Here is a 115,343-nt window from a genome sequence, read left to right on the forward strand (position 1 = left end):
GCCATGTTGTTATCCTTTTAAAGGTTAACTAAGCGCATTTACATGCTCTTAGCTTTTTCAACCACTTCGTCGATTCCGCCAACCATGTAGAACGCTTGCTCAGGAAGATCATCATAGTCGCCAGCAAGGATACCCTTGAATGCGCTGATGGTGTCTTTCAGAGATACGTACTTACCTGGAGCTCCGGTGAATACTTCAGCTACGAAGAACGGCTGAGACAAGAAGCGCTGAATCTTACGAGCACGTGTTACCACCTGCTTGTCTTCTTCAGACAGCTCGTCCATACCCAGGATCGCAATGATGTCTTTCAGCTCTTTATAACGCTGTAGAACACCCTGAACCTGACGAGCAATGTCGTAATGCTCCTGGCCGATTACCAATGGATCCAGCTGACGAGAGGTAGAATCCAGAGGATCTACCGCAGGGTAGATACCCAGCTCGGCAATCTGACGTGACAGTACTACTGTCGCATCCAAGTGGGAGAACGTGGTCGCTGGAGATGGATCGGTCAAGTCATCCGCAGGTACGTATACCGCTTGAATAGACGTGATAGAACCAGTCTTAGTCGAGGTGATACGTTCCTGTAGAACGCCCATCTCTTCCGCCAGTGTTGGCTGATAACCTACCGCTGAAGGCATACGACCTAGCAGTGCAGATACTTCTGTTCCTGCCAGTGTGTAACGGTAGATGTTGTCAACAAACAACAGTACGTCACGACCTTCGTCACGGAATTTCTCAGCCATTGTCAGGCCAGTCAGCGCTACACGCAGACGGTTACCTGGAGGCTCATTCATCTGACCATAAACCAGAGATACTTTATCCAATACATTGGATTCTTTCATCTCATAGTAGAAGTCGTTACCTTCACGAGTACGCTCGCCTACACCCGCAAATACGGAGAAGCCAGAGTGCTCGATCGCGATGTTTCGGATCAGTTCCATCATGTTTACGGTTTTGCCTACACCGGCACCACCAAACAGACCAACTTTACCACCCTTCGCGAATGGGCATACCAGATCGATTACCTTGATGCCGGTTTCCAGTAGCTCGTTAGAAGCCGCCTGGTCAGCATAAGAAGGTGCCTTACGGTGAATAGGCATACGCTCTTCTTCACCGATAGGTCCACACTCATCGATTGGGTTACCCAATACATCCATGATACGACCCAGAGTCGCTGTACCTACAGGTACAGAAACTGGCGCACCAGTGTTAACTACGTCCAGACCACGGCTTACGCCTTCCGTCTGACCCATAGCGATTGCACGTACAACACCGTCGCCCAGCTGCTGCTGAACTTCAAGTGTAAGGCCTTTGGCCTCTACAGTCAGTGCATCATAGATCTTCGGTACACTGTCGCGTGGGAATTCCACGTCGACTACTGCGCCGATGATCTGAACAATACGTCCGCTACTCATGTTCGGATCCTCTTAACATTAAACCTGTTAACTGCCTTATACAGCAGCAGCACCACTTACGATTTCAGAAATTTCCTGAGTGATCGCAGTTTGACGAGCCTTGTTGTAAATCATTTGCAGCTCATCGATTAGGTCACCGGCGTTGTCGGTTGCATTCTTCATCGCCAGCATTCGTGCTGCCTGTTCACAGGCATTGTTCTCAACCACGGCCTGATAGACCAGGGACTCAATGTAACGAACCAGTAAGCCGTTCAACAGCTCTTTTGCATCTGGCTCGTAAATATAATCCCAGTGATGGTTAAGACGGTCATCATCGTCTTCTGCTTTCAGCGGAAGAATCTGCTCTACTTGTGGAGTCTGTGTCATGGTATTAACGAATTCGTTAGATACCACAAACACTTGATCCAGCTTGCCTTCATCGTAAGCATCCAGCATCACTTTAACGGTACCAATCAGCTCAGCTGCTTCAGGCTTATCACCCAGACCAGTTTTTGCTGCGGTTACGTTACCGCCAAATGTTTTAAAGAAGCTTACAGACTTAGAACCCAACGCACAGATTTCGATATCGATATTCTGGTTGTTAAATTCGTTCATCTTGGCAATAGCTGCCTTGAACGCATTAATGTTCAAGCCACCGCAGAGACCACGGTCAGTTGCTACAACAATGAAACCGACACGCTTTACTTCGCGCTGTTGCAGATACAGATGCTTATATTCAGGATTGGATTTCGCCAGGTGCTGAATTACGCCACGGATACTCCGGGCATAAGGACGGCTTGCCTGCATACGATCCTGAGCTTTACGCATTTTAGATGCAGCCACCATTTCCATAGCGCTGGTAATCTTACGTGTGCCCTGAATACTGGCTATCTGCGTCTTTATCTCTTTTCCGGCTGCCATAGTTCCACCTATTAAACCTTTACTTAGTTCAGGTCTGCATTACTAGAATGCAGACCCCCACTCTGACGAGTTATTACCAAGTTTGGGTAGATTTGAACTTCTCGATACCAGCCTTAAACTGAGACGAGATCTCATCATTGTAGTCGCCGCCTTCATTGATCTTACCCATTACATCAGCATACTCGCTGTTGAAATAAGAGATCAGGGCCGATTCAAAATCAAGGATCTTGCTCATGTCGATATCGTTCAGGAAGCCTTCGTTCGCAGCGAACAGACTCAAACCCATATCCGCTACGGACATTGGGGAGTACTGCTTCTGCTTCATCAGCTCGGTTACGCGCTGACCATGCTCAAGCTGAGCACGAGTCGCATCGTCCAGATCAGATGCGAACTGAGCGAATGCCGCCAATTCACGATACTGAGCCAGAGCCAGACGTACACCACCACCAAGTTTCTTGATGATCTTAGTCTGAGCTGCACCACCTACACGGGATACAGACAAACCAGCGTTGATCGCCGGACGGATACCTGAGTTAAACAGGTCCGCTTCCAGGAAGATCTGACCATCGGTGATGGAGATAACGTTGGTTGGTACGAATGCAGATACGTCACCACCTTGTGTCTCGATTACTGGCAATGCAGTCAGGGAACCAGTTCGGCCCTTAACTTCACCGTTAGTAAACTTCTCAACATAAGTTGGGTTAACGCGTGCAGCACGTTCCAGCAGACGCGAGTGAAGATAGAATACATCACCTGGATATGCTTCACGGCCCGGTGGGCGGCGTAGCAACAGGGAGATCTGACGGTATGCCCATGCCTGTTTAGTCAGGTCATCGTATACGATCAGAGCATCTTCACCGCGGTCACGGTAATATTCACCCATCGAACAACCAGCATAAGGCGCCAGGAACTGCATCGCTGCAGGATCTGATGCACCGGCTGCTACTACGATGGTATGTTCCATCGCGCCGTGCTCTTCCAGCTTACGTACCACGTTAGCAATAGTGGACTGTTTCTGTCCGATCGCTACGTAGACACATTTAACGCCGGTGCCTTTCTGGTTGATGATAGCGTCAATTGCGATCGCAGATTTACCAATCTGACGGTCACCGATGATCAGCTCACGCTGACCACGGCCAATTGGCACCATGGCATCAATGGATTTCAGACCAGTCTGTACAGGCTGATCTACTGATTGACGCTCGATTACACCAGGTGCAACCTTTTCTACAGGGTCAGTCAGTTTAGTTTCAATTGGGCCTTTACCGTCGATCGGGTTACCCAGGGCGTCTACTACGCGACCCTGTAGTTCCGGACCAACAGGTACTTCCAGGATTCGGCTGGTACAACGCGCGGTCATACCTTCTACCAGACCCTGATAGTCACCCAGGACTACAGCACCTACAGAATCACGCTCAAGGTTGAGCGCCATACCGTAGATACCGCCAGGGAATTCAATCATTTCCCCGTACATTACGTCAGCCAGGCCGTGAATCAGGATGATACCGTCAGAAACGCTGACGATAGTACCTTCATTACGGGCTTCAGAAGAGACATCAAGCTTCTCGATGCGGCTCTTCAGAATCTCGCTGATCTCAGATGGATTCAGTTGCTGCATGTTTAATCCTCACACTCAGGAGTTCATTGCTTCGGCTAGCTTCGCCAGTCGAGCACGAATTGAGCCGTCGATAACCATATCGTCGGTTCGAATGATCACACCACCGATTATGGACTTGTCCACTTCGGCAGTAAGACTCACTTCGCGGCCCAGCTTAGAGCTCAGTGCCTGAGTTAATTTTTGTTGCTGCTGCTCGCCCAGATCAAAGGCAGTTGTCACGCTTACATCAACAGAATGCTGCTGATTAGCTTTCAACTGTTCAAACTGCGCAGAGATCTCTGGTAACAAAGCTAGGCGCTGATTTTCTGCCAATAAAGAAATAAAGTTCTTTGTTGGCTGATCCATCTGCTCTTCGCAGACAGATATCATTGCTTCAGCTTTCTGTTCGCTGGTCAGTCCAGGGTTACCCAAAACCAGTTTCATAGTCTCATGCTGTGCAACTAACGATGTAGTTGTCAGCATTTCAGACCACTGGTCAAAGCTTCCCTTGTCCGCAGCTAGCTCGAAAGCGGCTTTGGTATAAGGCCGAGCGACTGTATTAAGTTCAGCCATCGTAAACCTCGCTTAAAGCTCAGCAGCTAGTTTTTCAACAAGCTGTGCATGTGCGTCGGCGTCAACAGACGCTTCAAGAATTTTCTCTGCACCGGCTACTACAAGAGCAGCAACTTGGGAACGGAGAGCTTCTTTCGCACGGTTAGCTTCCTGATCGATTTCAGCTTGAGCTGCAGTGACAAGGCGTTCTGCCTCTTCACGTGCCTTCTCTTTAGCTTCGTCAACGATCTGATTAGCTCGCTTATTAGCCTGTTCAATGACGGCGGCTGCTTCTTCTTTGCTCTTACGCATATCAGACATGGCTTTTTCTTGAGCCAGTTCTAAGTCACGCTGAGCGCGGTCAGCAGCGTCCAGACCTTCTGCAATCTTCTTCTTACGTTCTGCTAGCGCACCAGTAATTGGTGGCCAAACGTATTTCATACAAAATACAACGAAGAAGGCAAATGCGATGATCTGACCAATGATGGTTAGATTAATATTCACGCCATTACCTCTCGCGGTTGTCTTAAAAAGTAGTTACCCATAAGGGACGTATGTAGCTCTACTTATGCAACAGCGAACAGTACGTACAGACCCAGACCAACACCGATCATAGGTACGGCATCAACCAGACCCATTACGATGAAGAATTGAGTACGAAGCAGAGGGATCAGTTCAGGCTGACGAGCAGCTCCTTCTAGGAATTTACCACCTAGAATACCTATACCTACTGCAGCGCCTACAGCACCCAGTCCCATCATCAGCGCACCAGCGATGTATACAATAGCACTTGCCATTTCCATCAGTTTATCTCCGATTTTTAATTGCTAAAGTTAAAGTTAAATTAAATTTGTTTAATTCATTATTCAGTTATTACAGCTACTTAGTGGTCTTCATGCGCCATGGCCAGGTAGACAATAGTCAGGACCATGAAGATGAACGCCTGTAGCGTAATTACCAGAATGTGGAAGATCGCCCATGGCACAGACAGCAGCCATTGAGCCCAGAAAGGCAGCAAAGCGATCAATATAAAGATCATCTCACCTGCGTACATGTTACCGAACAGTCGCAGTGCCAGTGATACTGGCTTAGCCAGCAGACCCACGATTTCCAGGAACAGGTTGAAAGGTAGTAACCATTTACCCAGTGGCTGAAACGCCAGCTCAGCTAGGAAACCACCAACACCTTTCATTTTAATGCTGTAGTAAATAATTAAAGCAAACACAGCAAATGCCATACCCAGAGTCGCATTGATATCTGTAGTAGGTACGACCTTCATATATACGTGATGTGGATCAGCACCAAAGGCTTCACCAATCTTCTGAGCCAGGAACGGTAACCAGTCAACCGGTACCAAGTCCATGGTATTCATCAGGAATACCCAAACAAAAATGGTTAGTGCCAGCGGGGCAATAAGCGCATTTTTGTAGTGGAAAATACTTGTAACGTTGTCTTCAACGAACTCTATAATTGTTTCTACAAAGTTCTGAGTACTACCAGGAACACCGGAAGTCGCTGTTTTAGCCACTTTGCGGAACATCCAGATAAAAAACATACCCAGACCGACAGACCACAACATTGTGTCTACGTGAATTGCCCAGAATCCCATTTCTGCAGCTTCCTGAGCGGTCTGAGCAAAACTCAGACCATTCTCAGGATGCGCACCAAACGTCAAATTCGTCAGGTGGTGGGATATATAGGCTGAGGAAGTCATTTCGCTAGCCATTACTATCTCTCTCATTCAAAGTTTTAAGAATCTGTTATTCAGCTTCAGCTGGACGAAGAATCCGACCAGTTGTAGCCATATATATGTGCCAAATAAGGAAAATGGATTCAGAGGTTGAATCAGGATAAACACCGCAGAGAAGAGTGCGATGGATAAGCCCATTTTCCATATTTCACTCGTATATAGCTGTGTCACCACAGCGCCAGGAGTATTTTTTGCCTGCCTCGCAACCAGTGCGCGATGGGCAAAGACATAACTTGGTAGCAGAAAAATCACTCCACCGCAGAGCGATGAGTAGGCCGCACTCAAGCTATGCAGAAGTGAAACTCCCGCAATCACTAACAAACTAACTACTTGTATCAGGAAAACTTTCCTATATTGCTGCAAGGCGATACGAGCATGAACGCCAAGTTTCTGGTGCCCGTTTCTCATATAAATACAGCCTCAGTTCCCCTAATCAGTTGCTGAAAAATAATACTTATATTTTCAACAGCCAGCGCATTATAGGGGCTTACGCCCTCATCATCAATATGATTCAGACCGATTTACACTTTTGTATTAGGGCGACTGGGAAACAAGAAGTAGGTAAATACCCTGATATGGGTATATAGCTTGTACTTTAGTCAAATAAAAAGGGCTTATTGTATCGCTTTTAAAATTGCTTCAAATTTCTCACGGTTCTCGTAAGCGATAGTGATTTTCCCTTTACCTGCTGCATTTTCGGTAATGGTTACCCTGCTATTCAGGTAGTTTGTCAGGTTATCTGACAGATCTTTCAACAGTGGATCCGCTTTTTTGGCCTCTTTCTCAGGTTCCGTTTTTTTCTGTTGAAGTTTACGCACCAGATCTTCAGTCTGCCTGACTGAAAGTGTCTTACCGACAACTTCTTTAGCCGCACTGATCTGATCTGGGCCTTCCATTCCCAGCAACGCCCGGGCATGACCCATCTCCAGATCACCATACTCGAGCATCTTTTTCACTTCGTCGGTAAGGTTCATCAGACGTAACAGATTAGTAACTGATGATCGTGATTTACCTACTGCATCAGCGACTTCCTGCTGAGTCAGTTCAAATTCGATCTTCAGACGATCCAGGGCGATCGCCTCTTCCATTGGATTAAGGTTTTCCCGCTGAATATTTTCGATCAGCGCCATCGCAATAGCCGCTTCATCAGGCACATCACGAATAACCGTTGGAATCTCATCAAGGCCAGCCATCTGGGTAGCTCGCCAGCGCCGCTCACCGGCAATAATTTCGTATAGGTTGTCAGACACCGGACGAACCACAATGGGCTGCATTACACCCTGAGCTTTTATCGAATTAGCCAGTTCTTCAAGCGCCTGAGGCTCAAGATCACGACGAGGCTGATATTTACCGCGCTGAATCTGATCAATAGGCATCAACCGGTAGCCGTTGCCACCTTCAGCTCGAGCCTGTACTACAGCTTCATCTGCAAAGTTTGAACTGTTTGACAATAATGCATCCAGTCCCCGTCCCAAACCACGCTTTTTAGCCGCCATCGATCAGCCTTCCTGTTCCTGTTTTTCATTCTGTCCGATCTTTCGGATCAATTCACCGGCTAATGCCAGATAAGCTATCGCACCCCGCGAGTTTTTATCATACATCAGTGCGGGCAGGCCATGACTAGGCGCTTCAGCAAGGCGTACATTACGGGGGATTACCGTGCGATAAACCTGATCACCGAAGTACTCCACCAGGTGTTCAGATACATCTTTGGTCAGGCTCATACGCGGATCAAACATGGTGCGTAAGATTCCCTCGATTTTCAACGAAGGGTTGAGACGCTTGTTTATTTTATTAATCGTACCGATTAACGAACTGATCCCTTCCAAAGCATAGTATTCACATTGCATCGGAATAATCACTCCGCTGGAAGCCGCCAAAGCATTGACCGTTAACAGGTTCAGTGAAGGAGGATTGTCGATCAGAACAAAATCATATTGGTCCTGAACAGCTTCCAGGGCCATTTTCATGCGGAATTCTCGACGCGGTAACTGTAACAATTCAACTTCAGCAGCTGTCAGGTCGCCATTAGAACCGACCAGATCATAGCCCGCTGGAGCTTTTTTAATAATTGACTCTTCCATGGTCGCATCACCGGTCAAAACTTCGTAAACCGAATTTTTCAGGTGATGCTTATCTACTCCACTACCCATGGTAGCGTTACCCTGAGGGTCCATATCAACCATCAGTACCCGCTTCTTCATTACTGCCAGTGAAGCAGCCAGATTTACGCAAGTCGTGGTTTTACCCACGCCGCCTTTCTGGTTGGTGATGGTTAATATTATCGTCACGGTCTCGTTCTCCCTAACTTCAGCAGATGCCGCTCTCCATCCGTACCCGGAACATTTAGCCGGATACTCTGACGCAGATTAATGGATTCAGGCAATAACTCTATCTCTTCAACAGGATACATCCCTTTCATTGCGAGAAAAATACCCTCCTCGGAACAGAGATGCGAAGTCCAGTGAATCATATCCTGTAATGAAGCAAAAGCCCTTGATATAACCCCGTCAAATAGAATATCAGGGGTATATTTCTCTACCCTTTCATGGATCACATTAACATTATCTAAACCCAGCTCTGCTTTAGCCTGAAACTGAAAACGACTTTTTTTGATATTGCTATCAAGCAACGTAATCGGCAGATCCGGGCGGCAAATAGCCAGAGGGATACCCGGTAATCCAGGTCCACTACCCACATCGATCAAGCGTTCAACGTCGATATAGGGCAAGACGCTCAGGCTATCAATCAAATGACGACTGATCATCTCCTCCGGTGAACGAACCGCCGTGAGATTAAATGCCTTATTCCACTTAATCAGCAGCGCGTGGTATTTCAGTAACTGATCGTACTGCGCAGTGGTTAGTTCTAAATCGATCTGATTGCACTGTTGCTCAAGCAAATTATGATACTGCTGATCCATCAACCCTGAGCCTTCTTCTGTGTCATCTGTTTTTTCTTCAAGTGAATCAGTAACAATGAGATTGCAGCAGGTGTCATTCCCTGGATACGGGAAGCTTGTGCGATACTCTCTGGTCTGACATCTTCCAATTTTGCGGTTAACTCATTCGATAAACCACCCACTGAGGAATAATCAAAATCCAGCGGTAGCAAAGTATTTTCCTGACGACGGACCTTTTCAATGTCATCCTTCTGCCGATCAATATAACCCGCATATTTAATCTGAATCTCAACCTGTTCGGCTACCTGTGGATCGCTAACCGGATCGCCTTTTAGACCTGCAACAGCAGCATAATTAAGCTCTGGCCGCTTAACCAGATCTTGCAGATTGTATTCCCGACTTATGGGCTGCTGTAACTGAACATTAAGTTTCTCAGCTTCTGCAGTGCCCGGCTGAATCCAGGTCTCTTTAAGACGTTGACTTTCCAGTGCAACTGCTTCCCGCTTATCACAGAAACGCTGCCAGCGTTGATCATCAACTAACCCTAGTTCGCGGCCTTTCTCCGTTAAACGCAGGTCAGCGTTATCTTCTCGCAGTATTAACCGGTATTCCGCCCTGCTGGTAAACATTCGGTATGGCTCTGAAGTACCTAATGTAATCAGATCATCCACCAGAACCCCCAGGTACGCTTCATCACGATGCGGATACCACTGCTCTTTATCTTGTGCTCGCAGTGCGGCATTCACGCCAGCAAGCAATCCTTGAGCACCCGCCTCTTCATAACCGGTGGTACCGTTGATCTGACCCGCAAAATAGAGGCCATTAATCAATTTGGTTTCCAGGGTATGTTTCAGGTCCTGCGGATTGAAATAATCATATTCAATTGCATAACCTGGACGAGTTATAAAAGCATTTTCAAACCCTTTTATTGAACGTACCGCCGCCAGTTGAATATCGAATGGCAAACTGGTCGATATACCATTTGGATATAGCTCATGGGTGGTTAAGCCCTCAGGCTCAACAAACACCTGATGACTGGTTTTATCCGCAAAACGAACAATCTTATCTTCAACGGAGGGGCAATAACGAGGCCCTACTCCATCAATAATACCGGTATACATCGGTGAACGATCCAAACCAGAGCGCAGAATATCGTGTGTGCGCTCATTGGTATGGGTAATGTAACAACTGATCTGACGAGGATGATCAGCCAGAGAACCCATAAAAGACATAACGGGTGTCGGTGTATCACCGGGCTGTTCTTGCATCAGATTAAAATCAACACTACGTGCATCAATTCTTGGTGGTGTTCCTGTCTTCAAGCGATCGACCCGAAGTGGCAGTTCACGTAACCGGTCTGCTAAAGCGATCGATGGAGGATCACCTGCTCGTCCACCCAAATAATTATCCAGGCCAATATGGATCTTGCCCCCCAGAAAAGTACCTACCGTCAGGACGATGTTGCTAGCAAAGAAACGTAGACCAGATTGGGTTACTACGCCTTTAATCGATTCACCTTCCATAATCAGGTCATCGACTGCCTGCTGAAATAGTTGCAGGTTAGGCTGATTTTCCAGGATCTCACGAATAGCCGCTTTATAAAGAACTCGATCAGCCTGAGCGCGGGTAGCCCGTACAGCAGGTCCTTTACGTGAATTCAGAGTGCGGAACTGGATACCACCTTTATCGGTAGCAATTCCCATAGCTCCACCCAGAGCATCAATTTCTTTGACCAGGTGACTTTTACCGATACCACCGATAGCGGGGTTACAAGACATCTGACCCAGAGTTTCAATGTTATGGGTTAGCAGTAGTGTTTTTACACCGGTACGTGCAGCAGCCAATGCCGCTTCAGTTCCAGCATGGCCACCACCAATTACAATCACATCAAAGTGGTCAGGATAGTCCACTTAGTTAACCTCATCGTTTAACTGTTAAAAATCTGAATTTTATACCTGTTGGTATAGGGCTCAGAAAAAGGGCGCTAAGTATAAACCTAAGGGGGCAATATAGAAATGGTTAAACTTTGTACACTCTAACTAACTTGTTTTTATTTAAAGTCTTTTATATATAAGTAAGTATGTTCTTAAATATGTTCTTTATATTTATGGTTATTATTAAGGGAGCCATTATCAGTGCGTAACCCTCTTTATCTTCTATATATCAGTATGTTACAAGACAAAAAAGGCTGTAGTGAAGCTGCCAGTAACCCTTTAATAGGTTGTATCAGAGCTGTGTGTAACTAGGCACTTTATGCACAGGTGAAGTTGTGCACAGCTTTACTAAGGGGTTGTTCCTATCTAGTTATACAGTTTGTTAACAGGGTTTAGGGGATAAAACATAGGCTGATGCTGAAAATACCTGGATAGATAAGAGTTCAATTGTTTGGCGTATCTGAAATATTTTTCTGTTGATCCTGTTAAAGAGTTCAATCAGCCTAATATCAGAGTCTTTTGCTATATTCCTCTGTATATCAATAGCTTATTCATAACTAATCGGATTTATTGGCTGTCAGGGCCTATTCTGGGGCAAAGCTCTCTATTTTTATATTCAAAAGATAGTCACCGGAACTACACATCTTATTCGCGGGTAATTCACTGCTTATCCACAATTAATTGTGAGTAATTATAATGACTTATATAAATAAAAATCGTAAGTTGCTGAAAAATATATATTTATTGTAGTATTGGGTTTTATGGAATATTGTTTATAACTTTGGAGGAATGAATATATATGCAGTGGGTAACTTTATAGGTTTATAAAGTTTTTGATTGGGAGGTTGTGACAAATTTCTTGGACCTAATAATATCTTCTAGTTATTGGCTTTCAGAGGGGCTGGAGATCAAGGTAAGTATTATAAAGATATTGGTTGTACCTCAAAAATCGTTAAGGTAGCCATCATATTTATCTGACAGCTATGAGGTGCGAGCACTGAAACGACCGTCTGCTTCGCGAGTTAGTTTGAACAGGCCAAGGTATTCACAGCCTGTTCTTCGCACACTAGCATGCCCTTTAGGACTGCAACCTATTGAACATACTCGTACCTTCTTTAGACGCTATTCAAAGACTAACGCCTTGTTGAGTTAGCCATTGCTTTAGTTGTCCAAGAGGAAGAGCACCGCTAATTCTGGCGATCTCTTTACCTTGTTTAAACAGAATTAGTGTGGGGATTGAACGGATCTGTAATTGACCCGCTATCGTCTGTTCGGCTTCAGTATCAAGCTTAGCCAGCCTGAGGTTGGGTTCGAATTGTTCTGCAGCTTGTTCAAAGATAGGAGCGAATTGCTGGCAAGGTCCACACCAGGTAGCCCAGCAATCTATCAAAACAGGGATATCGTTTCGGTTGATCATGCTCTGATAATTTGTGCTGGTCAGTGCTGTGGTGCTTCCCTGAAACAACAGCTGTTTACACTTGCCACATTTAGCCCCATCACCCAGTCGGGCAGTCGGTACTTTATTAGTTGCTGAGCACTTTGGGCAGCATATATTTGAAGTCATAGTTAGTCCTTACTTACCAGTTAGCGCAATTGTTTATTTACCAATACAGAACGAGCTGAAGATACGCCCCAGCAGATCATCAGAACTGAATTCACCGGTAATCTCACTCAGATGTTGTTGTGCCTGACGCAGGTCTTCTGCCAATAGTTCCCCTGCACCGCCATAGATGAGTTGCTCTTGTCCGGTTAACAGCAGACTCTGGGCACGGTTTAGTGCATCAATATGCCGGCGTCTGGCGAGGAAACCACCCTCCGTAGTGCTAGCGAATCCCATACAGTCTTTTAGATGCTGACGCAGGTTGTCTACCCCTATATTAGCTTTGGCAGATAGGGATAACAGGGTGTGTCCATCATGCTCACCGATGATGGGTTGCTCTGATGTCAGGTCACATTTGTTACGGATAACCGTAATCTTGCTTCGGTCTTCAAGCTGACTAACAAATTCAGGCCAGATCTGTTCCGGGTCATCGGTGGCCGTGGTAGTGCCATCCACTATCAACAATACCCGGTCTGCTTTTTGAATTTCATCCCAGGCGCGGCTGATACCTATTCGTTCAACTTCGTCAGGTGAATCTCGCAGACCTGCAGTATCAATGATGTGCAACGGCATACCATCAATATGGATATGTTCTCGTAAAACATCTCGAGTGGTACCGGCGATATCGGTAACGATAGCGGATTCTTTGCCAGCCAGTGCGTTGAGCAGGCTGGATTTACCGGCATTTGGCCGACCGGCAATGACGACATTCATCCCTTCACGGATCAGACTACCCTGTCGTGCTTCCTGTTTAACATCGGAGAGGGTATCGATAACCTGTTGTAGGTCTCTTGCTACTTTGCCATCGGCGAGAAAGTCGATCTCTTCTTCCGGAAAATCGATAGCAGCTTCTACATAGATACGTAGTTGAGTCAGTGATTCTACGAGAGTATGAATTCGGTCAGAGAAAGCACCCTGTAGTGATTTAAGCGCGCAACGGGCTGCCTGCTCTGAGCTGGAGTCGATCAGGTCGGCTATCGCTTCAGCCTGAGTCAGGTCCAGTTTATCGTTGAGAAAGGCTCGTTCTGAGAACTCTCCCGGGTTAGCCAGTCGTGCGCCACAGTTAACGACCCGACGTAGAATAAAGTCCATAATAATAGGACCCCCATGACCCTGAAGCTCTAATACATCTTCACCGGTAAAGGAGTTTGGGCCGGGGAAATAGAGAGCAATACCCTGATCCAACTGATTTTTGTCAGCATCATAGAACGGACCATAATGGGCATAGCGGGGCTTTGGAACAAAACCGATTACCTGTTCAGCAATGGTTGCAGCTAGTTTTCCTGATACGCGAATAATACCAACCCCCCCACGTCCTGGAGGAGTTGCTTGGGCGGCTATTGTGTCCTGGTTAATCAGGGTCATAGGTTCTTTCCGAAATTATTCAGTCTAAATATAGACCGCACTTTAACATTTTCTGGTGGTTTTTCGTTAGATTAAGAGCCGTAGCTCGTTACTCGATAAAAGTCTTCTTTAATTAGGTAGAAGTGGCTTCTGACCGCGAGCAGTTTCATTCGAGTTTTATTCGCGGCTGGAAGCCGCTCCCACCATAAAAATGGTTGTGCAGAGATAGATAATTCTTAACGAGCAATGAGCAACGAGCAAAAAAAAGGCCTCCGAAGAGACCTTTTTATCAAACGGAGAGGCTAGGCTTACTTACCTTCACCTTCAATCTGCTTGTTGATTATGTACTGCTGAGTAATCGACAATACGTTGTTCACCAACCAGTACAGTACCAGACCTGCAGGGAACCACAGGAAGAAGAAGGTGAACATGATTGGTAGCATCTTCATAATCTTCGCTTGCATTGGGTCTGGAGGTGTTGGGTTTAGCAACTGCTGAATGAACATAGTTGCTCCCATCAGAATTGGCAGCAGGAAGTAAGGGTCCATCACCGACAAGTCATGGATCCACAATGCGAACGGCGCGTGACGCAGCTCAACAGACTCCAACAGAACCCAGTACAGCGCAATAAATACAGGCATCTGAGCAACAATAGGAAGACAGCCACCCAGAGGGTTGATCTTCTCTTTCTTGTATAGCTCCATCATCGACTGAGACATCTTCTGACGGTCATCGCCATAGAGCTCTTTCAGACGCTTCATCTCAGGGCCAAACTTACGCATCTTGGCCATCGATTTAAATGCTTTTGCATTTACCTGGAATAGCAGGGCTTTCACAACGATAGTAATACCGATGATAGCAACACCCCAGTTACCAACAATGTTGTGAATTGCTTTTAGCAACCATGCTAATGGAGAGGCGATAAACCAGAGAATGCCATAATCAACTGTCAATTCCAGGTCAGGAGCCGCTTCTTCCAGTAACTCTGATACTTTTGGTCCTGCGTAGAAGTTAGCACTTACTGACTTGGTCTCGCCTGCCGCTACGTCAAAAGAGGGTGAAACAAACCCTGCAATATAGCTACCAGCATTAACACGACTACTGTAAGTGTATTCAGCACCGGGTGCTGGAATCCAGGCACTCAGGAAGTAATGTTGCGACATCGCAACCCAACCATCCGGGCTAACCTTCTTAAAATTAGCTTCCTGCATATCATCGAAAGATAGCTTTTCGTAGGCATCTTCAGTCGTTGAGAAAACGGCGCCAAGGAAAGACTGCATACCCATATCGGTGGTTTGCGATGGGTCATCAGAGCCATCACGTTTTATCTGACCGAACAGTTTGCCCTGCCAGTTTTCAGCGGAACCGTTATTAACCACATATTCCTGGGTAATGATGTAGCTGCCAGGAGTAAAGCGGAAGCGTTTGGTTACTACAACGCCATTGTCAGAATTAAGCGTCAGATCTACAACCAGCTCATCCCCTTCCAGCTGGTAGCTGTTTTGGGTGGTGGTGTAAGCGGGACGACCATCAGGGTTTGCATCCGGACCATCTTTACCAATCAAGCCACTCTGGGAAACGTAAGTACGGCTACCATTTTGTTCTAATAGAATGAATGGTTGGTCATTTTCCAGGGCTGCTTTGTGATCTGTCAGTGCGACTTCGATAATGTCGCCACCTTTAGTATCGATCAGTAATTGCAGAACATCAGTTTTTACTTTAACCAGTTGCTGCTGATTAGTAGCAGTCACTGCTTTGGCTTCAGGCAAGTCTGAGCTTTCAGGAGCATCAGTATTAGTAGTTAAAGGAAGATCACTCTCTTCTTTTACTACAGGCTCTGTCACTGACTGGTAAGCGGAAACAGACTCAGCCTGGGCAACCGGCTCAGTCTTGACCCCGTAGTCCTGGTTCCATTGTAGCACCAGCATATAAGAGATAATTGCCAGTGCTGCGATCAATATTATGCGCTGTACATCCATGGTTTCTGGACCATTCTGTTATTTATGTGATGTGGTTTTAGGTTTCGTCTTAGACCGTTTAATCAGTCGAGTCCAGCTACGTGAAATAAGCGACTGTATTTCCTCATTGTCTAGATCCCCCAACCCTTTTCTAGAAAGGATGACGATATCGACATTTGGAAGTGAATGCTGATTTAAACGATAGGACTCGCGAATGATACGCCGAACGCGGTTACGATGAACAGCGAAACGGATATTTTTTTTGGAGAAGACGAAGCCAATACGGGGATGGTCGAGCTCGTTTGGACAGGCAAGGATCAATAGATGTTTTTCTGACACCTTGATACTAGCTCGGCTGAATACCTGTTTAAAATCCCCGCCTGTTAACAGTCTTAACTGACGGGGATAGCTGAATTCATTCATTCAGTGAGCCTGACGGGCAATTGCTTATGCTGACAGACGCTTACGGCCTTTAGCACGACGACGATTGATGATCGTACGGCCATTTTTAGTTGCCATACGTGCACGAAAACCGTGAGTACGCTTACGCTTCAGGTTGCTTGGTTGAAATGTTCTTTTCATTGGATCAGTCCTACTAACATACGTTGTGGTGGTATCAGTAAGGTTGCTGAATCCCACGGCCAAAAACAGACGCGGAATTCTAGTGAAATATTATGCATATTGCAAACACTTCTGGCGTCCAATTGTGAAAAAAGGCTCAATCTTTTGTTTGTCTTCTATATAGAGTGTTTATATAACCGCTAAAATATGATTTATTCAGATATGCACAAATATTTGGGGTTAAGTAAGTAAACTTCTTTTAAAACATATGGTTGTCCTGTTGTTAAGTCTGAATATTACCTGTTCCTAAATTATGGATAGTTTTTTGCCTATCGATCTGTTTCCCGCGTAACTTCTAGATTTATCGCTAATTGTTTGAAATACATGCATAAATTAATTAGTAACAGATTGCTTCTAACTGTGGATAAGAGGGCTGTTACAAGGTATCATCTGCTGATAATTTTCTAGGATTATCGTCTTGCCTTATCACTTCTTTAGACAACCTCTTTAGACATAGTGGAGACAGCGGGATTATTAAGGATTAGCTATGTCGGCTGAGTTGTGGGAACAGTGTCTTCAGAATCTCCAGGATGAGTTCCCCTCACAACAATACAATACCTGGATCAGACCGCTTAAAGCCTCTGCTGAATCTGACGCTGGTCTGGTGCTGTTGGCGCCGAATCGTTTTGTTAAAGATTGGGTCAGTGATAAGTACCTGAAGCGAATCCGTGAGATCGTCAACGCGGTTACTGGAGATATAGCGGGTCAGGTAAGTATCGATATTGCAGGGCACAGCGGCGGTTTCGCTTCGCGTCCTGTTCGTCCTACTCCCCCGCCCGCTCCGGCCCGACGTTCACCAAGCCGTTTTGCTGAGGCCAAGCCTTTTACCTCGCCTCAGGAATCTCAGTCAGTTGCGCCAGTATCTCAGATGCGGGCGGTTGAAGAAAACCCGCCGATGCAGTTGGCTATCGACGAAAGCAGTTTTCAGACGATCAGCCAAAGCGAAATTATTGTCCCACCTTCGGTTGCTCGTTCGCGTCCCTCTTCACGAAATGTTGATATCGACGGTGGTGTCGGCCATCAGTCAAATCTGAATCAGTCATTTACCTTTAACTCTTTTGTCCAGGGTAAGTCCAATCAGCTAGCGCTGGCCGCGGCTCAACAGGTGGCGGATAACCCGGGCGGCTCATACAACCCTCTATTTATATACGGTGGTGTTGGTCTGGGTAAAACCCACCTGATGCATGCGGTGGGTATGGAGATGATGCAGCGTAATCCCAACGCTAAAATCGTTTATCTGCATTCAGAGCGTTTTGTGGCTGACATGGTAAAAGCGCTGCAGCTGAATGCGATCAATGATTTTAAGCGGTATTACCGCTCTGTAGATGCACTGTTAATAGATGACATTCAGTTCTTTGCTGGTAAAGAGCGTTCACAAGAAGAATTTTTCCACACGTTCAACGCCCTGTTAGAGGGAGGTCAGCAGATGATTCTGACCAGTGATCGTTATCCTAAAGAGATAAACGGTGTGGAAGAGCGGCTGAAGTCTCGCTTCGGTTGGGGTCTGACTGTTGCCATTGAGCCGCCAGAGCTGGAAACCCGGGTTGCCATTCTGATGAAGAAGGCAGAAGAAGCTCAGGTCCGCTTGCCGGATGACTCGGCTTTCTTTTTGGCTCAGAAGATTCGCTCCAACGTACGTGAGCTTGAAGGCGCCTTAAAAAGAGTGATCGCAAATGCCCATTTTACCGGAAATGCGATAACCACACCTTTTATTAAAGAATCACTGAAAGACCTGCTGGCATTGCAGGATAAACAGGTTAGTATTGATAACATTCAGCGAGTTGTAGCCGATTACTATAAGATCAAAGTATCGGACCTACTTTCGAAGCGTCGCAGTCGTTCTGTGGCCCGGCCGAGACAGGTTGCTATGGCCTTGTCTAAAGAGCTGACCAATCACAGTTTACCTGAGATTGGAGATGCTTTTGGTGGACGGGATCATACAACAGTGCTGCACGGTTGTCGGAAGGTCGCATCGCTGCGTGAAACTGATACGGATATAAGAGAGGATTATCAGAACCTGTTACGTCATCTGACTGCGTAACGGACTGATCAATTAAGGGTAGCAAAAGATGAAATTTGTTATTTCGCGAGAAGCGCTAATTAAGCCGCTGCAGTTGGTTGCAGGTGTTGTGGAACGTCGTCAGACTTTGCCTGTGCTTTCCAATATCCTGCTGGTTGCCGAAGGCGACCAGCTATCGATGACCGGCACCGACCTTGAAGTCGAACTGGTGGGTCGAGTACAGCTGGATGAACCTGCTGAGGCGGGTTCAATTACTGTCCCAGCCCGTAAGCTGATGGATATTTGTAAGTCGCTACCAGATACTGCGCAGATCGAGCTGACCCTAACCGGTCAGAAGATGGTGATCAAAGCGGGTCGCAGCCGATTTACGCTATCGACACTGCCGGCGGCTGAGTTCCCTAATGTCGAAGACAGCCCTGAATCTTTTGAGTTGAACGTACTGCAGAGTCAGTTACGTCATCTGATCGATCAGACCGGCTTCTCGATGGCCCAGCAGGATGTGCGCTATTATCTCAACGGCATGTTGTTGGAAATTACAGAAAATAGCCTGCGTGCCGTCTCCACTGATGGGCACCGCCTGGCGACTAGTGTTGCCGAAGTTGATACCAATGGCCCGGCTAACTCTCAGTTTATTGTGCCGCGCAAAGGTATTCTTGAGCTGGCCCGTTTGTTACAAAGCGGTGATGATCAGGTGAAGCTGGTTGTCGGTGCTAATCATATCCGTGCCCATGCCGGTGATTACACCTTCACTTCTAAGCTGGTTGACGGCAAGTTTCCGGATTATCAGCGTGTAATCCCGCAAGGTGGCGACAAGTTTATGCTCGGCACCCGTCAGGAGCTGCGTCAGGTATTTAGCCGTATCGCGATTCTGTCGAATGAAAAATACCGTGGCGTACGCCTCTCCCTGACCAATGGTTATCTACAGGTTATGGCGAATAACCCTGAGCAGGAAGAAGCGGAAGAAACCGTCGCAGTGGATTACGAAGGTGATACGCTGGAGATCGGCTTCAACGTCAACTATCTACTGGATGTGTTGTCGATTGTGAGCTCCGAAGTGGTTCGCTTTACCCTCTCCGATTCCAACAGCAGTGCGCTGATTGAGGGTCTGGATGATGCGAACTCAATCTATGTTGTAATGCCGATGCGGATGTAATTTATCCAGGGGGCCTGTTTGGTCCCCTATACTCCCTCTCTATGCCGATAACCCAACTCAATGTTCAAGCGATTCGCAATCTGAGCGAACTCAGCCTGTCGCCCTCCTCCAGTATCAATATTATTTACGGTGCCAATGGCAGCGGAAAGAGTAGCCTGCTCGAGGCAATTCATCTGCTTGGGCTGTGCCGCTCATTTCGCACCAACAAACTTAATCATCTTATTCAGTCGGGCAGTGAGCGTTGTACAGTCTTTGCTCAACTTGATGCGATGGGTAGTGGTCAGAGTCAGCCACTAGGCGTTGAGCGAAATTTGGAGGGCGATAGTCGGATTAGATACGCCGGACAGAGCATCGACCTGACTACCCTGGCGGAGCTGCTACCGATCCAGGTGATTAACTCAGAAACCTTTATGATTCTTGAAGGAAGTCCAGGTGTCAGACGGCAGTTTTTAGACTGGGGTGCGTTTCATTCAAATCCTGAATTTATAAGGCTTTGGAGAGGTTTTCGTCGGGTATTAAAACAGCGTAATTCTTTGCTTAAATATGGTAAAATCGATCAACGGGTTCGTGCGGTCTGGGACAGCGAATTTATTAAGTATGCTGAGCAGTTGAATACGCTTCGCGAAGTCTATATTGAAGCATTAAAACCCGAATTTGATTTGATCCTGGCTGACCTGCTTGAAGACGTCAGCATAGAGCTGGGTTTTAGTCCCGGATGGGATAAAAAACGCGGACTGGATCAGGTATTGGATGATAACTTTGAGCGCGATCTGCGACAGGGTTATACCAGTGCTGGTCCACAACGCGCTGATCTGCGAGTTAAGGTTGATGGCCACGCTGCCTCGGAACGTCTCTCCAGGGGACAGAAAAAGGTGGTAGTGAGCGCCCTTAAGCTGGCACAAGGTGTTTTGTTTTATAAACTGAATAGTCGCTCGTGTATCTATCTGATCGATGACCTGCCGTCAGAGTTAGATAGACAGCACAGCAGACTGTTTTGTAATTATTTGGAAAAGACAGGAAGTCAGTGCTTTATCACCTGTGTTGATAAAGACGCACTGACAGGCCTCTGGTCGGAATCGACCGAGATCTGTTTTCTCAACATACAAGAGGGTGCTCTGAGCACTCGGTAAGCTAGTCAGGAGAACTGAATGAGCGTCGAAAATCAGGAATATGATTCTTCCAGTATTAAAGTCCTAAAGGGGCTTGATGCGGTTCGTAAGCGCCCGGGAATGTATATAGGCGATACCGACGATGGTACTGGTCTGCATCATATGGTTTTCGAGATCGTGGATAACTCGATCGATGAAGCGTTGGCGGGTCACTGTAGTGAAATTAAAGTGCTTATCCATGGCGATAACAGTGTCACGGTTTCCGATAATGGTCGGGGTATTCCTACCGAGCTTCATGAAGAGGAAGGTGTTTCTGCTGCAGAGGTTATCATGACCGTACTGCATGCCGGCGGTAAGTTCGATGATAACTCCTACAAAGTCTCTGGTGGTTTGCACGGTGTGGGTGTTTCGGTTGTAAACGCCCTATCTGCAGAGCTTAAACTGACTATTCGCCGTAAAGGTGAAGTGTTTGAGCAGATCTACCGTCATGGTGTGCCCGATGAGCCGCTGAAAGTGGTTGGTCAAACGGAGACCTCCGGTACTACGGTGCGCTTCTGGCCATCAGAAGGTACTTTTCATAATCACCTGGAATATAAGTTCGATATTCTGGCTAAGCGTCTGCGGGAGCTTTCCTTCCTTAACTCCGGTGTGGCTATCCGTCTGAAGGATGAGCGTAGCGGTGAAGAGGAGTTGTTTGCCTATGAAGGTGGTCTGAGTTCTTTTGTTGATTACCTCAATACCAATAAGACCCCTGCGAACAAGATGTTTCACGTTAACGTTATGCATGACAATGGCGTCGGTGTAGAAGTGGCGATGCAGTGGAATGACAGTTATCAGGAAAATATTCACGCCTTTACCAACAACATACCTCAGCGTGATGGTGGTACTCACCTTTCAGGTTTTCGTACCGCCCTCACCCGCGCGCTAAATAACTATATTGAAGCAGAAAACCTCAACAAGAATGGCAAGGGATCAACCACCGGTGACGATTGCCGTGAAGGTTTGACCGCCATCGTATCTGTTAAAGTGCCTGACCCTAAGTTCTCCTCCCAGACCAAAGATAAGCTGGTCTCCTCTGAGGTGAAAACAGCGGTTGAGCAAGCGATGTATGAGCAACTCAACGACTACCTGCAGGAAAACCCGCAGGATGCGAAAGCCGTCGTCTCGAAGATGATTGATGCGGCCCGTGCTCGTGAAGCTGCACGTAAAGCCCGAGAGATGACCCGCCGGAAAGGCGCGCTGGATATTGCCGGGCTGCCCGGAAAGCTGGCGGACTGTCAGGAGAAAGATCCGGCCCACTCTGAAATATACCTAGTGGAGGGTGACTCTGCTGGCGGTTCAGCCAAGCAGGGACGTAACCGTAAGTCACAGGCGATTCTGCCGCTTAAGGGTAAGATCCTTAACGTTGAGAAAGCCCGTTTTGACAAAATGCTCTCCTCGGTTGAGGTTGGCACCCTGATCACTGCGCTGGGTACCGGTATCGGCCGTGAAGAGTTTAATGCTGACAAGCTGCGTTACCACTCGGTCATCATCATGACCGATGCCGATGTGGATGGATCGCACATCCGTACTCTGCTACTGACCTTTTTCTTCCGGCAGATGCCAGAGATCATCGAACGTGGTCATATCTTTATTGCCCAGCCACCGCTTTATAAGATCAAGAAAGGCAAGCAGGAGCAGTATCTGAAAGATGATGATGCTCTGGATAACTACCTGCTTCAGGGGGCGCTGGAAGGCGCGTCTCTGCATGTTAATGCAGATGCTCCCGCTATTAGCGGTACCGGCCTTGAAGAGATCGTCAATCGCTACCGTGCGGTTGATCGCATGTTAGCGCGTCTGTCCCGACTCTATCCTGAGCCTATTTTACGTCAGATGATCTACACTGGTGGCTTGTCACTCGAGAATCTGAGGGATGAGCAGGCTGTAGCTGAGTGGGTCGATAAGGTCTGTGATGGTCTGGGTGATACGCTGGATGGCGGTGATGTTTATACTTCCTCTGCCGCAGAAGATATGGAACACCAGGGCGTATTTCTGCCAAGTGTTAAGGTGATGCAGCATGGTGTCAGCCACGAGTACACCTTCGATATGTCGTTCTTTGAATCGAAAGACTATGCAATGCTGATCAGTCTGGGTGAAACTCTGGACGGCCTCCTTGAAGAGACTGCTTACTTCAAGCGTGGTGAGCGAACATTTGCGACCACTGAGTTTTCTCAGGGCTTGAACTGGCTGATGGATCAGTCAAAGCGTGGCCACTATATCCAGCGCTATAAGGGGCTGGGTGAGATGAATCCCGAGCAGCTTTGGGAAACCACTATGGACCCTGAGCAGCGCCGCATGCTGCAGGTGACCATCGACGATGCCATCGCCGCCGATCTGCTCTTCACTACTCTAATGGGTGACGAAGTAGAACCACGCAGAGCATTTATCGAAACCAATGCGCTGAACGTATCTAATCTGGATATTTGATTTCACTGTGTTATTTAGAATGAAGTAAGAAAAAAGCAGCCTATTGGCTGCTTTTTTTATTGGTTCTTATTCAGGTAGTTTCACCACACCGCTTTGCGTGATGGGCTGAATAGGTTGAAAGTTTAGATCCTGAAGTGCCAGGTCGATGTCCCAGTCCTAAATTCAGATAGTTGAGGGCCTAAAAGCTCAGGTCTTGAGTTTCGCATAGGTTTCCAATGCGCTGCTCAAAATTAGCTTATTTTTAAGCGAAAGTTATAATCGTTTATGAGTTTAAGTTACTGACTAGATCTAGTGAATATCTGTCGATCTCAGTTCCAGCTTGTAAAGCAATCCATTCTTGTTTCAAGTGCTTCAGATTATCCGGACACTCAGTCGTGTTATAAAATACCTGCTTCAAAATTGTTCTGGGTTTGGCTCGAACCTGGTCAGTGAAATAGTTGTGGGTGTGTTTGGTTTTATCTATTCGAATTTATACAGTTATCAAAAAAACTGTTAAGTCGAGCTCCCTCAAGTTTTCTTGTCTACTCTAAGGCGTCTCTCGATGCGTTTAATGAACGTTGCAATCCACCTATCTGAACGTATTGAGTGTCTCTTGAAAGTTGCTTAAAGGCGCTCTCAAGAGGTGTTTTTTTTGGGGTGGCTCATGAAAATTATGATTTTTGGTGGGTGAAGCGCGGTGAGAAAACACTTCTCAAATATCTGGCTCAGCATTGTACGTTTCTTCAGAAGTGTATACGGACATCAGGTCGTAGTTTTTGCTAAATATTTTAGTAGGTCTTTTTACGCCAAAGAGGAATGAGATTGATTTGGTGGCGCCGGCTGAACGGATTGCATTAACAAACTGAACTCATTTTGTAAGTCAGGGTAACGGAGCTGTTCTTGAAAAGGTTTAGTGGCTGCTCTTGTTCGCAAGGTCGGTGAGTATAATTGAAAGGGTTTTGGTCGTTTGATATTGCATCGGTGGATTGTCTGCTATTGCAGTAGCGAGTTTTTATTTGAATAAGTAACTCACCCTCCTCTGCTGAATCTTGAAGGTGGTCTATCTGCTGGGTTCCTGTTTCTTGATTTCGAAACGCTAGACGTCTTATCCATGTGTTTACTGAGTAATGTTTCGTCGAGGGTTTGTTGCTAGTGCTGTGTCGCTTTCTATAAAGTTTAGCGCTGGTTATCAGGGCTCTCTATCAGCCCATTCTGTGTCAGTACACTATAGATTTTCAAAGCAGTTTTCTTGAGCCGATTAATTTCTCCCAGGCTTGGGTGATGGCCTGTTGCTAAAAGAGTTTCTTTTTCTTCGAGCTCCATATCTAGATAATCCATCAGTTTTTTTGAGCAACCGGTACAAGGGCCGTTACATAGTTTTTCGATTGGGGTATCGAACGGAATAGCTGTTCGTATCTGTTCTATAAGATTTCCCATGGCTTCTTTTGTGTCGGGTTTACTGGTCATAAGCTAATGTTTCACGTGGAACTATCGGTTAGTCTGAGGTTCGTTGGTGATAAATGATATGGAGCACGGCGGCTTCGAGATCATCAACGACTTGAGTGTTCTTAGGGATGCCTCCTTTTTGCAGGGTACGTTTCCCCTTCCCTGTGCTTACAAGAATGGAGGGACAGCCTACCGTTTCAGCAGCCTCAAGATCACGAAGAGAATCACCTACCACGTATACCTTTTTAGGATCGATATCTGGATAGCAGCTGAGAATGTGCTGATACATACCGGGCAAGGGTTTTCTGCAGTAGCAGTTATCATCCGGTGAATGGGGGCAGTATTCAATCTTATCTATCCGTCCGCCCTGCTCTTCAACTAAGTCTTTCATCTTTCGATGCATAAGATTGAGAGTGCTAAGGTCGAAGTAGCCTCGGGCTAGCCCCGACTGGTTAGTAGCCACGCAAACATCAAAGCCTGCTTTGGAAAGTCGGGCGATGGCTTCAATGCTGCCGGGGAGTGGTCGCCACTCATCGATGGATTTTATGTAATTGTCGGAGTCATGGTTTATTACACCATCCCGATCCAGGATTGCTAATTTCATATGGCTATCTTACATCTAAAAAACCGGAAACAAAAAAGCCGGTTAAATAACCGGCTTTTAATGAACTGCTAGCTCAATGCTGTCTTAGCTAAGCGCAGAGATATCGGCTACACCCAGAAATAGATTCCGCAGCTGGTTGAGTAACGCAAGGCGGTTGTTTCTTACCGCTTCATCATCAGCCATAACCATAACTTCATCGAAGAACTTATCAACGGTAGGTCGTAGTTCAGCAAGTGATTCGAGTACTTCTTTGAAGTCGCCCGCGGCAAATAGAGGTTGTAGTTCTGCAGACTTGGTCGCTACTGCGGCGGCTAAAGCTTTCTCTGCATCCTCTACCAGAAGCTCCTGAGATACGCTGTCAGAGATCTTGGCGTCTTGCTTGCTCAGGATATTTGATACGCGCTTATTGGCGGCAGCAAGGGCGCCTGCTTCTTCCAGTGTGCGGAAATGACTTACCGCTTGTACACGCTGATTAAACTCCAGAGGCCGGGTTGGGCGAAGTGCGTGAACGGCCAGGTAGGCCTCGATTGCGATGCCCTCATCGTCATACCAAGCGCGGAAGCGTTCAAGCATGAAATCAACGATTTTGGTTTCTAGTCCGTCACGTGCAGGCAGGTTTGAGTGGCTGTCCGCGGCGACCTTGATTAGATCTTCAAGATCCAGATCCAGTTGGCGTTCTACGATAATACGCAGTACGCCTAGTGAGGCACGGCGAAGTGCAAAGGGGTCTTTAGAGCCGGTCGGCGGTTGATTAATGCCAAACAACCCAGTCAACGTGTCCAGTCGGTCAGCCAAAGCGACCGCTATACCAGGTTCGCTTGTAGGGAGCTCGTCTCCAGAAAAGCGTGGCATATATTGTTCGTTCTGAGCCAAAGCCACTGCTTCGTCTTCACCGTCGTTGAGGGCGTAATGGTATCCCATCAAACCTTGTAGATCGGTGAATTCGTAAACCATATCCGTCATCAGATCGGTCTTGGCAAGTAGTGCCGCGCGCTCAGCTTTTGCCTGATCCTGACCCAGCTTTTCTGCAATGTGCTTGGCCAAAACAGCAACGCGGCTGGCTTTGTCATGCAGAGTGCCAAGGTCTTTTTGGAAGACGATAGACTTCAGGTCTTCGATACGGGATTCAAGCGTGCGCTTCTTATCGGTCTCAAAGAAGAAAGCCGCATCCGACAAACGAGGACGGATAACTTTTTCGTTGCCTGCGATTACCTGAGCTGGATCGGTCGATTCGATATTCGCAATGGTAATGAAGAATGGCATCAGTTTGCCATCGCTGTCAGTCACGTGGAAATACTTCTGATGCTCTTTCATTGATGTGATCAGGGCTTGAGCGGGTACGTCGAGGAAGCGTTCCTCGAAGCGTCCGGTCAGTGCAACGGGCCATTCGTTAAGACCCGTTACCTCGTCAAGAAGATCTTCATCAATCTGTGCGATGCCATCAATCAGCTGCCCTTCTGCTTCGACTTGCGCACGAATCTTCTCGCGACGCTCCTCAAAATCAGCCATTACATAACCAACGCTTTCGAGGTTTTCTAAGTACTCGTTTGCCTGGCTAAGTACGATTTCGTGGTTGTGGTGGAAGCGATGGCCGCGGGTATTGCGTCCGGCTGTCAGGCCGAGAATTTCGCATTCAATTACCTGGGTACCCATGAGCATAACCAACCACTTTACCGGGCGTACAAATTCAGTGCGTGATGCGCCCCAGCGCATGCGCTTAGGAATCGGTAGCTTGCCAAGTGCGCTTTCAATAATCGCTGGCAGTTCGTCTGCCAGTGCTTTAGCCGGGAGTTCTTTGCTAAAGCTCATCTTACCGTCGATATCGACCAGCTTATCAGTTGTAGTGCCGCACTTTCGGGCGAAGCCTTCAAGCGCTTTACTTGGGTTGCCTTGCTCGTCATAGGCGATACGCGCTGGAGGGCCTTGCATCATGAACGTGCTGCTAGGCACTTCATCTGCGAGGTTGCCCAGGAATAACGCCAGTCGGCGTGGTGCAGCGTATGAATTAATAATGGTGTCTTCAAAAGCATAAGCGGCTTGTTTGCCGAATAGATCTTTGATGCCAGCAAGGACTTCGCTTTCAAGTGCTGCAGACAATGTCTTAAGTGCTTTTGGTGGCAGTTCTTCGGTGCCAAGTTCGAACAGGAAATCCTGGCGGTTGATTGAATCGCTCATCACTTGTTCTCCTCTTCGCAGGCCGCGAGTACTTCGTTACGGATACCCTCTTCTGCCAGAGGGAAGCCTAATGCTTTACGCGTATTGAAATACGCAAGAGCAACTTCGCGAGCCAGGGTTCTTACACGGAGGATGTAACGCTGACGCTCTGTAACTGAAATTGCGTGGCGCGCATCCAGTAGATTGAATGTGTGGGATGCTTTTAGAACCTGCTCATAGGCAGGTAGCGGCAACGGTGTTTCAAGCGCTAGCAGCTTTTCACATTCTGCTTCGTGATGATCAAAGCTTTTGAATAGTTGAGGAACGTCTGCATGTTCAAAATTATAGGTAGATTGCTCTACCTCGTTCTGATGGTAAACGTCACCGTAAGTGATTGCGCTGCCATCGGGGTTATATGTCCAGATCAGGTCGTAGACGCTTTCGACGTCCTGCAGGTACATTGCGATACGCTCCAGGCCATAGGTGATCTCTCCGGTTACTGGGTAGCACTCAATGCCGCCGGCCTGTTGGAAGTAGGTGAACTGGGTAACTTCCATGCCGTTGAGCCATACTTCCCAGCCGAGTCCCCAGGCGCCCAGTGTTGGCGACTCCCAGTTGTCTTCTACGAAGCGAACGTCGTGAACGTTAAGATCTAGACCCATGCGCTCCAGAGAACCAAGATAGAGCTCCTGAATATTGTCTGGCGAAGGCTTCATTACTACCTGAAACTGATAGTAATGTTGCAGTCGGTTTGGGTTGTCACCGTAACGGCCGTCGGTTGGGCGTCGGCTTGGTTGGACGTATGCTGAGTTCCAGGTCTCGGGACCGATGGCGCGCAAAAAAGTTGCTGGATGGAATGTGCCGGCACCGACTTCCATATCCAGCGGTTGCATTAATACGCAGCCCTGCTCTGACCAATACTCTTGCAGCGCCAGGATCAGCCCCTGAAAGGTGCTGGCATCCGGTCTCGCTTTATCTGTCACTGAGTTCACCATTTCAAATCTGTTTGTACAAAAATAGAGCGAAATTATACACGAATAACAGGCTTTGAAAGTGCTTAGGCGCCGGATTGTGGGTGTTTTTCAGCGACTTTTACCTGGTTTTAATAGTCCCTGCTGAGATATTCGAGTATCTCGATAACCTGTTCCGTGTTTTCTGCGACAGCCAATGCTGCTGCGTCGACCTCTTTTAATGGATGGGTAATGTCGGAGGCGTGCTCTACGATTAAAGATTTTCCAAGCGCTGCGGCCATGCCTGCATCAAACGCGGCGTTCCATTGCTTGTACTTATCACCAAAGCGAACGACCACTATGTCGGCGCGTTTTATGGCGGTCATGTGGCGGATGCTGTTAATCTTTGCTGCCTTATTATCTTTCCAGAAGGGGTTCTCTTCTGCGCCAAGTATCTTGGATCCGCAGTCATCACTGCTGCCGTGATCTGTATTTGGCGTTAGTATCTCTATGGGGAGTTTCTTCTCCTGTATTGCTGATTTTATCTTTTCTCTCCAGTCAGAATGGATCTCGCCTGATAGGTATACGGTATATTTCATCTGTTCTTCTCGCTCATTCTATTTCATTGTTGGTCTTTACAAGATTTCCCATTATATAATCTCGGCAGCCGCTTAGTGGTCAATAGGTAGTTATTTTTATTCCATGTTGTGAAAAAGGTTCCACGTGAAACATCTTAAAGGCTGGCTCTCAGTTTCAGTTCTCTACCTACTTGCCCTCTTACCTCTGCGCATGGCTCAGTCGTTAGGTGAATATGTTGGTAAGCGAACCTATAAAAGCAGAAAGAAAGCATACAAAATCACCAAGATGAATATCGAGCTCTGCTTTCCTGAATTGAATGCAGCGCAGCAGGATGCCTTGGTGAAAGAGAGTTTGATTGAGACTGGACGCTTGGCTGGCGAGATGGGCATGTCCTGGATCTGGTCACCGGGAAGAGTCATAAAAAAAATTCGTAAAATTCACAATGAAGAGTATTTGTCTGAAGCGCTGAGTGATGGCAAAGGGGTGATTTTGATTGCGCCCCACCTGGGAAACTGGGAAGTGCTAGGGCTACATCTGAGTACTAAGTACAAACTTACTTCTATGTATCGGCCACCAAAAATTGAGTTGATGGATCGCCTGGTCAGACGTAAGCGAGCAAGGTTAGGTTCGAAGCTTGCCCCTGCAAATGTTAAAGGGGTGCGGATGGCAATGAAGGCTTTAAAGGCAGGCGAAGTGCTGGGCATTCTGCCGGACCAGGAAGCTGATAAAGGGAGTGGCATCTTTGCGCCATTCTTTGGTCAGGAAAGTTACAGTATGAAACTATTGCCGCAACTTGCGGCTCAAACGGGAGCGGCGGTTATATCGGCTTATGCTAAGCGTTTACCCGATGGTCAGGGGTTTGAAATTTTCTTTCACCGGGCTACCGATAAGATCAATGACAAAGACCTGCTGAGTTCTGCTACGGCGATGAATGCAGAAGTTGAACTGTGCGTTCGACAAATTCCAGAGCAGTATCAATGGGAATATAAACGTTTTCAGCACCGCCCCGATGGCACCCGAATGTATTAGCCAGGTGTCACAAAGACAATAAAAAGGGGCTATTTATAGCCCCTTTTTATTGTCTGCTTAGTGGTGTTCTTAGCGCTTCCAGAAAGCGGGAGAGAACAGTACCAGAAGCGTGAATACTTCAAGTCGGCCAAGCAGCATAGCGAAAGCGAGAACCCATTTGGCTGGCTCGTTCAGATCGCCATAATGTGCAGCAACCTGCCCTAAACCTGGTCCCAGGTTGTTGAGGGTTGCACCAACGGCAGACCAGGCCGTCACCTGATCGAGGCCGGTTCCCAGGAGGATAATCAGCATCACCACGAACACGATTAGGTAGACGGAGAAGAACCCCCAGACCGCTTCCAGGACGCGGTCTGGAATTGGCTTGTTACCAAACTTAACCGGAATAACAGCGTTGGGGTGAATCAGTCTTTTAATCTCCCGTTGACCTTGTTTAAGAATCAGCAGGATACGAATCACTTTCATGCCACCGCCAGTCGACCCTGCACAACCGCCAGCGAACGCTGCAACGAACAGAAGAAATGGCAGCATAACAGGCCATTGAGCAAAGTCTGCCGTCGCAAAGCCGGTGGTCGTCGCAATAGAGACGACTTCAAATACCGCTTTACGAATTGATTCTCCAACGGCATAGGTTTCAGTAGTGATCAATACAACCGCCGCAAGAACTGAAATGCCGCCTAGAATTGTCAGGTAGAATTTAAACTCAGGGTCTTGAAAATAGTGGGTGATAGAGCGTTGGCGCCAGGCGAAAAAGTGAAGCCCGAAGTTTACTGCAGAGATAACCATGAAGAAGGTGCAGATAGCTTCAATCATCGGGCTGTCAAAATAACCGATACTAGCGTCGTGAGTAGAAAATCCACCGATAGCAACAGTGGAGAAACTATGGCCTATCGCATCAAACGGCGTCATACCGGCAAGCCAATAACCTAAGCCGCAAGCGATGGTAAGTGAGAGGTAGATATACCAAAGTGCTTTTGCTGTCTCAGTGATTCTTGGTGTTAGTTTGCTGTCCTTAACAGGCCCTGGCGTTTCTGCGCGATACAGCTGCATGCCACCGATGCCAAGCATCGGCAGAATGGCGACGGCCAGTACGATTATTCCCATGCCGCCAAGCCATTGGAGCTGCTGTCGGTAGTAAAGGATCGACTTAGGCAGGGAGTCTATTCCGGTGATGACGGTGGCTCCGGTCGTTGTCAGTCCCGACAAAGACTCAAAAACCGCATCCACAAAGGAGAGGCCGGGGCTATCTGCCAGCATGAATGGGATAGATCCAAAGAGCCCCAGTACTACCCAGAACAGCACGGTAACGAGGAAACCATCACGAGTACGCAGGTCTTGTCGAACCCGATAGACCGGTGCCCAGATAATAAACCCGGTGGCCAGAGTAATAACGAAGGCGGAGATGAACGCCAGTTGAGTGCCGTCATGGTAGTTATACGAGATAGCGATCGGTGGCAGCATGGTGATACTGAATATCATCAGCAGCAGGCCGAGAATCCGGAGGATTACTTTATAGTGCATCGTTCTCTCCGATCAGAAGAAGCCAAGACCAACCTGGAACAGGCGCTCTACTTCACCAATCTTACGTTTGTCGACCAGAAACAGAATTACATGATCATCGTTTTCTACCACAACATCATCGTGGGCTATAAGTACTTCGTCATTGCGGACAATGGCGCCGATGGTGGTGCCTTTTGGAAGGTCGATCTCTTCAATCATTCGGCCAACTACTTTTGAGCTGCGACTGTCGCCGTGAGCGACCGCTTCCAGCGCCTCGGCAGCGCCTCTTCGTAGTGAGTGTACTGCTGCTACATCGCCACGGCGAACGTGGGTTAGTAGGCTGCCTATGGTTGTTTGTTGGGGGGAGATTGCGATATCGATCACCCCGCCCTGCACCAGATCTACATAAGCAGGGTTGTTGATCAGGGTCATTACGGTGCGGGCACCCAGGCGTTTGGCGAGCATAGAAGCCATGATGTTGGCTTCATCGTCGTTTGTTAGAGCGCAGAAAACATCGGTATCCTCGATGTTTTCTTCCAGCAGCAGTTCTTTATCAGATGCGCTGCCCTGCAATACGATGGTGTTATCCAGACGCTTGGCCAGGCTGTTGCAACGATGAATATCCCGCTCGATAATCTTAACCTGATACTTGTCTTCAATGGTATGTGCCAGGCGGGCGCCAATGTTACCGCCGCCCGCTATGATGATCCGCTTATACGGGCGGTCCAGTCTGCGAAGCTCGCTCATAACCGAGCGAATATCCTTCTTTGCCGCGATAAAGAAGACTTCGTCATCGGCTTCGATAACGGTGTCTCCTTTAGGCATGATGGGGCTGCCCTTACGGAAAATTGCGGCAACACGGGTTTCAACAGAGGGCATGTGGGAGCGAAGATAAGATATTTCACGGCCTACCAGTGGGCCACCGTAGTAAGCTTTTACGGCTACCAGCTGAGCGATACCATCGGCAAAGTCCAGTACCTGAAGAGCTCCCGGGTGTTCTATTAGTCGGCGAACATGTTTGGTGACCAGTTCTTCGGGGCTGATTAAAACGTCGATGGGAATCGACTTATCAGTGAAGATAGCTTTGTTCTTGAGAAGATAGTCATGTTCGCGAACCCGCGCGATTTTTGTCGGCGTATGGTATAGGGTCTGGGCGATCTGGCAGGCGATCATATTCACTTCATCGCTGTTGGTTACAGCAATAAGCATGTCTGCGTCACGGGCGCCAGCCTGTTCAAGTATCGAGGGGTGAGAGGCTTTGCCTTCTACTGTGCGGATATCGAGGCGGTCTTGCAGTTCGCGAAGCCTGCTCATATCAGTATCGACTATGGTGATGTCGTTCGCTTCACTGGCGAGGTTTTCAGCCAGTGTTCCACCAACCTGCCCTGCACCGAGAATAATTATCTTCATAGTCTGATGAGTCTCCGATCAGTGGGTGGCTTCGCCATCACTCGTTCTGATCTTTTACCAATACTGCATAATAAAAGCCATCATGTCCCTGTGCTTGAGGGAAAAGCTGGCGGCCGAATGGTCGTTCTATACCCCAGTTCGCTTCAATCGGGAGATGATTGGCATCGGTCTGAGATTTAAGGAAACGCTCAATAACCCGTTCGTTCTCCTGAGGAAACACAGAGCAGGTGGCATACACTAAACGCCCGCCTTGCTTCAGCATTTGCCAGCAGTTTTGAAGAATGGCTAATTGCAGTTCTGCCAGGGCCTTAATGTCTTCACTTTGACGCATGTGCTTGATATCTGGGTTGCGTCGTATCACGCCGGTTGCTGAACAGGGGGCGTCGACCAGAATCCTGTCATAGGTTGTTCCGTCCCACCAGTCTTTAGTAGCGGCATCATCAACGATTACTTCAGCGGATAACTGTAACCTGTTGAGGTTTTCCTGGATTCTCAAGGCTCTATTATCCTCAAGCTCGATCGCTGTTACATGATCGAGGTCAGGCTGGTGCTCAAGAATGTGGCAAAGTTTACCGCCGGGCGCCGCGCAAGCATCGAGAACGCGTTGTCCTGCCTGTAGGTCTAGCAAGTCGCTGCTGAGTTGCGCTGCTTCGTCCTGAACGCTGACGGCGCCGCTATCGAACTCGGGTAGCGAGCTTACATCAACAGGGCTTTCAAGCTGAATACCTACATTGGAATAGGGAGTAGCTGATGCCGAGATGCCGCTGTTAGATAGTTGCTGGAGGTAATCAGCTCGGTCAGTTTGCAGGCGATTTACCCGCAGAGTCATCGGTGGTTGTTGATTGTTTTGCTCAAGGATATCGATCCAGTGGTCTGGCCAGTTATGTTGTAACTTGGCGATTACCCATTGAGGATGGATATAATTAAACTCATCCTGCGTAGACAGAGACTCAAATAATTCATCCTGTTCGCGTTGCAGGCGACGTAATACCGCATTGAGTAGGCCTTTCGCCCAGTCTTTTTTCAGCTGGGTGGTCGCTTCTACTGTTTCGCTGATGGCCGCGTGGGCAGGAATTCGCATCTCTAAGAGTTGATACAGGCCCAGGAGAACCAGTGCGTATAAATCCTGATCCTGCGGTTTAAAGGGCTTTTTCAGCAGTTTTTTGGCAAGTGCTTCAAGTCGGGGAAGGAAGCGCATAGTGCCATAACAAAACTGTTGCAGCAGTGCGCGCTCGTTTTCCTGGCAGAGCTCCAGTGCTCTGGGTAGTGCTGTATTCAGTGACTCTTTGCGGTCTATCACCGGGCCTAAGGCGCGAGCTGCAATGGCGCGGATATCCATCAAGACTGGCCTAGCTCTGTACCGTCGCTAAACAGTTCTTTCTTCGAGTTGAGCACCGCACTGGTCTCCATCGCTTTACTTCCCGGTAGTTGGATTTTAAGAAGTCTGACGATGCCTTCACCGCTGGCAACCATAACCGCTTTTTTGTCAGTGCCGACTATTGTCCCCGGCTTTGCGGTGCTCGGAGTCATTTCTGCTTCGGCATACCAGACTCGCAGTGTTTCACCGTTCAAGGTGGTGAAGGCCACAGGCCAGGGGGCTAGCCCTTTTATCTGTCGGGTGATCTCAGAGGCGGACTGTTGCCAATCGATCTGGCCTTCGGCTTTTTCTAGCTTGTGGGCATAACAGGCCAGGCTGTCGTCCTGCACTTCATGGGTTATGGTTTGATCGGCAATTCCCGGAAGGCTGTCGAGCAGTGCTGCTGAACCAATTTCCGCAAGCCGGTCATGCAGCTCACCACTGGTATCTGATGGGATGATCGGGCAGCTTTTCTTGAGTAGCATGGCGCCGGTATCCAGGCCAACATCCATCTGCATGATGGTGACGCCGGTTTCATCATCACCAGCCAGTAGTGCTCTATGAATGGGAGCCGCGCCCCGCCACCGGGGTAGCAAGGATGCGTGAACGTTGATGCAGCCCAGACGAGGCGCATCAAGAATGGCCTTAGGTAGAAGCAGGCCGTAGGCCACCACGATCATCAGGTCTGCATTAAGATCTGCCAGGGTCTGGCGATCTTCTTCCTGCTTGAAATTAAGCGGCTGAAAAACCGGAAGGTCGTTATCAAGCGCGACTTTTTTAACCGGGCTGGGGGTTAGTTTCCGACCCCGCCCTGCCGGGCGGTCTGGCTGGGTGTAGACGCCGATAACATTATGTCCTGCATCCAGCAGTGCTTTAAGGCTGGATGCGGCAAAGTCCGGCGTGCCGGCAAACAGGATACGCAGTTGTTTAGCGGAGTCTGACATGCTTCAAACCTTCTGACGGTGAAGTTTATCCAGCTTGCTACGGATTCTATTGCGTTTTAAAGGGGACAGGTAGTCGACGAACAGCTTGCCTTCCAGGTGATCAATCTCGTGCTGAACACAGATAGCCAGCAGGTCATCCGCTTCGATACTGTACTCTTTGCCGTGTTCATCCTGTGCTGTTAGCCGGATGTTGGTTGGCCGAACGACATCTTCATAGTAGCCAGGAACGGATAAGCACCCTTCCTGTTGCTTCTCAGTTTCATCAGTAAGTATCTCAACTTGGGGATTAATAACCACTAAAGGGTCATTTTTCTCTTCAGAGGTGTCGATAGTGATGATACGCTGATGTACATTGATCTGTGTTGCCGCCAGGCCGATGCCCGGAGCATCGTACATGGTTTCAAACATATCTTTGATTAGCTGACGTAGTTCGTCGTTAAATACAGTAACCGGTTCAGCAACTGTACGCAGGCGTGGATCTGGAAATTCTAGTATTGGAAGTAATGACATGGTCGCTGCAGAAAAAGAAGGTTGAAGAAAAAGAACACTGAAATCAATAATCTTTCCATTATACTGATATAGATACACAATGTATTGCCGATACTGTTATAGACTTTCAAAAATATGGCGGTCAGAGACAAGGATTTGAAAATGAAACAACTGGTTGCAGGATTTCTGGGCGCTCTAGCGATGTGTGTCGCATTGGTGATGCCTGTTCAGGCTGAGGTTCGCAAAGATACGCTGGCGTTGCAGGATAACCATCCTAAAACCTATGTGGTGGTTAAGGGCGATACCCTGTGGGATATTTCTGGGATGTTTCTTAAAACTCCCTGGAAATGGCCACAGCTATGGGGCTTTAATCAGCAGATAGATAACCCGCACCTGATCTACCCAGGGGATGTTTTAACCCTGAAATGGGTGGATGGTCAGCCTCGACTGGTGCTGAATGATGGCATTATCCGTCTGAGCCCGAAAGCCAAAGTGACACGGCTTAAAGATGCTATTCCTGCGATCCCACTTAAAGATATCATCGGCTTCCTCTCCGATAACATTGTGATGGATAGCGATGAGCTAACCGCCGCGCCTTATATTGTTGGTAGTACTAATAACCGTATTGTCGCTGGTGCCGGAGACCGGGTGTACGCCAGAGGTACATTGGTTGAAGATTACTCCCGTCAGAATATATACCGTCCTGCACGTGAATATATTGATCCGGTTACTCAAGAACATCTGGGTTACGAGCTGTTCAAAATTGGCGAAGCGGCTGTCGGCAGTAAAACAGACGACATTATTACTCTGGATCTGCGTAAAACCCGTGAAGAAGTTTCCGCGCTGGATCGAGTTTACCCAAGCCAGAAAGAGTCTATCCAGTCTATTTTCTACCCAAGCTCTGCTGAAGAAGAGATAAATGGACGCATACTCTCCGTACTGCGTGGTGTGCGTCAGGCGGGTCAGTATGATGTTGTCGCGATCAATCAGGGCGCCCGTGAAGGGCTTGAGCCAGGCGATGTTCTGACTATCTTCAGAGCGGGTGAAAAACTGAAAGATCCAGTGACCCAAGAACTGATTATTCTACCGTCTGAAGAATCAGGCATGATGATGATCTTTAAAGCTTACGAAAAAGTTAGTTACGCACTGATTCTTAATGCCACTAATGTTATTGCCATCGATGATGAGGTTCGCAACCCAAGCTAGCCTCAGCTGATGTAAGTCTATAGGACAGGGAGTGTCCATGCTTCACCACCTCAGGGAATGGATTGCCCTGTCTGAACTGCCCGGGATTGGCCCCGGGCTTCTGTTTAAATTACTGCAGCGTACTCAATGTGTACCGGTTGAGTTGCTTAAGCTGAGCAGTGATTCCCTTAAGGCACTTAAGCTTCGCCCAGAAACTGTTCGACATATTCTTGCTTATCAGCAGGGAGGATGGCCTGACAGTGAATACCTCAAAATGGTTGAGGGCTGGCTGCAACAACCGCAACACTCTTTACTCAGTTACGATTGTCCCGATTACCCTCCCCTGTTAAAAGAGATCCCCGATCCTCCTCTGCTACTCTATGTCAGTGGCGACCCCGGCGTGCTGCATCTGCCGCAATTAGCCGTGGTGGGCAGTCGATCGGCCAGTCGGCACGGCGTTGAGCTGAGTAAGTCCTTCGCCAGTGCGCTTACCGCGGCTGGAATGACCATAACGAGTGGTTTGGCCAGGGGTGTCGATGGTGCAGCTCACGGGGCGGCTGTGGAGCTTTCAAGGCCTACCGTTGCCGTGCTAGGTTCCGGGCTACTCAAAATCTACCCGCGACAGCATAAACGCTTGGCTGAGGCTATTGTCGAGCAAGGTGGAGCGCTGGTTTCTGAATACCCCTTAACAATGTCTCCGCTGCCTTACAACTTCCCCCGGCGTAATCGTATTATCAGTGGATTGAGTGCCGGAGTCCTGGTGATAGAAGCGGCAAGGCGAAGTGGTTCATTAATAACGGCCAGGTTAGCGCTTGAACAAGGACGTGAAGTGTTTGCCCTGCCAGGGGCGCTAAATAATCCCCAGAGCCATGGCTGTCACGACCTGATCAGGGAAGGCGCGATGCTGGTTGAAACCAGCGCTCAGATTATAGAGCCTTTAGCCAGCTTGTTAGGGAGTTACTGTTATGATGAACGCCAGGTTGAGACTGAATCGATAAAGCTATCTGACGATGAGGCTGAATTGCTGGAACAGATAGGTTACCAGCTAATGACACTGGAACAGTTAATCGGAGTGACCGGCCAGGCAGCCTCTGCTTTATTGCCACAGCTGGTGGGAATGGAGTTATCTGGCTATATCGAAAATACACCGGATGGTTATCAGCGGTTGATCTGAATCTGTCGATGAGATGTATAAACCCGCCTTTTTTCGTGGTTGAAAGTTGTACAGTTTTAGAGTAATTTCCACGTTTTCCCGACTAACTTTACAAATTTTGAAGAAAATCATGACTAAACCATTTGTTGCTATTTTGATGGGTTCCGACTCAGACCTACCGATTATGAAAGCTTCTGCTGAAATTCTGCGTGGGCTTAATGTTCCTTTCGAAATGAAAGTTAGCTCTGCTCACCGTACGCCGGTTCAGACGCACGATTATGTAAAAGATGCAGATCAGCGTGGCGCGATTGCTTTTATCTGTGCTGCTGGCATGGCTGCGCACCTAGCGGGTGCGGTTGCTGCAAATACCACTAAACCTGTTATTGGCGTGCCAATCGAATCCTCTCTGGATGGCCTTGATGCACTGCTTTCTACGGTTCAGATGCCGGGTGGAATTCCAGTTGCTACCGTTGCTATTGGTAAAGCAGGCGCGAAAAACGCGGCTTACCTGGCAGCACAGATCGTTGCAGTACAAGATCCAGAACTGGCAGAGCGTATCAAAGTAGAGCGTCAGGCAAACACTGATGCAGTTATCGCAAAAGATAACGCGCTACAGGAAAAGCTGGCAAACGGCGAAATCTGATCGCTATGGGCTGGTGGCATATTCGTCAGGCAGCCAGGGCGATGCACCTTGGAGGTGTTATCGCCTATCCTACTGAAGCGGTTTGGGGTCTTGGTTGCGACCCTTTCAATGAAGCCGCGGTTCACCGGTTGCTTAAAATAAAGCGTCGGCCTCTGCATAAAGGCCTGATTTTGGTGGCGTCCTCGATACAGCAGGTCCAGCCACTACTGGATAATATTGCGCCTGAAGATCAAGTGAGAATCAAGGCGACATGGCCCGGTCCAGTTACCTGGATTCTACCTGATCCGGACAACCTGATTCCCACCTGGGTTAAAGGAAATCATAGCTCTGTTGCTGTGAGAGTGAGTGATCACTATCAGGTAAAAAGTCTCTGTGATGCCTTTGGCTCTATGATTATATCCACATCCGCAAATTTCTCAGACAAGCACCCAGCAAGAGATAAAATGAAAGTAAGTATTCACTTTAAGAATAAAGTGGATGTTATCGTGCCTGGTGAGCTCGGTAAGCTAAGTCGCCCGACCAAAATTTATCGTCTGGATAGTCTTAAACCGGTAAGAAGTTAAAATTAGTACAGTTAGTGATGACTAATCACATCGAGATCTAAAGGTGATAAAAATGACAGCACCGGATATTAATGCGGTAAAAGAGTATCTGCTGAACCTGCAAGACAGCGTTTGTGCACAGCTGGAGGCGGTAGAGGGAGACGCTCGGTTTATCGAAGACAGCTGGCTGCGTGAAGGCGGAGGCGGAGGTCGTACTCGGGTTTTAGCTAACGGTGCTGTGATCGAAAAAGGGGGGGTGAATTTCTCCCATGTTTTTGGTGATAAGCTTCCCGCATCGGCGACAGCTCACCGTCCTGAGTTAGCGGGTCGCACGTTTCAGGCGATGGGCGTGTCACTGGTGATTCATCCGCATAACCCTTATGTGCCTACTTCCCATGCCAATGTTCGCTTCTTTATCGCTGAAAAAGAGGGAGAAGATCCAGTCTGGTGGTTTGGTGGTGGCTTTGACCTGACCCCATACTATGGCAACAAAGATGACTGTCGGGCGTGGCACCAGGCAGCTAAAGATGCCTGTGATCCTTTCGGTGATGATGTTTATAGCCGTTATAAAGCCTGGTGTGATGAATACTTCTACCTTAAGCATCGTGATGAGCCCCGCGGCGTCGGTGGCCTGTTTTTTGATGACCTTAATGAGCCGGACTTTGATCACTGCTTTGCCCTGATGCGATCTATCGGTGATGCTTTTGCCCCGGCGTACTGCCCGATTGTTGAAAAACGTAAAGATATTGAATACGGCGAGGTCGAGCGCGACTTCCAACTGAATCGTCGTGGCCGCTATGTCGAATTTAATCTGGTGTTCGACCGCGGAACATTGTTTGGCCTGCAATCTGGCGGGCGCACAGAGTCTATTCTGATGTCGCTGCCCCCGGAAGTTCGCTGGGGTTATGACTGGAAACCGGAGCCAGGCTCTAAAGAAGCCGAGCTTTATGATTTCTACCTTAAACCACAAAACTGGCTGGAGGTTTGAGGTGAGTGATCGTTACGCCGTCTTTGGTAACCCGATAAAGCATTCTAAGTCGCCGTTGATTCATACGGCGTTTGCTCAACAGACTAATCAGGAGCTGAGCTACAACGCCATCCTGGTACCTGAAGATGGCTTTGTTGAGGCTGTGGATAACTTTCTCTCTGGAGAGGGTAAAGGTCTGAATATCACCGTCCCATTCAAGGAAGAAGCCTGGAAAAAAGCTGAATCACACTCTGACCGGGCAAGATTGGCAGGTGCCGTCAATACGCTCTACAGAAACGATGCAGGCCTGTTATGCGGTGACAATACTGATGGCTTGGGGTTGGTGGCGGATATCACTCTGAATAATGGCGGTGAAATACGCGGCAAAGAGTTGTTGATTCTGGGTGCTGGAGGCGCGGTTCGCGGTGTATTAGAACCTATTCTAGCGCATCAGCCGGCGCGCTTGGTTATCGCTAACCGAACCCTGGCCCGGGCTGAAGCGTTGGTTGAGCTCTTTAGTGATTTCGGTGAGATTGAAGCTTGTAGTTTTGATCAGTTAGCAGGTCAGCAATTTGATCTGGTGATAAACGGAACGGCGGCCAGTTTGCAGGGCGAAGTCCCTCCCCTGCCCGACGATCTGTTGCGTGAAGGCGCCTGGTGTTACGACATGATGTATGGCGCTGAAACCACGGTATTTAACCAGTGGGCTGCAGATCATGGCGCTGAAAGAGCGATGGATGGCCTTGGCATGCTGGTGGAGCAGGCCGCAGAGTCTTTTTCGATATGGCGCGGAATCCGTCCCGATACTTCTGAACTAATTCAAGAGCTTAGGCATCAGCTGTTGACCAAATAGTAACCATTAAAATCCTTCCTTGCGTGGAGTTTCTCATCGGGTTATAAAAGAAGAAGCTGAATAATGTGTTCTGCAGGGTTTTGCCAGAACGCATTCTCAGGTTCCACTCGCCAGCCGCAGGAACGATCCGTCATGGAAAAAGAGACCCGCCTGTCCCCCGATCAGCTGTACCGTCACTGCAACACTGAGTTGCTGCCCTTCAAAACCACTGAAACTCTCGAGCCCTATACCGGTTTCTTCGGCCAGGAGCGCGCGGTAGAGGCGATGGAGTTTGGCATCGGCATGAAAAGGCCCGGTTACAACATGTTTGTTATGGGCAACCCCCATACCGGCCGGTTTTCCTTTGCCATCGACAGTATCCGTAGCATCGCTAAGAAAGAGCTGAAGAAAACCAGCGACTGGTGTTACCTGAATAATCTTGAAGAGAGTCGTAGTCCCCTGGTTATTCAGTTGCCAGCAGGCAAAGGCTGGGCTTTCAGGCGGGATATTAAGCATCTGATAGAAGGCCTCCTCACTGAACTGCCTGCCGCTTTTGAAAGCCCTTCATACCAGCGCAAGAAGAGTAAAGTCGAGCGAGACTTTAATCGTCTCTACGATCAGGCGATAGAGCTGGTAGACGCGTTAGCGAGGGAGCACAGTATTGCGCTGTACCGCGACGCCGGCAGCATCGGCTTTACCCCGGTATCGGATGGCCAGGGAATGGATGAGGCGGCGTTTTCTCAGTTACCAGAAGATGTCCGGGATGAGTTCACCCGTAATATAGCCAAGCTGGAAGAACGCCTGAACGAAGAGCTGGCGAGCATGCCCAAGTGGCGGCGTGAAGCGGGCGATAAAATGAAAGTGCTGGACAGGGAAACGGCGCGCAGTGCGGTAGCCCCACTGATTCAGCCTTTGCGCGAAAAATACCACAACAACAATGGTGTGCCGGATTACCTGACGCAGCTGGAATCCAACCTGGTGAAGAACGCCCTGGATATTATCGAAGATGATAAACCCAATGAGGCGGGGACGGATCTGGCCCGGCGGCAATACATGGAAAACACCTTTGGTGTAAACATGGTGGTGGATAACCAGAAAACCAAAGGCGCCCCGGTCGTCTTTGAGACCCACCCTACCTACGACAATCTGTTTGGCCGGGTTGAATACAATTCCGAAATGGGCGCTCTGAGTACGAACTTTCAGCTGATCCGCTCCGGTGCGCTGCACCGGGCCAATGGCGGCTATCTGGTGCTTGAATCCGAGAAGTTATTGGAACAGCCCTTCGTTTACGGCGCTTTGAAGAGAGCGTTGAAATCCAATGAGATCCGCATAGAGAACCCCATGTCAGAGATGACCGGCATGGGCACTATCACGCTGGCGCCTCAATCCATTCCTTTGGGTGTCAAAGTGGTGCTTATAGGCACCCGGGAAACCTACTACCTGTTGCAAGAACTGGATCACGACTTCGAAAAGATGTTCCGGGTCGTGGTCGACTTCGATGAGGATGTAAAACGGGAACCGGCGACGATTCGCAGCTATGCCCGCTTGATGAAAACCCTGGCCGATGAAGAGAATCTGGCCCCGCTTAACCGACAGGCCGTGGCACGGCTGGTGGAGCATAGCTCTCGTCTGACGGAAGATCAGGAGCTGCTCTCCGCTCATGTAGGTGAGCTGGTGGATCTGCTCTGTGAAGCCGATTACAAACGTATTCGTCAAAAAGACGACATCATTAATGATCAGCATGTAGAGATGGCACTACAGGCGAAAGAGCGCCGCACCAACCGTATCTCCTCCAAAATTCTTGACAGTATTCTCAATGAAACCGTCTTGATCGATACCGATGGCGAGTCTGCGGGCCGCACTAATGGCTTGACCGTGCTGGGTGTGGGCGATGTGTCCTTTGGTTTTCCTGCGCGAATTACAGTAACGGTGCACCCGGGTAATCGCGGCATTGTCGATATCGAACGTGAGGTAACCCTGGGTCAGCCGATCCACTCCAAAGGGGTGCTGATTTTGTCAGGCTACCTGGGTCACAAGTACGCCAAAGACTTCCCGCTGACACTGTCAGCGAGTATTGCGTTGGAGCAATCTTATGGTTATGTCGACGGCGATAGCGCCTCAATGGCAGAAGTTTGTACCCTAATCTCCGCATTAACCGGCATTCCGATAAAACAGCAGTTCGCCATTACCGGCTCTATCAACCAGTACGGTGAAGTACAGGCGATCGGTGGTGTGAATGAGAAAATTGAGGGCTTCTTTAACCTCTGTAAAACCCGCGGTTTAACCGGCTCTCAAGGCGTAGTCATTCCGAAAGCCAATATCCGTAACCTGATGCTCAAGCGCGAAGTGGTTGATGCCGTAGCCGAAGGTCAGTTCTGCATCCACGGCGTTTCAACGGTAGACCAGTGTCTGGAACTGCTGATGGGCCGCAAAGCCGGACAGCTGAAAGAGGACGGCACTTTCACCCAACGGTCGGTGAATGCGGTTGTAGTTAAGCGGTTGCGGGAGATTGCTAAGGCTAAGGCCTAACCGCGGAGCGGTTAGCCTTAGACCGCGGCTTCGCCGCTAGCTCGTGGCTCGAAAAAGCAATATCAGAGTTAGTGGGACATGACTGCTGAATCGTGGGGGCTGAAATCACAGCTAAAAGCGGACATTAGCATGACTATCTATTGGTTTTCTTGAAGATTAGGTTCCGATCCTGTTGGTCGGGGGGACGAATCCCTCCAGGCGCGCTAAATAAACGTTATTTATAACGTTCTGATTCCATACGGAATTTGCTACACCATCCAACTCAGCTACAGGCGCATAACTGGCTTGATGTTCACGAGAAAGTGTAGCTGGTCACAGTGCCGCTATAGCTCAGTTGGTAGAGCAACTGACTTGTAATCAGTAGGTCCCGAGTTCGACTCTTGGTGGCGGCACCATTTCTTCTTAAGCTTCCCCGAATTTTCTTGATTGTCCATCACCGGAGAAACTCTGTTTCAGCTTTATATATACTGAGTTGGCCTGAGTGAATATGCGTGCCTGAATGCGTAAGTCCGATACAGCATCTGGTATTGTAGAGCTATGAACACCGTGTTTAGACATCAGCAGAGTTAGATTGCGCTGTTCATAGTGCCTCATTAATACTCATAAACAGAATTAAGGTAACGAAATGACTGAGGTGATCAACAAACAGGTGTTTAGGCTGTTTGTTACATTGGGAGTATTAATTCATACCCTAACGGGCTGTCAGTCTCTTCAAGATGTTTCAGCTCCTTCTGTTGTGACTACAGTAGTCGAATCCGGTGCGCTACACCTCATTGGCCCTTTTAAAACTGCTAACGATCAAGTCACCATAAGAGCGATCTTTATTGAGAAAGACGACGATGGCCTAATCAAAGCTGGCGAAAGTATTAATCTAGGTAACTTTGCGTTTGTATGGTTGAATGATGAGATAGTCTTCTCGGTTGGTGATGAGGATGAGACTCGGCTTTTGAGTACTGATAAAGTGATTCCGATGTATGACTACTTGGCTTACAGAGGTTACTGTTTAAGAAAATCTAATGGATCCTTCAGTATTATTCTGGGGGGAAATTACTCAGGTACAGTCAATGCTTCACGCCCAGCTGACCTGTACTTCATCTACTTTGATCATGCTACAAACCAAGTTAGCTTCAAGACAGTAACTGAAGACTTTCTTCATACGAAAGGTTGTGTTGATACCATCGATGACTTCATCAGCTTTAGAGAGGAGGCGTTAGAATCTGAAAAACAATTGCTGTTATCCCTACAGCCTCAGTCTCATAGCGAAGATCAGTTGGAAGGCAGGGATTTTGAAGAAAAATCGGTAGCGCTACTACCTCAGGACCCACGACCTGCTATTCAGAAACACTTTCAGATGTACCGTAGATATTATCAGTCTGAGCAATGTCAGGATGAGGAGTATAAAGAGCTTAATTCTAATGCCTGTCTACAGAGTAACAGTCAGTTTTCATTGGTAGCCAAGCATTCAACATATGAGATTCATCGTCTCGAGTTCATCCTTGATTGCTCAAGCAAAGGGTTGGACCTACTGTATTTAACTGAAGAGAATAGCTGGTATAACCTGTACAGTATTCCTACAGGTTGCTCTAAACACTTTCTTTTCTATCCGGTGTATCAGGAGCTGGGATCTGAAGAGGTTTCTATGGAGTTATGCACATACTGCATGCACTGGGGAACATGGGAAGGTTTTGTGCTGGACTTCTCAAAGATGCTCATAAGGAAAGCTGATGAGTAACCTGTCATGTTACTACTGCGTAAAAATAATGGGGTCAGAGTGATTGGTTTGGCTGCTGTAAGCAGCCGTACTCTCTTTGGCGTTAATATCCACTCTGACATGAAAGCAGACGTCCAGCTCTTGCTTTTTCTAGCAAGGAAACGAAGTTTCCGTCTAACCACCAGCTAGCCGTGCAGCGGCGGTCTAGCCACTCCCCTTAGCGAAGCGCGTTCTAACAACTTCACTATTGCCCGGAATCGGATATCCATAATTTAACCTAAGCAAGTACTCATATTGGTACTACACAATCTTCCAGAAAGCTCCGACATGTCGCACTATTGGAATGTAGCTTAGCGAGCTAATCGGAGTTCCCCATGAAGATCCGCAGTAAGGTTTTGATCAGTTTCATCTCCCTGGTTATCTTGATAGCTCTGGCCATCGAGTTGTTAATGCATAGCTTTATTCAGCCACAGTTTGCCGAGCTGGAAAAAACACAGCTACAAAGAGATATACGTTCAGTTGAAAATCTTATTGCGCAGGAAGCTCGCCGTATTGAAACTACGGCCCATGATTGGGGTGTTTGGGACCAGACTTATACCTTTATTGAAGATCAGAATCAGGACTATTTTAATTCCAACCTATATCCTGAACTAAACGATGACCTCGAACTAGATTTTGCTTTCATCCTTAATAGCCAAGGTCAGGTTATATGGAAGCTGGAACGTTTTAGCTTACAGCCTTCTGTATTCCTTCCTGCAAATTTCTGGCCGATCAATCATCCGCTTTTTAATCAACCAGAAGTTACTGCCACTGGGCTAGCCGTGACCTCGAATGGACCGCTGATATTTGCCGTATCAAAAGTTACTCAAGGAAAAGAGAACGATCCCAGCAATGGAATACTGGTATTTGGTCGCTATCTGAATGAAGAGCTTATTCATACATTCCGTGAACATACTCTGCAACCTATTAGTATCAATACTGTTAAATCCTCGGAAGTCGGTCTTAAAGTAAGCTTTCCGAGTAATATGGAAGCGGTCAGTCAGGTGCTTTTACCTCTATTCAATAGTTCGGAGCAGAAGCTGCAAGTCACCCTGAAGATACCTCGAGAGCTGAACCAACAGGCATTGGATACTATACATGCAGTAACCCTACTAACATTTTTCTCGGGCCTAATTCTGACCCTGATGGTTTATCTGTTTCTGAGTCGCCATATCCTTATCCCTATAGGGCGCCTGAATAAGCAGGCTGAAGCTTTTGGACAGGATAGTCAAAGTGTACAGTTTAGCGATAGCAAGCGTACCGATGAGATCGGTGCCCTGTTCAAAACCTTCAGATTAATGGCAAACAAAATTCTTTCATATCAACGTAAACTGGTGCAGGAGAAAGATGTTTTCCAGCAAGCTAGCATGACTGATCAACTTACCGGACTTAATAACCGCCGATATCTGGATACTGTTCTTTATGAGAGCGTGAATAATCAGGAGGGGGTGATCTGGCAGTTGATGATGCTTGATTTGGACCACTTCAAACAAGTGAATGATCACTACGGTCACGATGTTGGCGATAAAGTTTTACAGCAGTTTTCCAAGATTCTTCAAGGTTGCGCTCGCCATGGTGATCATATTATTCGCTACGGTGGTGAAGAATTTCTTATCGCTACAAGAGATCAGGGCTACGATACAGCAGAAATATTAGCAGAAAGGTTACTGCAGGAGATGGCAGAAACCCCTTTAGGGAATAGTGATAACTCTTTCCATAAAACTTGCTCTATAGGCTTTTTCTGCTTCCGTGCTCCTATGCTGATTAGCCTCGATGATCTGGAACGTTATATCAGTTTTGCTGACACTGCACTGTATGCAGCCAAAAATAGTGGCCGTAACCGCTGGATCGGAATTCAGGCAAAAAACGGGAAAATTCCTATTGATCATCGTAGTCTTATCAAGCTGATTAAAGAACAAAACGTAGATATTGTCAGTTCTGAGTCCCTTAGCCAGACCCGTATAGACTGGGCTTAATAATCTGAGTGAAAGTGATGAAAAAGGGACAGATTTATTTTTTATCGCTTTAGTAGCTTAAGAAATAAACCGGTCTCCTCTCTTTCGAGCAAGTAAAACGAAGTTTTACGTCGAGCAACGAACAACGAGCTACTCGCCGTATTCTTCTGCGATATGCTTATCCTTCAATTTCACATAATTCCCCGCGGTATAAGTAAAGAACTCCATCTCTTTCTCGGTCAGTGCCCGCACCTCTTTTACCGGGCGGCCGACGTAGAGGTGGCCGCTTTTCAGGGTTTTGCCCGGCGGTACCAGGCTGCCTGCGCCGATGATGACGTCGTCTTCTACCACCGCGCCGTCCATTACCATTGCGCCCATGCCGACCAGTATTCGATTGCCGATGGTGCAGCCGTGTAGCATCGCCTGGTGGCCGATGGTGACGTCGTCGCCAATAATCAGCGGGTAGCCATCCGGGTTAAAGGGGCCTGCGTGGGTGATATGCAGTACCGAACCATCCTGTACACTGGTGCGGTTACCGATACGGATGCGGTGCATATCACCCCGGATGACGGTGAGTGGCCAGACAGAAACATCATCCCCGAGTTCTACATCACCTATTACCACTGCGCTTGGGTCGACAAAGGCCGCCTTGCCTAGTTTCGGTGTGGTGTTTTGATAGCTGCGGATGGTCATATGTTTACTCTCACTCTGCTGTTCCGGTGGGGTTTCTATAATAAACCCTGCTGTACGATTGAAAACAGTTAATCACTACCCCATTTAGTAGATATTGTTATTTAAATTCTGCCCTGTTCAGGAGAGCCCATGTCCAATCCATTGCTGCAAAGCCATCTGCTGCCCCCGTTTTCTGAGATTAAGCCTGAACATGTCGAGCCCGCTGTTGATCAGCTGCTGGCTGAAAGCCGTGCGGTGGTTGAACAGGTGCTGGATGGCAATGACTCTCCTGACTGGAACAACCTGGTTGTACCTCTGGAACAGAGCCAGGACCGCCTGGCGAAAGCCTGGTCGCCGGTGTCTCACATTAACTCGGTGGTCAACAGCGATGAACTGCGAGATGCGTATAACGCCTGCCTGCCTAAACTATCCCAGTTCTGGACGGAGATGGGGCAAAATCAGGGATTGTTTGAGGCCTATGAAGCGCTGGCAAATGGTGAAGCGTATCAGGGGCTGGATGAGGCGCAGCGTAAGGTTATCGATAATACCCTGCGGGATTTCCGCTTATCTGGTATCGCTTTAGGTGAATCCGATAAGCAGCGTTATGGTGAGCTACAGCAGAAGTTGTCAGAGCTGACGACTAAGTTCTCCGAGAACGTCATGGATGCGACCGATGGCTGGAGCAAACTGATTACCGATGAAGCTGAGCTGGACGGTCTTCCTGCGAGTGCTTTGGCGGGGGCGAAACAGTTAGCAGAAGGTAAGGGTGAAGAAGGTTGGCTGATTACGCTGGATTTCCCCTCCTACTTTGCTGTGATTACCTATGCAGACAATCGAGCGTTGCGCCGTGAGCTGTATGAAGCGTTTGCTACTCGGGCGTCTGATCAGGGGCCGGGGGAAGGCAAGTGGGATAACAGCGCGGTGATGATCGAGATTCTGACCCTGCGGGCTGAGCTGGCTAAACTGCTTGGCTTTGATAACTATGCCGAATACAGCCTGGCGACCAAGATGGCTGAAACTGCCGATCAGGTGGTGAGTTTTCTCTCCGATCTGGGCGAAAAGAGTCGTCCACAGGCGCAAAAAGAGTATCAGGAGTTACAGGCCTTCGCCTTAGAAGAGTTTAGTGAGCCTGAACTGCAATCATGGGATCTCGCTTATTACAGCGAAAAGCTGAAGCAGGTTCGTTATGCAATCTCTCAGGAGGAGCTGCGCCCCTACTTTCCGATGTCGAAAGTGCTGGAGGGTATGTTTAAGGTTACCGGTAAGTTGTTTGGTATCCAGATTGAAGAGGTTACTGAGTTTGACCGCTGGCATGACGATGCCCGCTTATTCAATGTTAGCCGTGAAGGCGAGTTGATCGCCCGTTTCTTCCTCGACCCGTTTGCCCGGGCGAAAAAGCGCGGCGGGGCCTGGATGGATGATTGCCGGGTTCGACGCATGGATAACGGCGTATTGCAGCTGCCAGTGGCCTATCTGGTATGCAACTTTAACCCGCCGGTTGGGGATGACCCTGCCCTGCTTACCCATAATGAAGTGACCACCCTGTTCCACGAATTTGGTCATGGTTTGCACCATATGTTGACCCGCATCGCTTATGCCGATGTGAGCGGAATTAATGGGGTTGCCTGGGATGCGGTAGAACTGCCAAGCCAGTTCCTGGAAAACTGGTGTTATGAGCCCGAAGCCTTGGAGATGATCTCGGGTCATTTCCAGAGCGGTGAGACCCTACCCTTAGAGATGTTAGAAAAGATGCTGGCGGCGAAAAACTTTCAGTCGGGCATGATGATGGTGCGCCAATTAGAACTGTCTCTGTTTGATTTTGAGCTACACCGTGAATATCAGGCCGATGTAACCGATGTACAGCAAGTGCTGGAGCGGATTCGCAGCCAGGTAGCGGTTATTACCCCGCCAGCGTTTAATCGCTTTCAGCACAGCTTTAGTCATATTTTTGCCGGTGGTTATGCGGCCGGTTATTACAGCTATAAGTGGGCAGAAGTATTATCCGCTGATGCTTTCTCTCGGTTTGAAGAGGAAGGCGTGTTCAATATCGCCACGGGTAACTCATTCCGGGAAAATATTCTTGAGATGGGGGGCTCTAAAGAGCCGATGGAATTGTTTGTTGCATTCCGGGGCCGTGAGCCCAGTGTTGAGCCGCTGCTGCGTCACTCAGGCATTACGGGATAAACCGGTAGAGTGGTTTTTCTGAGGTATAATTCAGATACTAAGTCAGGGGAGTCGTCCCCTGCACCCCATTATTTTGATCAGATAGCTGAGAACAGTTGAGAAGCCTATGACGATTGTTAAACGTTTTATTGCCGGTGCTGTCTGCCCTCGTTGTGCACAGATGGATTCCCTGAAAATGTACCGGGACGAGAGCCGTGAGTATAAAGAGTGTGTCCGTTGTGACTATACCGACTCGATGGCGCTGGATGGATCAGACCAACCAAAGGGTGAGTTGGATACCCGCGTAAACCGTGGCGGCAAGGTGGAGCTTGAGCCCGCTCAGCCACTGAATTTTGTGACTAATCCCACGACTAAGCATTAAAGTTTACTATCTGAAAAACGCTTTCTGGAGATTGCTATGTGCCACCGTTGTGCCTGGGCGACCGCGACAGAGCTTGAGCAGCAATACCACGATCAGGTTTGGGGTGTGCCCCAGACAAATGATCAGCAGCTGTTTGAGTACTTGATATTAGAGAGTGCTCAGGCGGGATTGAGCTGGCGTACTATCCTGCAAAAACGTGAGGGTTACACTCGCCAGTATGAAGGTTTTGACCCGGCCAGGGTTGCTGAGTTTTCACAGGATAAAGCGGAACAGATGCTGCTTGATCCCGGCATTGTCCGCAACCGGCTCAAGGTTGAGTCCTCCATCAAGGGCGCGAGTGTGTTTCTCGAGCTGGCAGCCAAACATGGCAGTTTTGCCAACTATATCTGGCAGTTCGTCGAAGGTAAGCCTATTCAGAACAGTTGGAAAAGCCTCAGCGAAGTCCCCGCGGAAACCCCGCAGTCTCAGGCGATGAGCAAAGCGTTGAAGAAAGCGGGCATGAAATTTGTCGGCCCGACGATCTGCTACGCTTACATGCAGGCCACCGGGATGGTGAATGATCACGAAGTGAACTGTATTCGTTATCAGCCCTGTCTTGAGCTGGGAGACGGCTTCAAGCTTTAATGCTTTGACTATTCAGGTTTGCGATAGCCTACCCGGTAGCTGACTCGGTAAATAACCCCTGCTCTATCATCTGATATCAGCAGGCTGCCATCACGATCGGTCACGATATCCACCGGCCTGCCCCAGGCACTTTCCCCCTGTAACCAACCCTCAAGAAAGACTTTATATGTTACCGGCGTGGTGGACGTGTCGACCTGTAGAACCCGATAGCCGACTTTGCTTGAACGGTTCCATGAGCCGTGTTCTGCGATAAACAGGCTGTTCTGGTTAGCGTCTGGAAATTGATCGCCGGTGTAGAAGCTCAACCCTAGTGGGGCGACGTGTGCCCCCAGCTTCAGTACCGGGGGTTGGAACTTTGTAAAAGGCTGGCCCTGATACAGTGTCGGGTCAGGAATGTTGCCCGCATGCACATAGGGGTAGCCAAAGTGCTGGCCCGACTCGCTGAGCCGATTGAGTTCATCATCGGGTTGATCATCTCCCAGATGGTCCCGGCCATTATCGGTAAACCAGAGTTCGTTGCTGCTGGGATGCCAGGCAAAGCCGACCGAGTTACGCACCCCCTGAGCGACGATAGTCTGCTGAGTCGTTTGTAGATTGAGTTTCAGTATTGAGGCAAAGCGATGGTCTTGGCTGAGACAGCTATTACAGGGTGCCCCGAGGTTAAAATAAAGGTCGCCGTCAGGGCCGAATTTTAGATATTTCCAGCCGTGGTGCTTTATATCAGGCAGATTATCTGTGATCAGCTCTGCTGAAACGGGTAACTGGGTAAGGGTGCCGGCATCGGCTACCCGTAAAATCTGATTAACGGCGGCGACGTAGAGATCACCATCACGATAAGCGATGCCGCTGGGCATGTTGAGCCGCTTCAGCAGAATCTCCTGCTGTTCATAGATACCGTCACCGTCCCGATCTCTGAGGCGGTAGACCTTGCCTTCCTTACGGCTACCAACAAAGAGGGTTCCTGGCTCCCCCAGCGCTATCTGGCGAGCGTTCTTTGCCTTAGCGACCACTGAGACCTTATATCCCTCAGCGAGCTTGAGCTGCTCCAGAGGTAGCGCATAGAGGGGGAGCGATAGCAGCAGGCTGAACATTGTAGCGAGCGTTGTACTGATAGTTGTGCTGGGCTGCGAACTAGTGTGACCCATAGCATTACTCCAGTGGTTGTTTAAATTCCTTAAGGAAAACATAGCCGCCCGTTACTCCGCGCGCCACAAACAAGCTCAAGAAGGCCAACCACAGGCCATTATTCCCGAGGGGCAGTGACAGATACCAAACCGGTGCGTAAACCGCGAACACCGATATCAACATCGTATTCTGCATCGCTTTGACCTGTGTCGTGCCGACAAAGATACCATCCGTCAGGAAGCTCCATACCGCAATCAACGGGAGAAATATAATCCAGGGCAGGTACTCAGCGGCGGCCAGTCTGACGGCGGTGATATTGGTCAGCAACGAGATAATAAACTCACCACCGAGCCAGAAAAGCAGGGTAAATAGCAAAGCTGTTATGAGTGACCAGCTTAGTGTGGCGGAGATGATCCGGTGAAAGCCTTTATTGTCTTTGGCACCATAAAATTTGCCACTCAGTGCTTCGGCTGCATGGGCAAAGCCATCCAAGCCGTTGGATATGATCAGAAAGAAATTCAGTAGAACGGCATTGGCCGAGAGAATGGTGGTGCCCTGCTGCGCACCTTGTGAGGTGAAAAATGCCAGGGTCAGTAAAAGCACCAGAGTGCGTACGAAAAGGTAACGGTTAACATTGATCAGGTGATAGTAACCACTCACTGACTTTAGTTGTTCCCAGGGCGTTGTGCCGGCTTGTTTTGCCAGCATGCGGAGCATTAGAACTGTCCCTAGTATCAGGCTGGCATACTCTGAAATTACAGTTGCCAGAGCGACGCCTTCCGCTTGCATCCCCAGACCATAGACTGCGATCAGGTCCAACAGCATGTTCAACAGATTAGTGACGAGTAGCAGCAGTAGTGGAATACGGGTGTTCTGATTGCCGAGAAACCAACCTAATAGCGCATAGTTGGCGAGCACCGCAGGGGCACCAAAGACTCGGATGTTTGAATAGAGGCGGGCTTCGGTGGTTACAGCAGACTCAGCGCCAACAAGCGTCAGTGCCGTTTCGATTAATGGGTACTGGAAGATCACAATAATCAGGCCGATGCCACCTGCCAGAACCAGTGACTGGGCCAGCAGTAATCGGCTCTGATTATAATCGTTGTTACCCAGCGCCTGGGCTGTCAGCCCGGTGGTGCCCATGCGCAGGAAGCCAAATGACCAGTAGAGAATCGAGAATATCATCGCCCCGACGGCAACTGCGCCCAGATACTTAGGGTCCGGTAGGTGGCCGATTACCGCGGTATCTACCAAGCCAAGCAGAGGGACAGTGATATTGGAGAGAATCATCGGCCAGGCGAGTGACCAGACCTGCCGATGATCTTGCTTTCGGGCGAGCTTAAGATACTGGATCATGCGGAGCGACGTATCGGTAGTGAGTAAAGTAGCAGGAATTGCGCCAGCGCTGCGACCACCACTGAAGGCCCGGCAGGCGTATCAAAATTCCAGGAGGCATAGAGCCCCAGTAATACCGCCACTACACCAAGAAGACTGGCAATGACCGCCATCTGTTCAGGGGAATTGGCTAGTCGACGCGCACTGGCGGCGGGAATAATCAGCAGAGAGGTGATCAGCAGTATACCCACCACCTTCATCGCAATCGCAATCACTACACCGATCAACAGCATCAGCGCCAGACGTATGCGGGTGACCGGTACGCCTTCTACCTGCGCCAGCTCCTCGTTAATAGTTACCGCCAGTAGTGGATTCCAGAGTCGCCAGATCAACAGCATGACGATACCACCGCCGCCATAGATCCACAGGAGGTCATCTGGGGTAATGGCCAGCAGATCACCGAACAGGTATTCCATCAGGTCGACCCTGACATCATCTAACAAGGCGACGGCGACCAGGCCCAGCGATAGGCTGCTGTGGGCCATGATGCCTAAGAGCGTGTCAGTGGCGACTATTTTCTGTCGCTGCAGGCTAACCAGAATCAGCGCTAAAATAACACAGCAACTGACAACCGCCAGATTGAAGTTGATATCGAAGAGCACGCCTACCGCGATCCCCAGCAAAGCTGAGTGCGCCAGGGTATCCCCGAAGTACGCCATGCGACGCCATACGACAAACGAGCCCAAAGGCCCGGCCACTAACGCGACACCAACGCCGCCTAGCAGGGCAAACAGGAGGAAATCAGCCATCAGTGGTGGCCTCCGCAGTGGCTATGATCATGTTCCTGTTCGTCATCTAACGGCACTATATCGCCATGCTCGTTATGCTGGTGGTTATGATGGTGACTATAGAGCGCCAGATTTTCAGCGCCAGGCACACCAAAAAGCTCAATGTAGGAAGGGTCGGTACTGACCTGTTCCGGGTGACCTGAGCAACAGATATGGCGGTTCAGACAGATCACCTGATCGGTGGCGGCCATGACCAGATGCAGGTCGTGGGAGATCATCAGTACCGAGCAGTTGTAGCGGTCGCGGATACTGGCGATAAGGTTATACAGCTCGATCTGGCCGTTAATATCAACGCCCTGAGCGGGTTCATCCAGTACCAGCAACTCCGGCTTTCGAAGCAGTGCCCGTGCCAGCAGGACGCGCTGCATCTCTCCCCCGGAGAGGCTGTGAACGGATTGCTTGAGCAAAGCTTCAGCCCGGACCGACTGTAAGGCCTGAAGGCGATCTTCGGCACTGGCAAAGGCGGCGGTTTTAAGAAATCGTTCGACGGTCAGCGGAAAAGTGGCATCGATCTGTAGCTTCTGAGGCATATAACCGATCCGCAACGTTGGTGAGCGCTTAATTACCCCGTTAGTCGGTGATAACAGCCCTAAAACCGCTTTGACCAAGGTGGTTTTTCCCGCGCCATTGGGGCCGATCAGGGTGGTGATTTCTCCCTGTTTCAGCGCCATGGAAACATTGTCGATAACTCTGCTTGCGCCAAAATGGATATTCAAATTGGTGATTTCCACCAGGTTTGCCGGGCTCATACAGCCTCCTGACAATTGGGGCAGCGTCCCAGAATTTCGATGTTTTCCTGCTCAACAGAAAAGCCAGCGTCGGCGGCAACGCTTTGAATACTGGCTTGCAGCTCGGGTGATTCAAGCTCAGCCGTCGTACCGCAGCTCTGACAGATCAGGAAGTAACCGTGGTGGAAATGATCCGGGTGACTGCAGCCGATAAAGGCGTTAAGTGAGGCCAGGCGGTGAACCAGTCCCTGCTCCTGTAGGAAGTCCAGGGCTCGATAGACGGTAGGTGGCGCCGAGTTAAAGCCTGCCTCTGCAATAGCTGGAAGCAGATCGTAGGCCCCCAGCGGTTTATGGCTTTGCCAAATTAGCTTGAGCACTAATTCCCGAATGTTAGTCAGCCGCTGACCGTTAGTTTTGCATAGCTGTTGAGCTTGCTGCAGTGCTGTCTTAATGCAGCGGCTATGGTCGTGGTCTGGCTGGTAAGCGATATTATCGACGATATTGGGGGCCATAATAAAAACCGGTTAATCTAATTAGTTGAACTTTGAATTGTTATATTATAACTTTGCATTTCTTTGAATAACAGTGACTTCTTCCGATGCTATCCAGATTCTTTCAATATTCTGCCATTTTACTGCTGAGTACCTTGGCCAGTGCGGCACAAACCACCCAGGCTGGTCAGGTGAAACTGCTGACCAGCATTAAGCCGATTCAGCTAATCGCTGCCGATATGTTGGGTGAGCTGGCCCGGGTAGAGGTGCTTTTGCCTCCCGGTCGTTCACCGCATCATTACTCATTAAAGCCCTCTTCTATCCGGCGGATACACAATGCCGACCTGTTTATCTGGGGGGGCGAAGACCTTGAGCTGTTTCTAACCAAGACCGTGAGTCAGTTGGAACACCCTGCTCTGGCATTGTTAGAAGACGCCGGTGATCAGGAAGCCGATACTGCTGAACATGGGGATGCACACTCTCATGACGAGAAGCATGATGATGGGAAGCATGAGCATGAGCATGAGCATGAGCATGAGCACGAACATGAAGGTGATCCGCACTTCTGGATGGCGCCTGAGCGGGCGCTGGCAGCGGCTGATAAAATCAAAGATCGGTTGGTCCTGTTATATCCCAGTGATGCGAAGCTTTATGAGCGGGCGTATGTTGATTTTGAACAGCGCTTGGCGCATACCGACCAGCAGCTAAAGCAACAACTACAACCCGTTGCTGACGTAGGCTTTTTTGTTTTTCATGATGCGTTCAGTGGCTTCGTTGAACACTATCAGTTACGCCAGCTGGGTTACTTTACGGTAGATCCGGGTCGCAAGCCGGGTGCGCGACGATTGACCGAGATCCGAGCGGCGCTGGAGAGTGAGCAAGCTCGCTGTATTTTTGTTGAGCCTCAATTCAAAGCACCGGTTGTGGATAGCCTTATTCGTGGTTTGAATATTCGGGTCGGCCGTCTTGATCCCCTGGCTTCGGAAACAAAAGCGGTGAGTGGGGGTTACTCTGATTACTTACAAGCACTGGCTGGTAGCTTAAGTCACTGTCTGTCAGGGGAAATAAAAGAAAAAAAGTAGTTGTTTCGCTTCACAAATGAAAAGGGCGTCTTTATAATGCGCTCCTCTTTCGGAGCAGATGTGGTGGAATTGGTAGACACGCTAGCTTCAGGTGCTAGTGCTCGCAAGGGCGTGGGAGTTCGAGTCTCCCCATCTGCACCAACCGTCAACGGCGGCTGAGCGACGAAAGAGCAGGCTATTTTCATAGCAGGGGGGCGCCCCTAAACGTAACAAGTTGATATGCAGATGTGGTGGAATTGGTAGACACGCTAGCTTCAGGTGCTAGTGCTCGTAAGGGCGTGGGAGTTCGAGTCTCCCCATCTGCACCAACTTTTTTTCTTTAGAAACCTCTCTATTTATAATCTTTTCTTCAGTTCCCTCTTCATCTATATTTCAGTTTTTCCGACTATACTCTCTCATATTGTTTTTCGCTGACGGCGGTAAATAGCCTGCGTTGTTTTTTTACCGTTTGGAGAAAGTTATGGTGGCCACTCTGCGTTCATTTGGCGAACCACTTGTTCTGTTCTGTATCGGCCTGTTTGTCTGCTCATCCGTTGTATCAGCTCGTACTTTAAATGGCTTTGATCTCACCGGCAGTCTGATATACGAAGGTCATATTGTCCCTGGCGGGCCGGGGAAAAATGGGATTCCAGCTATTGATCAGCCGGTGTTTGACCGGGCGGACGATGTTAGCTGGCTTGAGCCTGAGCAGCGGGTTATCGGCGTTAATCATAACGGCATAGCCAAAGCTTACCCGCTGGCGATTCTTAACTGGCATGAGATCGTCAATGATCGTTTTGCTACCGATCCGGTCGTTGTGACCTATTGCCCCTTGTGTGGCAGCGGTGTTGTCTATCAGGCGTTGCAGGATGGGCAGGAGCTAACCTTCGGCGTGTCGGGGTTGCTCTATAACAGCGATGTGCTGCTGTACGATCGTCAGACCGACTCACTCTGGTCGCAGCTTCACCATAGTGCTATTACCGGTCCGATGAAGGGAAAGGTCTTAGCGCAGTTGCCGTCTGTTCATACCCGTTGGGGAGCTTGGTTAAAAGATCACCCTGATACGCTGGTGTTGTCTCGAAATACCGGCGCATCCCGTGATTACACTAGGGATCCTTATAGCGGTTATGAGGATTCTAAGCTTTTGTATTTTTCAGTGGAGTTTATGAGTCAGGCTTTTCACCCTAAAGAGCGGGTTATCGGGGTGGAGCTCAATGGTCGGACTAAGGCATACCCTTTTTCTGAACTGGCTAAAGGGGCGTTGAAAGGGGTGCTGGGTGATCGGTTAGGCGAGGCGGTTCTGCGAATTGAGTATAACGCAGAGCTTCAAACCGCTCGGGTGTTTCGGGGAGAGATGGAAGAGTTACCCGTAGTGAATCTGTTTTGGTTTGCCTGGTATGGGTTTCACCCCAAGACCGAGGTTTATCGGTTAAAAGAATAAAAAAAGGCCACTAAAAAGTGGCCCAAAGGAGTCTCGTTAAGACCTATGCGGTCCCGAATGAACGAGTGCTGTTAAAACTTTTTTGCTGGCGCTTTGACTTCAGCGTTTTCAGCCAGGTTGCCAGAGCGGTTAGTCGCTCAGCAAAATATTCGTTGCGAGCTTCACGACCCTGCTGCACATAGTAGGCAGTGTCAACCAGGCCGTACTCGTCAAGTTTAATGTCAGATTCGTTGTTCATATTACCACCAATATAATTCATTAAATCGCCATCTTAGTGGCTCGATCTGCGTACGCTGAATACTGATAAATATGCTGAAACGTTTAGATGATGTCAGTATATATAGTGCTTTCGGCTAGATCGTTATCAAGTTGAGATTCATAATAAGGGTGTTCTGTTTAAACAACAAACGACAGTTTTTCAGCCTTAATGTGAATTAAATTCACCCTTTTTTGTTGTCTAATGCTGTGGCGCTCTAGTGCTAGTGTCGGTACAGGACTCCTTAGTTTCAGTTCACCGGGTTACTTAACAATAATTATCCTGCTTTATAGGGTAGATAGGCTGATTCGCTTGCCTTCGCAGTGCGCGTATTTAGGGGTGGAAAAATCGGATTAAGCATCAAAATCCGGTTTTGATGCTAGCCTATACCCCCAATGAATCTTTGGATCCAGAGCCGAAGGTGATATATATCAAGCCATGGTTGTGCAGAGTAGGTACTCTGTTACCCAGTGATTAACAGAGGTGAAAGAGATGATTTCGAAGTTTTCCGATCTGCTGGATATGGTAGCTAAAGAGGATGAGCCCCAGCGCTTACTGATGCTTTTTGCAAAGGCTGAAGGTGGTTCATCAAACCCGAAGAAACAACGTAAAAAGCAGCGCGGCACCATTGAGCCTGTTATGTGTGTAGACAAACTGCCTGAAGAGATCGAGTCTTTTACTAAGCTGGTTGCTGAAGCGGATAAGATTTCTAAAGAGTGGAACTTCATTATTGTTGCCGGTCTTGCTGGTGAGAATGGCAAGCCACCAACGACTGAAGATGCAGATCCATACTTGAATAAGATGGCTAACGGTCTGGCTATGGGTGAAGATCTGTCTCGTTATCTGATTTTTGACCGCAATGAAGACCCGATCGTTATGGAAGAGTGATTAACCGAGATATTAAAAAAGCCCCATTGGGGCTTTTTTTGTTTCTGCAGAATAAAAAAGGACCACTTTCGTGGCCCAAAAACGTCTCGTTTTGACCTAAACGGTCCCGAATGTACGAGTGCTTTTAAAACTTTGTTTGGCAAACATCGTTGCTTTCCGGTTCTTAAACCAGGCAGAGATTGATGCGCCAAGTTCAGCCAAGGCTTCTGCACGAAGAGCGTGAGCCTGATCAATGTAGTAGTTGGTATCGATGTTATCGTGCTGATCTAATTTAATCTTCAGGTCGTAATTTTGCATTTTCACACCAAGAAATATTTAACTAATATCGTAATTGCTACGGCGGGTAATCTACGACTCAATCCGTTAACTTAATATTGGATTGTCTCCAATCCCCGTTAAAACGGAGAGTTTAAGCTAGATCGCCTCTGATTTGAGGGCTATACTAAGGTCGCAATATTTATAAAACAAACGACAGTTTTTCAGGCTAACTGTGAGTTATTTTCACTTATGAGGTGCTTATCAGACGCTTGCCCCCTTTAAATGCCCTGCGCAGTTTTGAGTCCGCAGCCCGGCTGGGTAGCTTTAACCAGGCAGCAGAAGAGCTGTTTGTCACCCCTTCGGCTATTAGTCATCAGATTAAGTCTCTTGAGGCGTTTCTGGGATTAAAGTTGTTTCAGCGCGAGAAACGGCAGGTTCAGATCACCGTTGCCGGTGAAAAGTATCTGGTGGCTGTCTCCCACGCACTGGATGAGCTGGATGCGGCGACCCGGCGTTTGATCTCTGCACCGAACACCAGTTCGCTGACCTTTGAAGCACCTCCGGCGTTTCTAAGCCGCTGGCTGATGCCGAAAATCAAAGATTTTCAGGCGCTATACCCGGATATCGAACTACGTCTGAGTACGGGCTCAGTTAATAAGATCGATTTTGATCACAGTGATCTGGATATGGCTGTGTATTTTGGCGATCAGCCGGACGATGATGATGTAGAGGTTCACCTGGTTCATCGATCAGTGGTCGTTCCGGTCTGCAGTCCGCGAAAAATGGAAGAAGATCAAATTGAATCACTCTCTGATCTGCTTAAGCAGCCGTTGATTCATGTGACTAGCCGTCGTAATGAGTGGCAGCGGTTACTGCATAAGTCAGGGGTCAGCATGACCGGAGGAGAGAAAGGCTTATCCTTCTCCAGTACTCAGCTGGCGCTGGGTGCTGCTCTGGAAGGTTTGGGTATCGCGTTATCCGATAAAGCCCTGATTAGTCGTGAATTACAGTATGGTCAGTTGGTCGTCCCAGTGGAGGCTGAGTTACTGACGGGTAAAGCGTTTTACCTGGTTTATCCTAAAAATCGCCAGATTACCTACGGTATGCGGGTGTTCCGTGAGTGGTTGTTGGGGGTTATGGGGCTGACAGAGCAGGAAGACTAGGCTCTACTGCCCGGCCTTTAGCGGCGCGGGCAGTGACCATTCAGTAATAAGCCCCGATAGCACAGGTGCTTATAGGATATACAGGGTAGCGATGGCTTAGAAACGGGTGGATAAAACCAGATTCAGGGTGTCATTGTTATCGCCGGCATAATCTTCTTCTCTAACCAATTCGACAATGAGTTCAGCATTTTCATAAAGCTCTCTAGAGGCGCCTAGCGTTGCTCGGGAGTGGGCAAATAGATTTTCACCGGTATCGGTTAGCCGTTCGCCACCCTCTGTTTTACTGTAGCCCAGGGAGATGTTACCCGGGGCACCCATCAGCTCAGTGGCGTAGTCAGTACTGACGTGCCAGGCAGACAACTCTGGAGAGCCCGCTAACTCATCAAATTTCGCTGTTTTCAGATATTCCGCAGAGAGTGACAGATCGTTTATCACATAGCTTAGATTGATACGTGAGGCACTGACTTTGTCATCACCGGTCAGGCTGTCAGCCTGATACGGATCAGTATTGCGGATATTGTTGAGGTAACCGACGCCAATCGCAAAGCCGTTATCAAAGGTCAACTCAGCATTGAGTCCCAGATTATCTACTTTGCTTTCATCGCTCTGACCTTTAAACAGATAACCTCCGGCACTGAAAAAACCCTGACTAAAGCCTAGAAACAGCAGGTCATCGGTGTTATCAGTGAGATCGTCGGTCAGTGGATCTGACCAGGCGTTGCCGTTGATTACCGCAAAGGGTATCGCTGTGCGACCGGCCACCAGTGCCCATGGGCTCTCTGCCGAGCTGATCGTTACAATAGCTTCATCGACAAACAGATCCTGATCTTCTCCCTCATCTTCATATTTAAGGGTAGTTGATAGCGCCATATACTGATTGACGATAGCGTCGATGGTTAGCTCAACAGAATCAACATCCAGGTCATTTTCGTTATTGCCGTCAGCTTGTTCAGAAGCGGTTGCGAGAAACTCAGCACTGCCACTGATGCTTACCCTGCTGCGGTTGTTTTTGATACTGATCTGTTCTGTCATGGTGTTGCTCAGCTGGGACTCGAGCTGGCTAATGCGTAGTTTCAGCATGCTGAGTTCAGACTGCAGATCACTCGCCTGTACCGTTGGTGTCGCGGCGACCGCTGCAGTGATTAGGGATGCCAGTAGGGTGTTTTTCATTGTGTTTCCTTCGTTATGGGTAGTAAGTGGCGCCCGCGAAAAGGCACAGAAGCGAGCTTCTGGTCTGTTCTTAGGGCTTGTTGTAAGCGTTAAACTGGGTGTCAGAGAGGGAGTGTGGCCAAGTGGTTATCCCAGGCGGTTGCAATAGTCGACGGCAGACGCACTGTTGTCCCGCGTTGAAGGTTATGTCGAAGGCAGCGACCTGTACCTGCACTGATAATAAATTCAGTGCTATTGCCGGTTGCCGCCAAGCCGCAGCCATCCCTGCTCTTGATAGAGGAGATAAATCGATTCTCATGCAGATCCCAGAAAGAGATCAGATCACCCCGAGGCGCTGATACTGCCGCGAAGCGGCCGCTGTGATCAAACCTGGCGCTGCCGCAATAACCTTTCATTGCCAGGTTAACCGCTGGTGGTGCGCGCAGCAGTTCAATCGGCTGCCCCGGGTGGTGCACTGCCACTAGCGGCAGGTTGTGACCCTTATCACCCTGATATTGCAGAGCGATAACCGTTGTGCCCTGCTGATTAGTATCGATGTGGCGGATGCTCAGCTGGTGCAGATGCGCGGGCAGCTGCTGCTGTTCCAGGCGCTTCCCCGTGAGAATATTCAGCCGCAGCAGCGAGGGCTGCATGTGGTCCAGGTTGAGTTTCTCCCGGCCATGATCCGGATGGGTATGAATCCCGCCGTTGGCAACGATCAACACTGGGCTTCCCGGTTGCTGCACCAGCTCATGGGGGCCTATGCCATCACTGGGGTAATCGGCGATAATCGGATAGTTTGCCTCAAGGGCACGGATCACCACTCTACCCTGTCCACTGCTGATCTCATTTTCAGTGGTGATAAGCCAGCGACCATCATCTGAGAAAATACCGTGGCCGAAAAAGTGTCGTCCGCTCCCGGCAATAATCCGTTTAACTAGCCGTTGCTCACGATAATCAACCAGATCGATAAAGCTACCAGGCCGTCGTGCTATACAAGCCAGCAGCGGTAATTGCGGGTGTACCTCGGTATGATGCGCCCGGCCCGGCAGCAGATGATCCAGCATTACTTCCCCCTGTTGCCCGATAAGATAGAGATGAAACTGTCCGGCGCTATCTTTGGCTGCTGAGGCAAACTTCGGTTTTGCTGAACGGCTAGCGTCATCCGCGGCGAGTGTTAGCGAGGGTAGCAGCACGGCGCTCCCCAGTATCTGGCAGAAATGACGGCGATTAATCTCCATCACGGCTGTTGAATCCCAGTTGAATGTTGAGTGTTAGCATTTCAGCTGACAACCCCCGGTCGAGCTGCTGGAGTGCGTCGCTTATCTGTCGTAACTGGTCGACTGTTTCTGGCTGATACAGGCTGGTGACCAGTGGCGTCTGCACTGTTTTGAGTTGCTGTTCGATACGGTTGAACAGGGCGTTGATATTATCCGCCTGAGGCCCTCTTCCCTGCTTTCGCAGCAGGCTGTCGACGCTGTTCGTCGTGCCCGAATAGAGGTGTCGGATACTGGCAATGTTAAGCTGAATATTGCGTAACGAGCGCTGACTACGCCAGGATTCGCTACGCTTTGGCCGTACCTGGCCACCCCCCAGTGGTCGGAGGATTTTCTGATCGCGGATCGCTTCAATCGGTTCGATTAGTGATTTCATCATATCGACAGCCGCTTCCTGATGGCTGTCGTAGTAGCTGTTCTGGCTACCGGCGCTGGACAACGAGTCACTGTAACCATTGTTCCACTCATCCAGTGTTGCCTGGCTGTTTATCGCTATGTACGCGGCGATGGTCTGGCTCAGCTGGCACCGATAGCTATTGTTGGCTAACTGATGCACTGAGCTGGTAAACAACAGGCGCTCCAGGGCTGGTAAGCCTTTGACCCCGATACTGGCCCTGTATAGATACTCTACATTCAGGGTGTCCGGGTTTTGCTGTTGCAGCAGCAGGTTTAGCTGTTTGCCGATCAGATTTTTTTTATCAGGCCAGAACTGCATGCTGAAATTACGCATCAGGGTTTCAATCGGGCCAAACTGGATATGCTGAACTTCTTGCCAGGCGTCCATAGTTTGCTGAAAGTCTTCCTGGGCGTTCTCCAGTTGCACGGATTCCGGCTGGTGGCAGAGGGCAGTAGTACTGGCCGCAAGCTCAGCACTGCTGTGTTGCAGCGCCCGGTAGCGGGGCAGTATGTGCTCTTCTACAAGACTCTGGTTAAGTGATTGCCATTGCTGTTCTGAGGGGGCTGCATGCACAACGCTGACGGCGGTAAGTAGCAGAGAGGCCCCCAGTAGAATCGGCCACAGAGGCTTAGTTGCTGAGTTCATAAGGACTCCAGAAAGGTCATTAAGGCATTTCGCTCTGTGGTTTGCAGGTTGATGACGCGATCACGAGCGGCGGCACCTTCGCCACCGTGCCATAGGACAGCTTCAAGCAAATTTTTGGCTCTGCCATCGTGGAGGAAATAGCTATGACCGCTTACTGTTTTGGTCAGCCCGATTCCCCAGAGAGGTGGGGTTTTCCACTCGCTGCCGCTGGCAAGAAACTCTGGCCGGTGATCTGCCAGCCCCTCACCCATATCGTGAAGTAGCAGATCGGTATAAGGCCAGATCAGCTGATCGGACTGTTCGGGCATATCCTCCCGAGAGGCGGTGGTAAAACTTGGCTGGTGGCATGCGGCACAACCGCTCTGATGGAATACCGCTTTGCCTTGCAATACTGTCGGTTTATCAAAGTCGGGCCGGGCAGGTGGTGCCAGATTACGGCTGTAAAACTCAACCAGCTTAACCATTTCTGCGGATGCCTCGGCATTATCCTGCAGTGGCGTGTTGCCATCCGGTTGTCTCAGGCAGTCTGTTTGATGGTTGGTGCAATCGCCGGCAGCGGTGGGAGCGAAGGGAGTGGAGATCCCCATGTCGCCACTGAAGGCCCCTACGGCTTGCTGAATCAGGGTTGGGTTACCGGCTTTCCAGCCAAATCGACCCAAATCTTGCTGTTGGGTGAAGCTGTTCCATACACGGTTAGGCCGTCCGGAGATTCCATCTTTGTTGGCATCGTCCGGATCAGCCAGCGCTTCAATATCGGCGAGGTCAATCGCTTCCAGCAAGCCCAGCCCAATCATCGGAGGCGCAACTCGTGGGGAGAGCATGGTTTGGGGATGTAACGGGCCATAGCTGAGATTCGATATACTGTATTCGGGATGGCGCAGTCTGACCTGAGCACCATCGGCCAGAGTCACGGTGGTTTCGCTATAGTTGATTACCATCCGCCCCTCCCCGGCTAGCCCGTTGATGGCGAGATCCTGTAGTTGACCACCGTAGGTGGGTTCCGGAATTACGCTGGCTTTGCCACTATCCAGCAATTGGCGCTGAGCATCGTTCTGCGGTGGGATACTCAGACGCAGAAACATCGATACAGCGTTGTCTTCCGGCCAGTTCGCTTCCGGTGGATGCCCCCGGCCATCTTTTAGATGGCAGCGCTGACAGGAGCGGGCGTTATAGAGCGGCCCCAGGCCATCACTGGCGGTGGTCGATGATGGTGCGGGAACCCATATTTTCTTGAAAATGCCGTTACCCAGTTTAAAGTTAAGCTCGTTTTCAAAGCTCATGTTTGCCGAGCTTTGAGAAAATGCGTTGATGTTCAACTGCTTATGATGGGTCGTGCTGCCACCGGGCAGCGCTTCACCGGGTTCTGGTAAATGCTGCTCTATCGCTGCAACCGCTGAAGTGGCCATTGCTATCGTGGTAAGAACGACAGCAATGGGGGTAAACAAGTGTCTGCAAATCATCGTTTACTCCAGAACCTGAGCTGGATTATCCAGGCTGTCGGAACCTTCCAATTGGATCCCGTCCAGTTGCAGCAGGGCGATAATATTCTCAATGGCACGGGTCTCTTCAGTTAGTGCATCGACAAAATCCTGTACCACCTGGTTACCCGATGTATTTCCCTCACCGATCAGAACATCGAAGGTTTTACCCTGCGCTGCATGATCCACCATCACCTGGGCAGCGTTTTCGGTCGCCTGTAACTTATTCAGCATATTTTGATTGGCGACAGCAGCCTGAGCGGCAACATAGGCTGACAGGCTTGGGCCGGAAACCGTTGAACCGTCAATACGGGTATAGCTTCCCTGATACACATTGCTGATCCCTTTGGCGTCATAGTAGTGGGACCAGTGGGTATTATCAGAGAAGCAGTCATGTTCCTCCTCCGGGTCATGCAACATCAGTCCTAGTTTGGTTCTTTCTCCGGCCAGTTCACCATAGGCCAGGCTCCCCATGCCGGTTAGAATTGATGCAATTGCATGACTTTCACTTTTCTCACTGAGTTGTCGGCGTGCTTCTCCCCCCTCTTTCCAGTTATCTACCATCTCCTGAAGGTCGGTTATCAGTAGTTGAGTGGTTGCTTGAAGATAGGCGCGGCGTCGGTCGCAGTGGCCACCGGTGCAATTTTCCAGGTTGTAGTCAGTTGCCGGACGATTGCCAGCTCCAGGGGAAGTGCCATTCAGATCCTGACCCCAAAGAAGGAACTCGATGGCGTGATAACCGGTGGCGACGTTGGCTTCGATTCCATCGATTTCATGCAGGGTGTCTGATAGTAATTCTGGTGTAATGTTGCTCGCATCAACCTGGGCGCCGCCGATTCGCAGGGTGGCGTTGGCAATGACATTGGCGCGGTACTGGGTGTTTTCATCTGACTCTGAGCCGTAGAGGCTACTGTCGACATAATCGATCAGACCTTCATCCAGCGGCCATGAATTTACCCGACCCTCCCAATCATCGACGATGGTGTTACCAAAGCGGTATGCTTCGGATTGTTGATAAGGGACGCGGGCGGCGATCCATGCTGAGCGTGCTTTATCCAGTGAGCTTTGATTTGGGTTGCTTAGCAGGTTGTTCGTGCTTAGCTGCAGCTCCTTTGCGCTCTTGAGCGAGTCTTCATAGGTTGCATGGGCAATATCAGCGTAGGTGCTAATAATTTCAGCAGGTGTCGGTGCAGCAATCAAGGCTACGGGATAGTGGAGTGTTCCGGCGAGGGCGACGGAGGTGAGTAAGGTTTTGAATTGCATTGCTGGTCTCCTGTAAATTCAGGAGTAAATGCTAATGCAAACAAGAATGATTCGCAATAGCGTTAATGGGTTTTCAGTATCAGTAACAAAAACCGAAACCAGCGTGTCAGTCACATAGGTGAAATGTCGCTTTCACAGAGACTCTAGGAAAGTGATCAATGCATTTCGTTCTACTCTTGTTAAGTTGATAACCTGCTGTCGAGCTGTTTCAGCTTCTCCACCATGCCAGAGAATTGCCTCAAGCAGGTTTCGTGCCCGGCCATCATGGAGAAAGTAGGTATGGCCGCTGACTGTTTTAGTCAGGCCAATTCCCCAAAGAGGTGGCGTTTTCCATTCACGGCCACTGGCTAAGAATTCTGGACGATGGTCTGCTAAGCCTTCTCCCATATCGTGGAGTAAAAGGTCGCTATAGGGCCAGATGAGTTGTTTGGATTGCTCTGAAAGATGGATGCTGCGCGCCGTTTTGAAGCTGGGTTGATGGCATTCATGGCAGCCTGCGCGCTGGAAAATTCTCTTCCCCCGGAGTACTTCCGGCTTTTGTGCATCGGGCCGGGCTGGAGGCGCTAGATTACCGGTATAGAGCACCAGTTGCTGGACCGTCACTGAGGACGCTTCAGTGTTTTCTTGCAAAGGTGTATTACCATTTGGCTGGTTTAAACAGGACGCTTGGGTAGAGGTGCAATCCCCCGTTGGTGAAGGCAGGTAAGGCGTAGCAATACCAATATCGCCGCTGAGCGCATTAACGATCTGCTGGATCAGCGTTGGATTACCCGCTTTCCAGCCAAATCGTCCCAACGCTTGCTGTTCGCTAAGCCTGTCCCATACCCAGTTTGGTCGGCCTGAGATGCCATTGCCATCACTATCATCCGGGTCACTCAATCTCAGAATATCGCTTTCCGGAATAGTTTCCAGTAGCAGCAGTCCCAGAACGGCTGGAGCGACTCTGGGTGACAGCATTACATCCGGATGGAGTGGTCCGAAATTTAACTCACTGATCTTGTATTCAGGCTTGCGTAGGCGGACCACAGCACCATCCGCCATTTTAACCGTCGTCTCAGTATAGTTGATATGCATATGACCCTCTTCCGTGAGGCCGTTTATGGCAAAGTTTTGCAGTTGTCCTCCATAGACAGGTTCAGGAATTACGCCAACTTTGCCGCTCTGTAACAGCTGATGCTGTTCAATGGTCTGCGGTGGAATACTCAGGCGGAGAAACATCGATACGGCCTGGTCATTTGGCCAGTTTGCTGCGGGTGGGTGACCCCGGCCATCTCTCAGATGGCACTCCTCGCAGGAATGAGCGTTATATAGCGGTCCGAGTCCGTCACTTGCCGGGGCAGATGAGGGGGATGGCTCCTCCCAAATTTTTGCAAAAATACTGTCACCCAGTTCAAAGCGTAACCGGTCAGGAAAGCTCATGTTAGCTGATGGGTGAGTGAATGCGTTACGGTCTCGGGGATTGTGATGGCTGGTGTCGCCTCCTGGCAACTCTTCACCAGGGTTGTATATTGCCATTCCCTCAGTCACCAAATTTGCTGAATCGGTCACTGGAACGCTCAGGATTACAAGCAAGATAAATAGCTTATAGGGGAGAGTTAGCTGCACTGTGTTATTCCATTAATTTTGCAGGGTCACTATTGAATAGTTACTTTGAGTATACTTCCTCTGCCATACATTACGATCTCCATTGGTATCATATGAAGTTGACTAGGTGGGTAATGCCAGAGAAATAGTTATATCTCTCTTCAGGATAGTACAGCATTAGCGCTATTTACATTTGTTCACCGGCCAGCGCATCGTATCCAGGTGTTTAATACCTATCAGGATGAAACGCCAACCAAAAAAAGAGGCCAGCAATAATTGCTGGCCTCTGGTGGTCTTTATGAGAAGTGCGCCTCCAGTTCGTCTGCTCCACCGATTCGCTGACCATCGATAAAGACCTGCGGGGTGGTGCCCTGGCCACTAATAGCGGCTAATGAGCTGTAACTCAGACCGTGGCTGCCCAACTCTACCTCTTCATAGCTTAAGCCTTTTTCTTGCAACAGCTTCTTGGCGCGTATGCAGTGCGGGCATCCAGGTTTGGTAAGGATGCTTACCCGTTTTGGTTGCTCAGCCGTTGGGTTGATGTAAGCGAGCATAGTATCGGCATCGGATACTTTGAACGGGTCGCCTGGCAGATCGGGTTCGATAAACTGTTTTTCGATGACGCCATCGACGACCAGCATAGAGTAGCGCCAGCTGCGTTTGCCAAAGCCCAGTTCTTCCTTATCCACCAGCATTTCCATTCCGGCAGCAAATTCGCCGTTGCCATCAGGAACAAAAGTGATGTTTTCCGCGCCCTGGTCTCCCTGCCAAGCGTTCATTACAAAGGTATCGTTTACTGATAGGCAGATAATGCTGTCAACACCTTCGCTTGCAAATACCGGCGCTAGTTCGTTATATCGAGGTAAGTGAGTAGTCGAGCAGGTTGGGGTGAACGCGCCAGGTAACGCAAATACAACCACTTTTTTGCCGGCAAACAGATCATCTGTAGTGATATCAACCCATTGATTGTTTTGCTGGGTATGAAAGGTTACTTGTGGAATGGTTTGGCCTTCTCTGTTGGTGGGCATCTTTTCTTTCCTTCAAATGTGATTGGTTTCGATGGATCAATAATGACAAAGACTCTTGGTTTAATGAAATCAATTAAATAAACAGAGTTGATAGCTAAAAACTAACAGTGGTGTTTTTATTGTTCTTATGGATTCTTGTGAGGGGACTCATATTGTTAATCTTTAGCCGACTTATGGGCTCTTCTGCTGGCCTAAGTGGGTTAAATCCCTTAAAGTGAGCGCGCATTTAGAGAAATTGATTTTTATTGTTCTGGTATCCGTTTATGCGTCCCCTCCTCCAAGCTTACTATAGTAATTTTCTGGGTAATTCGCCCAGTTGGTATAAGCAGGCTATTCTCTGCTTTCTACTCGTAAATCCCATTGCCCTCATGATATTTGGACCTGTTACCGCGGGCTGGCTGCTGATTTTTGAGTTTATATTTACTCTGTCTATGGCACTTAAATGCTATCCGCTGTTGCCTGGTGGCTTATTGGCGATCGAATCAGTGCTGATGCACCTGACAGAGCCCTCAAGTCTTTACCATGAAGTGTCGTCTAACCTGCCGGTGATTCTGTTGCTGATGTTTATGGTTGCGGGTATCTACTTTATGAAAGGGATGTTGCTCTACGTCTTTACCAAACTGTTACTAAATGTGCGTAATAAAACGGCGCTTTCGTTGCTGTTTGCCCTGATGGGGGCTGTTCTTTCAGCGTTTCTGGACGCTTTGACGGTGACTGCCGTACTTATCAGTGCTGCTGTTGGTTTTTATTCTATTTATCATCGGGTGGTTTCTGGAAGTCATAAAGATGCGGATCATGATCACTCCGTAGATGATCATCTGCATGAAAATCATCGGATAGAACTGGATAAGTTCCGCGCATTTTTGCGAAATCTACTGATGCATGGTGCAGTAGGAACGGCGTTAGGAGGTGTGTGTACTTTGGTGGGAGAACCACAAAACCTTCTGATTGGTGAAAAAATGGGTTGGCACTTTGTCGAGTTTTTTGTCCATATGGCACCTGTTTCAATGCCGGTGCTGGCTTGTGGTTTGCTCACAACTATCCTGTTGGAGCGAACCGGTTGGTTTGGCTATGGTGCTCATATTCCAGAGCCGGTGTTTAATATTCTCAAAGACTTTGATCGTGAAGCACAATCCCAATGGGGGTCGAAGGAGCGGGCGGAGCTGTATACGCAGTTCGCAGTGGCTATTTTTCTGATTTTGGCGTTAGCATTGCATCTGGCCGAAGTGGGTATTATTGGTCTGACGGTCATCGTTTTACTGACCAGTATGAACGGTATTACTGAAGAGCATCGGATAGGTCGGGCGTTTGAAGAAGCGTTGCCCTTTACCGCTTTGCTGGTGGTATTTTTCACCATTGTCTCAGTGATTCACGATCAGCATCTGTTCACCCCGGTGATTGAATGGGTACTGCATATGGATCTGCGTAATCAGCCAGCGATGTTCTTTGTCGCTAACGGTTTGCTTTCAGCGATCAGTGACAATGTATTTGTTGCTACCGTTTATATTAATGAAGTGACTGATGCGTTCCGCAGCGGCAGAATCAGCCGCGAACACTTTGAGAGCTTAGCGATAGCGATTAATACAGGAACGAACCTGCCCAGTGTTGCTACGCCGAATGGTCAGGCTGCGTTTCTGTTTCTATTGACCTCGGCAGCTGCGCCGCTTGTCAGACTCTCTTATATGCGGATGGTGTATATGGCACTGCCCTACACTATTGTGCTGAGTGTGAGCGGATTGCTGGCTGTTTTGTTCCTAGTCTGACCAGTCGCTGCCAGAATTTCTCTAGTACGCCGGGCTCCTCTGGAGCTGTAATCTTAGTGGCCTGGCGTTGCAGACGTCGAAGCTCTCGTCTCTCCCATGCAGCATTGGCTTTATCAGCGTAGCGGGTTTGTTGAGCTGCGCTCAGTTGTGTTGAACCGGGTGCTATAACTGTTTTACTTCGGCTGGTGACACAGGCTTTGGGTGAGCTGCACATAGGAACTTCTCCATCTTTATCGCCCTATTATGCTGTTGTTGGCTGAAATAAAACTGAAAGCCTTATCGGCTTGAGCTGGGTTTGAATAAGCGTAGGCGATTGGCATTACTGACCACGGTCACGGATGAAAACGCCATTGCAGCCCCCGCAATAACCGGACTCAGCAGCATGCCCGTGAGGGGGAACAGAATCCCTGCTGCCACCGGTATACCCAGAGTGTTGTAGATAAAAGCGCCAAACAAGTTTTGACGGATATTGCCTAGGGTGGCCCGGGATAGCTCAATCGCATCGGCTACTGAGTGTAAGCTATTGCGAATCAGTACCATATCGGCGCTTTCAATCGCCACATCGGTACCGTTGCCGATGGCAAAACCCACATCCGCCCGCGCGAGAGCCGGCGCATCATTGATGCCATCACCGCACATGCCTACTTTGTAACCAGCCAGCTGCAGTTTTTCAATCTCATTGGCTTTCTCTTCAGGTAATACACCCGCAATAAAGTTATCCACACCCACTTGTTTGGCAACCGCCGCAGCGGTCTGTGGATTATCGCCAGTGAGCATAATGACGTTTAGTCCGGCTTTTTTCAGCCGGGCAATCGCGGTGACAGAGTCCTGCCTTATCGGGTCTGCTATGGCTAACAATCCAGCTAATTGCCCATCGAGAGTGATATACACCGGGGTTTTTGCCTGTTCTGCCAGTGTTAGCGCCTGAGCATCAAATTTGGCGCAGTCGATCTTCTGTTCAGTCATCCAGGTTTTGTTGCCCAATGCGACCTCAGTGCCGTCAATATAACCCTTAGCGCCGCGTCCGCTAACCGCCTGAAAGTTTTCCACCGGTAACAGTATCTCTTGCTTTGATTGGGCATAGCGAACAATTGCCTCTGCCAGCGGGTGTTCAGACGCGGCTTCAAGTGAGGCTGCCAGCTGCAGCATATTGGGTTGATCGGCCAGCATGTCAGTTACCTGAGGCGAGCCTTCGGTTATTGTGCCGGTTTTGTCTAATACCAGCGTATTCAGTTGTGATGCGCTTTGTAGCGCCTGACCATTGCGGATAAGAATGCCATACTCTGCGGCTTTGCCTACCCCAACCATCACTGACATCGGTGTTGCCAGCCCCAGAGCACAGGGGCAGGCGATAATAAGCACAGTGGTCGCTGTGATGAGCATATACGCCAGATGAGGCTCAGGGCCAAGCAGATACCAGAGTAGCGCGGTGAGCAGGCTACAAAGTATCACCACCGGGACAAAGATAGCGGCAACGTTGTCTGCCATTCGGGATATCTCAGGCTTGCTGGCCTGCGCCTGCTTAACCATCTCAATGATCCGGCTCAGGGCCGTTTCACGACCAACCTTCTCTGCTTTAACGATCAATGAGCCGGACTTATTCAGCGTGCCAGCGCTGACGTTATCGCCCGTTTTTTTAGTGACGGGCAGAGGTTCTCCGCTCAGCATCGACTCATCGATCAGGCTGCTGCCCTCCTCTACCAAGGCATCTACTGGAATCTGTTCACCGGGACGAATACGCAATTTATCGCCTACTTCAACCAGATCCAGTGGCAGGTCCAGCTCTTTATCATTGCGGATTACCCGTGCTGTTTTGGGCTGCAGGTTGAGCAGTCGTTCGACCGCTTCTGAGGTCTTGCCTCGGGCGCGAATCTCCATCGCCAGGCCAAAGTTAACCAGACCGATGATCATTGCACTGGCTTCGTAGTAAAGGTGGCGAGAACTTTCCGGCAGCATCTCCGGAAACAATACGACTGCAGTGGAATAAAGCCAGGCCGCGCCGGTCCCCAGAGCTATCAGACTGTCCATAGTTGCGGAGCCGTTTTTCAACGAGGACCAGGCGCCGTTAAAAAAGTGGCGCCCTGGAAACAACAAAATACCTAGTGTGAGTAAGCCTACCAGGCCCCATATCATCTGATCCTGAGAGGAGCGAATGCTCATCTCATCCATCACCATTCCTGCAACCATCAGTGGAATACCCACACCGAGGGCTAATAGAGTATTGCGGATGTGGGCCTTGTACTGAGCGGCCTGCTGGGCTTTTTGTCGAGCCCGGTCTTCTGCGTCATTACTGGCAAGCCGGCCACGGTAGCCGATCTCTGTCAGAGCGCTAATCAGAGTGTCTCCGCCGATAGAACCTTCCACATTCAGACGTCTCTGGGGGAAATCGACTAAAGCCTGTTCAACATCAGGCAAGGCGTTAATTTTCTTTTCAATTTTTTTAACGCAGCCAGCGCAACTGACATTTTCAAGCAGCAAGGTAATAGTCATACTGTTTTCTCAGAAACGGTTTTCTCTTAGATAAAGCATAGAGCTTCCAGTGACTGTAAGGTCAATCGACAGTTGCATTTTTTCTGAGAACGGGCGAATCTGTATAGGAATATGAGAAAACCATAAGAGAATCTGACCTGTTTTGATCTGTTATCGTGCCCTTCTAATCCTATTGCTTAGCGTACTGGCTCTTAGCCCTGCGGTTGCATCCATTTCGTCTGATGTGACTTCTATGGCATCTCATCAAACGATGAATTGTGATGGTGATAGTTGCGATATGGTTGATGCGGATTGTTGTGAAACGGAGCTGCCGGGGTGTTGCCTGCAGCTATCAGTGGCACTTTTTCTCTGGCCAGCCGGTTTTCATGGGTTTTCATCAGCTCAGAGTCCCCCAGCCTGGACTCTGTCAGCCTACCATTCGGCAATATCTCCACCGGTATACCACCCTCCTCGCACCGCTATGTTATCTGTTTAACACGCTGATGAATTAATCACTGTCTGAATAAAAATAGACGGAGTTCAGTATGAACATTTCTCAGGCTGCAACGGCAGCTGGACTGACCAGTAAGACCATTCGTTTTTATGAGCAGCAAGGGGTTATCCCTCCCGCTGCCCGGTCGGCTAATGGTTACCGGATTTATACTGAGCAGCAACTGGATAGCTTGCGTTTTATCAAACGGTCCCGGGATATGGGCTTTTCACTGGATGAAAGTCGGGAGCTGTTACAGTTATCCCTCGATCCCTCCCGAACCAGTGCAAGTGTTAAGCAAAAAGCAGAGCAGCAGATAACCAGGATAGACCAGCAGATTGAAGCGCTGCAGCAGATGCGCTCATTGCTGGAAGCCGCCGCAAACCGCTGTCGCGGTGATGAAAGCGCGGAATGTCCAATTTTAGACCAGTTAAATGGCGTGGCTGTCGATAACGATAGCCCGGAGTGAAAAATGAAAAAGATCGTCTTAATCTTAGTTGGCCTGCTGGGCCTGACACTCAATAGTTATGCTGCAGACCCTGTGTGGCTGGAAGGCAAAACAGATAAGCAGTATGAGATTACGGTTTACCGTAGTGCCAGCTGTGGCTGCTGTAAAGGCTGGATTAGCCACCTGAAAGACCACAACTTCAGTGTCAAAGATGTGGTTGTAAATGATGTCAATCCTCATAAACAGCGCCTAGGGGTGCCTTCGAAAGCGGCGTCCTGCCATACCGCAGAAGTGAATGGCAAAGTGATAGAAGGTCACGTTCCTGCGCAGGATATTAAACGCCTTCTTGCCGCTGACAGCGATATTCAGCTACTAGCTGTGCCGGGGATGCCTTCCGGCGGGCCGGGTATGGATACAGCGGGTGCTCGTAAGGATTCTTTTACCGTCTATTCGATGGATAGTGATAATCGGGTGGAAAGTTTCAATCAATATTCGGATTACTAAGATGAAGACTCTAGTGATATTGATAGGGGTTATTTTATTGAGTGGCTGTAGTGACTCAGAACCCAGGGTTGAAGGGCGCTGGTATAGCCAGTCGCAGGTAGATATGGGAAAGCGGTTATTTATTGATAACTGTGCCGAGTGCCATGGTGTCGCAGCGCAGGGAACCAGAGATTGGAATAAGCCCGAAGCGAATGGTAAATACCCGCCGCCACCTTTGAATGGTAAAGCGCATGCCTGGCATCATCCATTAAAAGGTCTGAAGCAATCCATTACTAATGGCGGGATTGCCATTGGTGGCAGTATGCCCGGGTTTGGCGATAAGCTTTCCGACGCTGAGACTGACGCTGTGATCAGTTTCTTTCAAAGTAAGTGGCCGCAACCAACCTATCAGGCATGGATTGATCGAGGTGGATTAAACTAACGCCGTTAAGGATAAAAAAATCCCTCCTAAAGTTGCGTGGGCTGTTCAATATCCGTACAGTAGCGACCTTGCCAGAAATCCGATCTCAGTGAGAGGTCGGGGAGTGGGAAAGAGAGATGGTTGAAAAAGTATATCTGAGCGCACAGGAATTGCTTGAAGATTCCTACCGGTTGGCGCTGGAAGTCTATAATAGTGGCTTCCGTCCTGATTTTATTGTGGGTGTCTGGCGGGGTGGTACTCCGGTTGGCATCGCAGTTCAGGAGCTGTTGGATAACCTGGATGTAAACACCGACCACATTGCGATTCGGACCTCTTCTTATACGGGTATAGGTACTCGTAATAAAGAGGTGCGCGTGCATGGTCTGGATTATCTGGTCCGTAACATCAATCAGTCAGACTCTCTGCTGATTGTCGATGATGTATTTGATACAGGCCTGAGTATAAAGGCGGTGATCGATACATTGAGAGAGAAGGCGCGTCTGAATGCGCCCCATGATATTCGGATCGCAACACCCTGGTTTAAACCGGTCAACAATAAGACCGATCTGGAACCTGACTATTACCTGCATAAATCGGAAGACTGGTTGGTTTTTCCGCACGAACTGCAGGGGTTGAGTCGGGACGAGATGATGGCGAATAAGCCCGGTTTGAAAGCAATTTTTGAGGAATACGGCGTCTGACACACTGATGTGAAATCAGCGTAACCGTAAGTCCAGAAAGTGAACCCTGAGCGTTGATATGAAAGCGAAGATTTTTCTTTGCTTAAAATATCTACAAATGCCAATGAATGCGGTATAATGCCGCGCATTTTACGCCCCTAACATTCGAGTGAAGAAATGGCTGACTTATCACACTACCGTAACATCGGTATTTTCGCCCACGTAGACGCGGGAAAAACGACCACTACCGAACGAATCCTGAAGCTGACAGGTAAAATCCATAAAACGGGTGAGGTTCACGATGGTGAATCTACTACCGATTTCATGGAACAGGAAGCTGAGCGGGGAATTACTATCCAGTCTGCGGCGATCACCACTTTCTGGAAAGATCACCGCATGAACATCATCGATACTCCAGGGCACGTTGACTTCACTGTTGAAGTATATCGTTCTCTGAAAGTTCTGGATGGCGGCATCGGTGTATTTTGTGGTTCTGGTGGTGTTGAGCCTCAGTCAGAAACTAACTGGCGTTATGCAGATGAGTCGGGCGTTTCCCGTATCATCTTCGTAAACAAGCTAGACCGTATGGGCGCTGACTTCCATCGCGTTGTAGAGCAAGTTGAGAACGTGTTGGCTGCTAAGCCACTCATCATGGTTCTTCCTATTGGTCGTGAAGAAGACTTCGTAGGTGTTGTTGACCTGCTAACTCGCCAAGCTTTCGTTTGGGATGACACGGGTCTTCCTGAAAACTTCGAGATCAAAGATATCCCTGCTGACATGGTAGACGATGTTGAAATGTATCGTGAGCAGTTGATCGAAACAGCGGTAGAGTTAGATGACGATCTAATGATGGCTTACATGGACGGTGAAGAGCCTTCTATGGAAGGTATCAAGCGTTGTATCCGTGAGGGTACTCGTGATCTTAAATTCTTCCCAACGTACTGTGGTTCAGCATTCAAAAACAAAGGCATCCAGCTTATTCTTGATGCGGTTGTAGATTACCTGCCAAGCCCAACAGATGTTATCCCACAAGACCTGACAGATGAATTCGGCGAAGCGACTGGCGAAGTGGCGACTGTTTCCACTGATGAGCCTTTCCGCGCACTGGCATTCAAAATCATGGACGACCGTTTCGGCGCTCTGACCTTTGTTCGTGTTTACTCTGGTAAGTTGAAGAAAGGCGATACCATCCTGAACTCGTTCACAGGTAAAACTGAACGTGTTGGCCGTATGTGTGAAATGGAAGCCGATGAGCGTAAAGAACTAGATTCTGCTCAAGCCGGTGACATTCTTGCAATCGTAGGTATGAAAAACGTTCAGACAGGTCACACGCTGTGTGATCCTAAGCACGAATGTACGCTTGAAGCCATGGTATTCCCTGAGCCTGTAATCTCCATTGCAGTTACGCCTAAAGATAAGGGTGGAGCTGAGAAGATGGGTGTTGCTATCGGTAAGATGGTTGCAGAAGATCCTACCTTCATCGTTGAAACTGATGAAGACTCTGGCGAAACTATCCTGAAAGGAATGGGCGAGCTTCACCTGGATATCAAAGTAGATATCCTGAAGCGTACTTACGGTGTTGAACTGATTGTGGGTCAGCCACAGGTTGCTTACCGTGAGACTATCACTACACCTCTGGATGATTCTTACACCCATAAGAAGCAGTCTGGTGGTTCTGGTCAGTTCGGTAAGATCGACTACCGCATCAAGCCGGGCGAGCAGAACACTGGCTTTACGTTCACCTCTACCGTTGTTGGTGGTAACGTACCTAAGGAATTCTTCCCGGCTATCGAGAAGGGCTTCAAGAGCATGATGGATACTGGTCCGCTGGCTGGCTTCCCTGTGCTTGACGTTGAAGTTGAGCTTTACGATGGTGGTTACCACGCGGTTGACTCCTCTGCGGTTGCGTTTGAAATCGCTGCGAAAGGTGCTTTCCGTCAGTCCATGCCTAAAGCGGGTCCACAACTACTAGAGCCGATCATGAAGGTTGACGTGTTTACTCCTGATGATCACGTTGGTGATGTTATCGGTGACCTTAACCGTCGTCGTGGCATGATCTTAGGTCAGGAAGCTGCAGGTTCAGGCGTTCGTATTAAAGCTGACGTTCCTCTGTCTGAGATGTTCGGTTATATCGGATCTCTGCGTACTATGACATCTGGTCGTGGTCAGTTCTCTATGGAATTTGCACATTACTCTGCTTGTCCTAACTCTGTAGCAGAGAAAGTTATTGCTGAAGAGAAAGAGCGTAAAGCTAACAAGTAATTGTTGCTGAAGCTCTGCTAAAAAAGCCCGCTATTAGCGGGCTTTTTTGTGTCTGTGAGGTAAGGTTCTATCGATATAGGCATACTCTGCATGTCGCTTATCTCTATAAGTGCAGTGGCTAGATCGCGGCTTCGCCACTAGTTAGTGGCTCGAACGTCGCTACACGACTCGCTAGAAAAAGCATAAAAAAAGAAGATTTATTTCAAATTAAGTCGTTGGTGTGGTTGCAAAAATCAAGACCTGACTCCGTTAATATGACCCTAAAGTTCTGCTAAAAAGCCTGCCTGGTGCAGGCTTTTTTGTGTCTGCTTTTTACAGTAGGAGAAGGTAGTGGTTTGATCGGGCGCATGAATCACTTTAATAACCATTGGGTTAGCTAGTATTGTTGGTCGCGGCTTGTCATTATTGCCACATTCTTGCCATAACTGACGGAACAGGGCTATGACGACAGCAAGTTGGTTGAAAACGATGCGCAATGTACTGGATAGCTATAGCTATCCAGCGGTTTTGATTGATGTGGATTATAACGTCGTCGCTACCAATAAAAGTTATGACTTTCGCTTCGGTGGACTCAGTGGTCACAGTTCTGCCAAATGCTTCTTTATTTCACACGGCTATCAACGGCCCTGCGATCTAGAAGGCGAGACCTGTCCAATGCAGGAAGCCCGTGACAGTGGTCATCGGGCCAGTGTGCTACATATCCATAATACTCCGCAGGGTAAAGAGCATGTGGGAATCGAAACTATTCCCATCACCGATGATCGAGAGCAGGTCTATTTTATTGAAGTGATGAAGCCGATTCGGGAGGTCAGTGCTGAGCCGATTGCTAATAAGATGATTGGCCGAAGCCGGGCTTTTAATGTGTTGGTGGATCTGATTCAGCGGGTGGGTAAAACGGATACTAATGTATTGCTTATGGGGGCTTCCGGTGCAGGTAAAGAACTGGCTGCTCAGGCGATACACTCTGCCAGCTCCCGAGCTGGTATGCCCTTTGTAACGGTAGAGTGCTCAGGGTTAACGGATAATCTGTTTGAAAGTGAGCTGTTTGGCCATGTAAGAGGTGCCTTTACCGGTGCGACTCACTCCCGAACCGGCCTGGTTCAGTCTGCCCAGGGTGGAACACTATTTCTCGATGAGGTGGGAGATATTCCACTGCATCTCCAGGTAAAACTTCTGCGTCTGATCGAGACTAAAACGTTCCGCTCAGTCGGTGATACTAAGCCCGCGGCGGCCGACTTCAGGCTGATATGCGCAACCCATAAAAATTTATCTGATATGGTAGAGCGAGGCGAGTTTCGGGAAGATCTGTACCACCGAATTAGTACCTTTCCGATTCGTCTGCCATCGCTGTCTGAGCGAATTGAAGACCTGTCTCTGCTGGTAGAGAGTATCTTGCTAAGAGTTAATGATAAGACCCCTTTGAGGCTTTCTGAAGAGGCGCTGAAGCTGCTTGCTCTGCAGCCCTTCAAAGGTAATGTACGGGAGTTGAAAAATATTCTCGAAAGAGCGGTGGTGTTACGAGATAAAGATTTAATCGGACAGGATGTTATCCAGCGCAGTCTTGATCTGCTGCCCGTTTCATTAGCTAAAGAAAGCAATGGTGGCAGTCTGCGTGGATTGGCAGAGCAGGGGATAAGCCTGGAGACACTAGAGCGCCGCTATCTTACAGAGCTCCTGGGAATCTGGTCTGATAAAGCACAAGTGGCGGACATAGCTGGTTGCAGTTTAAGAACCCTCTACAGGAAACTGGAGTCTTAGGTGCTGTTCTTAAGCTATATTATAGTTGTTTGCTCACCAGGTTAGTTAACTCTCCGATAGGCAACGGTGGGCTGAATAAGTATCCCTGGACCTGATCGCAGCCGTATTGTTTGACAAATTCGAGCTGTGCCTCGGTTTCGATACCTTCGGCGACCACTTTCAGATTCAGATTGTGTGCCATATCGATAATAGTTTTTACGATCACTTCATCATCACGGTCTTTGCCAATATCGCTAATAAATGAACGATCGATTTTAAGGGTATTTAGTGGCAGGCGCTTAAGGCGGCTTAGGGAGGAGTAGGCGATGCCGAAGTCATCAATTGAGATCTCGACTCCCAGGCTGCGGATCTGATTCAGCTGTTCGAGTAGCGCTTCATTTTCTGTCGCCATGAAGGTTTCTGTTACTTCCAGTTCAAGGGCTGAGCCAGGGTAGCCTGTGGAGGATAGTGTATCGGCTATACGTTTATAGAGATCCCTACGAATAAAGTGTGCCGGCGAGAAGTTGACAGAAAGATCAAGCTGCTGGCCGAACTGTTGACGTAATCTTAGAATATCCTGGCAGGCAGTCTTCATTACCCATTGATCAACTTCGCCGATCAATCCCTGGTCCTCAGCAAGCGGGATAAACTCTTCCGGAGAGATATCTCCTTCATCTGCATCAAACCAGCGAATAAGTGCTTCGACACCAAGAATCCTCAGCGTTCGAGTACACCATTTTGGCTGATAATAAACTTCGAATAGCTGCATCTTTATTGCTTTACGGAGCTTTTGAGCCAGTTGAATACGCCGCTCTGAGCGAATGTTCATCTGCCGGGCAAAGAAACTGAACTGGTTTCTGCCGGCGGCTTTTGAGCTGTACATAGCGGTATCCGCATGTTTCACAACAGTTGTCGCATCGGCACCATCAGATGGATAGATACTGATACCAATACTGGTGGTGACTTGTAGGTTAAAGCCCTGAATGACAATCGGATCTTTTATGGCATTTATTAGTTTAGTGGCGATATCAGCGGCTCTGTCCTGAGTGGTATTCACCGCCAGAAGAGCAAACTCGTCGCCACCAAGCCGGGCCAGTGTGTCGCTACTTCTCAGGCTGGCTTGCAGGCGGGAGGATAGTTCTATTAGTAGCTGATCGCCCATATCATGGCCGAGGGTATCGTTAACATCTTTAAATCGATCGAGATCGAGAAACATGACTGCTAATTGTTCATTGCGTCGGTCCGCATAGTTGATCGCGGCATTCAGGTTATTGTCGAAAGTGGCTCGGTTAGGTAAGCCTGTCAGAGCATCATGAAATGCCTGATGTTCCAGCTGCTTTGTTAGAAGTAGCAGTTCAGCTGTACGGTCTTTAACTTTCTTTTCAAGCAGCAGCTGGGCATCTTCAAGCTCATTATCCCGCACCTGAATCTGCTCGATCATCTGGTTGAAGTCGGAAGCCAGACTGCCGATCTCATCTTTAGATTGATTGCGTACTCTGAGTTTATAATTTCGGGTGCGGGTGATTTTTCTGGCGGTGCTTGCCAGCTCTGCAATGGGGCGCGTGACGATTCTCTGAGCCACGCTGGAGAGCAGCAGGGCGACGACCAGTGACAGCAGAAATACCACGAAGGCTATGCCCATCTGGTCTGTCTGCCGTTCTTTTAGGCTGGCTAGGTCTGAAAGTAGCAGTGTATGGCCTATAACTTCGTGATCAATGATCACCGGCCGAAGAACAAAGAGTGCGTCACCGAGTTCTCCTTGATCGCTACTCGGTATGGGGGGTATCGAATAGTTATTAGGGGAATATTTGGCGAATACATTGTTTTCAGCGTCGTAAAGTATGGCCAGCACAACATCCTGAACGTTTTCCAGAGATTCCAGGGTTATTCGAGCTGATTCTGCATCGCCAAAGGTGAGGGCCGCAACCGAGTTATTGCTGATTATGTCGGCCTGAGATCTCAGGTTCTTGGCCACTTGTGCTCTGGAGTCATACCAGTCATGAACAGCAAAGCCTGCGGTTGCCAGAGCAAGCACAGCACTACTTATTAAAAGTAGCAGTGACATCAATTTTCGGCGCAGAGGGAGGCGTTTAAAGATTGGCATCTGCTACCTCCTGATCCGGGCTAGTTTGAGTAGTTCGGAGCTTATGGTCAGTCCGTTTCTGGTTACCTCAGGAAGGAATATATCAAGACCAATGCGTTTACCTTTGCGGATAAGATTTACAGCTGCTTTTGAATTTTCTACCTGACTGGGGTTGGTTTCTGTCAGGTCTGCGACCGTTAAAATAGGTAATGGGCCATGGTCTGCCTGATCGTCGGCGAACCACTGGAGCTGATTAAAAGGGATGAGCAGCATCGCGCAGTGTTTCGCATCATCTAAGGTATCAATAAGCTTTTCATTGACGCGCCTGCGTTGCACCTTTTTTCCGGAGATAGTGAGAAATGCCAGATTTAAATTATTTTCACGGTAGTGGCAGATAGTCAGGGTGTCAGGTGTTTCTGCTATGGCGTGTTCAGGCCAGCGGACAAATTTGGCAATGTTATATAAGATGGCCGCTTTTACCTGCTGTAGTTTGTACTCTTGGGTATTTGCCTGAAGGTTGAGTGGGTATATGCAGATAAGTAGTATCAGCAGCGTTAACTTACGCCGGTAGTAAATAGGTAATAAAAAGTTAAGAGCTTTGTTCATAGAAGGTCTTGATTCCATTGCAGCCGGAACCAGATCTCTCTTTCGCTTCGCTCATTGTTGTGTTGAGTCCCGAAGTCCGCCGCAGGGTCCATTACTTTCTTATCGAACAGGTTATCAATTCCAAACGAGTAGTCTAGCTCCCGCGTCAGGCGTCCGGAACCAAACAGGTTCAGGGTCGCAAAGGACGTCGCATTATCATCAAAGCTGTTGCGGTCTTCTCTGTTGCTGTTGTAAATCATGCTAGCACCGAGCATATGGTCTGGTGTTAGCTGGTAATCAGTCTGGAGGCTTCCGGTCCAGGATGCCAGATAAGGCAGAGAGTCATCATCTGTTTGGGTTTCCAGATAGCTGATGCCAATGTGAGTATTTAGCTTGGCAGTTGGGTAGAGGTTTAACAGTAACTCAACGCCCTGCATTCTGTAGACTGAGCTGCTGTTGGTAAAGTACTCATCAGCATCGTCCGGCGTAGGGACCTCCTGAATGAAATCATCAATCCGGCTTTTGAAGAGGTTGATATTCAGGTTGGCTGTATCCCATTGGTAGAGGTAGCCCAGTTCCGTTAGTGTAATCCGCTCAGCATCAACCATTGGTGGCTTGAAAGGGGTGCCCTCAAGGACTTTTAGGTACTCTCTGAAGCCGGGTGTGCGAATGGCGGTGCCATGCTGGGCTTTCCAGGTTTGCTGGCTGTCCGGGGTGTAGACCAGGGCCGTACGATGATTGAAGTAGCCGCCAAACTTTTCAAAGTGGTCATATCGCCCTCCTGCTGTCAGGCTGATCTGCGGATTGATCTCCCATATATCCTGAAGAAAGGCGGCGTAATCATTATTGACTATACCGGGCTCAGAGAGCAGGTTGCCCGTGTCAGGAGTGATCAGGAAACCACTGGCATAGTGATAGTTACGGGTATAAGTAGTTCGCTCTGCTTTTTCATATTGCCAGCTAAGTCCTCCTGCCAGAGTATGCGGACTAAATTGTTTCAGCAGGGTAAGCGATGCGCCAGCCATTGTGCCGTTCTGGAATTCCTCATAGCCCCGGGCCTGAGTGACCTTTTCCAACTCGTATTCACGGGTATTATCCTTCTGATAGTAGAAGGTGGTTTCCAGCTGGCCTTCATCAATTGAACCTGCTTCATAATGTGCAGATAGGCTTAGATTATCACTATCTATATAGGCATCCTGCGTGGAAGGAATGTAAAGGAAGGGCGTTTCGCTACGGTTGTAATCAAGCTGTAATGTTAATCTGGGATAAGGCTGCGCTTTAATATGAATATTACCGAAGCTTTCATCCAGAGGCTGAAGTGAGTCTCCTCCGATAAAGCTCTTACGGTCAGTACTAAAGGGCGCTTCCTGATCAAGATAGCTGGCAAATAGTTGCAGATTGCTGCTGTTATAGAGAGCAGTGGATTTTGCTCGTTGATTATTGCCTGTTTCCAGACTCACTTCCACTTGATCAGTTTCACTGAAGCGGCGGGTTGTAACTGAGATTATGCCGCTAAAAGCATTGGCGCCGTATAAGCTGGATGCCGGGCCAAGAATTACTTCAACAGAATCAATGTACTCCAGGGGCAGGTTATCCCCAAGGCTGAAGTGGTTGTAATAGAGTTGGCGCACCCTGACCCCGTCAACCATCAGTACCATTTTATCGTTATAACGATTCAGCACTCCGCGAGCCCATACTGAGCGGTGTCGTTTTCGATACTGGTTAATCTGTAATCCGGGAACAAACTGTAAAAGATCGTCTAGTCGACGTACGCCAAAGCGTTGGAAATCATCACGCTGAAAAGTATAAACGGTGCCAGGCGCTTTGTTTAGCTGGGTGGGTATTAGCGATGCTGAGGTGAAAACATCGATGGCAACCAGTTCTTCTAGGGCCAGATCACTAATATCTGTTTGTTGCGCATTAGCTAATGCGGGAGCAAAAAGTACAGAACTTATCACCAATGGGATGGCGCTGTTTCTCGACATAAGCTAATCCGAATCGGGCGACCTACAATTTGTAAGCGGCAGCATTATCAAAAGTAGCCGGCTGTCGTGAAAGCTCCCTTCTTTGTATAAACAGCCAAGCCCGGAGAGGTGTGGAATACCGGGATAAGAGAGAGTACCGCTACGAGCCCATACAGTCTTATTTTTTCGTTCAGATTACAACCGCTAATTAGGAGTATCTGAAGATTCTCATATTGACTGGAAATTGGATGCAGGAGAGGTCAAAACATTGATATGAGTCAATAAATGTAATTAATATTTAATATGTGTATCATTTTTTAAGTAAGCAAAATGGAAGTTTTGTTGTGTTTTTTCTGATTTATATCAAATATTTAAGATAATAAGGATGTCTTGAGGTATGGATTAAAGCGATACACAATATTATTTAGTCTATTGATTTATGTGTCATAAATGGTAGATTTGCCCTGTGTTTAAAAACAAAAATAACCAAATCTGAGGTTTTTACTATGCATGACAAACTTGCTAATACAATGGAATTTCCACCAGAAACACCTCAACCAAATATTTACCCTCTGAGCTGGGAAAACAAAACCTCAAAGGCTGAGGAAATCTGGGATGCTTCCCTCCGTGAAGCATGGAATCCAAAGGATCTGCCATGGGATACCTTTGATGTTTCAAGTTATTCATGGGAAGAGCGCGAAGCGATGGCGTATTGGTGGACTCTGCTGTCGGTATTCGATGCGTCAGCGCCTCCAGTCTTTGCTGAAGCTTTCATCAAAACCTATGAAGACCATGAAGAAGATGCGATCCGTCGTTGCTTCTTCTCTGTAACCCGCGATGAGCAAAACCACGAGCAGATGTGTGGTATGGCAATCACTAAACTGTTGGAATGCAGTACTCCACTGGAATATGAGCCTAAAACCGAGCTTGGCAAGCGTCTGAAGCGCAATACCGCTTGGTTGTACTACAACGGTGGTCGTTATTGGGGCGGTTATAAAAAAGCAGTACCAAAATACAGCCTGGCTGTTTTGTTCAGTTCCTTCCTGATGGGTGAGATTGCTGCGGCAACCATCTTTAAGCAGATGTCCATAAGCTGTGAAGAGCTGGTATTCCAGGAAGCGTTCAAAAACATCGGTCGTGATGAAGGTCGTCACATGGCGATCTGTCTGTCTCTGATGGAGCGTGATTATCCGAGCCTGTCTAAGGAAGATAAGAGCGTTATTACCAAGCAGATTCGTGCGGGTTACCTGTTTCTATCAGCGGTTCTGTATGAGCCACCAGCAGAGTTTTGGGATCTTCCAGAAGACTTTATAGCTACACAGCGTGAAGCTGAAGAGATTGCTCGTGGAGCGGGCTTCGGTATCCCTTCACACGAAGCGAAGAAAGAAAACTGGCGCGAAGCGATGCTCAACCTGAAAGCGGTTTTGGATAAGTACGATACTCCATTCCCAGCGATTCCAGAAGTGGGTATCACTGGTGAAGAAGTAACTCAGGCGGATCTGGATTCTGCGGATATCATTCCTATCTTCTGATCACCGTCCGAGAGTTAACAAGCAGCCGTCGGACATAATCCGCTCGGCTGCTTTATTTTATCTAAGAATAAATATGCTGTTACAGGGCTAGCTGATGAAGATCAGAGCCCGGAGGTAAGTATGACTACGATCCGTTTATCCCCGTCAGGTAAAGAAGTTGAAGCTAAATCCGGTGAAACTGTACTGGAAACCCTTGAAAATGCCGGTTATGCCCTGCCGAATAATTGCCGGGCTGGCGCTTGTGGTGAATGTAAAGTAAAGGTCTTGGATGGCGAGTTCGACCAAGGCCTTGTGATGGATATGGCGTTGTCTCAGGAAGAGCGGGCAGAAGGTTTTGGCCTGATGTGTATGTGTAAACCACTCAGCTCGACTCTTGAGATTGACTGGGGCACCGATGACGCGATGCCGAAACTGTTTCCGCCTAAGGAAAATGTCCGCTGCATGATTGTCGATCGGATCGAACGTACCCCTCGTATCGCTGAGATCCGCTTACGCCCAGTTGGCGAAGCTATTCGTTTTTGGCCGGGGCAGTATGTGAGTCTGACGGATACTACCCGCTCTGTAACACCACGATCCTACTCAATTGCCAACGCTCCTCGTCCAGACGGTGAGATTATACTGCAGATCACACGGGTGCCTGAAGGTGAAACCAGTAACTGGGTGCATGATGAAGTACACCCGGGCACGATGATTAATCTGTCGGGCCCATACGGTACGTTTATCGGCGACCCAAGTACCGATGCTCCGGTACTTTGTCTAGCCGCGGGCACTGGTCTGGCACCGATTATGGGCTTGGCGGATGCGGCATTGCGTCGGGGATACAATAAGCCGGTGCACTTGATGTTCTCTGCCCGAAAAGAGGAAGATCTGTACTGCAAGGGGCAGTTAGAATTGTGGAATGTACGCCATCGTCGTTTCAAGTTTATTCCGACTTTAACCCAGGAAGATAAAGACGGTATTCTCCGTGGTCGTATTCCTAATATTCTAAAAGATCACTATCCAGACCTGTCAAAACATGCGATCTATATTGCGGGTAGTCCTGAATTTGTTGATGCCTGTATTGATGCTGCGAAAAAGCTAGGTGCTGAGGATGATATGATCCATACCGAAGGTTTCTTTGATCAGGCTTTGCCGGAAACGCCTGCGACAGACCGATTAGTCTGACTGTCAGATAATGACAAACGCCGGCCCTGATTTAGATCAGGGTCGGCGTTTTTGTATGGGGCACAACTTTATCGGAGAGCATGATTTTTCGTGCGTCGGACCAATTCCCTTTGTATTCTTGTAGTTAATCATTCTTTCTTAGATGTTGAAGAGGGCTGAAAGGTCACTCCATTCCAATCGGGCTGACCGGGTGTTACAGGTATGGAAACAGATAAAACTGAAATTGCATTTACCACCGCAGGTCTGACCAAAGTTTATGGTGAAGGCAGTGCGACGGTGCATGCTCTTCGAGGTGTTGATCTGCAAATTCCTCAGGGAGAGTTGGTGGTTTTACTCGGGGCCTCGGGCAGCGGAAAATCGACCCTGCTGAATATTCTAGGCGGGTTGGATCAGCCATCCTCGGGACAAGTGAGTTTTTTTGAACAGAACCTGAGTCGCATGAATGATGCTGATCTGACCCTCTATCGCCGCGACCATATCGGCTTTGTCTTCCAGTTTTATAATCTGATGCCAAGCCTTACTGCGCGCGAAAATGTCGAGCTGGTGACCGAAATTGCAGAAAATTCACTTAGCCCGGAAGAAGCTCTGGCGCTGGTGGGGTTGAGTGAACGGATGGATCACTTCCCGGCGCAATTGTCAGGAGGTGAGCAGCAACGGGTGGCAATTGCCCGGGCGGTGGCAAAGCAGCCCAGAGTATTGTTCTGTGATGAGCCCACCGGGGCGCTAGACAGTACCAGTGGCCGACAGGTGATGGAGGTACTGCAGCAGGTGAACCGGGAACTGGCGACTACGGTGGTTATTATTACTCATGCCGCAACGATTGCGGGCATGGCCGATCGGGTGATTCATTTTGCTGACGGGCAGATCAGAAAGATTGATCTGAACGATCAAAAAACCTTAGCGCAAAACCTTGTCTGGTGAGCATTTTTTTATGCGCATGCTAACTGGTCTCTCACCTCTTGATCGTAAACTATTGCGGGACTTGTGGCGTATGAAGGGCCAGGCGTTGGCGATTGCGCTGGTGATCGCTCTGGGTGTGCTGATGCTGGTGATGATGAATGGTCTGGTTCGGTCGCTTGAAGATACCCGAACGGCCTATTATGAACGCCATCGACTTGCGCAGGTCTTTGCTCCTTTGCAACGGGCTCCCCAGTCACTCCTGGCACGGGTAGCCGTACTAGAAGGGGTGACGGCAGTTGCAGGTAGGGTGACGGGTAGTGCTTTGATAAATATTCATGGCCAACCACTACCGCTGAGTGCTCAGGCCGTATCGCTGCCTGATCGGGGCGAGGCCAGACTTAATGATATCTACCTTACCTCCGGAAGGCGTCCCGATCCCTCCCATGAGGATGAGATCATTCTGTTGCAGGATTTCGCCAAAGCCCATGGATTGAAGTCCGGTGATCCTCTGTCAGCAACGATGCACGGTGCCCGTAGAACCTTCAGGATTGTCGGTTTGGCCCAGGCCCCTGAATTTCTATATTCAGCGGCTCCTGGGGAGTTTGTTCCCGATGATGCCCGGTTTGCGGTGATCTGGATGAGCCAATCAGCGCTGGCGGCGGTCTACGATATGAACGGTGCTTTCAATCAACTGCTGTTGGGAACCTCTGCGGGCAGTTCCCTGCCAGCGATTCTTGATCGGGTCGATACTCTGCTGGAGCCCTATGGTGGTTTGGGGGCTTATGGGTTGGCGGATCACGTTTCTAATCGTTTTATCGAAGAGGAGATCAGCGGTCTGAGGGTCTCCAGTCGTACGGTGCCGCCGGTGTTTTTGGCGGTGGCGGCCTTTCTCCTCAATATCGTCATTTCCAGAATGATTCAGTCGGAGCGGGAGCAGATTGGTCTGCTGAAAGCTTTTGGTTACAGAGATATTGAAATTACTCTGCATTATTTGAAGTTTATTTTTGTCATCGCTGTTGGCGGGGCGCTGATCGGGTGTTTGCTGGGGGTTATCTCCGGTAGAAGTTTGGCGCAGGTCTATCAAAGTTATTACAAATTCCCTTTTCTGTTGTTCCAGGTCGACCCGATGACCTTTCTGATCGGTGTTCTGGTGAGCATTCTGGCTGCGGCTGCGGGGGGGATGGTGGTGTTGCAGTCCGTTTTCCGTCTCACGCCCGCGGTGGCGATGCAGCCACCGGCGCCCGCAGATTATAGTCGCTCTGCTGCGCTGGCTTCATTTCTGAAACGCTTTCTGGACCAGCCGGGGCGGATGGTTGCCCGTCGACTGCTGCGCCAGCCCGGCAGAGCCGCTGGCGGAGTGATCGGTATCGCGGCAGGGATGTCATTGGCGGTGGCGATGCTCAATGTAATGAGCGCTTTTGATCGGACTCTGGAATTGAGTTTTAGTCTGATCGACCGGAGTGATCTGTCGGTGAGCTTCGTTGAATCGTTATCTGACAAGGTATTGTATGAGTTACAGAGTATTGATGGTGTTATAGAGGTGGAGCCCGTACGCACCGTTGCTGTTCTGTTCAGCAATGGCCAGCACAGTTACCGGGGGGCTATAACCGGGCTGCCTCCGGCTGTCAGACTTAACCGGGCGCTGGATGTTCGACAGCAAACCATTCCGATGCGCTCAGAGGGGGTTGTGTTGGGAACCGCACTGGCCGATATTCTCCAGGTGAAGCCGGGAGATATGCTAAGCCTGGATGTCAGAGAGGGGCGCCAACCGCAGTTACAGGTTCCGGTGACCGGGGTGGCAGACACATTAATCGGTTCCCCCGCTTATATGGCATTGGGTAGCCTGAATCGTGTCCTGCGAGAGCCGAATCGGGTATCAGGGGCTTATCTGCGCATTGATAGTGCAAAGCAAGATACAATTTATAGGCAGATTAAAGCGTTGCCAGCGATTGCCGGGGTGAGTCTTAAACAGGAAGCCCGCGAGGCGTTTCAGACGCTGATTGATACCAGTGCCGGCGCAGTGCGTTATCTGATGGCGGCCATAGCCGGGGTGATTACTTTTGGTATTGTCTATAACAGTGCGCGTATCGCCTTTGCTGAGCGAGCCCGGGATCTTGCCAGCCTCAGAGTCATAGGCTTTACCCGTGGGGAAACTGCGTTTGTGCTGTTGGCTGAGCTGGGTATCATTACATTGCTGGCGTTACCGCTGGGTGGGCTGTTCGGATATTTCCTGGTATTTGCTATATCTGAAGGCTTTAGTACCGATCTTTATAGGGTGTCGGCGGTGTTTGTGCCGCAAAGCTATGGGATAGCGGCGCTAGCCGTCATTATCGCGGCATTATTGTCAGGCTGGTTGGTAAAGCGAGATATCGACCGGATAGATCTGGTTTCAGCTTTGAAAGTAAGGGAGTAGTGAAGTTATGGCATCAAAACGGTCGGGGCACTGGTTATTGCTGGGTTGTGTTGCTGTTGTCGTGTTGCTGTTGGTCTGGGCGTTTATGCCACGGGCACTGCTGGTGGATATTGGTGTTGTCCAGCGGGGCGCTATGCATGAAACCATCGATGATGAGGGTAAAACACAGGTACGGGATGCCTATGTTGTCTCAACGCCGGTCACCGGAAGGCTATTACGCATCGATGTTGAGCCGGGTGACCGGGTAGTTCAAGACAAAACGGTAGTGGCCCGTATGCTGCCATCCAACCCTGTCGCACTGGATAGTCGCAGTCGTGAACAGGCCCGCGCTGCTGTTTCATCAGCGGAGGCGGCCGTGCGGCTGGCCCGGGCAGAGCTCAATAAAGCGATGGCTGATACCGAGTTGAGTAGTGCCGAATTGGGCCGCATCAGTGATTTGCAAAAACGCGGAGCGATCAGTGTATCTGCTTTAGATAAAGCCAAACAGACTTCGCGTGCCTCCAGCGCCCAGCTGGATATGGCGAAAGCCGCTATTTCAATGCGCCAGGCTGATCTGGCAACCGCCCGGTCACAGTTGATTACCTTTGTGCCGGGGCAGGCTGATAACAGTGCTGCAGGCTCCGATGTGATCAATATACTGGCACCGCACTCCGGTAGCATTTTGCGGGTGCTGCAGGAAAGTGAAACGACGCTGCCAGCAGGGCAGGCGATCTTGGAAATCGGCGACATCAACGAAGCGCTGGAGGTGGTTGTTGAACTGCTATCCACCGATGCGGTAAAGGTGACGGCGGGTAATCGGGTGATTATCGAAAACTGGGGTGGAGCGAATGTTCTTGAGGGCGTTGTCGAGAAAGTTGAACCTTGGGGTTTTACCAAGTTCTCAGCCCTGGGTGTAGAGGAGCAACGGGTAAAAACCACCATTCAGTTTGCCAGCGATAACGAGCAGCGTGCCAGCCTTGGGCATGGCTTCAGAGTAGAGGCCCGGATCGTTATCTGGGAGCAATCTGACGCACTCACTGTTCCCTCCAGCGCTTTGTTCCGGGATGGCAGTCGTTGGGCGGTCTATGTGATTGAATCGGGTGTGGCAAGACTGAGGGCCGTTGAGGTGGATCATAACAACGGCATCAGTGCTGAAGTGTTGGGCGGTCTCGAAGAAGGCGAACAGATCGTGCTCTATCCGCCCGCAGAACTGAGTGATGGGAGCAAGGTGAAACCCCGCAGTATCCAAGATTAGTAGGGTTTCGATGTCTCCGCTTTGGTGGAGTGAGTTCTATTTTGAATAATTCTTAGGTTAAGCCGTCGGTCAGTTAGCCTGATGTGGTGTTTGGTATTAGGGGTTGTCGCCAATAATGAAGGTTAGATCTGATTACCTTTGGCTGACTTTTGATCGGTATCCGATCATTCAAAACCAACCGAGCGAGCGATTTCCGCTCCTAATTGGCTGGCTGAGCGCTATTTAGGTTATGCTTTATGGACTGATGTGCATGGTTCTATTCTTGCATATGCTTTATTCACAAAAATAATAGTGTTCAGATCGCAGGCCTCACTTTTGAATGATGAACATTCTGTAATTCGACATATTCGGTCACAAGAAACAGGAATCTCTTCCGATGAAGAGTTGCTGCAAACAAGTACGTCAAAAAATCGATTAGCTACTAAATATTTATGGCTGTCATTATTGGTGGCGCTTGTCCCCTTGGTAGGCTTCGCGAGCTTATACGACACTTATTTTTCTCAACTTGTCTCTCGTTTAACCGAGCAGCAGCTTTCAACGCCTATGGCGGCTAAACAAAATGAATTTCGGGTATTTCTTCGAGAGCGTAAATATGAACTGCAAGCGTTAGCCGATCAGTTTGATAATCCTGATTTCTATACACCTAATGGGCGGTACGCTATCTCCTCTGAATTAGAGGGATTATTGCGCTTACAGGTGGATACGAGAAGTGTGTATGGTGTTGTGTTCTTCGATCAAAAAGGACAAGTCGTCTGGACATTTCCTGAGGAGCAGACGGTTAAGCCCGCTTCGCTAATTCATATGCATGATTTTGAAGACGCAGAATTGATTGGGCCGTCTGCTTATTCAATTGAGAGACCTTCATCCGTTATTCTTCGACAGTCAGGCAGACATGAATCAAGCGAAAATCGAGGGAGTATTGGCCTGATTCTTCGCTTTAACTCGCTAACTGAGGTCTTTCGAGGGCTTGGTCATGGGGGTTCAGTACGGGTTTTGCTGCAGGCGGGGGATGATAATATGTATGACGTTGTCGGTCAGCCTTCTCCGATAATCAGTACTTCAACACAGCAACGCACGCTCCTCCCCGGTTGGATTCTGCATGTGATACAAGACCCTGAACTAGTTATGATGCCGGTTGAAGCAATGCGCTATTGGTTGCTTTTACTGATGGCCTGCACTGTTGCCGGGCTGCTGTGGTTGCATATGAGTATCTCTCGACGATTAAATCGGCAGGTTGAAAGTTTGATTGATAGTGTGGAAAAAGTCGCTCTGGGTAATCTGGAAACTCCCGTGGCTATTGTACAAGGGGTGGAAATGCACCGCCTTACTCAAGCCATAGAGCGTATGAGACTTCAACTGAAGGCGTTTATTCGGTCAACCCTGGCAATAGAACGACAGGCAACCCTAGGACAGTTAGCGGCAGGTCTTGCACATGATATCAGGAACCCCCTGACGACCATTCGTACGACGGTAGCGGCGCTTTCTCGTAGAGAGAGAAACCCCGAAAGCCGAGAGATGATGGCGTTGGTAGAGGAGGAGATTGACAGAGTAAATGATGTATTGGAGAACTTACTAAACTTTGCCCGCCCCCGAGATCCTTATGCCACCCGGCTAGATACCGCTGAATTGCTGAATAGTATTGTGACTCTGGTAGGTGCGTCAGCACGTAATCAGGGAATAAAATTAAGCGTTGATAGTGTGGACTCGTTAGTCATTTGGGCCGATGAAGGTCATATCAGACAGATTTTGATGAATCTTATATTGAATGCGTTGGAAGCGATGTCAGTTAAGGGCAGTACGATATTGCTTCGGGCAGTTAAATCAGCAAATGAGATTAAAGTGTCAGTCAGTGATGATGGTCAGGGCATGCCAGATGATATTCAAGCTCATATTATGGAGCCTTTTTATACAACCAAGCCTGCAGGAACAGGCTTGGGATTGGCAATCTGTGCAACCCTGGCTAAAAGTAATGGTGGGCGGCTGATGATAGAAAGTATTGATAGTAGCGGCACAAAGGTGACGGTGTTTCTTCCTGCCGCCTCTGAGGAGGAGTACGAATGAATAATGCGATTTCGGTTCTGGTAATAGATGATGAGCGAAACCTGGTGCGTAGTATCGGTTTCTCCCTTAAGGATGAAGGGATGCAAGTGACAGGAGCCTATACCGGGAGCGAAGGTATAGAGTCTGCAAAAGTTTTAAGCCCTGATGTCGTGTTACTAGACCTTGGACTGCCAGATATATCCGGGATCAAAGTATTAGTTCAATTGAAAGCACAGTATCCAGACCTACCAGTGATAATGATATCTGCCCATGGAGACACTCGATCAGCAGTTAAAGCCGTTAAAGAAGGAGCTATCGACTACATCACCAAGCCGTTTGATGTTGAGGAGCTGGTGTTGTTGATACGGCGTAGCACTGAACGTATCAGAATGCTTCGTGAAATCCGTTTTCTTCGAGAACGTAATACAGAGACAGGTCCATTAGTTGGCAGTAGTAAAGAGATGTCAATGCTACGCACAGCGATCGAATTAGTTGGGCAGAGCTCGGGTAAAACCGTATTGATTACTGGGCCTTCAGGGACAGGTAAAGCGTTGGTCGCCCGTGCTCTCCATGACTTTCGTTTTACTAATGCACCCTTTATTGAAGTCAATTGTGCGGCCTTGCCAGAACAGTTGATTGAGGCTGAATTGTTTGGCGCGGAGCGGGGGGCTTATACGGGGGCTAATCAGCGTAGAGCAGGTTTGATTGATCTAGCTGATGGAGGGACACTTTTTTTAGATGAGATTGGTGAGATCCCTTTGCATCTTCAAGCTAAGCTACTTAGCTTTCTTGAAAATCGCAACTATCGCCCGGTGGGAGCAGGCAGGGAGCGTCAGGCGAATGTGTTTGTGGTAGCTGCTACAAACCGTAATTTGAAAGAGGATGTCGACTCAGGAGTTTTTAGAGCGGATTTGTTTTATCGGTTGAATGTGCTGCCAGTGGATATTCCCGGACTATCGCAACGAGATAGGGATGTGATCCTTCTGTTAACCCATTTCAGTGAGTTATTTGCCAAACAGGAAGGATGTGAGCCGATACAGCTGGAAGATTCAGTTCTAAGTCTGTTGGAACAATATGATTGGCCAGGAAATATCCGGGAATTGAAAAACTTGATGGAGCGATTGACTATTCTCTATCCGGGTAAACAGATTACGGTTGATATGTTGCCTGTCGAGTTTCATAGCGGTAAGCGTGGGGTTCCAGAAGTTAAAGATGATTATCGTGAAGCGGTTGAAGATCATGAACGTCAGTTGATTTTGGACGCACTTAAAGAGTCCGATTGGCGAAAAGGTTTGGCTGCCGAAAAACTGGGAATATCCCGACATGCCTTAAAGCGCAGGATACAACGGCTTAATTTGGAGAATGAAGGATGATTTCCAGAATGTTCGGGATCATTCTGTTGTTGGCTACTATTACTGTCGAGGGGGCGGAGTTGTCCGTTGGTGCTTCTGAGGCAGAGGCTCAAGAAACAGTTGGTTGCTTATTTCCAATGAGTGGTAGAGGTGGATTATATGGCCGTGACAGTGTTGCTGGTATTCAGTTGGCTTTTGAACATATAAAAGCGCAACCTTATCAAAGTCCTCCTATACGCGTTCTATTTTCGGACACTAGTTCTAAGGCTTCTAAAGCGGCAAGGCAGGTAAGAAACTTTGTCCGTCAGAATAAAGTACGTTTCATCTGTGGAGTGGTCAACTCTTCGATTGCGTTGCAGGTCGCTCAGGTAGCTCAGGAGGAGAAAGTTTTCTTTATTGGTACTGACCATGCTTCATCGCGGCTCACAGGTGGCGAGCCGAACCGGTTTTACTTTCGGGTGAATAATAATTCTGAACAATCGATGCGGGCCGCTGCAAGTTATATTCGTAAAACCTTTATTAAGGGGAGTGCTAAGAATCCTTTACGCTTGGCATATATAGGCCCTGATTATGATTATGGTTATCAGGCATGGAAAGACTTACGGTTATGGTTGAATAAGGAAAAGGTGCATTATCAGGTTGAAACTGTACTCTGGCCGGAGCTTTATGAGTCGGATTACTCTCATTATCTGGAAGCCTTACTCGATAAAGATGTTGATTTAGTTGTAAATTCTCTCTGGGGTGGTGATCTGGTTGCTTTCATTCAACAAGCGAATCAGACCTCTCTGTTTGAGCACGCGCGCTTTGCTAACTTTGATACAGGTGGTAACTACGAAGTGTTATCTGCTCTGGGGGAGAATATGCCAGCGGGGCTTATTTTATCGTCAAGGCACCATAATAATTGGCCTGAGACGGAACATAATCGTTGGTTCGTAGAACGTTTCTATGAATTGACCGGGCGATATCCATCCTATGCTGCTGAGGGCGCTTATTCCGGTATTCTAGCGATATCTGAGGCGCTTCGACTAGCAGGTCCTGATGCCGATAATGATCTAATACGAGAAAAATTAGCTAGTCTTACCCTGACTCTTCCTGAAGACCCTGATCAGTTTAGCTCCTACATGAACCCGCGTAATCATCAGTTACAGCAAGCCATTGCTATCGGTGAAACCGTACCTGATGATCGCTATCCTCCGGCACGTATGATGTTAGGTAATTGGGTAATATATCGGCCGGCTGGCCCCGATTAAAGCTAGTGATCTAGCCAATTTCTTTTATCTATCCTCTTATTTCCCCTTGAATTTTCGTACACCTCCTCTAGAGCATTAGGCTCAGCTCGGCGTATTACTTTACGTTGAGTAATCTTTAATAACAGGCTTACAACGTTGTAATTCTTCGTATCTATTTCTGATCGGAAGCAGCGCATCCGCGGCGCTCACAGTTGATCGGAATTCGATCTTTTTTATATGTTTCTCGACGCCGAAATAATAATAAATTCTTTTTAAACAAATGGTTACGTCTATTCCTCTCTCTTGGTATGTAGGTTGCAATATATGCTTCAGGGCAATGCAAAGAGCGATAGAGAAGTCGTTCCCCATTCTTCATTTGAAGGCCAGTGTATCGCCCCTAACTAACAACGACAAAAAAATGAGAAGGCGAAAATTAATGATCACATCCTTTGTTAAAAAGTCCACTTTAGCTGGGTTGCTTGTCGCTTCGGCGGTTGCTCAACCGGTACTAGCCGCCGATGAGTATAAATTAGGTCTGGTTACTTTTCTTTCAGGTGGTGCGGCAGGTCCTTTTGGCGTTCCTGCTAAGAATGCTGCTGATTTAGTGTTGGAGACCCTGAATGCAGGAGGCCTTCCTGCACCCTATAACATGAAAGGCATAAACGGCCGTACCATTAAACCGGTATATGTAGATGAAGCCGGTGGAGCCACCAAGCAGGCTTCTGAGTTACGTAATCTTGTTGAGCGTCAAGGAGTTGACTCGGTAGTCGGTTATATCTCATCTGGGGATTGTTTAGCGGTGCCAGCCGTAGCTGAAGAGCTAAAGACATTGACTGTGCTATTTGATTGCGGAACACCTCGAGTATTTGAAGATAGTAGTTATCAGTATGTGTTTCGCACCGGTCCTACCGCAACGATGGATAATGTAGCCGCCTCTCACTATATCAAGGAGATGTTTCCAAAGTTGGATTCCGTTTCAGGTATAAACCAGAACTACTCTTTTGGTCATGAATCATGGGCTGACTTCAATGGGTCGCTAAACAAACTGATCCCAAATGTTGAAGTTACCACTAAGCAATTCCCGAAAATTTATGCGGGACAGTATGGGGCTGAGATTTCAGCGCTTATGGTTAATTCGGCTAACGTTATTCACTCCTCGTTCTGGGGTGGCGATATGGAAGCCTTCCTGCTACAGGGCTCTGCACGAGGATTGTTTGAAGATCAGACCGCAGTGCTGACCACCGGTGAAAGTGCTATGTATCGTCTGGAAGGCCAGATTCCTGAAGGAACTATTCTAGGAGGGCGTGGGCCATTCGGTATTTATGCGCCGGATAATGCGCTTAATCGTTGGTTCCGTGAAGCTTATATCGCTCGTTTTGAAACAGCACCAACCTACCCCGCTTATAAAATGGTTCAGGGTATTTTTGGTCTGAAACTGGCAACAGAAAAAGCGGCTGAAAAGGTAAAAGGTCAGCCTACCACCGAGGATGTCGTTTCAGCATTCGAGAACCTTGTGTATGAAGGTCCTGGTGGCACAGTCTCAATGAATATGGGGAATGGTCATCAGGCTTCTATGGAGATGGTATACGGACGTTATTCTCATAAAAGCGGAGAGCCATCAGTGACTGATGTTCGCCGTTATCCGGCTGCATGTGTAAACCCACCTGAAGGTATGTCTTCGATTGAATGGATTGAAAAAGGGATGCCTGGCGCTAAATGTAATTAAGTATCTCATGTTGGCCTGGTAGCTCATTGCTACCGGGCCTCTTCTCTTTCTCTGTCAGTTAAATCAGGAGCTATATCGATGAAACTGGTAATTGCGATGTTGATGGATGGCGTTATATACGCATCCTGGCTGTTTATAATCGCTGCAGGTCTAACGCTCATCTATGGTGTGATGAGAATTCTTAATATGGCTCATGGTAGTTTCTACGCCATAGGCGCTTATTCAGGAGCCTCGTTAGTAGGTTTTTATCTTGCCGGTGGTTATCCACCCTGGGGTGCTTATTTGATGTTGCTGGGTGCCGCAATTGTTAGCGGTGCTCTGGTCGGGATCCTGATCGAACGTGGTTTACTAAGAATCATGTATGGGCGTGATGAAGTGGTCATGATTCTGGTGACCTATGCCATTTTATTAATCCTGGAAGATGTGATTAAGCTGATCTGGGGCGTTGATGCTTATTTTGCGTATCAGCCTTATACACTTCTCGGCCGCACAAAAATGGCGGGCATCTCATTTGCCAATTATGACATTGCGCTGATTTTCGTCGCCGCAAGCATATGCTTCTTGTTGTGGTGGGGACTTAATCGGACGCGTCAAGGCAAGCTTCTACAAGCGGTTATTCATGATCGTGATACCGCTGCTTTTCTGGGAATCAATGTCACAAAAATGTTTTCAATAACCTTTGTTATTGGTGCCGTACTGGGTGCGCTTGCAGGTTCTCTGACAGCCCCCGGTATCTCCGTGATGCCGGGTATTGGTGTTGAAGTCATTATTCTGGCTTTTGCTGTGGTTGTTATTGGCGGTTTAGGCAGTGTTGGTGGTGCGCTTATGGGGGCTCTTATTGTCGGTCTGGCCCGTTCTGCGGCCGTTCATCTTTACCCAGAGGCAGAGCTATTCGTTATTTATGGCGTTATGGGCTTAGTACTTGCCTTTAGACCTCAGGGTTTGTTTGCCATTGCTACTGCAAGGAAAATTTAATATGAGAAATTCAACGCTGCTTGTGCTTGGCGCAGGTGTTGCAGTTATGGCTGCAGGCATGGTGATGCCCGGTTGGTTGACCTTTCTTTTGACGCTGGCACTGGCTAAAGGGCTGGTTGTCATGGGGTTGTTACTGTTGATGAAGGCGGGCCTAGTGTCATTTGGTCAGGGGCTTTATTACTGTCTCGGGGCCTATTGTGTAGGTGTCGCAGGGGACTATCTGGAAACCCAGAATGCGCTGTTTCTGATGCTTATAGCGGTTGTTGTGTGTGTCGCATTAGCCGCGGTTATAGGCCTTCTGTTATGCCGCTATCGGGACATATTTTTTGCTATGTTTTCTATGGCATTTTCAATGATTCTTTACGGCGTTCTGGTTAAGAGTTCAGCGTTCGGTTCCTCTGATGGTTTTAATGTTAAGCCACCATTGCTATTTGGCTGGACTCCGACTGGCGAGCCAGGGCCATTGATGGCATACGGGTTAGCAGTAACGGCGGTGACTGTCGTCGGTATTTTTGTATGGAACTACCTCCGTTCCCCTATGGGCTACGCAGGCGAGGCGGTGCGTGAGAATGAAATAAGAGTTGAATATCTAGGCTCTTCTGTACGCCGAATTATCTACATTAAATATCTTTTAGCAGCGGCGATGGCCGGACTGGGAGGAGGGATAACCGCTCTGGCTGCAGGCCACATTGACCCGGAAATGGCCTATTGGACCACATCCGGAGAGTTTGTATTCATTGCGCTCATGGGGGGAACGGGCCATGTTGCCGGGCCTGTGATTGGGGCCGTTTTGTTCGAATTGATCAGAACCTATGCGTTTCAGATATCGCCTTATACCTGGCAGATGATTTTGGGTATTGCACTGCTGGCTATCATTCTTTACCTGCCAAAAGGTGTTTGGTCTCTGGTCGAGCGTTTCACTAAGGAGAAGACGTCATGAGTGCTTTATTAGAAACACGCTCATTAGCTCGAAACTTCGGAGCAGTGACAGCCGCCGCAGATATTGATGTCAGCATCAATGCGGGAGAGATCGTCGGTGTAATAGGTTCAAACGGTGCGGGTAAAACCACGTTTATCAATATGGTGACTGGATATCTGCAGCCTAGCAGTGGCGACATATTGTTCAAGGGTAAAAGTATTGTAGGGAAGAATCCACGTCAGGTTATGCGGGCAGGGATATGCCGTTCTTTTCAGGTGGCGCAGTTGTTTCCTGAATTGACGGTACTGGATAACGTTTTAATCGCTTACGGGCTAATGCAGCATCGAGTACTGCCAATGTTTCGTCCTTTGGCGACAGGAAACAGTATTAAACAGGCTGAAAACTTGCTTCAAGAGTATGGCATTGAGAGCTACCTGCCCGAAAAGGTGATGACGTTGCCGCAAGGGGTAAGGAAGTTGCTGGATATAGCGCTGGCAATGCTCCGTGAGCCGGAAGTCCTTCTGTTAGATGAGCCCACCTCAGGTGTTGCTATCGACGATAAATTCGACCTGATGGATACCGTTATGCAGGCGGTACGTAAATCGGGAGCAGGGGTGTTGTTTGTTGAACATGATATGGAGGTTATCGCTCGTTATTCAACTCGCTTAATCGCTTTCTATGACGGACGAGTGTTGGCAGATGGTCCGGTTGCAGAGGTTATGGACAATGAAAAAGTGAAAGAGTTGGTTACCGGACATCACCTTGAAATCGATTATAAGCGGGAGGTGGCCCATGCTTAAACTTTCATCTATCAACACCTATATTGCGGGAACACCTATTTTACGCGATGTAAATATGCACATTGAATCTGGTGTGCTGGTGGGTCTTATCGGGCGAAATGGCGCAGGCAAGACCACTCTGATGCGCACAGTGATGGGGCTACTTACTCCATCATCCGGCAGCATCATCATTGAAGGTCAGGATATGACCGCTTTAGCTCCACACTTTCGTTCTCAGTCAAAAGTTGGCTATATGCCAGAAGATCGTCAGTTAGTCCCAACATTGACGGTCGAAGAAAATATTCTAATTCCTGCATGGGCAAACAAACTACCTGAAGCAGAGGCCAGGCTTGCCTGGGTATATGAACTTATGCCTGAAGTTGAGGCGTTCGCCGATCGTAAAGCACTTCAGCTTTCTGGCGGACAGCAGAAGCTGGTTTCTCTGGCCCGGGCGATGATGAGTGGTAGCCATCTGCTGTTACTTGATGAGCCTTTCGAAGGCGTTGCTCCGGCGCTATCGCGCCGCTTAGCCAGTGTATTGCACACCCTGAAAGATGAGGGACTGACAGTGCTGATTTCAGAGTCTGATTATAGTCATTCAGCTGATCTGGTTGACCAGGTTTACACCATCGAACGAGGTGCCGTCTCAGCACCAAAGCAGATTAATGGAGAAGTAGCATGAACAGTTTCGTTTTTAATTTCCCTAAGCAGTTTATTTGTAAGCCCGGTGCGGTCAAAGAGTTAGGTGACATCTGCCTGCGAGTTGTAGGTAAGCGAGTTTTGATTGTGACTGATCAGGGTATTGTTAATGCTGGGTTGCTCCAGCCTGTCATAGATGTGCTTAAAGCTGCCGCTATAGAGCCGATTATTTTCGACAAGGTAGAAGCTGATCCAGCTGAATCTATTGTATTAGCCGCTACCGGACAGGCGATCGCTGAAGGGGTTGACGGTGTAATCGGTTTGGGTGGCGGCTCCTCTATGGACGTGGCTAAACTGGTCGCACTGTTGGCCAAAGGGGAGGAAGTTCTAGAGGATATTTATGGGGTAAACCTTGTTAAGGGGCGTAGATTACCACTGATTCAGATTCCTACGACCGCAGGTACTGGCTCTGAAGTTACCGCTGTGGCTATTATCACCGTCGGTGAGGGAGAGAAGAAGGGAGTTGTTTCGGATCAACTACTACCGGATCTTGCTTTACTAGATGCAGAACTGACCTTAGGGCTGCCGCCCATAGTAACTGCGACAACGGGAGTTGATGCCATGGTACATGCTATTGAGGCATACACTTCGCATAACCCAAACCATAACCTGATTTCCGATGCTGTCGCTAAAGAAGCACTGGTTTTACTAGGAGGAAATATTCAGGCTGCGATCACTGATGGTCGCAACCTTGAGGTCCGCTCTAACATGCTGCTGGGCTCAATGCTGGCAGGCCAGGCGTTTGCAAATTCACCGGTTGCGGCTGTTCATGCGTTGGCTTATCCCCTTGGTGGGATCTATCACTTGTCCCACGGACTGACAAATGCCTTGGTTCTGCCTCATGTGATGCGTTTTAACCAAGTTGTTTGTGCCGATCTTTATGCTGCTTTGGCGCCGCTGGTCTTTCCTGAATTAAGGGCTATAGAAAATAGCGAAGACCGAAGTAATGCATTTATTGATGCCTTGGCTGAGCTTAACGTTTCTCTAGGCATTAAAGACCGGTTACGGGATTACGATATTCCGGAGTCTGCAATACCAAAGTTAGCGGAAGACGCAATGAAGCAGACGCGTTTGTTGGTCAATAATCCACGAGAAGTCAGCATCGATGATGCACTGGCAATCTATCAAGCGGCTTGGTGAGGAATAATATGTCTGATTTAACAAAGTTGGAAACCCGTGCGGACTACCCGTATTTTATTACTATCCCAACCCGGTGGATGGATAACGATGTATACGGGCATGTTAATAACGTGCAGTACTACAGTTATTTTGATACGGCAGTGAACAAGTATCTGATCGATCAGGGTGTGTTGGATATTTATAACAGTGAGGTTATAGGACTGGTTGTCGAGACTCAGTGTAAGTACTACAGCAGCATTGCTTTCCCCGATGACATCATCGCTGGTGTAGCGGTAACCCGCTTGGGCAATAGTTCCGTTCGCTACGAGATTGGCCTGTTTCTCGAGGGGCAGGATAAACCGTCAGCGCAGGGGTATTTTATTCATGTGTATGTTGACCGTGCGACTCAGCGGCCGGTATCTCTACCTGCTGATCTACGTGAAACCTTAGAACAACTCTCAGTCTGAGGAGGCTTTCATGGAACTAAATAATGTTGACTTGCTGCAGTCTCAATCATTCATCAACGGGCAGTGGTGTGGTGCTGAGAATGGCAAACTGTTTCTTGTTAAGAACCCTGCAACCGGGGACACTATCGCGGAAGTAGCCGATCTTGATGCTGAGGATGTGACCAAGGCTATTAGCGCTGCAAACGATGCATGGGCCGGATGGCGAGCCCGAACGGGTAAGGAGCGCAGTGCTGTATTACGTTGCTGGTTTGATCTGATTATTGAAGCGCAGGATGATCTCGCGAAAATTATGACGACGGAACAAGGTAAACCCGTCAATGAGGCACGCGGTGAAGTGCTTTACGGAGCCTCTTTTGTTGAGTGGTTTGCCGAAGAAGCTAAGCGACTTTATGGCGATATTATTCCTGCCCATGGCCGTGATAAGCGTTTGTTGGTGGTAAAACAATCAATTGGCGTTGCGGCAGCGATTACTCCCTGGAACTTCCCTATCGCTATGATTACCCGCAAAGTAGCGCCTGCGCTTGCGGCGGGCTGCCCGGTGGTTATTAAACCTTCTGAGCTTACGCCCTTGTCGGCGCTCGCTTTAGCTAAATTGGCACAAGAGGCTGGCTTTCCTGACGGAGTGTTTAATGTCATAACGTCAACCAATGCGCCAGAAGTGGGCCGTGTGCTCTGTTCAGATTCTCGCGTACGTAAACTTTCGTTTACTGGCTCTACACCTGTTGGCAAGCTATTAGCAGAACAGTGTGCCAGCAATGTTAAAAAGGTTTCCCTTGAGCTGGGAGGCAATGCACCCTTTATCGTGTTTGATGATGCCGATCTCGATGCCGCGGTAGTTGGCGCCATCATTTCAAAGTTTCGCAATGCAGGGCAAACCTGTGTTTGCACTAATAGAATATTTGTACAGTCGGGTGTTTACGATGCCTTTACTGAGAAATTCTCTGTTGCTGTAGAAGCGCTGACGGTCGGTAATGGTTTTGAACAAGATGTCACCATTGGCCCATTAATCGACGAGCGGGCACTTAATAAAGTACAGGCTCTGGTTGCGGATGCGCTAATTAATGGTGCAAAGATACTCACCGGTGGAGAGCAGTTCGAAGGCGTTACTAACGGTTATCGTCCGACCATACTAAGCAATGTTGATAACACTATGCGGATTGCTCAGGAGGAAATTTTTGGTCCGGTTGCTACGTTGATTAGTTTTGAGTCAGAAAATGAAGTTATTGGAATGGCAAATGACACGCCGTTTGGACTGGCTGCATATTTCTATGCCCGGGATATTGGCCGCATATGGCGAGTATCAGAAGCGCTTGAGTACGGTATGGTAGGCATAAATGAAGGCCTTATCTCCACCGAGGTGGCACCTTTCGGAGGTATCAAAGAGTCTGGCCTAGGTCGGGAAGGTTCGAAGTACGGTATCGATGACTATGTAGAGCTTAAATATCTTTGTATGGGTGTGAGTTGATTGGGTTTTGATAAGTACTTGCTAGTTTTTCTTTGTTGAGACTTGCCCCTTTTACAGGGGCCTTTTTTTGCCTATAGACATAGTTACTATACGGCACTACAGCGTTTTTTGAATTACCCCTGCTGCTCATTAATGCTCAGTGCGATCGCTTCGGCTATTTTAATACCGTCGATCGCTGCGGACATAATACCACCGGCGTAACCGGCCCCTTCTCCCGCAGGGTATAAACCACGGGTGTTAATACTTTGCATATCATCGCCGCGCTTGATCGAGACCGGTGAAGATGTACGTGTTTCAACGCCGGTTAGTAGTGCATCACTCTTGGCAAAGCCTTTGATCTTCTTGTTAAATTCAGGGATCGCTTCACGGATCGCCTCAATACAGAAATCGGGTAGCGCCTTGGAGAGATCGGTCAGCTTAATGCCTGGCTTGAATGAAGGTTTAACCGTACCGATCTCTTCAGATGAAGCGCCTTTAAGAAAATCTCCCACTTTCTGGGCTGGAGCATCGTAATTCTCGCCGCCCATGAGGTAAGCGTTACTCTCTAACTGACGCTGAAGGTCTATCCCGGCTAATGGGTTGCCGGGATAATCGGAAGGATCGATCCCCACCACAATTGCGCTGTTGGCATTGCGTTCCTGACGGGAGTACTGGCTCATACCGTTGGTAACCACCCGGCCTTCCTCTGACGTTGCAGCAACGACAGTACCGCCCGGGCACATACAGAAACTGTAAACTGAACGGCCACTTTTACAGTGATGTACCAGCTTATAATCGGCTGCGCCAAGAATAGGGTGGCCAGCATTTTTACCGAAACGGGCCTGATCAATCAGTGATTGCTCGTGCTCGATTCGGAAACCGATAGAGAATGGTTTGGCTTCCATATAAACATTTTTGTCGAACAGCATTTGGAAGGTATCACGTGCGCTATGACCTATGGCCAGGGCGACATGATTAGATTTGATAATTTCGCCATCCGCCAGGGTAATGCCGGTTACCTGGCCCTCTTCGATATGTAGATCATCTACCCGGGCGCTAAAACGGATCTCTCCGCCCATCTCGATAATTTTAGCGCGCATCTTTTCTACCATCGATACCAGTCTGAAAGTACCGATATGGGGCTTGCTAACATACATAATCTCTTCCGGCGCGCCGGCTTCGACAAACTCGGTCAGGACTTTACGGCCGTACTGTTTTGGATCTTTAATCTGTGTCCAGAGTTTACCATCGGAGAAAGTACCTGCGCCGCCCTCACCAAACTGAACGTTGGATTCGGTATTCAGCTTTTTCTGTCGCCAGAAGCCAAAAGTGTCTTTAGTCCGTTCGCGTACCTCTTTACCCCGTTCAATGATCAAGGGTTTATAACCCATCTGTGCCAGTACAAGACCTGTCAGCAGACCGCAGGGACCAAAACCGATCACTAATGGGCGTTCTTGCAGATCGGTCGGTGCCTGAGCAACGAACTTGTACTCCATATCCGGAGTGAGGCGAATCGATTGATTCCCCGCGTGCTTTTCCAGTAACTCATCGTTAATAGTGGTGTCGACATCGAGAGTATAGATCAGGAATATGCTGTTCTTTTTACGGGCATCGTAGCCGCGACGACGAATCTCTACAGTGGTTAACTGCTCTGCTGTTATGTCGAGAGTCGTTAAAATGGTATCAGTAAAAGCCTGCTCATCATGATCCAGCGGCAGTTTAATATTTGAAAGACGTATCATCTGATAAAAGCCCGAAAAAAGAGCGGCGAAAACCGCTCATAAGTTACTTAGCTATAGTAAAGGGGGCATTTTACTGTATTTCTGCGGTGGATGCCGAAGAGTTTGATGAGGCTTTGTACCCTATTTTTTTGTATTGCTTGCTGCTGCAGGCTTGCGCATATATTTCCACTTTAGGCTGGAGTTTATGGCGCTCTCACCATGGGCCCGATGGGGCAATACCTTTAGAAGTTTTAGTTGTACTTCTTTCCGGTCATCGGACACTTCAGCAAACTGCTTTGCCTTTTCATCGAAAAATAGGAGATAGCTGCGCAATTCAACCAGGTCTTGATTTGCCGAGAGCTCTCCATGGCCAGGCACAATTGTTTTAGCGTTCAGCGAGCTTATCAGATCAAGCGTTTTAACCCAGCCGGCCACGTCGGAGGCACCCATATTTGGATGGTAGTCATTGAATAAAACATCACCGGCAAAGACGATTTCCTGTTCCGGCAAATGGACAAATGCACTCCCTTGAGTATGTGAGTGGGTGTGGAAAACAATTTCGGGTTTAATACCGCCTAAATCGATAACCAACTTGTCTTGAAATGTCATATCTGGATAGGTAATACGGGTTCCTTGTGCCTGATCGGCGGTCAGTCCTGACCAGCCATTGTCTAAAATCTTCTGTGACCACTTCTTCATATAAATATCAGCCATCTGATGAGAAATGATGGTTGCGCCTAATGCTGAAAAGTCAGCGTTGCCAAAGGTATGGTCCGAATGAAAATGGGTATTTAAAACATAGTGAATGGGTTTGTCAGTAATTTCACGAATCGCCTGAATAAACTCCTGAGCCCGCAGCGAAGATATCTGTGTATCGATGACCAAAACCGATTTGTCGCCAATAATAACACCTGCATTTGCGCCATAACTGTTATTGGGTGAGTAATCGGCTGTGCCTAAAAAGACATAGGCATTTTCTGATAGTTGGGTGAGTTTATTGACGGCCTGCGCCGTTTGAATCCAGAGCAGTGTTGCTGCTATTACGCATAGTTGTTTTATGAATGTTTTCATTTCAGCACTTCCTCAATAAAGCAAAACGATGACTTTATTTTTCAGCAGTACTTTATTTCAAACAATAAATTTCGCAGGTGTTTTTAGGTGGAACCCATTATTCAGTGTGACCGGCAGCAACAGAATTAGCTGGCAGATGTCATACAGAGAGAAGGCTGTACGTGGATCTGAGGGCTTTTGTTTGTATCCTGAATAAACTGTTCGCCTACCTGAATCAGTTTTTCGCCGAGCTGAATAAAAGCTGGTGTGACTATCCAGACAGCTAATACACAGCACAGAGCTGGCATTAATAATTTGTTTGTACAGCGTGCAGAGGTGATCATGGAATTAAGCTCCTAATCAATCAATTCATCAAAACGGTATATCCGAACAGGGGGGCGACTTTGGAATATTTGTTCACTTATAAACTGGCTTTGTGACACTGTATAGACCGCACCAGAGCTAAAAACCGGAACCACGGACGATTGGCTATAACCGGAAGATCCATCATCGAAGGTTACGGGAGCTACATAATCGACACGGGCAATTTCCCCACTGTAGATCCCTATATCCCCCACTGGCACCATGTACCTTTCGTAAAAATCGTCCCCGACAAAGTGCCGTATAAGGGCACCTTTCATATCGTTACGACTGGCTTGAAAGCGCTCGGCGTAGCTGTCTGAAAGCTCGATTATTTTGGTGCCGGGTATCGTGATGGTTGCTCGACCAAACGCAGATCGAACCATCCGAGTTGCCGCAACCAAGGCGCTGTCCTCTTTGGTCAGAAATAGGTCGCGCAAGCGCTTTTGAATAGCCAGTGATGGAGTATCTTTACCCCGCTCCCAGCGTGAGATGGTTGTTTGGTCGACACTAAGAAGATAGGCCAGAGCATCTTGCTTTAGTCCATTCTCTTTACGGTATGTCTGTATTAAAAAAGGCCAGTCACTCATCAGAAACTTACCCATTGTACTTCTTGTGAACTTTAGACATTACAGGATTCAATCAGGGGATAAAGTATCCTTTAGACGCAGGATTAGTGTGGTTATTTGACTCGCCTGTATGACTATACTGACTTCAATGTTCACTTTTCAGCTAGAAATCAGTCTAGGCTATTATGGTTAAAAGCCTATAAAGGTGAAATATAATGGTTCTTTTCCTTGGCGCGTTGATGTTGGCTGTTCTGCTTGGCTATCTGGCTCAAAGCACTGGTCTGTGCATGGTACGGGGTATAAAAGAGTGGCTAGGGGGCAATCCGATGTTCATGCTGGCGATTCTTTTGTCAGGAGTGTGGGCTTGGGTGGCAGCATCTACTGCTATCTTTATGGGTAACGCACCACCGTTTAAAGTATATGAGGCCAACGTTTGGTTTGCTCTGGGTGGCTTGTTGTTTGGTTTGGGTACCGCCTTTAATCAGGGCTGTGGGGTATCGACGCTGAGCAAACTATCACGTGGCAATTTGCAGATGCTGGCTACTCTGACGGGTTGGATTATTGGTTGGTGTGCGTTGGCGAATTTAGAGATAGATACCGCCGTCACTGAGCTACCTGCGCCATCAATACCGGCCTATGCTGCCCTCTCTATTCTGTCTGTCGCTATCACTGTCTGGGCTCTGCTGGGGGACAAATTACGTAAAAAGCTCTGGCTTGGCATGATGGGAATAGGCCTGCTAGCTAGTTTTCTTTTCTTATATGAGCCCGGCTGGACGCCTAGTGGTCTGCTTCATGATCTGAGCGCTGCGGTTTTACATGGTGAGAGTACACGATGGCCGCTATCGCCAAGATACTATCTGTTACTCGCTTTGCTCGGCGGTATGATTCTCGCGGCATGGCGGATTAAACAGTTTGATCTCCGCTCCCCACGGTGGAACGTCTGGTTGATACATTTGCTGGCGGGCGTTTTGATGGGGCTGGGTGCTGCCCTGGCAATGGGAGGCAATGATTCGCAGCTACTGCTTGCCCTGCCCGCATTCTCTCCGTCTGGTTTTGTGACTGTAGTATCTATGTTGATAGGCATCTTTCTGGGATTGAAGATCGATGCGAAATATATTTCTGTAGAAGATAGAAGCTGCTAACTATCACTATCTTTTTTAAAAGCATAGATAAAGACTGGAAAAGTGAAGGAGATGGGGCCCTATTCCAGCCCCTCAATCACACCGCTTTGCAAAAGCTGGATACTGTTGGCTGCCGGTTCCTTTGGAAGTCCGGGCATACGCATGATCTTGCCGGTCAGAATCACCAGAAAGCCTGCTCCGGCATTAATCTGAATCGCCCGAACGGTCACTTCAAAGTCCCGTGGTCTGCCATGAAGCTCCGGGTCATCTGACAGTGAACTTGGGGCTTTGGCGATACACACAGGCAGATGGGTCAGACCCAGTTGTTGAACTAGCTTGAGATCTTTCTCTGCATCTTTTGTAAAGGCGACATCATCTGCACCATACATCGTTTTACATACAGCTCGTACCTTCTCTAATACGGTTAAATCCAGGCTATATAGAGGTTTAAAGGGTTTGTTCTGTGTTACTGAATTGATAACTGCTTTGGCCAGTTCAATGGCCCCTTTACCGCCATCGGCATGGTGGGTTGTTTCCGCAAAGGCGACGCCATGTTCGAGACAGCGATTACGAATAATCGCTACTTCTGCATCGGTGTCGGTGGCAAATCGGTTAAGCGCCACCACGGGTTGCTTATTGAATATCGCGACACTTTCAATGTGCTTATCCAGATTCCCCAACCCTTGTGTCACCGCTGTAAGATCTTCGGCTTCCAAGGTGTTTTTCAGCTTACCACCGTGCATTTTTAATGCCCGAACGGTGGTTACCAGCACCACTGCATCCGGATCTAAATTCGCTACTCGGCATTTGATATCGAAGAACTTTTCGGCGCCCAGATCGAAGCCGAAACCCGCTTCAGTGATTGCCCAGTCTGCATACTGCATCGCCATCCGGGTAGCGATAACGCTGTTGCACCCGTGAGCGATGTTGGCAAAAGGGCCTCCATGAACAAAGGCTGGAGTGCCCTCAAAGCTTTGTACCAGATTGGGTTGTAGCGCATCCCGTAACAGCGCCATCATCGCCCCGGTAATCTGTAACTGTGCGGCATAAACCGGCTCGCTCGCATAGGTATAGCCGATCAAAGTGCGATCAAGACGCTGTTTCAGATCCTCAGCGTTTTCGGCCAGGCAGAGCATCGCCATCACTTCTGAGGCGGCGGTAATATCGAAGCCGCCTTCCCGCGGAATTCCCTGCATCTTTCCGCCGAGGCCGAGGACGATGTTGCGCAGACTGCGGTCGTTCATATCCATAACCCGGCGCCAGACAATCTGCCGGGGGTCGATGCCTAACAAGTTGCCCTGGTAGATGTGGTTATCGAGGGCTGCCGACACTAGGTTATTAGCGCTGGTGATGGCATGAAAATCACCGGTAAAGTGCAGATTGATGCGGTCGGCAGGCATTATCTGACTATAGCCCCCGCCAGTCGCTCCCCCTTTCATTCCGAGGCAAGGCCCTAGCGAGGGTTCACGTAGCGCCATGCATACCGACTCGTTCAGCTGTGAAAACGCCTGAGCCAGACCAATCGTTGTGGTGGTTTTACCTTCCCCGGAGGGGGTGGGTGTCGTAGCAGAAACAAGAATTAGCTTGCCTGGTTTCCTATTGTTCTGGGTTAGCGCCTTTAGATCTACCTTGGCGATATCCCGACCATAAGGGTGGAGGTAGTCACTATCAATTCCCAGTTTCTCACTGATTTCAGCAATAGGCAGGGGGCTGAACTGTAGAGCGATCTCGACATCTGTGGCCATAACAGGCTCCTTAGTGATCAGTTATTTCGCTACTGTTCATTAAACATGGGAATAAATAGGGGCAGAGTCAATCTATACAGTGATTTTATTTTCTGATGTTGAGTGTTGAAGTCATTAAGCTTGATTGCTTAACGATGCAGTGGGTAGTGCTGCTTGGTGTTCAATTCGTTGGGCGACAATTAAGGCAATGCTGCCGGCCAGCATGATAACCAGCGTCAAAATCAGACCGTTGTTAAAGTTACCGTAATACTCTGCCATATAGCCCACGATAGCGGGAGCGATGACCTGAGCGATACCATAACTGAAGGTTAGTCGACTCATCGGTTTTGATGGGTTGTCAGGGAATAGGCGTCCAACCATCGACAGCATCATGCTGACGATGCCGATAAAACTGGCACCATAGATCAATGCGCTGAGAATGACGGCGGCTAAATCCTGGCTGAGCAGCAGAATCAGTATACTCAGGGCGTTAAGGAAGTAGGCAATAAACAGCGCTTGCCACTGGCCGGTGGTGTTGATGATTTTATCCCATAGGGCGCTCGCTGGAGCACAACTGATTCCGGCAACCAGCCAGATCATCCAGCCTTGTCCTGCTAATGCTTCGATGCTCTCGGCAATCGTAATCAGGAAGGTAGCCGAGATAACATAACCGGCCCCGGCGCAGAAATAGGCCAGCTGTAGCACCGGCATAAAGCTTGAAGGCAGAGAACTGTGTTTTGTGCAGTGTTTAGCCAGAGGCTGTTCAACACTGAAATCGGGTAGCCAGAACCATACAGGTATGATTAATACTAAGGTAACTGCGCTATACACCAGCCACTGTTGGTCCCAGCTGAAGTTATCTTTGATGATAACGGCAAGAATAGCCGTGATAACGATGCCGATGCCTAAGCCTGAAAAAAAGATGCCGAGTTCAGCTTTATGGTTACGTTTCATTAGCCAGTGCATCAGTAAACCACCGCCAAGTAGCATGCCGGCGGCACTGCTCAAGCCCGACAGATAACGCAGCAGATACCAAATTGGCTCTAGCGTGGTCAGTGCCATCGCCATGCTGGTCAATACAGCGGTTAGCAGTCCAACTTTATACAGGCGGGCTTTTAGCGCCAGACTGTGGATAAAAGAGATCAGCAATGCGCCACTGAGATACCCTGCATAGTTAGCGGCAGCCAGATAGCCGGCGACCGATTCACTCATCCCTGTTCCCCGGGCCATTTCAGGAATCATCGGAGTGTAGGCAAAACGGGCGATGCCGATGGTCGCGACTACCCCTAAAACACAGGTCAGTAGCATTCGGAATTTACTGATTTCGGGCATGCTAAATTCTCAAATTTGTAGAGATCTATAGATTAACGGGTGTAGTTTTTGTTGTCTTTCTATAAAATGACAGAATGTATATAAAACCAGACAGTAAGTTATGACATCCGATTCTGCCCACGAACTCAGTCTGTTGACGATGGAGTCCTTGCCTCGAGAACTCTATGTCCGGCAGGAGGTGATGCCCGCGGGTCACCATTTTCCACCTCACCGACATGATTGGCATCAGTTGTTGTATGCCGTTTCCGGTGTGCTGGTGGTGGACCTGATCGGCGAGCGCTACTTTATCCCACCGGAACAGGCGATCTGGTTGCCCAGTGGCTGTCAGCACAGCGTGTACACAGGGTATGGTGCTGATCTGAAAAGTCTTTATATTGAATCGAGCTATCAGGGGCTCGCCTCAGACAGAGCTTCAGTGCTACAGATTACGCCATTAATGCGGGAGCTTATATTGGCGGCTGCCGGTATTGAGGCTGAGTATCCATTCCAAGGCTATGAGAATGATCTGGTGCAGTTGCTGCTCCAATCACTGAGCCGTCTGGAAAGGGATGACCAGCATCTTCCCTGGCCGATAAGTGGCGATCTTATTAACCTTTGTAATCAGCTTTATGAACAATCAGACAGCAGCGAAACGTCAGAACAGTTGGCAGGTTCGCTGGCGGTGTCACTAAGGACACTAGACCGCCGTTTTCGTCGGGAAACCGGCATGTCGCTGAAACAGTGGCGCCAACAGTTACGGCTGATGCAGGCAATCGAACTACTGAATACGGGTCAGAATATTACCGCGATCGCTTTAGAACTTGGCTACAGCTCTGCTTCCCCTTTTATCTATATGTTCAGGGAGAAGTTTGGTCTCAGTCCCGCACAGTATAGAAAGCAAAACAGATAGGGATTGAGTTCATATCTTCAACAATCATGCTTGTGTTACTGTTTTGGCAGAAATTTATAGAGTTAGCTTTTGAGGGATGCTGAGTTGAAAAAGTTTGAGCTGAATTTAGATGCGGTTATTGTTCTCGCACTGCTGTTTGTTTTATCGCTGGGTGTGAATTATGTCCTCTATAGCCTTTATTCAGCAGAGGCAAAAGCAAACGTAAAAATGCAGATACAGAATCAGGTAGACCAGTTAAACCTAGCTTCACAGAAGGCTTATATCAAAAAGCTACAAGCGTTAGAAAAGTGAACGAGACAGAATTTAAAACATGATCTCTTGGTGTTTTTCAAAGGCTCATGAACACGTCCATGTGTTTTGTTAGTACCGCAGATTAAGACCTCGGCTCGCGCGCCATCGTATAGAATTCACTGTTGGCTTGCATGTTAGTAACGATGGCCATTCTATTTGATAACCCGAAGAATGCCGTAACGCCTGCGATGTCTAAAATATCCTCATCGTCAAAGCCATGGGTCTTGAGCTGGTCATAATCTGACTGTGCGACTAATTCCGGAGTCCGTGACAGCTTAAGAGCAAATGCTAGCATCGCTTTTTGCTTCTCGTTTATGGGTGCATGGAGATAGTTTATCGCTATCTGATCTGCTAATTGTGGCGCTTTAGAATAGGCACGCAGCAGAGCTCCATGAGCTACAACGCAGTATTGGCAGCCATTTGCAGCGCTGGTGGCAACGACAATCATCTCTTTTTCAGTCGGGCTAAGGGTGCTTCCTTCGCGATCCATAATGGCATCGTGATAGGCAAAGAACGCTCTAAATTCTTCAGGACGATGTGCGAGTGTCAAAAATACATTGGGGATAAAACGTGCCTTCTCCTGCACCGCTAAGATACGAGAAAGAATATCTTCGGGTAAAGAATCCAGGTCGGGGACAGGATAGCGGCTTATTGGTAATTGGCTCATTTGTGATCACCTTTGGCTTCATTTTTAATAACTCGTGGGTTAGTCTACCTATCACTATCGACAAAAATGAGACATAAAGCTGCCAATTAGCGCGCGAATTAGGACAATATGTACCAAATACTCGGATTAGCATTTGATGGATGCCAAGCCTCTGGCCTGAGCTCACCCTTTGATGTGTTTAATGTTACCAATACGATATGGAAGCAGCAGCGCGGAGAAGACACCGATCTGTACAATTGTCGGTTGGTATCGCTCACAGGAGAGCCTGTAACCTGTTCAAATGGCATGCGCTTAATGGTGGACTCTTCTCTGGAAGATGCTCCTCAGGCGGACCTGATTGTGGTGCCAGGTATTCATCACATGGATGCTAAATCACTCCTTAAAAATCTCAAAAGCCTCGACAATGAGAGACATTGGTTGCAACGCAGGGTGCAGCAAAAAACAGTGATCGCTGCTAATTGTAGCGGGGTGTTTTTATTGGCTGAAACCGGGGGGCTGGAAGGGAAAGATGCAACAACAGCCTGGTGGCTTGGCGGACTCTTTTGTAATCGCTATCCAGGGGTTAAACATCGAGCTGATCAGTTACTGGTTAAAAATGAAGGTACGTACTGTACCGGCTCGATGACCGCAAACCTGAGCGTTATGCTGACGATTGTTGAGCAGCAGGTAGG

General features: G+C 48.7%; 103 protein-coding genes and 3 tRNA genes (2 of these 106 cut by a window edge). 52 read left to right on the top strand and 54 right to left on the bottom strand.

Features of this window, described 5'->3' with window-relative positions; genetic code table 11:
• The 18 genes from QZZ54_RS00275 to rpmH all read right to left on the bottom strand — a co-directional run.
• Positions 1–5: the 5' end (the start) of a F0F1 ATP synthase subunit epsilon gene (locus QZZ54_RS00275; RefSeq protein ID WP_290696962.1), read on the bottom strand. The gene continues 421 nt to the left of window position 1, outside the view; 5 of the gene's 426 nt are visible here — the first part of the coding sequence; it begins with the start codon at positions 3–5; the stop codon falls past the left edge of the window.
• Positions 6–38: 33 nt separating this feature from the next.
• Positions 39–1,415: a F0F1 ATP synthase subunit beta gene (gene atpD / locus QZZ54_RS00280; protein ID WP_290696965.1), complete on the bottom strand. Its 1,377-nt coding sequence runs from the start codon at positions 1,413–1,415 to the stop codon at positions 39–41.
• A gap of 36 nt (positions 1,416–1,451) precedes the next feature.
• Positions 1,452–2,315, bottom strand: coding sequence for a F0F1 ATP synthase subunit gamma (atpG, locus tag QZZ54_RS00285; protein ID WP_290696968.1), 864 nt, complete (start codon positions 2,313–2,315; stop codon positions 1,452–1,454).
• Positions 2,316–2,388: 73 nt separating this feature from the next.
• Entirely contained in the window at positions 2,389–3,933 is a 1,545-nt protein-coding gene (atpA, locus tag QZZ54_RS00290) for a F0F1 ATP synthase subunit alpha (protein WP_290696971.1), read from the bottom strand.
• Positions 3,934–3,948: 15 nt separating this feature from the next.
• Positions 3,949–4,485: a F0F1 ATP synthase subunit delta gene (locus tag QZZ54_RS00295; protein ID WP_290696974.1), complete on the bottom strand. Its 537-nt coding sequence runs from the start codon at positions 4,483–4,485 to the stop codon at positions 3,949–3,951.
• 12 nt (positions 4,486–4,497) lie between these two features.
• On the bottom strand, positions 4,498–4,968 hold the full coding sequence (locus QZZ54_RS00300) for a F0F1 ATP synthase subunit B (protein ID WP_290696977.1): 471 nt from the start codon (positions 4,966–4,968) through the stop codon (positions 4,498–4,500).
• A 62-nt stretch (positions 4,969–5,030) separates the two neighbouring features.
• On the bottom strand, positions 5,031–5,267 hold the full coding sequence (atpE, locus tag QZZ54_RS00305; protein WP_019621250.1) for a F0F1 ATP synthase subunit C: 237 nt from the start codon (positions 5,265–5,267) through the stop codon (positions 5,031–5,033).
• An 80-nt stretch (positions 5,268–5,347) separates the two neighbouring features.
• Positions 5,348–6,190, bottom strand: a complete 843-nt coding sequence (gene atpB / locus QZZ54_RS00310; protein WP_290696983.1) for a F0F1 ATP synthase subunit A — start codon at positions 6,188–6,190, stop codon at positions 5,348–5,350.
• Between the two features lie 15 nt (positions 6,191–6,205).
• The gene (locus QZZ54_RS00315; RefSeq protein WP_290696986.1) at positions 6,206–6,622 is read right to left on the bottom strand and encodes an ATP synthase subunit I; all 417 of its coding nucleotides are present in this window, start codon (positions 6,620–6,622) and stop codon (positions 6,206–6,208) included.
• Positions 6,623–6,828: 206 nt separating this feature from the next.
• Positions 6,829–7,710, bottom strand: a complete 882-nt coding sequence (locus QZZ54_RS00320; RefSeq protein ID WP_290696988.1) for a ParB/RepB/Spo0J family partition protein — start codon at positions 7,708–7,710, stop codon at positions 6,829–6,831.
• 3 nt (positions 7,711–7,713) lie between these two features.
• The gene (locus QZZ54_RS00325) at positions 7,714–8,505 is read right to left on the bottom strand and encodes a ParA family protein (protein WP_290696989.1); all 792 of its coding nucleotides are present in this window, start codon (positions 8,503–8,505) and stop codon (positions 7,714–7,716) included.
• Positions 8,502–9,137, bottom strand: coding sequence for a 16S rRNA (guanine(527)-N(7))-methyltransferase RsmG (rsmG, locus tag QZZ54_RS00330; protein WP_290696990.1), 636 nt, complete (start codon positions 9,135–9,137; stop codon positions 8,502–8,504). Before rsmG ends, QZZ54_RS00325 begins: the two co-directional genes overlap by 4 nt.
• Complete coding sequence (gene mnmG / locus QZZ54_RS00335; RefSeq protein WP_290696992.1) at positions 9,137–11,026, bottom strand: tRNA uridine-5-carboxymethylaminomethyl(34) synthesis enzyme MnmG; 1,890 nt, start codon at positions 11,024–11,026, stop codon at positions 9,137–9,139. The genes rsmG and mnmG overlap by 1 nt, the downstream gene beginning before the upstream one ends.
• A 1,150-nt stretch (positions 11,027–12,176) precedes the next feature.
• A complete protein-coding gene (gene trxC, locus QZZ54_RS00340) occupies positions 12,177–12,614 on the bottom strand; it encodes a thioredoxin TrxC (RefSeq protein WP_290696993.1) in 438 nt (145 codons plus the stop codon).
• A 33-nt stretch (positions 12,615–12,647) separates the two neighbouring features.
• A complete protein-coding gene (mnmE, locus tag QZZ54_RS00345; RefSeq protein WP_290696995.1) occupies positions 12,648–14,015 on the bottom strand; it encodes a tRNA uridine-5-carboxymethylaminomethyl(34) synthesis GTPase MnmE in 1,368 nt (455 codons plus the stop codon).
• A 287-nt stretch (positions 14,016–14,302) separates the two neighbouring features.
• Positions 14,303–15,973: a membrane protein insertase YidC gene (yidC, locus tag QZZ54_RS00350; protein WP_290696998.1), complete on the bottom strand. Its 1,671-nt coding sequence runs from the start codon at positions 15,971–15,973 to the stop codon at positions 14,303–14,305.
• Between the two features lie 18 nt (positions 15,974–15,991).
• Positions 15,992–16,375 carry a ribonuclease P protein component gene (rnpA, locus tag QZZ54_RS00355; protein WP_290697000.1) on the bottom strand — a complete coding sequence of 128 codons (384 nt, stop codon included), beginning with the start codon at positions 16,373–16,375 and terminating at the stop codon, positions 15,992–15,994.
• 24 nt (positions 16,376–16,399) lie between these two features.
• Positions 16,400–16,534, bottom strand: a complete 135-nt coding sequence (gene rpmH / locus QZZ54_RS00360; protein ID WP_290697005.1) for a 50S ribosomal protein L34 — start codon at positions 16,532–16,534, stop codon at positions 16,400–16,402.
• Positions 16,535–17,060: 526 nt separating this feature from the next.
• On the opposite strand from rpmH, the gene dnaA reads away from it, so the two are divergent.
• From dnaA to gyrB, 4 genes are read left to right on the top strand one after another with little or no spacing between them, the layout of a single operon-like run.
• Positions 17,061–18,614 carry a chromosomal replication initiator protein DnaA gene (gene dnaA / locus QZZ54_RS00365; RefSeq protein WP_290697007.1) on the top strand — a complete coding sequence of 518 codons (1,554 nt, stop codon included), beginning with the start codon at positions 17,061–17,063 and terminating at the stop codon, positions 18,612–18,614.
• Between the two features lie 28 nt (positions 18,615–18,642).
• The gene (gene dnaN, locus QZZ54_RS00370; protein WP_290697010.1) at positions 18,643–19,746 is read left to right on the top strand and encodes a DNA polymerase III subunit beta; all 1,104 of its coding nucleotides are present in this window, start codon (positions 18,643–18,645) and stop codon (positions 19,744–19,746) included.
• Positions 19,747–19,787: 41 nt separating this feature from the next.
• Positions 19,788–20,876 carry a DNA replication/repair protein RecF gene (gene recF, locus QZZ54_RS00375; RefSeq protein WP_290697013.1) on the top strand — a complete coding sequence of 363 codons (1,089 nt, stop codon included), beginning with the start codon at positions 19,788–19,790 and terminating at the stop codon, positions 20,874–20,876.
• A gap of 18 nt (positions 20,877–20,894) precedes the next feature.
• Complete coding sequence (gyrB, locus tag QZZ54_RS00380) at positions 20,895–23,321, top strand: DNA topoisomerase (ATP-hydrolyzing) subunit B (RefSeq protein WP_290697016.1); 2,427 nt, start codon at positions 20,895–20,897, stop codon at positions 23,319–23,321.
• 1,155 nt (positions 23,322–24,476) lie between these two features.
• Here the strand turns inward: gyrB and QZZ54_RS00385 are convergent.
• The 5 genes from QZZ54_RS00385 to QZZ54_RS00405 form a co-directional block, all read right to left on the bottom strand.
• Entirely contained in the window at positions 24,477–24,737 is a 261-nt protein-coding gene (locus tag QZZ54_RS00385; RefSeq protein WP_290697019.1) for a hypothetical protein, read from the bottom strand.
• A 58-nt stretch (positions 24,738–24,795) separates the two neighbouring features.
• A complete protein-coding gene (gene gmhB, locus QZZ54_RS00390) occupies positions 24,796–25,350 on the bottom strand; it encodes a D-glycero-beta-D-manno-heptose 1,7-bisphosphate 7-phosphatase (protein WP_290697022.1) in 555 nt (184 codons plus the stop codon).
• An 84-nt stretch (positions 25,351–25,434) separates the two neighbouring features.
• The gene (gene glyS / locus QZZ54_RS00395; protein WP_290697024.1) at positions 25,435–27,525 is read right to left on the bottom strand and encodes a glycine--tRNA ligase subunit beta; all 2,091 of its coding nucleotides are present in this window, start codon (positions 27,523–27,525) and stop codon (positions 25,435–25,437) included.
• The gene (glyQ, locus tag QZZ54_RS00400; RefSeq protein WP_290697026.1) at positions 27,525–28,499 is read right to left on the bottom strand and encodes a glycine--tRNA ligase subunit alpha; all 975 of its coding nucleotides are present in this window, start codon (positions 28,497–28,499) and stop codon (positions 27,525–27,527) included. The genes glyS and glyQ overlap by 1 nt, the downstream gene beginning before the upstream one ends.
• Before the next feature lie 107 nt (positions 28,500–28,606).
• The gene (locus QZZ54_RS00405) at positions 28,607–29,053 is read right to left on the bottom strand and encodes a YtoQ family protein (protein ID WP_290697028.1); all 447 of its coding nucleotides are present in this window, start codon (positions 29,051–29,053) and stop codon (positions 28,607–28,609) included.
• Between the two features lie 124 nt (positions 29,054–29,177).
• On the opposite strand from QZZ54_RS00405, the gene QZZ54_RS00410 reads away from it, so the two are divergent.
• Positions 29,178–30,062: a lysophospholipid acyltransferase family protein gene (locus QZZ54_RS00410; protein ID WP_290697030.1), complete on the top strand. Its 885-nt coding sequence runs from the start codon at positions 29,178–29,180 to the stop codon at positions 30,060–30,062.
• Between the two features lie 69 nt (positions 30,063–30,131).
• Here QZZ54_RS00410 and QZZ54_RS00415 read toward each other — a convergent pair whose 3' ends face one another.
• Genes QZZ54_RS00415 through def form a run of 5 tightly spaced genes read right to left on the bottom strand, consistent with a single transcriptional unit; the run spans position 30,132 to position 35,780 of the window.
• Positions 30,132–31,580: a TrkH family potassium uptake protein gene (locus QZZ54_RS00415; protein WP_290697033.1), complete on the bottom strand. Its 1,449-nt coding sequence runs from the start codon at positions 31,578–31,580 to the stop codon at positions 30,132–30,134.
• A 12-nt stretch (positions 31,581–31,592) separates the two neighbouring features.
• Entirely contained in the window at positions 31,593–32,969 is a 1,377-nt protein-coding gene (trkA, locus tag QZZ54_RS00420) for a Trk system potassium transporter TrkA (protein ID WP_290697036.1), read from the bottom strand.
• 37 nt (positions 32,970–33,006) lie between these two features.
• Positions 33,007–34,308 (bottom strand): 16S rRNA (cytosine(967)-C(5))-methyltransferase RsmB, encoded by a 1,302-nt coding sequence (gene rsmB, locus QZZ54_RS00425; protein ID WP_290697039.1) that lies wholly within the window; start codon positions 34,306–34,308, stop codon positions 33,007–33,009.
• The gene (fmt, locus tag QZZ54_RS00430) at positions 34,308–35,270 is read right to left on the bottom strand and encodes a methionyl-tRNA formyltransferase (protein WP_290697042.1); all 963 of its coding nucleotides are present in this window, start codon (positions 35,268–35,270) and stop codon (positions 34,308–34,310) included. Before fmt ends, rsmB begins: the two co-directional genes overlap by 1 nt.
• Before the next feature lie 3 nt (positions 35,271–35,273).
• Positions 35,274–35,780, bottom strand: a complete 507-nt coding sequence (def, locus tag QZZ54_RS00435; protein ID WP_290697045.1) for a peptide deformylase — start codon at positions 35,778–35,780, stop codon at positions 35,274–35,276.
• 141 nt (positions 35,781–35,921) lie between these two features.
• Between def and QZZ54_RS00440 the strand changes: the two genes are divergently transcribed.
• The 10 genes from QZZ54_RS00440 (at position 35,922) to QZZ54_RS00485 (ending at position 47,336) form a co-directional block, all read left to right on the top strand.
• Positions 35,922–36,965: a LysM peptidoglycan-binding domain-containing protein gene (locus tag QZZ54_RS00440; RefSeq protein ID WP_290697048.1), complete on the top strand. Its 1,044-nt coding sequence runs from the start codon at positions 35,922–35,924 to the stop codon at positions 36,963–36,965.
• Positions 36,966–37,002: 37 nt separating this feature from the next.
• Positions 37,003–38,118 carry a DNA-processing protein DprA gene (dprA, locus tag QZZ54_RS00445; RefSeq protein WP_290697051.1) on the top strand — a complete coding sequence of 372 codons (1,116 nt, stop codon included), beginning with the start codon at positions 37,003–37,005 and terminating at the stop codon, positions 38,116–38,118.
• 109 nt (positions 38,119–38,227) lie between these two features.
• Entirely contained in the window at positions 38,228–38,740 is a 513-nt protein-coding gene (gene purE, locus QZZ54_RS00450; RefSeq protein WP_290697053.1) for a 5-(carboxyamino)imidazole ribonucleotide mutase, read from the top strand.
• Between the two features lie 5 nt (positions 38,741–38,745).
• A complete protein-coding gene (locus QZZ54_RS00455) occupies positions 38,746–39,303 on the top strand; it encodes a Sua5/YciO/YrdC/YwlC family protein (protein WP_290697056.1) in 558 nt (185 codons plus the stop codon).
• A 52-nt stretch (positions 39,304–39,355) separates the two neighbouring features.
• On the top strand, positions 39,356–40,270 hold the full coding sequence (hemF, locus tag QZZ54_RS00460; RefSeq protein ID WP_290697058.1) for an oxygen-dependent coproporphyrinogen oxidase: 915 nt from the start codon (positions 39,356–39,358) through the stop codon (positions 40,268–40,270).
• Entirely contained in the window at positions 40,230–41,102 is an 873-nt protein-coding gene (gene aroE, locus QZZ54_RS00465; RefSeq protein WP_290697060.1) for a shikimate dehydrogenase, read from the top strand. The genes hemF and aroE overlap by 41 nt, the downstream gene beginning before the upstream one ends.
• Positions 41,103–41,234: 132 nt before the next feature.
• Positions 41,235–43,610 carry an AAA family ATPase gene (locus QZZ54_RS00470; RefSeq protein ID WP_290697061.1) on the top strand — a complete coding sequence of 792 codons (2,376 nt, stop codon included), beginning with the start codon at positions 41,235–41,237 and terminating at the stop codon, positions 43,608–43,610.
• Positions 43,611–43,929: 319 nt separating this feature from the next.
• Positions 43,930–44,005: transfer RNA gene (locus tag QZZ54_RS00475), tRNA-Thr, on the top strand.
• Between the two features lie 230 nt (positions 44,006–44,235).
• Positions 44,236–45,342: a hypothetical protein gene (locus QZZ54_RS00480; RefSeq protein ID WP_290697062.1), complete on the top strand. Its 1,107-nt coding sequence runs from the start codon at positions 44,236–44,238 to the stop codon at positions 45,340–45,342.
• Between the two features lie 353 nt (positions 45,343–45,695).
• Positions 45,696–47,336 (top strand): diguanylate cyclase, encoded by a 1,641-nt coding sequence (locus QZZ54_RS00485; protein ID WP_290697063.1) that lies wholly within the window; start codon positions 45,696–45,698, stop codon positions 47,334–47,336.
• A gap of 129 nt (positions 47,337–47,465) precedes the next feature.
• Here QZZ54_RS00485 and QZZ54_RS00490 read toward each other — a convergent pair whose 3' ends face one another.
• The gene (locus QZZ54_RS00490) at positions 47,466–48,008 is read right to left on the bottom strand and encodes a gamma carbonic anhydrase family protein (protein ID WP_290697065.1); all 543 of its coding nucleotides are present in this window, start codon (positions 48,006–48,008) and stop codon (positions 47,466–47,468) included.
• Positions 48,009–48,137: 129 nt separating this feature from the next.
• On the opposite strand from QZZ54_RS00490, the gene prlC reads away from it, so the two are divergent.
• The 3 genes from prlC to QZZ54_RS00505 all read left to right on the top strand — a co-directional run bounded on the left by prlC (position 48,138) and on the right by QZZ54_RS00505 (position 51,156).
• Positions 48,138–50,171, top strand: a complete 2,034-nt coding sequence (gene prlC / locus QZZ54_RS00495) for an oligopeptidase A (RefSeq protein ID WP_290697067.1) — start codon at positions 48,138–48,140, stop codon at positions 50,169–50,171.
• 106 nt (positions 50,172–50,277) lie between these two features.
• Positions 50,278–50,532: a YheV family putative zinc ribbon protein gene (locus QZZ54_RS00500; RefSeq protein WP_290697069.1), complete on the top strand. Its 255-nt coding sequence runs from the start codon at positions 50,278–50,280 to the stop codon at positions 50,530–50,532.
• A gap of 36 nt (positions 50,533–50,568) precedes the next feature.
• Entirely contained in the window at positions 50,569–51,156 is a 588-nt protein-coding gene (locus QZZ54_RS00505) for a DNA-3-methyladenine glycosylase I (protein WP_290697072.1), read from the top strand.
• A gap of 8 nt (positions 51,157–51,164) precedes the next feature.
• Here QZZ54_RS00505 and QZZ54_RS00510 read toward each other — a convergent pair whose 3' ends face one another.
• Genes QZZ54_RS00510 through QZZ54_RS00530 form a run of 5 tightly spaced genes read right to left on the bottom strand, consistent with a single transcriptional unit; the run spans position 51,165 to position 55,704 of the window.
• Positions 51,165–52,301: a PQQ-dependent sugar dehydrogenase gene (locus tag QZZ54_RS00510; RefSeq protein ID WP_290697074.1), complete on the bottom strand. Its 1,137-nt coding sequence runs from the start codon at positions 52,299–52,301 to the stop codon at positions 51,165–51,167.
• 4 nt (positions 52,302–52,305) lie between these two features.
• Positions 52,306–53,637, bottom strand: a complete 1,332-nt coding sequence (locus tag QZZ54_RS00515) for an MATE family efflux transporter (protein ID WP_290697076.1) — start codon at positions 53,635–53,637, stop codon at positions 52,306–52,308.
• Positions 53,634–54,425, bottom strand: coding sequence for a zinc ABC transporter permease subunit ZnuB (gene znuB / locus QZZ54_RS00520; RefSeq protein WP_290697078.1), 792 nt, complete (start codon positions 54,423–54,425; stop codon positions 53,634–53,636). The genes QZZ54_RS00515 and znuB overlap by 4 nt, the downstream gene beginning before the upstream one ends.
• Entirely contained in the window at positions 54,425–55,213 is a 789-nt protein-coding gene (gene znuC, locus QZZ54_RS00525) for a zinc ABC transporter ATP-binding protein ZnuC (RefSeq protein WP_290697081.1), read from the bottom strand. The genes znuB and znuC overlap by 1 nt, the downstream gene beginning before the upstream one ends.
• Positions 55,210–55,704 (bottom strand): Fur family transcriptional regulator, encoded by a 495-nt coding sequence (locus QZZ54_RS00530; protein WP_290697083.1) that lies wholly within the window; start codon positions 55,702–55,704, stop codon positions 55,210–55,212. The genes znuC and QZZ54_RS00530 overlap by 4 nt, the downstream gene beginning before the upstream one ends.
• Before the next feature lie 86 nt (positions 55,705–55,790).
• Between QZZ54_RS00530 and znuA the strand changes: the two genes are divergently transcribed.
• The 4 genes from znuA to QZZ54_RS00550 all read left to right on the top strand — a co-directional run bounded on the left by znuA (position 55,791) and on the right by QZZ54_RS00550 (position 58,185).
• Positions 55,791–56,765 (top strand): zinc ABC transporter substrate-binding protein ZnuA, encoded by a 975-nt coding sequence (gene znuA / locus QZZ54_RS00535; protein ID WP_290697085.1) that lies wholly within the window; start codon positions 55,791–55,793, stop codon positions 56,763–56,765.
• Between the two features lie 54 nt (positions 56,766–56,819).
• Positions 56,820–56,906 (top strand) — tRNA-Leu (locus QZZ54_RS00540).
• Positions 56,907–56,986: 80 nt separating this feature from the next.
• Positions 56,987–57,073: transfer RNA gene (locus QZZ54_RS00545), tRNA-Leu, on the top strand.
• Positions 57,074–57,225: 152 nt separating this feature from the next.
• Positions 57,226–58,185, top strand: coding sequence for a DUF3179 domain-containing protein (locus QZZ54_RS00550; protein WP_290697086.1), 960 nt, complete (start codon positions 57,226–57,228; stop codon positions 58,183–58,185).
• Between the two features lie 43 nt (positions 58,186–58,228).
• Here the strand turns inward: QZZ54_RS00550 and QZZ54_RS00555 are convergent, their stop codons facing one another.
• Entirely contained in the window at positions 58,229–58,444 is a 216-nt protein-coding gene (locus QZZ54_RS00555; protein ID WP_290697088.1) for an RSP_7527 family protein, read from the bottom strand.
• Between the two features lie 489 nt (positions 58,445–58,933).
• Here QZZ54_RS00555 and QZZ54_RS00560 point away from each other — a divergent pair, with 489 nt between their 5' ends.
• Positions 58,934–59,329 carry a ribonucleotide reductase subunit alpha gene (locus QZZ54_RS00560; protein ID WP_290697090.1) on the top strand — a complete coding sequence of 132 codons (396 nt, stop codon included), beginning with the start codon at positions 58,934–58,936 and terminating at the stop codon, positions 59,327–59,329.
• A 96-nt stretch (positions 59,330–59,425) separates the two neighbouring features.
• On the opposite strand, the gene QZZ54_RS00565 is transcribed toward QZZ54_RS00560, so the two are convergent.
• A complete protein-coding gene (locus QZZ54_RS00565) occupies positions 59,426–59,626 on the bottom strand; it encodes an RSP_7527 family protein (protein WP_290697093.1) in 201 nt (66 codons plus the stop codon).
• Positions 59,627–59,856: 230 nt separating this feature from the next.
• Here QZZ54_RS00565 and gcvA point away from each other — a divergent pair, with 230 nt between their 5' ends.
• Complete coding sequence (gene gcvA, locus QZZ54_RS00570) at positions 59,857–60,750, top strand: transcriptional regulator GcvA (RefSeq protein ID WP_290697096.1); 894 nt, start codon at positions 59,857–59,859, stop codon at positions 60,748–60,750.
• A gap of 96 nt (positions 60,751–60,846) precedes the next feature.
• Here the strand turns inward: gcvA and QZZ54_RS00575 are convergent, their stop codons facing one another.
• The 7 genes from QZZ54_RS00575 to QZZ54_RS00605 all read right to left on the bottom strand — a co-directional run bounded on the left by QZZ54_RS00575 (position 60,847) and on the right by QZZ54_RS00605 (position 69,571).
• Positions 60,847–61,920, bottom strand: a complete 1,074-nt coding sequence (locus QZZ54_RS00575) for an LbtU family siderophore porin (RefSeq protein WP_290697099.1) — start codon at positions 61,918–61,920, stop codon at positions 60,847–60,849.
• A gap of 101 nt (positions 61,921–62,021) precedes the next feature.
• On the bottom strand, positions 62,022–63,140 hold the full coding sequence (locus QZZ54_RS00580) for a DUF1513 domain-containing protein (RefSeq protein ID WP_290698178.1): 1,119 nt from the start codon (positions 63,138–63,140) through the stop codon (positions 62,022–62,024).
• On the bottom strand, positions 63,130–64,218 hold the full coding sequence (locus QZZ54_RS00585; RefSeq protein WP_290697101.1) for an imelysin family protein: 1,089 nt from the start codon (positions 64,216–64,218) through the stop codon (positions 63,130–63,132). The genes QZZ54_RS00580 and QZZ54_RS00585 overlap by 11 nt, the downstream gene beginning before the upstream one ends.
• The gene (locus QZZ54_RS00590; protein ID WP_290697103.1) at positions 64,215–65,678 is read right to left on the bottom strand and encodes a di-heme oxidoredictase family protein; all 1,464 of its coding nucleotides are present in this window, start codon (positions 65,676–65,678) and stop codon (positions 64,215–64,217) included. The genes QZZ54_RS00585 and QZZ54_RS00590 overlap by 4 nt, the downstream gene beginning before the upstream one ends.
• A gap of 3 nt (positions 65,679–65,681) precedes the next feature.
• Positions 65,682–66,959, bottom strand: a complete 1,278-nt coding sequence (locus QZZ54_RS00595) for an imelysin family protein (RefSeq protein ID WP_290697106.1) — start codon at positions 66,957–66,959, stop codon at positions 65,682–65,684.
• 132 nt (positions 66,960–67,091) lie between these two features.
• A complete protein-coding gene (locus QZZ54_RS00600; RefSeq protein ID WP_290697108.1) occupies positions 67,092–68,564 on the bottom strand; it encodes a di-heme oxidoredictase family protein in 1,473 nt (490 codons plus the stop codon).
• 275 nt (positions 68,565–68,839) lie between these two features.
• On the bottom strand, positions 68,840–69,571 hold the full coding sequence (locus tag QZZ54_RS00605) for a glutathione peroxidase (RefSeq protein ID WP_290697111.1): 732 nt from the start codon (positions 69,569–69,571) through the stop codon (positions 68,840–68,842).
• A 263-nt stretch (positions 69,572–69,834) separates the two neighbouring features.
• Between QZZ54_RS00605 and nhaB the strand changes: the two genes are divergently transcribed.
• Complete coding sequence (gene nhaB, locus QZZ54_RS00610; RefSeq protein ID WP_290697114.1) at positions 69,835–71,334, top strand: sodium/proton antiporter NhaB; 1,500 nt, start codon at positions 69,835–69,837, stop codon at positions 71,332–71,334.
• Here nhaB and QZZ54_RS00615 read toward each other — a convergent pair.
• Together QZZ54_RS00615 and QZZ54_RS00620 are read right to left on the bottom strand one after the other, a co-directional pair.
• Positions 71,285–71,548 (bottom strand): hypothetical protein, encoded by a 264-nt coding sequence (locus tag QZZ54_RS00615; RefSeq protein ID WP_290697117.1) that lies wholly within the window; start codon positions 71,546–71,548, stop codon positions 71,285–71,287. The two genes, nhaB and QZZ54_RS00615, sit on opposite strands and share 50 nt — an antisense overlap.
• Positions 71,549–71,610: 62 nt before the next feature.
• Entirely contained in the window at positions 71,611–73,824 is a 2,214-nt protein-coding gene (locus QZZ54_RS00620) for a heavy metal translocating P-type ATPase (RefSeq protein ID WP_290697120.1), read from the bottom strand.
• A 232-nt stretch (positions 73,825–74,056) separates the two neighbouring features.
• On the opposite strand from QZZ54_RS00620, the gene QZZ54_RS00625 reads away from it, so the two are divergent.
• From QZZ54_RS00625 to QZZ54_RS00655, 7 genes are all read left to right on the top strand, one after another.
• A complete protein-coding gene (locus tag QZZ54_RS00625; protein ID WP_290697122.1) occupies positions 74,057–74,299 on the top strand; it encodes a hypothetical protein in 243 nt (80 codons plus the stop codon).
• Positions 74,300–74,348: 49 nt separating this feature from the next.
• Positions 74,349–74,762, top strand: a complete 414-nt coding sequence (gene cueR, locus QZZ54_RS00630; protein WP_290697124.1) for a Cu(I)-responsive transcriptional regulator — start codon at positions 74,349–74,351, stop codon at positions 74,760–74,762.
• A gap of 3 nt (positions 74,763–74,765) precedes the next feature.
• On the top strand, positions 74,766–75,245 hold the full coding sequence (locus QZZ54_RS00635) for a DUF411 domain-containing protein (RefSeq protein ID WP_290697125.1): 480 nt from the start codon (positions 74,766–74,768) through the stop codon (positions 75,243–75,245).
• 1 nt (position 75,246) lies between these two features.
• Entirely contained in the window at positions 75,247–75,666 is a 420-nt protein-coding gene (locus QZZ54_RS00640; RefSeq protein ID WP_290697126.1) for a cytochrome c, read from the top strand.
• A gap of 116 nt (positions 75,667–75,782) precedes the next feature.
• On the top strand, positions 75,783–76,346 hold the full coding sequence (locus QZZ54_RS00645; RefSeq protein WP_290697128.1) for a phosphoribosyltransferase family protein: 564 nt from the start codon (positions 75,783–75,785) through the stop codon (positions 76,344–76,346).
• 156 nt (positions 76,347–76,502) lie between these two features.
• Positions 76,503–78,587 carry an elongation factor G gene (gene fusA / locus QZZ54_RS00650; RefSeq protein ID WP_290697131.1) on the top strand — a complete coding sequence of 695 codons (2,085 nt, stop codon included), beginning with the start codon at positions 76,503–76,505 and terminating at the stop codon, positions 78,585–78,587.
• A 441-nt stretch (positions 78,588–79,028) separates the two neighbouring features.
• Positions 79,029–80,345, top strand: coding sequence for a sigma-54-dependent Fis family transcriptional regulator (locus QZZ54_RS00655; RefSeq protein WP_290697134.1), 1,317 nt, complete (start codon positions 79,029–79,031; stop codon positions 80,343–80,345).
• Positions 80,346–80,364: 19 nt separating this feature from the next.
• Here QZZ54_RS00655 and QZZ54_RS00660 read toward each other — a convergent pair whose 3' ends face one another.
• From QZZ54_RS00660 to QZZ54_RS00670, 3 genes are read right to left on the bottom strand one after another with little or no spacing between them, the layout of a single operon-like run.
• On the bottom strand, positions 80,365–82,428 hold the full coding sequence (locus QZZ54_RS00660) for an EAL domain-containing protein (RefSeq protein WP_290697136.1): 2,064 nt from the start codon (positions 82,426–82,428) through the stop codon (positions 80,365–80,367).
• Between the two features lie 3 nt (positions 82,429–82,431).
• Complete coding sequence (locus tag QZZ54_RS00665) at positions 82,432–83,013, bottom strand: YfiR family protein (protein ID WP_290697138.1); 582 nt, start codon at positions 83,011–83,013, stop codon at positions 82,432–82,434.
• Positions 83,010–84,977, bottom strand: coding sequence for a TonB-dependent receptor (locus tag QZZ54_RS00670; protein ID WP_290697140.1), 1,968 nt, complete (start codon positions 84,975–84,977; stop codon positions 83,010–83,012). The genes QZZ54_RS00665 and QZZ54_RS00670 overlap by 4 nt, the downstream gene beginning before the upstream one ends.
• A 485-nt stretch (positions 84,978–85,462) precedes the next feature.
• Between QZZ54_RS00670 and QZZ54_RS00675 the strand changes: the two genes are divergently transcribed.
• The 16 genes from QZZ54_RS00675 (at position 85,463) to QZZ54_RS00750 (ending at position 104,969) form a co-directional block, all read left to right on the top strand.
• On the top strand, positions 85,463–86,488 hold the full coding sequence (locus QZZ54_RS00675) for a hypothetical protein (RefSeq protein ID WP_290697142.1): 1,026 nt from the start codon (positions 85,463–85,465) through the stop codon (positions 86,486–86,488).
• 120 nt (positions 86,489–86,608) lie between these two features.
• Positions 86,609–87,652: a 2Fe-2S iron-sulfur cluster-binding protein gene (locus QZZ54_RS00680; RefSeq protein ID WP_290697143.1), complete on the top strand. Its 1,044-nt coding sequence runs from the start codon at positions 86,609–86,611 to the stop codon at positions 87,650–87,652.
• Positions 87,653–87,853: 201 nt separating this feature from the next.
• Complete coding sequence (locus QZZ54_RS00685; protein ID WP_290697144.1) at positions 87,854–88,573, top strand: ABC transporter ATP-binding protein; 720 nt, start codon at positions 87,854–87,856, stop codon at positions 88,571–88,573.
• A gap of 10 nt (positions 88,574–88,583) precedes the next feature.
• Positions 88,584–90,965: an FtsX-like permease family protein gene (locus QZZ54_RS00690; RefSeq protein ID WP_290697146.1), complete on the top strand. Its 2,382-nt coding sequence runs from the start codon at positions 88,584–88,586 to the stop codon at positions 90,963–90,965.
• Between the two features lie 7 nt (positions 90,966–90,972).
• A complete protein-coding gene (locus tag QZZ54_RS00695) occupies positions 90,973–92,199 on the top strand; it encodes an HlyD family efflux transporter periplasmic adaptor subunit (protein ID WP_290697148.1) in 1,227 nt (408 codons plus the stop codon).
• Positions 92,200–92,742: 543 nt separating this feature from the next.
• On the top strand, positions 92,743–94,260 hold the full coding sequence (locus QZZ54_RS00700; RefSeq protein ID WP_290697149.1) for a sensor histidine kinase: 1,518 nt from the start codon (positions 92,743–92,745) through the stop codon (positions 94,258–94,260).
• Positions 94,257–95,612: a sigma-54 dependent transcriptional regulator gene (locus QZZ54_RS00705; protein WP_290697151.1), complete on the top strand. Its 1,356-nt coding sequence runs from the start codon at positions 94,257–94,259 to the stop codon at positions 95,610–95,612. The genes QZZ54_RS00700 and QZZ54_RS00705 overlap by 4 nt, the downstream gene beginning before the upstream one ends.
• A gap of 8 nt (positions 95,613–95,620) precedes the next feature.
• Entirely contained in the window at positions 95,621–96,841 is a 1,221-nt protein-coding gene (locus QZZ54_RS00710; RefSeq protein ID WP_290697153.1) for an ABC transporter substrate-binding protein, read from the top strand.
• A gap of 415 nt (positions 96,842–97,256) precedes the next feature.
• Complete coding sequence (locus tag QZZ54_RS00715) at positions 97,257–98,546, top strand: ABC transporter substrate-binding protein (RefSeq protein WP_290697155.1); 1,290 nt, start codon at positions 97,257–97,259, stop codon at positions 98,544–98,546.
• Positions 98,547–98,624: 78 nt separating this feature from the next.
• Positions 98,625–99,521: a branched-chain amino acid ABC transporter permease gene (locus QZZ54_RS00720; protein WP_290697157.1), complete on the top strand. Its 897-nt coding sequence runs from the start codon at positions 98,625–98,627 to the stop codon at positions 99,519–99,521.
• Between the two features lies 1 nt (position 99,522).
• Positions 99,523–100,461 (top strand): branched-chain amino acid ABC transporter permease, encoded by a 939-nt coding sequence (locus QZZ54_RS00725; protein ID WP_290697158.1) that lies wholly within the window; start codon positions 99,523–99,525, stop codon positions 100,459–100,461.
• On the top strand, positions 100,458–101,240 hold the full coding sequence (locus tag QZZ54_RS00730; protein WP_290697159.1) for an ATP-binding cassette domain-containing protein: 783 nt from the start codon (positions 100,458–100,460) through the stop codon (positions 101,238–101,240). The genes QZZ54_RS00725 and QZZ54_RS00730 overlap by 4 nt, the downstream gene beginning before the upstream one ends.
• A complete protein-coding gene (locus QZZ54_RS00735) occupies positions 101,233–101,901 on the top strand; it encodes an ATP-binding cassette domain-containing protein (RefSeq protein WP_290697160.1) in 669 nt (222 codons plus the stop codon). Before QZZ54_RS00730 ends, QZZ54_RS00735 begins: the two co-directional genes overlap by 8 nt.
• Entirely contained in the window at positions 101,898–103,058 is a 1,161-nt protein-coding gene (locus QZZ54_RS00740; RefSeq protein ID WP_290697161.1) for an iron-containing alcohol dehydrogenase, read from the top strand. The genes QZZ54_RS00735 and QZZ54_RS00740 overlap by 4 nt, the downstream gene beginning before the upstream one ends.
• Positions 103,059–103,066: 8 nt before the next feature.
• Complete coding sequence (locus QZZ54_RS00745) at positions 103,067–103,504, top strand: thioesterase family protein (protein WP_290697163.1); 438 nt, start codon at positions 103,067–103,069, stop codon at positions 103,502–103,504.
• A gap of 10 nt (positions 103,505–103,514) precedes the next feature.
• Positions 103,515–104,969, top strand: a complete 1,455-nt coding sequence (locus tag QZZ54_RS00750; RefSeq protein WP_290697166.1) for an NAD-dependent succinate-semialdehyde dehydrogenase — start codon at positions 103,515–103,517, stop codon at positions 104,967–104,969.
• A 113-nt stretch (positions 104,970–105,082) separates the two neighbouring features.
• On the opposite strand, the gene QZZ54_RS00755 is transcribed toward QZZ54_RS00750, so the two are convergent.
• The 3 genes from QZZ54_RS00755 to QZZ54_RS00765 all read right to left on the bottom strand — a co-directional run bounded on the left by QZZ54_RS00755 (position 105,083) and on the right by QZZ54_RS00765 (position 108,684).
• On the bottom strand, positions 105,083–106,690 hold the full coding sequence (locus tag QZZ54_RS00755) for an NAD(P)/FAD-dependent oxidoreductase (RefSeq protein WP_290697169.1): 1,608 nt from the start codon (positions 106,688–106,690) through the stop codon (positions 105,083–105,085).
• 120 nt (positions 106,691–106,810) lie between these two features.
• Entirely contained in the window at positions 106,811–107,740 is a 930-nt protein-coding gene (locus tag QZZ54_RS00760) for an MBL fold metallo-hydrolase (RefSeq protein WP_290697172.1), read from the bottom strand.
• A gap of 335 nt (positions 107,741–108,075) precedes the next feature.
• The gene (locus QZZ54_RS00765) at positions 108,076–108,684 is read right to left on the bottom strand and encodes a helix-turn-helix transcriptional regulator (protein ID WP_290697175.1); all 609 of its coding nucleotides are present in this window, start codon (positions 108,682–108,684) and stop codon (positions 108,076–108,078) included.
• 179 nt (positions 108,685–108,863) lie between these two features.
• Here QZZ54_RS00765 and QZZ54_RS00770 point away from each other — a divergent pair, with 179 nt between their 5' ends.
• Positions 108,864–109,790 carry a YeeE/YedE thiosulfate transporter family protein gene (locus QZZ54_RS00770; protein ID WP_290697178.1) on the top strand — a complete coding sequence of 309 codons (927 nt, stop codon included), beginning with the start codon at positions 108,864–108,866 and terminating at the stop codon, positions 109,788–109,790.
• A 59-nt stretch (positions 109,791–109,849) separates the two neighbouring features.
• Here the strand turns inward: QZZ54_RS00770 and QZZ54_RS00775 are convergent, their stop codons facing one another.
• The gene (locus QZZ54_RS00775; RefSeq protein ID WP_290697181.1) at positions 109,850–111,514 is read right to left on the bottom strand and encodes a formate--tetrahydrofolate ligase; all 1,665 of its coding nucleotides are present in this window, start codon (positions 111,512–111,514) and stop codon (positions 109,850–109,852) included.
• A 114-nt stretch (positions 111,515–111,628) separates the two neighbouring features.
• A complete protein-coding gene (locus QZZ54_RS00780; RefSeq protein WP_290697184.1) occupies positions 111,629–112,825 on the bottom strand; it encodes a YbfB/YjiJ family MFS transporter in 1,197 nt (398 codons plus the stop codon).
• 100 nt (positions 112,826–112,925) lie between these two features.
• On the opposite strand from QZZ54_RS00780, the gene QZZ54_RS00785 reads away from it, so the two are divergent.
• Both QZZ54_RS00785 and QZZ54_RS00790 read left to right on the top strand, forming a co-directional pair.
• The gene (locus tag QZZ54_RS00785; RefSeq protein WP_290697187.1) at positions 112,926–113,714 is read left to right on the top strand and encodes a helix-turn-helix transcriptional regulator; all 789 of its coding nucleotides are present in this window, start codon (positions 112,926–112,928) and stop codon (positions 113,712–113,714) included.
• Between the two features lie 84 nt (positions 113,715–113,798).
• Complete coding sequence (locus tag QZZ54_RS00790; RefSeq protein ID WP_290697189.1) at positions 113,799–114,005, top strand: hypothetical protein; 207 nt, start codon at positions 113,799–113,801, stop codon at positions 114,003–114,005.
• A gap of 82 nt (positions 114,006–114,087) precedes the next feature.
• On the opposite strand, the gene QZZ54_RS00795 is transcribed toward QZZ54_RS00790, so the two are convergent.
• A complete protein-coding gene (locus QZZ54_RS00795) occupies positions 114,088–114,672 on the bottom strand; it encodes a peroxidase-related enzyme (RefSeq protein WP_290697191.1) in 585 nt (194 codons plus the stop codon).
• A 108-nt stretch (positions 114,673–114,780) separates the two neighbouring features.
• Between QZZ54_RS00795 and QZZ54_RS00800 the strand changes: the two genes are divergently transcribed.
• A protein-coding gene (locus tag QZZ54_RS00800; RefSeq protein WP_290697193.1) for a helix-turn-helix domain-containing protein crosses the window boundary here: on the top strand, positions 114,781–115,343 show its 5' portion. It continues 430 nt past the right edge of the window; 563 of the gene's 993 nt are visible here — the first part of the coding sequence; it begins with the start codon at positions 114,781–114,783; the stop codon falls past the right edge of the window.

The organism is Amphritea sp. (assembly GCF_016744155.1).
GTDB lineage: Bacteria > Pseudomonadota > Gammaproteobacteria > Pseudomonadales > Balneatricaceae > Amphritea.

Coding starts and splice junctions, on each gene's coding strand:
- atpD (WP_290696965.1), bottom strand. CDS start 1,415: ATGAGTAGCGGACGTATTGTTCAGATCATCGGCGCAGTAGTCGACGTG.
- atpG (WP_290696968.1), bottom strand. CDS start 2,315: ATGGCAGCCGGAAAAGAGATAAAGACGCAGATAGCCAGTATTCAGGGC.
- atpA (WP_290696971.1), bottom strand. CDS start 3,933: ATGCAGCAACTGAATCCATCTGAGATCAGCGAGATTCTGAAGAGCCGC.
- QZZ54_RS00295 (WP_290696974.1), bottom strand. CDS start 4,485: ATGGCTGAACTTAATACAGTCGCTCGGCCTTATACCAAAGCCGCTTTC.
- atpE (WP_019621250.1), bottom strand. CDS start 5,267: ATGGAAATGGCAAGTGCTATTGTATACATCGCTGGTGCGCTGATGATG.
- atpB (WP_290696983.1), bottom strand. CDS start 6,190: ATGGCTAGCGAAATGACTTCCTCAGCCTATATATCCCACCACCTGACG.
- QZZ54_RS00315 (WP_290696986.1), bottom strand. CDS start 6,622: ATGAGAAACGGGCACCAGAAACTTGGCGTTCATGCTCGTATCGCCTTG.
- QZZ54_RS00320 (WP_290696988.1), bottom strand. CDS start 7,710: ATGGCGGCTAAAAAGCGTGGTTTGGGACGGGGACTGGATGCATTATTG.
- rsmG (WP_290696990.1), bottom strand. CDS start 9,137: ATGGATCAGCAGTATCATAATTTGCTTGAGCAACAGTGCAATCAGATC.
- trxC (WP_290696993.1), bottom strand. CDS start 12,614: ATGACTTCAAATATATGCTGCCCAAAGTGCTCAGCAACTAATAAAGTA.
- mnmE (WP_290696995.1), bottom strand. CDS start 14,015: ATGACCCTGATTAACCAGGACACAATAGCCGCCCAAGCAACTCCTCCA.
- yidC (WP_290696998.1), bottom strand. CDS start 15,973: ATGGATGTACAGCGCATAATATTGATCGCAGCACTGGCAATTATCTCT.
- rnpA (WP_290697000.1), bottom strand. CDS start 16,375: ATGAATGAATTCAGCTATCCCCGTCAGTTAAGACTGTTAACAGGCGGG.
- rpmH (WP_290697005.1), bottom strand. CDS start 16,534: ATGAAAAGAACATTTCAACCAAGCAACCTGAAGCGTAAGCGTACTCAC.
- dnaA (WP_290697007.1), top strand. CDS start 17,061: ATGTCGGCTGAGTTGTGGGAACAGTGTCTTCAGAATCTCCAGGATGAG.
- dnaN (WP_290697010.1), top strand. CDS start 18,643: ATGAAATTTGTTATTTCGCGAGAAGCGCTAATTAAGCCGCTGCAGTTG.
- recF (WP_290697013.1), top strand. CDS start 19,788: ATGCCGATAACCCAACTCAATGTTCAAGCGATTCGCAATCTGAGCGAA.
- gyrB (WP_290697016.1), top strand. CDS start 20,895: ATGAGCGTCGAAAATCAGGAATATGATTCTTCCAGTATTAAAGTCCTA.
- QZZ54_RS00385 (WP_290697019.1), bottom strand. CDS start 24,737: ATGGGAAATCTTATAGAACAGATACGAACAGCTATTCCGTTCGATACC.
- gmhB (WP_290697022.1), bottom strand. CDS start 25,350: ATGAAATTAGCAATCCTGGATCGGGATGGTGTAATAAACCATGACTCC.
- glyS (WP_290697024.1), bottom strand. CDS start 27,525: ATGAGCGATTCAATCAACCGCCAGGATTTCCTGTTCGAACTTGGCACC.
- glyQ (WP_290697026.1), bottom strand. CDS start 28,499: ATGGTGAACTCAGTGACAGATAAAGCGAGACCGGATGCCAGCACCTTT.
- QZZ54_RS00405 (WP_290697028.1), bottom strand. CDS start 29,053: ATGAAATATACCGTATACCTATCAGGCGAGATCCATTCTGACTGGAGA.
- QZZ54_RS00415 (WP_290697033.1), bottom strand. CDS start 31,580: ATGCACTATAAAGTAATCCTCCGGATTCTCGGCCTGCTGCTGATGATA.
- trkA (WP_290697036.1), bottom strand. CDS start 32,969: ATGAAGATAATTATTCTCGGTGCAGGGCAGGTTGGTGGAACACTGGCT.
- rsmB (WP_290697039.1), bottom strand. CDS start 34,308: ATGGATATCCGCGCCATTGCAGCTCGCGCCTTAGGCCCGGTGATAGAC.
- fmt (WP_290697042.1), bottom strand. CDS start 35,270: ATGTCAGACTCCGCTAAACAACTGCGTATCCTGTTTGCCGGCACGCCG.
- def (WP_290697045.1), bottom strand. CDS start 35,780: ATGTCATTACTTCCAATACTAGAATTTCCAGATCCACGCCTGCGTACA.
- QZZ54_RS00440 (WP_290697048.1), top strand. CDS start 35,922: ATGAAACAACTGGTTGCAGGATTTCTGGGCGCTCTAGCGATGTGTGTC.
- dprA (WP_290697051.1), top strand. CDS start 37,003: ATGCTTCACCACCTCAGGGAATGGATTGCCCTGTCTGAACTGCCCGGG.
- purE (WP_290697053.1), top strand. CDS start 38,228: ATGACTAAACCATTTGTTGCTATTTTGATGGGTTCCGACTCAGACCTA.
- QZZ54_RS00455 (WP_290697056.1), top strand. CDS start 38,746: ATGGGCTGGTGGCATATTCGTCAGGCAGCCAGGGCGATGCACCTTGGA.
- hemF (WP_290697058.1), top strand. CDS start 39,356: ATGACAGCACCGGATATTAATGCGGTAAAAGAGTATCTGCTGAACCTG.
- aroE (WP_290697060.1), top strand. CDS start 40,230: ATGATTTCTACCTTAAACCACAAAACTGGCTGGAGGTTTGAGGTGAGT.
- QZZ54_RS00470 (WP_290697061.1), top strand. CDS start 41,235: ATGGAAAAAGAGACCCGCCTGTCCCCCGATCAGCTGTACCGTCACTGC.
- QZZ54_RS00480 (WP_290697062.1), top strand. CDS start 44,236: ATGACTGAGGTGATCAACAAACAGGTGTTTAGGCTGTTTGTTACATTG.
- QZZ54_RS00485 (WP_290697063.1), top strand. CDS start 45,696: ATGAAGATCCGCAGTAAGGTTTTGATCAGTTTCATCTCCCTGGTTATC.
- QZZ54_RS00490 (WP_290697065.1), bottom strand. CDS start 48,008: ATGACCATCCGCAGCTATCAAAACACCACACCGAAACTAGGCAAGGCG.
- prlC (WP_290697067.1), top strand. CDS start 48,138: ATGTCCAATCCATTGCTGCAAAGCCATCTGCTGCCCCCGTTTTCTGAG.
- QZZ54_RS00500 (WP_290697069.1), top strand. CDS start 50,278: ATGACGATTGTTAAACGTTTTATTGCCGGTGCTGTCTGCCCTCGTTGT.
- QZZ54_RS00505 (WP_290697072.1), top strand. CDS start 50,569: ATGTGCCACCGTTGTGCCTGGGCGACCGCGACAGAGCTTGAGCAGCAA.
- QZZ54_RS00510 (WP_290697074.1), bottom strand. CDS start 52,301: ATGGGTCACACTAGTTCGCAGCCCAGCACAACTATCAGTACAACGCTC.
- QZZ54_RS00515 (WP_290697076.1), bottom strand. CDS start 53,637: ATGATCCAGTATCTTAAGCTCGCCCGAAAGCAAGATCATCGGCAGGTC.
- znuB (WP_290697078.1), bottom strand. CDS start 54,425: ATGGCTGATTTCCTCCTGTTTGCCCTGCTAGGCGGCGTTGGTGTCGCG.
- znuC (WP_290697081.1), bottom strand. CDS start 55,213: ATGAGCCCGGCAAACCTGGTGGAAATCACCAATTTGAATATCCATTTT.
- QZZ54_RS00530 (WP_290697083.1), bottom strand. CDS start 55,704: ATGGCCCCCAATATCGTCGATAATATCGCTTACCAGCCAGACCACGAC.
- znuA (WP_290697085.1), top strand. CDS start 55,791: ATGCTATCCAGATTCTTTCAATATTCTGCCATTTTACTGCTGAGTACC.
- QZZ54_RS00550 (WP_290697086.1), top strand. CDS start 57,226: ATGGTGGCCACTCTGCGTTCATTTGGCGAACCACTTGTTCTGTTCTGT.
- QZZ54_RS00555 (WP_290697088.1), bottom strand. CDS start 58,444: ATGAATTATATTGGTGGTAATATGAACAACGAATCTGACATTAAACTT.
- QZZ54_RS00560 (WP_290697090.1), top strand. CDS start 58,934: ATGATTTCGAAGTTTTCCGATCTGCTGGATATGGTAGCTAAAGAGGAT.
- QZZ54_RS00565 (WP_290697093.1), bottom strand. CDS start 59,626: ATGCAAAATTACGACCTGAAGATTAAATTAGATCAGCACGATAACATC.
- QZZ54_RS00575 (WP_290697099.1), bottom strand. CDS start 61,920: ATGAAAAACACCCTACTGGCATCCCTAATCACTGCAGCGGTCGCCGCG.
- QZZ54_RS00580 (WP_290698178.1), bottom strand. CDS start 63,140: ATGGAGATTAATCGCCGTCATTTCTGCCAGATACTGGGGAGCGCCGTG.
- QZZ54_RS00585 (WP_290697101.1), bottom strand. CDS start 64,218: ATGAACTCAGCAACTAAGCCTCTGTGGCCGATTCTACTGGGGGCCTCT.
- QZZ54_RS00590 (WP_290697103.1), bottom strand. CDS start 65,678: ATGATTTGCAGACACTTGTTTACCCCCATTGCTGTCGTTCTTACCACG.
- QZZ54_RS00595 (WP_290697106.1), bottom strand. CDS start 66,959: ATGCAATTCAAAACCTTACTCACCTCCGTCGCCCTCGCCGGAACACTC.
- QZZ54_RS00605 (WP_290697111.1), bottom strand. CDS start 69,571: ATGCCCACCAACAGAGAAGGCCAAACCATTCCACAAGTAACCTTTCAT.
- nhaB (WP_290697114.1), top strand. CDS start 69,835: ATGCGTCCCCTCCTCCAAGCTTACTATAGTAATTTTCTGGGTAATTCG.
- QZZ54_RS00615 (WP_290697117.1), bottom strand. CDS start 71,548: ATGTGCAGCTCACCCAAAGCCTGTGTCACCAGCCGAAGTAAAACAGTT.
- QZZ54_RS00620 (WP_290697120.1), bottom strand. CDS start 73,824: ATGACTATTACCTTGCTGCTTGAAAATGTCAGTTGCGCTGGCTGCGTT.
- QZZ54_RS00625 (WP_290697122.1), top strand. CDS start 74,057: ATGGCATCTCATCAAACGATGAATTGTGATGGTGATAGTTGCGATATG.
- cueR (WP_290697124.1), top strand. CDS start 74,349: ATGAACATTTCTCAGGCTGCAACGGCAGCTGGACTGACCAGTAAGACC.
- QZZ54_RS00635 (WP_290697125.1), top strand. CDS start 74,766: ATGAAAAAGATCGTCTTAATCTTAGTTGGCCTGCTGGGCCTGACACTC.
- QZZ54_RS00640 (WP_290697126.1), top strand. CDS start 75,247: ATGAAGACTCTAGTGATATTGATAGGGGTTATTTTATTGAGTGGCTGT.
- QZZ54_RS00645 (WP_290697128.1), top strand. CDS start 75,783: ATGGTTGAAAAAGTATATCTGAGCGCACAGGAATTGCTTGAAGATTCC.
- fusA (WP_290697131.1), top strand. CDS start 76,503: ATGGCTGACTTATCACACTACCGTAACATCGGTATTTTCGCCCACGTA.
- QZZ54_RS00655 (WP_290697134.1), top strand. CDS start 79,029: ATGACGACAGCAAGTTGGTTGAAAACGATGCGCAATGTACTGGATAGC.
- QZZ54_RS00660 (WP_290697136.1), bottom strand. CDS start 82,428: ATGCCAATCTTTAAACGCCTCCCTCTGCGCCGAAAATTGATGTCACTG.
- QZZ54_RS00665 (WP_290697138.1), bottom strand. CDS start 83,013: ATGAACAAAGCTCTTAACTTTTTATTACCTATTTACTACCGGCGTAAG.
- QZZ54_RS00670 (WP_290697140.1), bottom strand. CDS start 84,977: ATGTCGAGAAACAGCGCCATCCCATTGGTGATAAGTTCTGTACTTTTT.
- QZZ54_RS00675 (WP_290697142.1), top strand. CDS start 85,463: ATGCATGACAAACTTGCTAATACAATGGAATTTCCACCAGAAACACCT.
- QZZ54_RS00680 (WP_290697143.1), top strand. CDS start 86,609: ATGACTACGATCCGTTTATCCCCGTCAGGTAAAGAAGTTGAAGCTAAA.
- QZZ54_RS00685 (WP_290697144.1), top strand. CDS start 87,854: ATGGAAACAGATAAAACTGAAATTGCATTTACCACCGCAGGTCTGACC.
- QZZ54_RS00690 (WP_290697146.1), top strand. CDS start 88,584: ATGCGCATGCTAACTGGTCTCTCACCTCTTGATCGTAAACTATTGCGG.
- QZZ54_RS00695 (WP_290697148.1), top strand. CDS start 90,973: ATGGCATCAAAACGGTCGGGGCACTGGTTATTGCTGGGTTGTGTTGCT.
- QZZ54_RS00700 (WP_290697149.1), top strand. CDS start 92,743: ATGGCGGCTAAACAAAATGAATTTCGGGTATTTCTTCGAGAGCGTAAA.
- QZZ54_RS00705 (WP_290697151.1), top strand. CDS start 94,257: ATGAATAATGCGATTTCGGTTCTGGTAATAGATGATGAGCGAAACCTG.
- QZZ54_RS00710 (WP_290697153.1), top strand. CDS start 95,621: ATGTTCGGGATCATTCTGTTGTTGGCTACTATTACTGTCGAGGGGGCG.
- QZZ54_RS00715 (WP_290697155.1), top strand. CDS start 97,257: ATGATCACATCCTTTGTTAAAAAGTCCACTTTAGCTGGGTTGCTTGTC.
- QZZ54_RS00720 (WP_290697157.1), top strand. CDS start 98,625: ATGAAACTGGTAATTGCGATGTTGATGGATGGCGTTATATACGCATCC.
- QZZ54_RS00725 (WP_290697158.1), top strand. CDS start 99,523: ATGAGAAATTCAACGCTGCTTGTGCTTGGCGCAGGTGTTGCAGTTATG.
- QZZ54_RS00730 (WP_290697159.1), top strand. CDS start 100,458: ATGAGTGCTTTATTAGAAACACGCTCATTAGCTCGAAACTTCGGAGCA.
- QZZ54_RS00735 (WP_290697160.1), top strand. CDS start 101,233: ATGCTTAAACTTTCATCTATCAACACCTATATTGCGGGAACACCTATT.
- QZZ54_RS00740 (WP_290697161.1), top strand. CDS start 101,898: ATGAACAGTTTCGTTTTTAATTTCCCTAAGCAGTTTATTTGTAAGCCC.
- QZZ54_RS00745 (WP_290697163.1), top strand. CDS start 103,067: ATGTCTGATTTAACAAAGTTGGAAACCCGTGCGGACTACCCGTATTTT.
- QZZ54_RS00750 (WP_290697166.1), top strand. CDS start 103,515: ATGGAACTAAATAATGTTGACTTGCTGCAGTCTCAATCATTCATCAAC.
- QZZ54_RS00755 (WP_290697169.1), bottom strand. CDS start 106,690: ATGATACGTCTTTCAAATATTAAACTGCCGCTGGATCATGATGAGCAG.
- QZZ54_RS00760 (WP_290697172.1), bottom strand. CDS start 107,740: ATGAAAACATTCATAAAACAACTATGCGTAATAGCAGCAACACTGCTC.
- QZZ54_RS00765 (WP_290697175.1), bottom strand. CDS start 108,684: ATGGGTAAGTTTCTGATGAGTGACTGGCCTTTTTTAATACAGACATAC.
- QZZ54_RS00770 (WP_290697178.1), top strand. CDS start 108,864: ATGGTTCTTTTCCTTGGCGCGTTGATGTTGGCTGTTCTGCTTGGCTAT.
- QZZ54_RS00775 (WP_290697181.1), bottom strand. CDS start 111,514: ATGGCCACAGATGTCGAGATCGCTCTACAGTTCAGCCCCCTGCCTATT.
- QZZ54_RS00780 (WP_290697184.1), bottom strand. CDS start 112,825: ATGCCCGAAATCAGTAAATTCCGAATGCTACTGACCTGTGTTTTAGGG.
- QZZ54_RS00785 (WP_290697187.1), top strand. CDS start 112,926: ATGACATCCGATTCTGCCCACGAACTCAGTCTGTTGACGATGGAGTCC.
- QZZ54_RS00795 (WP_290697191.1), bottom strand. CDS start 114,672: ATGAGCCAATTACCAATAAGCCGCTATCCTGTCCCCGACCTGGATTCT.